This is a genomic window from Micromonospora kangleipakensis (assembly GCF_004217615.1).
Classification (GTDB): Bacteria; Actinomycetota; Actinomycetes; order Mycobacteriales; family Micromonosporaceae; genus Micromonospora; species Micromonospora kangleipakensis.
This window is the reverse complement of record NZ_SHLD01000001.1, coordinates 4,072,115-4,187,457: the sequence shown is the minus strand read 5'-3', so window position 1 is coordinate 4,187,457 and position 115,343 is coordinate 4,072,115. Positions and strand designations below refer to the sequence as shown.

The window sequence follows — 115,343 nt, the reverse complement described above, 5'->3', positions numbered from 1 at the left end:
GCGGTGCAATCGCGCTCGAAGCGCGAGGAATCCAGCTACCGCATCCCCGTCCTCAGCCTTCGGCAGGAGTTCCGCTGCCTCGTCCAGCCTGCCGGTCGAGAGGGCGATTCTGGCCAACAGCAGTTGCAGGTGCGTCTGGGTGCGCGATGCGAGTACGTCGCGGTGCTTGACTCGCAGACCGGCGGCGCCCACGGCAAGTATCGGGGCGGCGAGCTGCCAGTCGCGCCGCTCAAGAGCGCTCGAAGCGACTTCAAGGCGCTCGGTCAGCAGCTCGGCCCCTGCGGGGAGCGGAACATCCCGCACGAGCCATCGAAGCGCGTCCAATCGGTATGCGCCCACTGCCCCGTACCAGTACTGCAGCCATGCGGCGACTCCTGCAGCCGGGTCTGTTTCCAACAGCGACCGCAGCTTCGCGCGCTCCTCTGGCCAGCCCTCCTCCCGGTGCGGCAGGATCGCCCGCAGGTGGCCGAGTTTCTTCGTCAGCTCCCAGAGTTCGGCTCGGGCATCCTCGAGAGCCTGGAGACGATCCCGCAGCAGGCGCCTAGCTGTCGTCGCCGCCTCGGTCAGGTCCACCTGGGCCTGCGCAGCCTGAATCACGTTGTCGAGCGCAGCGTCGATCTCGCTCTCTCTCCGTAGGCGCTCCGCCGTTTGTCGGATGAGATCAGCGACTGAATTCATCTCTCACCACCGCAGATTCCCAGGTCCCCTGCTTCTGACCGTCTGGTTGCCCCTCGAGCGGACGCTTCGTGCTGCGGTCCTGATGTCGTGCAGGCTGCGGCTGCACTAACCGGATGTCCGACTGGGGGCCCGTTACCAGCGTGAACCATCCAAAGCAGGCTGCGTCCTCGACGAACTTGTTCTGCTCGAGCATGCCACGGCCGAGTTGAACGGCCGTCTCCACCGACTCGCCTCGGCCGAGATGACGGTAGAACCCTCGGTTGAAGCTTTGAAACTGGCGGGGGTGAACGGGAAAACGGGTGAAGACGACGGCGCTGATGCTGCCTTGGATCATTTCGCCGAGGGCGCTCGGAGAAACTGCCTCAGCCACCTGGTCAGCCGGTGGCAGGGTGAATTCGAGAAGCACCATCCGCACGCCGCCGACCGCAGCCCAGGCAAGCACCTCGTCGACGTTCTGCCACGTCCCGTCGCCCTCGACAGCGTCGACCATGCTGAGCTGCGCCTGGCCGTTCTTACCGATACGCCCGACCCCGACATAGTGCAATACGTCAAAGGATCCGGTCTCGAGGTCATTGCGCAGCTCGAACGGCTCGGCGTCCGTGAGCTGTACTAGCTCAAAACCCGCGCCGCCGATGCTCTCGCGCAGCCTGCCCCAGACATCAGTGACGTCTGGCCATTCGTAGGGCCTCTCTTCATAGATGGTTGGGAATTTCCACCGCGGCGGAAGTGCGACGACTCCGAGTACCCGGATCTGTGCTGCGTCTGCCACCGGCGCCGCGGGGGGTTCCGCTTCATCGACGACGCGGACGAATCTATACCTAGGGTTCGCAGCAAGGAACTTTTTCTCCTGGCCGGGAACGGCGGCAAGTTCCCAAGGAATGTCGGCCAGGTTGGTGTCCTGGTCTAGATGCAGCCGCACCAGCACCTCGTCGGCATTGCCGAGTATCTTCAAGTGGGATGCCACTGTGGAGGGAAAGAGGGCGCCAGCCAGCAGCCGGCCCAATAGGTCCACCTCCTCCCTAGCGCTGATCCGCCGTCGCTGCGCCCACCGGAACATCGCTTCTGTCACGTCGTCACCCAGATCACGACCGGTGATGTACTGGCCGGGGGATCCGGTCGGGTCGGTGGTGATGCACCACTTGTTGCGAGCGCCACTCACCATCAGGTCGACGCGGGCGTGCATGTCCCAGCCGCGTCCGAGCTGTTGCCAAAGATTCCTACCTAAAGCGTCGCGCCACTTTCGCACGGCCAGCGGCGGCTCCTTGACCACTTGCCGCACCTGCTCAAACGCTTCTGTAGCCCTGCTGATCGGGATCGCCCCTCCGCCGAGGGCGCCCAGAGGGTCTTTCGCCGATCGCACCACGGCTGTGACCGCCCCGGTCGCGGTGTTGAGAACCGGGCCGCCGCTCAGACCCCACGTCACCTGCTTTCCGGCCTCGAGCTGGAGTTGCTGCAAGGCTCCCGCACTCGTCTCGCGAGGATGGCCCGCGACCTTGAAAACCTCCAACCCAGGTTCCAGGCCGATTTCCTTCGGGTAGCCAGCGAGGTAGTAGTCGGCCTCGTCTAGCCGTTCGTCGAGCAGCACACACGGCTGCGAGTCCTCATCCGGATCCGGCGAGACCTCGAGAAGGGCAAGGTCGAGCCCAGTCTCCGGTTCGCGTGCCACGACCCGCGCCTTGCGGACCTTGCGCCGATATGGGCGAACGTCGACCTCGTCACGGTTCTTCACAACGTGCTGGCACGTCAGAATCTGGTTCTCACTGATGAAGAACGCAGTACCTCTAGGGTTGCCGTCGATCAGCACCAGAGCGGTGCAGGACTTGAGCACCCCTGTCAGCTTGGAGACGGTATTGGCCGGAAGTGCCATAGGATCACCCAGCCTGCGCTGCTTCTGCTGCCTTCGACCACTCCAGCTTCACAACGATGCTCGCCTCCCCCTTGCCCTTGCCGAAGAGCGCCACGAGCTGTCCGGCCTCGACGGCGAGACTGAACCCCAGCTCAACGCTGGCCGTGGTGGGTGCGGCCCTCTTGACCGAGTCGAGGACTTGGCGGCTCACCCGCTCGATGGACTCGGTGACCTTCCCCAACTTGGCAATGACCTCGTCGTCGGCAACCAGCGCCGGGCCCACTTGCTCGGCCAGCACCACCAGGGTGGCACCATCAAGGTCCACTGTTATCGTGCGTTCCCCCGGCATCTCCCGATCTCCATCTTGTTGAGCCCCGCCGCAAGTCGTTGTCGACCGCCGACGGCCAATGTCCGCACGTCTTTCTCCCGACTCGTGGTGACATCGCCCTGACTCGCGCCGAGATGATGCACCACCGCCGCAGCTCAGTTTTACCTATGCGAATAGTTGAAGATGAGAATAGTTCCGATGCCGGCCAGTTCAGGTGTAGTGACGTGATAATGACACTGGGACGCAGAATCCGACCTCTTGGACGAGCGTGCTTCCGGCAGGAACGGCGTAGCTCCCGAGGCCCGTCGCCACATCGCCGTATGTGGTCCATCGACCCGTCGATATAGCGTGGAGCAGTCGATGTTGGCTAAGGCTGTACGTCGCCCAGCATGCGTCATGCCAAATTGGCAGGGCAGTGGCCTGAGATTCGTACTCCCTTAGCCTGATTTGTATGAGTCGGCATGTAACGATCCCCGTGCCCGATGACGTGACCGGGCAACTGGACCCCGGTCGGCCAGGTGTCGGCGTACCTGACCGAGGCGCTGCGCTGGCGCCGGGCCTCCGACAACATGCGGGCTTCTGTGGCTGCCGCGGGCCGTCGCGAATATCCGCACGACCCGGAAGGGGCCGCGCGACGTGCTCCCAAGGGTCGGGTCAGCCCGGAGGTACCCGATGCCGCCATCGCGCGGTTCGCCGAGTTGATCGGCCGGCCGGTCGACGCCGTCCGCGCGCCGAGTTGGACGGCCGGGCCGAGATGTAGCTACCCCTCATTGCATGCTCACTGTGATTTTTGCGGGGAGTCGTTGGCCGGTCGGAGAACGCCACGGGCCAGGCCGTCGGCTGTCATCCGCACCAGGTCGGCGCCCAGCGCCGACGCCTGCCGCAGCGCGCAGTCGAACGCATCGAGCCGCCGGAACGCCTCACCGCGTCGCCGCTGTTCGTCCAGCGGCACGCGAGGCACCTGCGCCCGTTTGATGTCGAAACGCAGCGTGCCCGACAGGCTGCTCGCCTGCCGCTCGTTGGCCGACGTACGCAACTGACCCGCAAGGAACCAAGGGTCCAGCGCCGCCGGGTTGGGTCGCAAGAGGTAGATGTTGCGGCCGAGCAGCGCGCCCTCGGTCGTCACAACCCGGGCGGTAAGCTGCCGCGCGATCATCGGCACCACCACGTCCCCGACGGCGAGCCGGATCTCCTGGCCGAGCCGCTCGGCGACCTGCTCCGATGCCTCGGTACCGTTGAGCACGTCCGACACGGTGAGCACCGGCGGCCCGCCGGCCTGTCCCGCTGACGGCTTCTCGCCGGCGCCGCCCGCAACGCGGACCGGGCCGATCAGTTGCAGGGCGCCGCTGCGGGCCAGCTCGGCGATCGACAGGGTAAGCGGCGCGGTGGCCCCGTCGGGCTCAGGCGTCACCTGCGGTATCAGCGCCGGCAGGTCGCCGACCATGGCGGCGAGCCGCTCTCTGGTGCGTACCAGATGCTCGCCGGTCTGCTCGCCCCCGACGGCGGGTTGCCGGCGGGCGGGGGTGAGGTCGACCTCCTCGTCGAGCAGCTCGATGACCGGCACCGCGCGGGCGAAGCCGACCTCCTCGATCTCGGCGTCGGGCGCGGCGGTGAAGGCCCGCCAGGTGGTCAGTACCCGTGCGTACAGCTCGGCAAGGTCGCCATCGGCGGCGTCGATCAGCAGCGCCCGCGCCGGTGGCGGCGCGTCGGCCGCGGGCCGCCGCAGCACCCACAGGTGCAGCGGTACGCCGTGCGGCGCGGCCACCCCGGGCGGTAGCGCGACGACGGCGCGCAGCGCGCCGCGGCGCAGCAGTTCTGCGCGGATCCGCCGACCGGCACGGCGGCCGGCGGCGGTGGGGGGCATGAGCAGGACGGCGTGCCCGCCGGGTCGCAGGTGGGCGAGGGCGTGCTGCACCCAGGCCAGCTCCGGTTCGGTACGCGGAGGCAGGCCGTATTCCCAGCGCGGGTCGTAGCCGAGTTCCTCGTGACCCCAGGTGGTGATGCCGAACGGCGGGTGGCAGAGCACGGCGTCGACGGTGCGGCCGGGGAACGCGTCGGCGCGCAGTGAGTCGCCGGGGCGGACCTCGCCGGGCACGTCCCGCAGGGCGAGCCAGAGTCCGGCGAGCCGGGCGAGCGACTCGTCGAGTTCCTGCCCGTACGCGGAGGTGCAGCCGGCGCGGACGGCGGCCCGGAGGGTGGCACCGGAGCCGGCGGCCGGGTCGAGGACGGCGCCGCCGCCGACGTCGGCGAGCCCGACCATCAGGTCGGCCAGGTCGTCGGGGGTGGCCCAGGGCCGGCCGGGGCCGGGGGCGGAGAAGCGCTGCCACAGCTGGTCGAACGCGGCCTGCGGGCCGAGGTCGTCGGCGAGGGCGTTGATCTCGGGAAGCAGGTCGGCCAGCCGTCGGTCGACCTGCCGCCGTGACGGGCGTTCGCCGCGTTGCCGGGCGAGCAGCAGGGCGCCGACGGCGGCGAGCGCGTCGGCGGCGGTGTCGGTGGTCGGGGCGAGGTGCCGCCAGAGCCGGTCGACGGGTGAGAGCTCGGGGAGCTTGCCCTGGCCGCGTAGCCACTGCTCGACCTGGATCAGGTCGAACTCGGGGCTGGCCGGGGTCCCGCCGACCGGGGCGGGGAAGTCGGCGTGCCGTTTGCGCCAGTTGCTGACTGCAGCGCGACCGACCCCGGCGAGCCGGGCGATCTCCGCTGCCGTGATGGTCGGTGTCTCATGCACCTCCGAAGTGTGTCACACCTGTCAAGCATCATGCGTGTTGACACGGTTCACAGATGATGCTCTCATTGACGCCGTCACGTTCACAGCAGGAGGAAACGATGCGCAAGACCACCACCCTCGCCCTGATCGCCACCGGCCTCGTCGCCCTGGGCTGCGGCTCCGGCGCCACCGACGACGCCACCAGCAGCAAGGCCGACGCCGGCGGCGCCAAGGGCGAGGACAAGCCGGCGAAGACCGCGAAGATCGGCCAGGCCGCCCGGGACGGGAAGTTCGAGTTCACGGTGAAGTCGTCGAAGTGCGGCGTTGCCAAGATCGGCACCGACATGCTCGGCGCCAAGGCGCAGGGCCAGTTCTGCCTGGTCACCGTCAACGTGAAGAACATCGGCAAGGAGTCCCAGATGTTCGACGGCAGCAGCCAGAAGGCCTACGCCGCCAACGGCACCGAGTACTCCGCCGACGGCGGAGCCGCGATCTACGCCAACAAGAACGCCGAGACGTTCCTCAACGACATCAACCCCGGCAACCAGGTCAGCGGCGTCGTGGTCTTCGACATCCCGAAGAACGTCAAGCTGGCCAAGCTCGAGCTGCACGACTCGCCGTTCTCCGGCGGCGTGACCGTCGCCCTCAGCTGACCTCTCCCCCGCCGATCCGGGGCGGGCATTGCGCGCCCGCCCCGGCTCTTCACGACCCTCACCTGTTCACACAAGGAGCCCCGCCATGACCGATCCGATCAGCCCCGCGCCGTCCGACCAGCCCGCCGACTCGCCGCAGTCCGCCGTGCCGTCGTACCCGGCGCCGCAGTTTCCGCCGACGCCCGGCGCGGCGGTGCCGTCCACCGACGCGCCGTATCCCTCGGGTGCCACGCCCGGCGGCATCACCCTGCCGACCAGGCGCTCCAAGACCCGCGCTTACGCGGTCGGCGGCGTGGCCCTCGTCATCGCCCTGTGCTGCGGCGGAATCGGGATCGCCGCCTTGACCGGCGGCGACGCCGAGGCGCCCGCCCAGGCGAGCGCCTCGGCGTCGGCCACTCCCAGCAGCGCCGCTCCCACGACCGCCGCCCCCACCACCGCGGCCCCGACGACGGCGGCCGCTCCCACCGTCGCCGCCTATGACACGCCGACGAAAAAGGACTTCAAGCTCGCGGTCAAGATCCTGCGAAAGAAGTGCTTCGGCAGCGCCGGCTGCAACCTCACCTACCGGATCGACGTCACCTACACCGGCAGCGGGCTGGACCCGTCGAAGACGTACGAGGTCACCTACGAGGTACGCGGCGGCGAGGACCCGATGGTGAACACCTTCGAGGTCACCGGTGACACCGCCTCGGTACAGCAGGAGGAGGACGGTGGCACCAAGCGCTCCGGCGACAAGCTGACCGCTGTCGTGACCGACGTGGCCGAACTTTAGCGGCAAGCGCGATCGCGGCTCCTCTCCCGACCATCACGCCGGCCTGATTCGTTCACGACATCAGGTTCGTAGCGCGCCAAACAGTCTTCCTCTCCCCACCGACACGTCAGGAGGCGTCGTGCGTCCCGATGAGTTCCTCCGCGCCCTGCACCTGCTCCCCATTCCCCTGCACGACCGCGCGGTCGCCCTGCGCGCCTACGTCCGCCCCACCCGCTGCGACGACTGCCAGCAGATCGGCGACGCCCTGAACCTCGCCCTCACCGCCGCCCACTACGACGAGCTGAGCTCGACGCAGCACCTGCTGGACGCGGCCGAGCGGCTGACCACGCGGCACGGCACGGCCTGCCGGCACCAGCCGGACCAGCAGCGCGGTCGCGGCCGGGTCGGCCGCTGGGCGGGGACGTCCGCGCCGCTCGTCGCCGCGACCGACGCCAGCTGGAAGGGCCGCGCCGGCGGCATCGGGTACGTCGGCAGCGACGGCCACTACGGCCTGCGCAGCCGGGGCACCGGCCGCCTCGACCCGACCGGTGTCTCCCGGGTGCTGATCAACGAGTTGCGGGCGGTGGAGTTCCTGCTGTCGGCGTACGACGAGGTGCCCGCGGGGATGACGGTGCTGCTGGACAGCCTCGTCGCCCTGCGGTACCTGCACCGCTGGCAGGCCGGCGACACCGGGGCGATGCCGGCCGGGTACAACCTGCGTGCACGCCGGTGGTCCGCCCAGCCCACCCTGGTCCGGCTCGCCGAGGCGGTGGGCCAGCGGCCGGACCTGTGCTTCCAGCACGTCAAGGGGCACGCGGGCCACGCCCTCAACGAGGCCGCCGACGGCCTGTGCCACATGGCCCGCCGCCGGCTCGACGAGACGTTCGACGTGCGCCCGCGGGCGCACGCCCTGGTCGACGCGTTCCTGCGGGACTGGCACGCCAGCCTGACCCGCTGACCTCCGACCGTCCGGGACCGGTCGGCCGTCGCTGCCGGCCGATTCATTGACGACATCAGCTCCACAGCACCCCAGCAGCACTTCCTTCCTCAGCCCCGCGACCGGGCGGGTCGACGACGCGTCGACCCGCGGACACCACGCGCCTGGAGGCGACCATGACCATCTCCCGCCACGATCCGGCCCTCCGCAACCGCACGCCGGGCACGCCCTGGGCAGGGCCTGGACTGTCCCCGCGCCCACCGGTCGGCCTTTAGCTCGCCGCCGCGCTGGCGACCGCCGCCGTGACCGGCTGCGCGGACGACGGCAGGGCCGTGGGCAGCACGCCAACCCCATGACCAGCCCCTCGGCCTCGGAGCCCGGCCGACAGCGTGGCGCACATGGCGCGCCGCCGGGTCGAGGAGCCGTTCGACGTACGCCCCCGGGCGCACGACCTGGTCGAGGCGTTCCTGCGCGACGGGCATGTTGCGCTGGCGGCCTGACCGCCGATCTATAGACGACAAGCAATTTTGCAGCCTCGGCGCACCACCACCATCGGCGGACCGGCACGAGCCGGAACCGCCGGCCCGCACGCCCTCCCCGAACCCGCATCAGCAGCCGTCGGAGGTCGCCTGATGAACCGCACCGAACCCCTGGTCGAGCTGATCTTCGACCGGCTCGCCGCCGACCGCGTACCCGATGACACCGCCGACGTGGTCCTCGCCGCGCTCAGCGGCGAGGCCGACCTGGACGCGGCGCTCGCCGGCGAGCCGACCGCGTTGGAGCCGCAGCGTCCGGCGGCGGACCAGCCGCAGGAGCGGATCTGGCTCTCGTCGGTCACCGTCGCCGGCTTCCGCGGCGTCGGCCCGGAGCGCACCCTCGCCATCGAGCCGGGCCCGGGGCTGACCGTGGTGGTCGGCCGCAACGGCTCCGGCAAGTCGAGCTTCGCCGAGGCGGTGGAGCTGGCGCTGACCGGAGACAGCGCCCGGTGGGCGGACCGCAACAGCGTCTGGCGTACCGGGTGGCGCAACCTGCACCACCCGGAGGTGTGCCGGATCGCCGTCGAGCTGCGCGTCGACGGCGCCGCCACGCCGACCCGGGTCGTGCGGTCCTGGTCGGCCGGCGGCGAGCTGGGCGACGCGACGACCACGGTGACCAGCGCGCACGGCCGCCACGCGGACCTCGACGAGCTGGGTCTGGCCCGGCCGCTGGGGCTCTACCGGCCGTTCCTCACCGCGGCCGAGCTGGGGCGGCTCGCCGCCGGCACGCAGAGCCAGCTCTTCGACGCGCTCTTCGCCATCCTCGGCCTGGAGGCGATCACCGACGCCGACCGGCGGCTGATGGCCGCCGCCCGGCCCGTCGACGCGGCCATCAGGGAGGTACGCGCCCAGCGCGCCGCCCTCATCGGGCTGCTCGGGGAGGTGGACGACGACCGGGCCCGGCGGGCGGCCGGGCTGCTCGCCGCCAACCGGCCGGACCTGGCGGCGCTTGCCGCGATCCTCGACGAGCCGGACGATCCGACCGCCGACGCGACCGTGCTGCTGTGCCGGCGGCTGGCCGCCCTGTCGCTGCCCGACGCCGACCAGGTGACCGGGCTCGCCGGGCAGCTGCGGGACGCCGCCGTGAACGCCCGTCGCCACGACGGAGGACGCTCGCGGGCGTCGCTGCGCAGCGCGGAGCTGCTGCGGCTGGCCATCGAGCACCACGACGACCGGGGAGACGGCTCGTGCCCGGTCTGCGCCACGGGCCGGCTCGACGGGGACTGGCGGACGCGGGCCGCCGCGACGCTGGACGAGCTGCGGGATCGGACGCTGGCCGCGCAGGCCACCGCCGCCCGGCTCAACACGCTGGTGCAGCGGGCCCACCACCTGATCGACGACCTGGACGTGCCCGACGCGGACGCGCCGGACGTGCCACTGGCCAGGCTGCACGACGCCGTGGCGGCGCTGCGACTGGCCCCCGGCGGGCCGGAGGAGCTCGCCGAGCACCTGAGCGCCCGGTATCCGGCGGTCGTCGCGGCGGCGGCGGACCTCCGCTCGTACGCGAAAGGCCTGCTCTGCCTGCGTGACACCGGCTGGCAGGCCGCGGCGGCCGGCCTGCGGGCTTGGCTGGTCGCCGCCGGGCGGCTGCCGGAGCGGGAGCGGACCTTCGCCCGGCTGAAGGCCGCCCGGAACTGGTTGAAGGCCACGGCGACCGAGCTGCGCAACCAGCGGGTGGCGCCGTTCGCCGAGCAGTCGCAGCGGATCTGGGCGCAGCTGCGCCAGGAGAGCAACGTCGAGCTCGGGGCGATGACCCTGGAGGGGGCGAACACCCGGCGACGGGTGGTCTTCCCGGTCAGCGTCGACGGCACCGACAACGGCACCGCGCTGGGCGTGATGAGCCAGGGCGAGATGCAGGCGCTCGGGCTGGCGACGTTCCTGCCGCGCGGCTGCGCGCCGGAGAGCCCGTTCCGGTTCATCGTGGTCGACGACCCGGTGCAGAGCATGGACCCGTCGAAGGTCGACGGGCTGGCGCGGGTCTTCGCCGAGCTGGCCGAGCAGCGGCAGGTGGTGGTCTTCACCCACGACACCCGGCTGCCCGAGGCGGTGGAACGGCTGAACCTGGGCCAGGCCCGGATCGTCGAGGTGAGCCGCGCCGAGCGGTCGGTGGTGACGCTGCGGCCGGGCTCCGACCCGGTGACCCGCTACCTGGACGACGCGTACGCGCTGTCGCGCAACGAGGAGATCGCCGCCGAGGTGCGCGGTCCGGTGGTCGCGGAGCTGTGCCGCTCGGCGATCGAAGCGAGCTGCCACCGGATCGTGTGGCGGCAGCGGGTGGCCCGCGGGGTGCCGCACCACCGGATCGAGGCGGCCATCGTGGACGCGTCCCGGCGGCTGACCACCACCGTCGCGTTGGCGGTCTTCGACAACGCGGACCGGGGCGGTGACGTGCTCGGGTATCTGAGTCGCCGGCACGGGTCGCGGGCGGTGGGCGCGTACAAGGCGTGCAAGGAGGGCGTGCACGGGGCGTACCTGGCGGACCTGCCCGGCCTGGTCGCGGACGCCCGCCACCTCGCGGCGGCCCTGTCGTGAGCGCCGGTGGAGGTGCCCGGGTGGCCGCGCCGACGCCGCAGCGCTGCCTGGCGGCGGCCGACCAGCTGCTGCGCGGCGCCGGCGCCCTCGGCGCGGCCGCGGTGACCGCCGGCTGGTGGCCGCGGGCGTGCGCCTGCCTGATCCGGCTCGCGCTCGAGGGCGGCATCGACGCCTACTGGCGGCGGGTCAAGCCGACGGTTGCCTCGTGCCGGCAGGGCCGGGCGAAGCAGCTGATGCTGCGCGGCCGGCTCGGGCCCGGCGTCGGTGTCGCCCGCCGGATCGCGTTCACCTGGGCGACCCTGTCGACCGCCGCCCACCACCACTGCTACGAGCTGGCGCCGACGGCCGCTGAGCTGCGTCGCCTGCACACCGAGGTGAGCTTCCTGCTCACCCAACTCGACCGAAGAACGGAACCCGAACGATGACCTACCCGCAGCCCGGCCCCGACCCCTGGCCGTCATTCTCGGCCACATCGCCCTGCGGGAAACCCGGGACGGCGCGAGGTCGGGGCACGGCATGGCGGTCGCCGGTCTGGTCCTGGGCTACGTCTTCGTCGCCCCGATGATCGCCTTCACGGTCATGGTCTTCTTCGGCAGCGTCGTGGGCGCGGCCACCCCGACGCCCTGAGCCGGGCGGCGCAACGGATTACACCGGCCGCCACCGCGGCCGGCCAAGAGGCGCCCATGAGGCGCTGGAACGAGAGGTGCGGGATGTCCCAGGAGAATCACGGTCACGCATCGCGGTCGGTTGAGCTGTCCCGCGAGGACAACGGCTGCTTCGTCACGGCACGGTGGCACGCCGACGGCGGATCGGCCGAGATCAGCGGGCCGGACGAGGTCGTCATCCGGGTCGCCGACGACGCGGCGCCCGACGGTCGGGGGCGTGGTGTCACGTCGGCCGTCCTCCACCGGATCGCGCGGCAGGTCGACGACATGGTGGCCGAGTTTCACGAGCTGCCGAGCGTCGGGGGGTACCAGGTGATGGTGCGCCGCTACATCGAAGGCCGGCTCGCCGAGCTCGCGCAGGCACGTGGTGTGACAGCCGAGGGCTTCGAGTCCGACCTGCTCGCCGTCTTCGACGACCTGGCCGGTCGCGGGCACGCCGACCCGCTCGGGGTGCTCGCCACGGCGACGGGCAGGTCGCGGGAAGCCCTCAACCAGCTTCTCGACGTGGCCCGCCAGCGGAACGATCATCAGGGGCATCCCGCGTGAACACCACGCTCACCCGTACGGATCCTGCCGGGCGTGGCCACGTAGACATCGTCGCGGGCCTGTCGGATGTACGTCACGCGCGCGGCCGTCGAGCGCTCGCGTTCGGGGCGGATCGGGTGGTGACGGACGTACCGCCGGCCAAGCTGCCGCGCCCGCGCGGGATCCCACCGCTGGCACCCTTGCACGGCGTACCGGGAGCGGCAACGATGAGATCATGGTCGATGGATTGATCTTGCGGGTCGTGCCCGACGGGCCGGTCACCGATGAGGAACTCGCCGAGCAGGCGCGCCATCTGAAGGACCACCTGAACCAGGTTCCGGGTGTCGAGGCGATGGAACTCGTCGAGGAGGCCGAGCCGGGGACGCGAGATCCGGTCAGCACCATCTTCGGCGCACTCACCCTCGCCGTCTTCAGCTATCCGACCGCGAAGCGGGCGGCGGCGGACATCAAGCACCTGACCGAGGTCATCAAGCGCTACCAGGAACGCAACAAGGGCAAGCGGCTGCGGCTGAGCCTCCCGGACGGCACCGAGATCGACGTGCGGGACGTGTCGGAGAAGACCCTGACCGAGGTCATCAAGTCGGTGTCGGTGCCCCGGCAGGGCATGCCCGCCGTGCCCCAGAAGGTCGATGGTGAGTGACGCAGCGGCGTCCGGACCCGGTGGGCACCCACGGTGAAGCGCGCGCTCCTGATCGGTGTGGGCACGTACGCCAGCGAAGCGCTGCCCGACCTGGACTCGCCCGCCATTGACCTCAAGGACTGGGCCCGGCTGCTCCGGGATCCCGGGCTCGGCGCCTTCGACGACGTCCGGGACCGCCTCGACGAGGACTCACACACCGCGCAGGTGACGCTCTACGACTTCCTGAAGAGCGCCGATCCCCACGACTTCCTGCTCGTGTACTACTCCGGCCACGGGCGACTGCACGACGGCCATCGCCTCTACCTCACTGCCTCCGACACGGACCCGGACCGCATTCCGCCGACCGCGGTCCCGACAGACGAGCTGCGGCACTGGATCGACGAGTGCCGGGCCAGCGAGCTGGTACTGATCCTGGACTGCTGCCACGCAGGCGCCTTCGGCGACCTCAAGCAACGCGGGGACCGCAGCCGCATCGTCGTGGTGTCCGCCGGGGCCACCGAGTTGGCCCACGAGGGTGACGGTTACAAGCAGCACGCGCTGCCGTCCGCGTTCTCCGGCCCCTTTCTCGAGGGGCTGCGGACCGGCGCCGCCGACCGCGACGGCAACGGGATCATCAGCGTTCGGGAGGCCTTCGAGTACGCGGCTGTACGGATGGTCGACCGGGAACGCCGGCAGACCCCCCAGATGCGGGCCGCCGGCGTCGGGGACCTGATCCTCAGCAACGCGCCCCGGCGGCCCGAGCTGATTCCGGGCGACCTCCTCGCGCTCACCCGGAGCGGGCTCGCGTCGGCACGGGTGCTGGCCGTGGACGAGCTGAGCAACTGGGCGCACGGCAACCACCGGGCCCGCGAGCAGCTGGTGGCCGCGTTCGAGACACTCGAGACCCTGGAGCGGGACCCGGCGGAGCGCGTGGCCGCGCGAGCGCGGCAGGCCCTGTCGGGTCGCCTCCGCGTCGCCCGCGCCGAGGTCGAGGACGATCCCGGCCCGGAGCCGCCAAGCGACCCGAACTGGGCGGCTGGCAGCACGTTCTACGAGGTGAACGTACGGTTCTTCTACGACTCAGACGGCGACGGCCACGGCGACCTGCGCGGCATCACCGAGAAGCTGGACTACCTGCGCCGGCTGGGGATGGACTGCCTGCTGCTGAACCCGATAATGGCGTCACCGTCACTGAGTGATGGTCGGGCGGCGTCCGACTTCGAGGCCATCGACGAGGGCCTCGGACAGCCGTCGCACCTGCTGGAGCTGCTCACCCTCGCCCGTCGGCAGGGCCTGCGGATGGTGCTGGACCTGGTGCTCAACCACACCAGCGACCAGCATCCGTGGTTCGAGGCCTCCCGAAGCGACCCGGACGGCCCGTACGGGAACTTCTACGTGTGGAGTGACACGGGCGACGACTACGCCGAGGCGGACGAGCCGCTCAGCAGCCGTGGCGCGGGTTGGACGTACGACGGTAGCCGGCGACAGTACTACTGGCACCGCTACAGCAAGCACGAGCCGGACCTGAACTATGACGCGCCCGAGGTGCTGGCCGCGATGCGTGACGTGATGGACTTCTGGCTCCGGCAGGGGGTCGACGGCCTGCGCCTGCTCACGGTTCCCTACCTGTTCGAGCGCACCGGCACGTCGAGCAAGGGACTCGACGAGACGCACAGCTACCTGCGCGAGCTGCGGTCCTGGATGGACTCGACATACCCGAACCGGATCATCATCGCGTGGAGCGAGGACTGGCCGGAGGGCGCCAGCTCCTACTTCGGCACCGAGGAGCACCCCGAGTGCCACCTGGTGATGTACGCCTCGCTCATGCCGAGTCTGCTGCTCGCCATGCGGCGTGAGACGCACCGGCCGGTGTCACGGGTGCTGTCGCAGATGCGTGACCAGCCGGGTGACCGCCACTGGGCGGTGTTTCTCCGCAACGGGGACGAGATGTCGCTGGGCCTGCTGCATGATCGGGAACGCGACGAACTGCTGCACACCTACGCGCCGTTGGCCCGCATGCGGGGCGCGGCCGGCATCCGCAGGCGGACGGCCAGCCTGCTCAACGACGACCGGGGGCAGCTCGAACTCGCCTTCGCGTTGCTGCTGTCAATGCCCGGCGTTCCGGTCGTCTACTACGGCGACGAGATCGGCATGGGCGAGAACCTGTCGCTGCCGGGTCACCTGGCGGTCCACACGCCGATGCAGTGGGCACCGGACCGCAACGGTGGCTTCTCCGTGGCACAGCCGGAGAACCTGCCGGCACCGCTGATCCACGAGTCGATCTACGGCTACATGGCGGTCAACGTGGAGAACCAACTCCGCGCACGGTCCTCCCTGCTGCACGTGGTGGAGAAGCTGATCGAGACCCGCCACGCCTGGACGGCGTTCTCCCGCCCTGGCTGCCGCATCGTCCGGTCGACCAACCCGGCCGTTCTCGCATTCCTCCGCGGCGACCGCGACGACGAGGTGCTGTGCTTGTTCAACTTCTCCCGGTACCCACAGACGACGACGCTGGCCCTGTCCTCCCACGCCGGCCGTGGGCCACGGGAGCTGATGGGCGGCGCCGAGTTCCCCAAGGTGCAGGAGTCAGGCGAATACGACCTCGGCGTGGCCGGTCATGGCTTCTTCCTGCTTTCCCTGGCGGAGGCACAGCCCTCGCCCGCCTGAGGCCGGGGCCACGCCGCCGCCGGCACCGGGAGCTGCCGCCGCCGCCTCTGCCGCTGACTGTTCCGTCAGTCAAGGCGGAGGTATTCGCTCCCGGTGATGGGATACCGTATCGAGCGTGACGAGAGGTTCGGCCGAGGTACGCCTGGACTCGCTGCTGCGTACCGCGTGCGACGTGATTGTTGAGCGTGGCCTGGCCAACACGCGCACCGCGGACGTGGCACGGGCCGCGGGTGTCAGCCAGTCGCTGGTCTTCTACCACTTCGCGACGAAGGAGCGGCTGCTCGCACAGGCCTTCGCCTACGCCGCCGAGCAGGATCTCGCCCGGCTCGACGCGGTCGTCGGCTCCGCCGCGACGCCGCTGGAGAAGCTGAGGAAGATCCTCAAGCTGTACGCGCCGACCGGCCGCTCGAAGGCCTGGGCGATGTGGATCGACGGGTGGTCGGAGTCGCTGCGGGTGCGTGAGCTGGAGAAGGTGTCCCGGCGGCTCGACCTGCGGTGGAAGGAGGCGCTGACCGAGGTCATCGCGGCGGGCGTCGCCGACGGCTCCTTGACCTGCGAAGACGCGAGGGGCGCCGCGTGGCGGATCTGCGGTCTCATCGACGGGCTGGCCGTGCAGATCGCCGTGCACGAGCGGGTCATCTCCCGCCGTCAGATGGCCGACTGGGTGCGCCTCAGCGCCGCCCGGGAGCTGGGTCTGCAGCCCGACCAGCTCACCTGACCGTCGGCGGCCTCCTTCGCCCGCGCCTCCTACCGGTCCCGCGGTCCGGCGGCGTCAGCCGAACCGGGCGGCGACCGCCTCGGCCCGTTCGGCGGACATCGCCAGCGCGGCGGTGCGCGGCGTGACGCCCGCCGACCCGGCCCGATCGAGCATCTCGGCGACGAGCCCGCGCAGGACTGTGGAGATCTTGGCGAAGGACGCCTGCGCGGTCGGCTCGATGTCGCCGAACAGCGTCCACCACCACCAGGCGTTGGTGGCGACGTTCGCCACGAAGTCCGGCACCACCGTCACGCCCCGGGCGGCGAGCGCCGCCTCCGCCGCCGGCGTCGTGGGCACGTTCGCGGCCTCGACCACCAGGCGCGCCCGCACCCCGACCACGTTGGACTCGGTGATGACGTACGACATCGCGGCCGGCACCAGAATCTCCGCCTCGACGGTGAGCCACTCCTCGCGGGGCAGTCGCACATCGGTTGGGCGCAGCGCCGCGCGGTCCGCACAGCCGTACGCGTCCCGCGAGAGCAGCAGCCGCTCGACGTCCAGCCCGTCGGGGTTGTGCACGACGCCCTGGGCGTCGCACACGCCGACCACCGGCACGCCGGCCCGGGCCAGGTAGCGCGCCGTCGCGCCGCCCATCGAGCCGAAGCCCTGCACCATCGCCCGCGCGCCGGCGCCGAGCAGCCCGAGGCGCTCGGCCGCGGCGAGCGCCGCCTCGGCCACGCCGTACCCGCCGACCTGGTCGGCCAGCCCCACTCCGTCCACCTCGACCGCGAAGCCGGCCTTCACCAGCGCCAGCGCGGCCTCCGGGTCGGGCAGCAGGCGCAGCGCCGCCTCGATCGTGGAGCGCAGGCCCACCTCGGCGGCCACCTCGTCCAGCACGTCCTGCCGCACCCCGAAGTCCTCGCCGGTGGACCAGTACGTCTCCAGCAGCGGCTTCATCGCGGCGAGGTACCGCCGCATCACGCCGCGAGCCTCCGGGTCGTACGGCGAGCAGTCGATGCCGCCCTTGCCCCCGCCGAAGGGCACGTACGTGTCGCCCGGCGAGTAGACGACCGCCTCCTTGAGCGTCATGCCCCGGGCCAGGTCGCGCACCTCGTCGAGGGTGCAGCCCTCGCGCATGCGCAGCCCACCGCTGGCGGCGCCGCGTACCAACCGGTCGAGGATCAGGTAGCCGCGCTTCCCGGTCACCTCGTCGGTCCACACGATCTCCAGGAACGACATCAGGGCGCATCGCCTTCCGGGACGAGGAGCAGGGAGGGGCCGGGGCGGCCGAAGGCGTCGGCCAGCTCGGCGGTGAGGTGATCCGGATCGCGGACGGTGACGCCGTACCCGCCGAGGGCGCGGGCGAGCGCGGCGAAATCGGGCACGGCCAGGTCGACCCCGAGCGGGGCGATGCCGGCCTCGCGCATCTCCGCCCGGATCTCGCCGTACCCGCCGTTGACGAAGACGACGACAGGCAGCGGGATGCCCTCCGCGGCCGCGGTGGCCAACTCCTGCACGGAGAACATCAGCCCGCCGTCGCCGGCCAGGGCGAGCACCTGGCGGGCCGGCTGCCCGATGGCCGCTCCGATGGCCGCGGGTACCGCGTAGCCGAGCGTGCCGAAGCCGGTCGGGAAGCAGAAGCCGGCCGGCACGCGCACCGGCAGGTTGCCCAGCGCGCCGTAGTAGCAGCCCATCGCGTTGTCGGCGGTCACGATCGCGTCGCGGGCGAGCACTGCGGCGACGGCGTCCAGCCACGGCAGCCAGCGCGCGCCCTCCGCGCGCGCCTGCGCCCGCAGCCGCGCCCGCCAGGCCCGCGCCCGGTCACCCTCCCTGGCCGGTACGCCCCGCAGTGCCGCGCCCAGCCCGGCCACGGCGGGTGCGGCGTCCGCCGCGATCGCGAGGTCGGGGCGGGCGTTGACGAGCAGCTGCGCCGGGTCGATGTCGACGCGGATCAGGCTGGCCGGACGCGCGGGCGGGCCGTACCACCAGTCGGTGGGGGCCAGTTCGGTGCCGACGGCCAGCAGCACGTCGCAGTCGCCGACGAACTCCGCGGCCGCCGGCAGGTGCAGCGCCGAGCCCAGCGCGAGCGGGTCGTCCTCGGGCAGCACGCCCTTGCCGTTGGTGGTGGTCAGCACGGGCGCGCCGAGCCGCTCGGCGAGCACGCGCAGCTCCCCCGCGGCGCCCCGGGCGCCGCCGCCGGCGAGGATGCCCGGGCGCTCCGCCCGGGCCAGCGCGTCGGCCGCCCCGGCGACCAGCGACGGGTCGGGCGATCGACGGGCGACCCGCAGCGGCGCCGCGATCTCGACCTCGGCGCGCTCGGCGAGCAGGTCCAGCGGGACCTCGAGGTGCACCGGGCGGGGCCGCTCCGCGGCGAACTCGGCGAACGCCTGGGCCACCGCCTCGGTGAGCTCGGCGTGGCTGGTCACCCGGTGGGCGATCCGGGTCACCGTCGACATCGCCGCTCGCTGGTCGCGCATCTCGTGCAGCAGCCCGGTGCCCCGCTGCGGGTGGTGCAGCGGCATCCCGGGTGAGACCACCAGCACCGGCACGGAGTCGGAGTACGACTGGCCGACGGCGGTGGCGATGTTGAGCAACGCCGGGCCGGTCGTGACGATCGCGACGCCGGGTCGGCCCGTGGTGCGCGCGTACCCGTCGGCGGCATAGCCGGCGCCCTGCTCGTGCCGCGGGGTGACGTGCCGGATCCCGTACCCGGTGAGATGCCGGTAGATCTCCAGGTTGTGGGTGCCCGGGATGCCGAAGGCCACGTCCACGCCGTGCGCGGCGAGGCTCGCGACCAGCACCTCCCCCGCTGTGCTGTTCATCGCGCCAACTCCCAGTGGCAGTCGAGCGCGACGGCGCCGTGTGGCGTCGCGAGCACCGGGTTCAGGTCGAGTTCGGCGATCTCGGGATGGGCGGCGGCGACCCGGGACACGGCGACGATCACGTCCGCGAGGGCGTCCAGGTCGACCGCCGGCCGGCCGCGGAAGCCGGCGAGCAGCGCGGCGCCGCGCAGCCGCGCGAGCAGGTCGCGAGCGCCGTCCCGGTCGACCGGCGCCAGGTCCACGGCGGTGTCGGCGATGAGTTCGGCGTACACGCCGCCGAACCCGACCAGCAGCACGGGGCCGAATCGCGGATCCCGCCTGGCACCGACGATGAGCTCGACGCCCTCGCGTAACTCGACCATCGTCTCGATGGCGTAGCCTGCCGGCGCGAGGCGGCCGGCCATGTCGTCGAACGCGGCCGCGACCGCTGCCGCGTCATCCAGCCCGAGCGCGACGCCCCGGACGTCGGACTTGTGCGCCAGGCCCAGCGCCTTGAGCACGACCGGGTAGCCCAGCTCACCCGCGGCGACCAGCGCGTCGTCCCGGCTTCGCACGGCCCGGGCCGGCGGGAACGCCACCCCCGCCGCGGCGAGCAGCTCCCGCCCGGCCCAGTAGGCGTCCCCGGCGACCGCCCCCGCCGGGCGGGGCAGCTCGGGCGGGCCGGGACGGCGAAGGGCTGGCACGGCGGCGGCGACCGCCTGCTCGATCGCCGACCACACCGGCACGCCGCCCGCGGCGAGCCGGGCAGCGGTCGACGACCGGGCCGCCATGCTGTGCACGTACACCGGGCGGCCCGTCCGGTGCACCACAGCGGCGATGGCGTCCGCGACCTCGCCCTCGGCCGCGGCCAGCTCCCCCGCCCCCTGCTCGCAGTAGGAGCCGAAGTACCCCGACAGCAGCACCGCGTCCACCTCACTGGACTCGAGGACGGCGGCCACCACCGCCGCGTACGAGGTGATGTCCCGCTCGCCGCCGCCCGCCAGGTCCACGGGATTCCCCGTCGTCGCGGCGGGCGGCAGCAGCGCCGCGAGTCGGGCGGCGAGGTCGTCGCTGAAGCCTGGCACCGCGAGCCGGGCGGCGACGGCGAGGTCGGCGGCGATCACGCCGTGCCCGCCGCCGTCAGCGACCACGCCCAGGCGACGGGGTGCTGCTGGGAAGACGGCGGCGCGCACGCTCGCCGGGATCGCCGCGACGCGGGTGGCCTCGATCAGCTCGGTGGGGGTGGCCACGAGCCGTACGCCGGCGGCGCGGCACGCGGCGGTCAGCACGGCGGCGTCGCCGGCGAGCGCGCCGGTGTGCGACCGGGCGGCCCGCGCGCCCTCGGCCGAGCGCCCGGCCGTCAGCAGCACGACCGGGGTGCCCGCGTCCACCGCGGCGGCCGCGGCGGCGACGAACGCCCGCCCGTCGCCGACGTCCTCCAGATAGACCGCCACCGCGCGGGTGGCCGGGTGGGCCGCGCACACCCGCAGCAGCTCCACGGCGGTCACGTCGGCCGCGTTGCCGAGCGAGGCGAAGCGCGAGAAGCCCAGCCCGCCCCGACGGGCGATCGCGCCGAGCTCGAGGGCCAGGTTGCCGCTCTGCGACACCAGCGCGATGTCGCCGGCGGGTAGCTCTCCCCAGAGCAGCCGCAGCCCGGCGGCCGCGTCGGCCACCCCCATGCAGTTGGGACCGAGCAGGACCGCGCCGGCGGCGCGTACCCGGGCGGCGACCTCGGCCTGCGCGGCGCGCGACAGCCCCGCGGTGATCCCGACGACGGCCTTGGCGCCCGCGGCGAGCGCCTCGTCCACCGTCGACGAGAACTGTGCCGCCGGAGTGGCGACCACGACGAGCTCCACCGGCTCGCCGAGCGCGGCGAGTGATGGCGCGAACGACACTCCGTCCAGCGCGCCACCGCGCCGGTTGACGAGGTGCACGCTGCGCCGCTCGCGGCCGGTCAGCGCTCCGACCGACAGCCAGTAGCCCCACTTGGTCGGCTGCTCCGACGCGCCGACGACCGCCACCGAGGCCGGGGCGAAGAGCGACTCGAGCGGCCGGTTCATCTCAGCGACCGGGCGATGATCATCCGCTGGATGTCCGAGGTGCCCTCTTCGATCTCCTCCAACTTGGCGTCGCGCATCCACTTCTCGGCGAGGAACTCCCGCGAGTAGCCCCAGCCGCCGAGCGTCTGCACCGCCGCCCAACTGCAGAACATCGCCGTCTCCGCGGCGGTGAGCTTGGCCATCGCGGATTCGGCCGTACACGGAAGGCCCGCGTCCAGGCGGCGGGCCGCGCGCCAGACCAGCAGTCGGGCGGCGTCGACCCGGGCGGCCATGTCGGCGAGCCGGAAGCCGACCGCCTGGTGCTCGATGATCGGCTTGCCGAACTGGGTGCGCTCCCGCGCGTAGTCGACGGCCAGCTCCAGGCAGGCGCGGGCCAGGCCGGTGGCGGAAGCGGCGAGCACGGTGCGGGAGATGTCGAAGGTGCGCATCAACCCGTAGAAGCCCTGCCCCTCCGCGCCGAGCCGGTCGGCCTCGGGCACGAACACGTCGTCGAGGAAGAGCTCGGTGTTGACGATGGCCCGCTGACCCATCTTCCGCATCGGCGCGCCGAACGACAGGCCGGGCGTCCCGCGCGACAGCAGGAACGCAGTGACGCCGCGGGAGCGCAGCGCCGGGTCGAGCGTGGCGAAGACGACGTACGACTCGGCGACGCCACCGTTGGAGATCCAGGCCTTCTGACCGGTGAGCCGGTAGCCGCCGTCGACCGTGGTCGCCCGGGTGATGATGGCGGCCGAGTCCGACCCGGCGCCGGGCTCGGTGACGGCGAGCGCGGTCATCGGTGGATCGTCCGTGCACAGCGGACGCAGCCAGCGTTCGCACTGGTCGGGGGTGCCCAGCTCGAGCACCGGGTCGGCGAAGAACCCGCCGGAGGTGAGCAGGTTACCGATCGCCGCGTCGGCGGCGGAGAGCTCCTCCTGCACCAGGCACTGGGTGAACACGTCGGTGAAGCCGCCGCCACCGTACTCGGCCGGGAGCATGAACCCGGTGATGCCCACCTGCGCGGCCGCCCGCCACACCTGCCACGGCGTCTCGATGTCGGCCTCGTCCACGGCGCGCGCGGCCGGGCGGATCATGTCCCGGCCGAACTGCCGGCACAGCTCCAGGATGGCCTGCTGCTCCTCGGTGAGCGGCACGAGTTCGGTGGGCAGCCGCACCATGGAAAGACCTCCGGAGTCATCTCGTGCTGACTGATCACTCAGTCAACGGCAGGCGCGCGTCACCTGTCAATCAGGCCGCGCAACGTGGCCACGGTCAGCGCGCCCAGGGTGGGCAGGTGGTAGCCGTTACCTTTCAGTGCGCTCTAGCGAGCGTGTGATCGGTAGTCCCGCCTTGCGGTGGGACGGTCCCGGTCTGACCAGCGGTGGCTGTGCCGGGTTGACGCTTCACAGCCACCTGCCCGCCGAGGCGGGTCTCACGGTCGGCTCCACGTCCTGGCGCCGGGCCACTCCCGGCGGTGTCGATCTGCGCCGCGAGTGCGGCGAGATTGCGTGCGGCGTTGAGGTCGCGGTCCAGGGCCAAGCCGCAGGCTTCGCACTGGTATTCACGCTCGGACAGGGCCAGCTTGGCTTTCACCGTGCCGCAGCCTGAGCAGGTCTTCGAGGACGGGTACCAGCGGTCGGCTGTGAGCAGCCGCCCGCCGTTCCAGCCGGTTTTGTAGCCGAGCTGGCGGTGTAGTTCGGCGAGCCCGGCGTCGGCGATGTGGCGGGCCAGGCGCCGGTTGCGCAGCATCCCGGCCACGTTGAGGTCTTCGACCACGACCGTGCCGTAGGCGGCCGTGAGGCGGGTGGTGAGTTGGTGCAGACCGTCTCGGCGCAGGTTCGCGACCCTGGCGTGCGCCCGGGCGAGCTGGGTCTGGGCGTGCCGCCACCGGTTCGACGGCTGCTGCCCGGTGCGCCGGTCGGGACCGACCCGGCGGGACAGCCGCCGGGCGAGCCGGCGCATCCGCCGGGAGGCGGTGTCCAGGTGGCGCGGGTTGGGTACGAGTTCGCCGGTGGACAGCACGGCCAGGTGCTTGATGCCAACGTCCACGCCCACGGTCGCGTGCGGGCGGGCCGGGTGGCACTCGGCGCGCTCGACCTCGGTGCAGAACGCGACATGCCAGCGGCCGCCGTTGCGGCGCACCGTCGCGGACAGGATGCGGGCGGTGCCGGCGTCGAGTCGGCGGGCGAGTTTACGGGCGGACTCGTGTAACTTCAGCCGGCCCAGCCTCGGCAGCGTGACGTGTATGCGGTCGGGCTCGACGCGGATGGTGCCAGTGGTGAACCGCACGGACGGTGTCGTGCGGCGGCGGGACTTGAACCGGGGGAACCCGACTGGCCGGCCGGCCCGTTTCCCCGCACGGGAGTCAGACCAGTTCTTCAGCGCCAGGGCGATTGCGTCCAGGCCGGTGTTGAACGCTTCCTTGGAGCATTCGGGCCACCACGGCGCGACCTCGCGCTTTACGCTGTTCCACGCCTTGCGCAGCGCGGGCAGTGTCCAGCCGAGCGACGGGGTGAGCTGATCGTCGGGCACGCCGTAGGTGCGTTCGGCGGCACGCTGGTCCATGACGGCCTTGACGCGGGCCAGCGCCCAGTTGTGCGCCACCCGGGCCGCGCCCGCATGTGCAAGCACGGCCCGTTCCTGTGCGGGGGTCAGGTCGAGGGCGAACCGGTATGCCTGGATCGTCTTCACGCCGGGCCGTCCCAGGTGGCGGCTTCGACGCCACGGCGTGCGCGGTTGGCCGCCGCGCGGCGGCCGTAGAGGCGGGAGCACAGCGAGGTCAGGATCTCGGTGACGTCACCCACCAGGCCGTCGTCGACCTCGGCCCGGTCCACCACGAGCAGGCGGCGGCCCTGCGCAGCCAGCGCGGCTTCGACGTACTCGGCGCCGAAGCGGGCGAACCGGTCGCGGTGCTCCACCACGATCGTGGTCACGGCCGGGGTCACGGCCGGGTCGCGCAGCAGCGCGAGGACTTCTTGCGGTGGCCGTTGAGCGCGGAGCCAACCTCGGTCACCACCCGCGACGGCGAGGTGCCGGCCGGTGGCCCAGGCGGTGACCCGGGCGACCTGCCGGTCCAAGTCGACGCGCTGGTCGGCCGACGACACCCGGGCGTACACCACAACCTGACCGGCGTCCGGCATCGCGGCAGCCAGCGGCTCGCCGACCATGATGAGCCGCCCGAGCCGGTAGGTGGGAACAGGCAGCGCCCCGGCCACGTACTGCCGCCGCGCGGTCACATACGCGATGCCCTGGGACGCCGCCCACTCCTTCAGGCTCACACAACCACCGTAGCTCCTAAATGGACGCTACAGCGCCTCGAGACGCCAGCAGCTAGGACCCCCCTCGTGCACCGCACCGGTCGGCCACCCCGGCGCGCGCCGCCGTGCCGTCGGCCAGGGCCGGGCAGTGCGGATGGAACCGGCAACCGACGGGCACCCGGCTGGGGTCGGGTGCCTCGCCGCGCAGGATGATCGGGGTGCGGCCCACCGCCTCGGGCAGCACCGACAGCAGCGCCTCGCGAGTCGCTCATCCACCGATGAGAGGGCGTTCAGCCCACCAGCCTTTCGGGATATCGGCAGGCCATCCTGCCGTGACAAATGTCAGCCGTGCCCGACCACCGCCGAGGCTAACGTCAACCGCAGAGCCGACGTCCCAGCGGAGAGAGGGAAGCGATGTCGAGAACCCGGCAGGCGAGCCGCACCGCGGTACTCGTGTGCCAGGGTCGCGCCGCCGCGGACGGGCTGATCGCTCCCCGCCGATTCGCGGATCCGACAGCCATGCCCCTGCTGCGTCCAGACGAGCGGGAGGCCGTCCAGTGGGTACGCGACGGTGTTGCACCCCGACAGTGGCAGCAGCGCATCGACTACGAGACGGTACGCGCGAGCGCCGAGCTGATCGTGCCCCGTACCGTCGCCATCGACGACGCCGTACGCGCCCACCCCAGCCCCCAGCTGGTGATTCTCGGCGCCGGGCTGGACGGCCGCGCCTGGCGGATGCCAGAACTCGCCGGTGTGACGGTCTTTGAGGTCGACCAGCCGGCCACCCAGCAGGACAAGCGCGAGCGCGCCGCGGGTCTGTCCGGCACCCCGCCGAGGTTCGTTCCGGTGGACTTCGGCCGCGACCGGCTGGCCGAGGCGCTGACGGCCTTCGGGCACCGCGCCGACCTTGCCACGACCTGGATCTGGGAGGGCGTCGTGCCGTACCTGACCAGAGCAGAGGTGGCCGCCACGGTCACCGCGCTCGCCGCCTGCTCCGCGCCGAACAGCCGCCTCATCGTCAACTTCCAGATGCCCGCAACATCCACGAAGCTGGGCCGCGTTCTGGCACGGCTGCTGATGGCGTCCACCGGCCGGTCGAGCGTCTGGGCGAACGAGCCGTGGCGCTCGACCTGGACGCCCGCCGCCATGACCGCCTTGCTCGCCCGGCACGGCTACGCCGTAAGCCGGGACGAAAACCTGCTCGACACGGCGCGGGCGCTGGCCACACCGATCCGCCACTCCAGGTCGCTGGGCCATAGCCGGGTGATGGTTGCTGATCGGACCTGACGACGTGGACCAGGTCGCCGGGCGCGGCATGCTCGTAGCGGCGTATCGGCGCTGCGCGACGACCGGGAGAGGCTGGTTGGCGCCATTTGGTAGTAGATGTGGCGTTGCAAACATGGCACAACCCGTATGGCTACCCAGAGCGACGTGCAGCAGCATGTAGGGAGGCTCTAATGGGGTGGTTCCCGTGGTCAGCACCTGTAAGGCGGTTCGGAATTTTCGCCAGTTCCCCCTGGCAGCCCAGCGATCGGCGGATGCGGCAGCGGAGGAGCGAGAGCAGCGACTCCGGACGATCACCAGAAAGCGCAGCAGCAAAGCCGCAAAGCTGTCGGCCGATGCGAGCCGCCGATTGCGACGCCTGCTAGGCGACGACAACTGGGCTGACCTGAGGGAACTGATGCAGCAGGAGCGGACGACCGTCCGTGACCTGCTTCAGCCGCCCAACGGGTTGACCGCAAGCTACGACAAGCTGAACAAAGCCCGGAAGCAGAAAGCCGATGCCTTCCTGCGAAGTCGAGACGTCCAGCGTGAGGCGATCGTCGCGATAGCGACGGACTACCACCAGGCCATTGCCAACGTCTTCACGACCGACGACAACATCAGCCCCGGGTTCCACCTCTCGAACAACCTCGACAAATGGCTGAGCCTGTCTCCTTTCCACGATCGTGCCCTTCCCTGGGGAGTCTTCGAACCGGACGACAGCCAGGACCCGCACCGGTGGGAGGTCTTCCGGCCGCCGTTCTTCGGGTTCAACTTCGGGTTCGTCCCGGTGCACAACGACAACTTCGTCGTTGATCGCCTTCATACGCTGAACCCGTCCGTCGGAGACGTGGGCATCTCCATCACCATGGACGACGGCGACGCCGGCGACTTCGACTATGCCTCCGGCGACGGCTTCAGCGCGGTGGCGTTCGCCTTCGTGCCGCCGACGACCGGCCTCGTCGAGGTCCTCATCGACGCGCAATGCGTCCAGGCAACACACCGCTTGGACACGACCGACGAATGGGGATGGTCGAACTCCAGCACAGGCCAGCGAAACTTCCTGATGCTCGACGTCCTGCATCCCAACGTGTCCGAGCCCTCGTATGCCGAGATGTCGGCCTTCGACGAGAAGACCGACGACGACGAGAGCTTCCTGCAGGAGAAGTTGACCCGCGGCGCCCACTACTTCGCCCAGTTGTTCAGCGCAGGCCCGGTGCCTGCAGGTCAGTCCGTGATCGTGTGCGTCGGGACGCGCTCGTTCGACTTGAGCGGCACGAACGACGTGTCCATCCACAGCACGTCCGACTTCCGGTGGTTCATCAGCTCGGTCGAGGTCCGCATCTCACCGTGACCCCTCAGATCGGCCGCCGAGCCGGTCTTGCCGTCGATCCTCCGGGGTGCAGGCGTCGTCTGACGCGCTTGGCGTCGGCCCTAGCCGATGACCCGGTCACGTCCCGTGGCGAGATCAAGAGCGGTGAGTCTCTGTGAAGTGGTCCTGACTCGGCTTCCGAGGGTGTCGAGCCGCTCTAGGGTCCGCCGTCGGCGTCCGGCGAGGCACCCGGAACGGCTCGCCGCCGGCCCGGCAGAGGCGCGCGGTGAGCAGCAGCACGACCACCTCGCCGAGGCTGACCGCGCGTTCGATCAGCCCCACCGCCGGGCGCAGCGGCGAGGCGACCAGGTACGCGGCCACGAAGGGGACCAGGGCCAGCAGGCAGCCCGCCGAGGCCACGAGCACCGCGCCGGCGCAGCGCCCCGGGTGCCGGACGGCGGTCAGCAGCGCGCCGACCGGCAGCCCGCACAAGGCGGCGACCGCGGCCAACCGGTGGATGTCGCCGGCGACAGTGGCCGGCGCGCCGACCGGGTCGCGGGGGAACGCGACCAGCACGGTCAGGCCCAGGCACCACGCGCCGAAAGCGACCCGGGCGGCGAGGGCCCGCAGCCGCCCGATGCGCCGCGCCGCCGGTCCGGCGAACGGGGCTAGAAGCAGTGCGGACCCGGCGGCCAAAGCGAGCACGGCCGCGCCGAAGAGCCGCCCGTCGCGGGTCAGCGCGTAGTCGCTCAGGGTGTCCCGTACCGGGTGGACGCGGTGGGCGGTCACATGCAGGACGCCGAACAGCAGCATGCTCAACGCGGTCGCGCAGAGGCCGGCCGCGCGGGTGGCACGGGCCGGAAGGTCTGGATCGGCGCCGACGGTCGCGGCGCCTCCGGCGTCGACGACGGCTCCGGCCTCGATCGGACGCCCGACTGCGGGGCGGACGGTGGTCACGGTTGCGGCTCCTCACCCCGCGGGCCTCGCGGGGCGAGCGACATTCCCGCTCAACGACTCCGCACACCCACCCGACCGGGTGACGTGCCGCGCCGACGGTCAGCGTAGGTCAGTCGTCGCCGAGCGAGCTGCGGCTGGCTCAGGAGTACGGCCTGAGTCGGACGACGGTCCGGCGGGCCATGCACTCCTCCGCCGGGGTGCCCGAAATTGGCCCGGCGACCATCCAGCCTTAAGCCGGTTGTAAGCAATCACCGCCTACTGTCCTGGCACCGCCCACGGGTCGGACCCGGACCGCAGCGTCCGCCGCTGGCGTAGGCGCCCTACTGCTCTGGGTGAACCCCATCGAAGGGGAATACAAAGCAGCAATCTGGTTCGTTGCCGTGGGCGTGCTCGGACCCTTCGCCAGCGTCTATGACCTGTACCGGGTGTTCAAAGATCGGCGGGAGGCGCGAGCGGAGGCGGAGCGTGCGGCGCGACGCCCATCCTACGACCTAAGCAAGGTGAAGCTGCCTCGCATGGACTAAGCGCGTGTCCGAAACTACTGCGCGTAACTTCGGGGCAGTCAGTGCGGGAATCTGGGAGCCGTCCAAGCCGAGGACCGAGAGCTTGGCTGCCCTGCGCCTGGTCCCTCCTGCCGATACTGTTCGCCGTCATCCGGTCTAGTCCGCCATCTTGGCTACTCGCCTGGCAACTCAGGCAGCGCGTCAGATCAGCGGATTAAGAGACAGCGCGGATTCTACGGGCTGACCAGCCCTGTCTGATAGGCGATGACGACCAGTTGCGCGCGGTCGCGCGCACCCAGTTTCCCCATTGCGTGGCTGACGTGGGTGCGGGCGGTCGCCGGGCTGAGGAACAGCTCGGCGCCGATCTCGTCGTTGCTCAGGCCCTGTCCCACCAGAGCTAGCACTTCCCGCTCGCGCTGCGTCAGCACAGCCAGTCGGTTCTGCCCTGCCTGGGTGGCGATCCGTTCGGCGGTGAACTGAGCGATGAGGCGCCGGGTGATCCTCGGCGCGAGCAACGCGTCTCCGGCGGCGACGACTCGGATGGCGTGAAGGAGCTCGGCCGGTCCGGCGTCTTTGAGCAGGAAGCCGCTGGCGCCGGCCTGCAGTCCAGCGAAGACGTACGCATCGGTGTCGTAGGTGGTGAGGATCAGGACTCGGACCTGTTGAAGTCCGGGCGTCTTGGCGATCTGGCTGGTGGCCTGGATCCCGTCCACCTTCGGCATGCGGATGTCCATGAGCACGACGTCGGGCCGGGTGGCACGGGCTCGTTCCACGGCCTCGGCACCGTTGGTAGCTTCCCCCACCACCGTGATGTCGTCTTCGAGGTCGAGCAGAACCTTGAAGCCGGATCGCACAAGACGCTCGTCGTCGGCGAGCAGAACCTTGATCGGAGCGCTGCCAGGCGACGACGCGGCTGCTGCGGTCATAGGTGCGCCGTTCCGGTCGGCGCCAGGGGCAGTCGTGCCCTGACTTCAAACCCGCCGCCCGGCAGGGCCCCGGCCACCAACTCTCCGCCCAGTAGCTGACAGCGCTCGCGCATTCCGAGGATCCCGCGGCCCAGCTCGAATGAGCTGCCGGTGCCGTTGCTGGTCGGATGCTTGGCTGATACGTGCGGGCCCGGGGCGTCATCACCTGGTGCGTGCCGGCGACCCTCATCGATCACACGGATCTCCAAGACATCGATTCCATAGTTCAGCGCTACCGTCACCCGGGTCGGGCCGACGTGGCGGATCACGTTGGTGATCGACTCCTGCAAGATTCGGTAGGCTGTGCTGTCCACCGCGCTCGGCGGCGGCGCCGTTGGCGACGTTGCCTCGAGTTTGATGTCGAGTCCGGCATCGCGTGCCTTCACGGTGAGTTCGTCGATCTGTCCCAGGCCCGGGTGCGGCACTCGCCCGTCGTGGGAATCACGAAGCACCCCGAGGATGGCCCGCATTTCCCGCAACGCTTGGGAGCTCGTCTGCTCGATGGCTACCAGTGTCTCGCGCACCCGTTCCGGCCGCTTGTCGAGCACGTGCGCGGTGACACCGGCCTGGACGTTGATGATCGCGATGGCGTGAGCGACGGTGTCGTGGACCTCACGCGCGATCCGGAGCCGCTCGGCGTCGACCCGCGAACGCGCTTCCTCCTCCCGGGTCCGTTCAGCCCGTTCAGCACGCTCCTGCGCTTCGGCTGCGATGAACCGCCGGGATCGGACGGACTCGCCAAGGGCGGCGCTCATCACCGACGCCCCGATCCGGAAGAACACCCATCCGATGGCCTCCCGCGGTTCGATGTCGGCCGCCGCGACCAGCCAGCCGATGGTCAGCACGGTGATACCCACGCCGGCTGTCAGCAGCGACCGGCGCCCATCGCCGTAGGCGGTCAGCGTGTACAGAGCGACGAAGAGCCCGAGCCAGCCGGGCCCGTCCGAAAAGTCGAAGCTGTAGTACAACAGGCTGGCGAGCGCGGCCGTGACGAACACCGGCACCGGCCAGCGGCGACGCACGGCCAGCACCAGGCCACTCACGATCAGCAGGACGTACCCCAGGTGCCCGAGGTCGGACAGCGGCCGGGACCCCACCTCTGAAGGTTTCGCGACGGTGCCCTGAACCTGCATCACGGCGACGAAGAGTGCGAGCAGGACGTCCTGCGCCAGGACAGGCAGGCGGAACGGCGCCGCTCGGCGTTTCATGCCGCGATGATAGTGGCCGCGCGCGGGCGACCGGCTCCGGCCAGGAGAGCGACCGGCTACGACGACGAGCGCGACCAGGCACGGGCTGCCTACGCAGAACTGCGTAAGACAGCTACGGGCGCCCTACGCGCAACTGCGTAAGAGCTGCCATCCGCTGCCCGAGGACGCGCCCGGGTCGGCGACGCGACGATCGCTTCCGTGACTCAACCAATGACAGTCCCAATGACTGATGCGGCGTCCGCGCGCGACAATCGCCAACGCTCACCCGACGCACCGCGGCCGGGACCGCTGGGCAGACTCGGGGGCCTGGCCTTTCGCCGGCGGGGAAGAGTGCTGATCGCCTGGGCCGTGGGCCTCGTCATCGCTTTCGGGCTGTCGGCGGCTTTCGGGGGCGAGTTCGCAAACGGCTCCTCCGCGCCGGGCTCGGATTCCGAGCAGGCACAGCGCCTGCTGGGAGAGCGGTTCCCGGCCCAGTCCGGCGACACGGTGAGGGTGGTGGTGCGCGCGGACGACGTCACCAGCGCCGAGGTGCAACGTGGCGTCAGCGCGCTGCTCGGTGAGCTGGGACGCATACCGCACGTAGCGTCGGTCGAGGATCCGTACTCCGCCAAAGGCTCCGTCGCGCCGAACGGCCGCACGCTCGCCGCGCGCGTCTATCTCGATGTCACCAACCCCAACGACATGCCGGTCGGAGACACCGAACGGCTGCTGGCCGCCGCCGAGGCGGCCGAGCGCGACGGGCTGGAGATCGCGCTCGGTGGACGGGCCGTGCAACTCGCCGAGGCGACCCAGTCGGGATCCGAGCTGATCGGGCTGCTCGCGGCCGCGGCGATCCTGCTGATCATGTTCGGGTCGGTGGTGGCGGCCGGGCTGCCACTGGCCATGGCGATCGGTGCGCTGGCGGTGAGCGCCAGCCTGGTCGGCATCGTGGCGGCCGTGGTGGACGTGCCCGACTTCGCGCCCATCATCGGCATGACGCTGGGCATCGCCCTGGGCATCGACTACGCGCTGCTGCTGGTGACCCGGTTCCGCGAATGGCGGGCGGTGGGACTCGACCCCGAAGCGGCGACCGTAGCGACGCTCGACACCGCCGGCCGGGCGGTCCTCGTGGCCGGTGGCACGGTCATGGTAAGCATGTCAGGGCTGTTCGTGGTGGGCCTGTCCATCATGAACGGCACCGCCGTCGTCACCATGGTGGCGACCCTGGTCGTGATGGTCGCCGCCATCACACTGTTTCCCGCGTTGCTGGGCTACCTGGGGCGGCGCATCGACCGGCTCCGGGTGCCGCTGGGACGGCGTCGTGCCGCCCGGATCTCCGCCGACGGCCACCTGGTGCCAGCGGCCGGCTGGGCGCGCTGGAGCAGGCTGGTGCAGCGACACAACGTGCTCGCCATCGTGACGAGTGTCGCTCTGCTGCTGGTGCTGGCCGCGCCGTTCCTCGGCGTCCGCTTCGGTCTCCCCGACGCGGGCAACGACCCCGAGGACACGTCGAATCGGCAGGCATACGACATGCTGGCCGAGGGATTCGGCCCCGGCGAGAACGGGCCGTTGCTTGTCGAGGCGGAGGTGTCGCCAGCCGACGGCGACGCGGCCCTCCAGCGGCTACAGGCCGAGCTCGGCCGCACGGCGGGAGTCGCAGCGGTATCGCCGCCACGGTTCAATCCTGCCGGTGATACGGCGCTGATCACCGTCGTGCCCACCACCGGACCGCAGGAGGCCGCCACCGAAGACCTCGTCCAGACCCTGCGCGACGACGTGATCCCGGCCGCGACCAAGGGCACCAGCACAGAAGTACACGTCGGCGGCGCAACCGCGGTGGCGATCGACCTCAACGCATTGATCGCCAACCGGCTCGCGCTGCTCATCGGTGGCGTCGTCGTCGTGTCGATGCTCCTCTTGCTGGTGGCGTTCCGCAGCGTCGTCATCGCGGTCACGGCTGCCGTGATGAATCTGCTGTCGGTGGCGGCGGCGTACGGGGTGGTGGCCTTCTTCCTCGACGGCGGCTGGGCCGGCAGGCTGGTCGGCATCGACACGGCCACCCCGATGGCCGCGTTCGTCCCGGTCATCATGTTCGCGCTGTTGTTCGGCCTCTCCATGGACTACGAGGTCTTCCTGATCAGCCGGGTGCGAGAGTCGTGGGTGCGTACCCAGGACAACAGCCGGGCCATCGTCACCGGACTGGCCAGCACCGGACGGGTGATCACCGCCGCCGCGGCCATCATGATCGTTGTCTTCGCGGCGATCGTCCCGAGTGACCAGGTCTTCATCAAGGTCTTCGGGCTGGGCATGGTCGCGGCCATCCTGGTGGACGCGACCATTATCCGGATGCTGCTCGTGCCGGCGGTCATGCACCTGCTCGGCCGCAGCAACTGGTGGCTTCCGCGCGTCATGGAGCGGCACTTGCCCCAGCTGCACGTCGAAGGAGCACCCGAGACGTTCCTGCGCCCCATCGCTGACGCGGAACCGGTCCCGTCCCGGTGAGGCAGACGGCGGCTACCGGCAATCCCCGGGCAGCGGCCCGCCCGTACGACGGCCAGCTGTCACAGTCGGCCACGAGCCGTCGTCCACGGGGCGACGACGCGCGAATCACATCTCGTGACTCAACCAACCTGAAGGAGCCTACTTTGCGAAAAGTATTCGTCGGCCTTGCGACCCTGCTGGTGCTGGTCGTCGTAGCACAGTTCTACTTTGCCGGGAGCGGCGCGTTCAGCACCGCGCCCAACGACGAGTCCTTCCGGCCGCATCGCGCGCTGGGGTACGTGATCTTCCTCTTGCCCGTCCTGATGGCAATCGTCGCCGCGCTCGCCCGGATGCCAGGGCGACTGGTCGGGATGGCCGGTCTGGTCGCTGGACTGACCGTGGTCCAGGTTGTCATCGCGCAACTCGCCAAGGCGTTCGGCGACGGGGACAGCGCGACGGTTGGCCAGCTCGTCTTCGGTCTGCACGCGGTCAACGGTCTGGTCATCATGGCCGTGGTCGGGATGATTGTCCGGCAGGCGCGAGCGCTGCCGAGGTCCGTGGTGACCGATCGACCGACCGGCGCGGGCGGCGACGCGGGTATGCCCGGACCAGCAACCGGATCGGCTCAGCCGGCGTCATGACAACGGGTCAGTTGATCATCGTGGACCATGCGGTCGCGCTGCTGAGCGTCGCCGCATGGCTCACGGCCGGCGTCGCTGTGGCCTTCCGGCGCGCCCGGCTGGCGCTCGGCCTCCTCGCTGCGGCTGTGCTGGTAACCCTTGCCCGGGTGACCACGGTGGCGATGCTGGCCGGTCGGGGCTGGTGGTTCGTGCAGGAGAAGGTGTTGCTTGGCCTGCCGATGCTGGGAGCCGCCGGGTTGGCCGCCGTCCTGATCGCCGGCCCGCGGCTGCTCGCGGCGGCGAGGCGCGCGCCCGAAGCCGGGATACTCGCCAGCCGGGCGTGGGGCGACGGGATGCCGGCGAGCAGCGTGGTCTTGCTGCTCACCGCCGGGTACGCGGCCCTGGCCGGGCTCGTGGTGACCTTCCTGGCCGGGTACCCCCTGACCTGGAGCACCGCATTGATCGCCGGCTCGCTCGTCTGCGCGGCCGCACTGCTGACCGCGCGCGTCGCAGCGACGCCGGCCGACACCACCGGCGACGCCGACATCGCGCCCATACAGGCACCGGACGGAGAGCCCGGGTTCTCGCGCCGCCGGTTCATCAGCTTGGCTGGTGGAGCAGTCGTGGCGAGTACCGGCACAACCGGCGTAGGCCTGTTGTTCATGCCGGCTGAATCCGTCGCCACCGGAGGCGGTCCCGGTCGGTCGTCCAGCTCTGGAGCGGCCGTGTCGGTGGCCGACCTGCGGGGGGCCGGCGCACCGGCACCGGGCGGCACGAGGCGGCAGTACGCACTCACCGCGCAGACCGCCACCGTCCGGCTCCCGTCCGGACGTGAGATCCAGGCATGGACCTACAACGGCCAGGTACCCGGTCCGCCGATCACCGTCACCGTGGGCGATCTGATCGAGGTGACGCTGCGCAACACCGACATCGACGACGGAGTGACCCTGCACTGGCACGGCTACGACGTGCCGTGCGGTGAAGACGGCGCACCGGGCGTGACCCAGGACGTGGTGGCACCGGGCGAGGAGTTCGTCTACCACTTTCGCGCCGACCAGGTGGGGACCTACTGGTATCACACCCACCAGGCCTCGCACCGCGGAGTGCGCAAGGGGCTGTACGGGACCCTCGTCGTGACACCACGCGACACGCAGCAGGCGGACGAAGCCGCTACCGCAAAGCAGCTGGATCTGACTCTGCCGGTGCACACATTCGACGGCACCGTGGTGATCGCCGGTCAGGACGGGCGTACCGAACACACCACGCCGGCCGGTACGCCCGTGCGGTTGCGGTTGATCAACACCGACTCAGATCCACACCGGCTCGCGCTGGCCGGCACGCCCTTCCGGGTGACGGCCGTCGACGGCCGGGATCTCAACCAACCTGGCGAGGTCCGTGAGGTGGGACTTCGCCTGCCCGCGGGCGGACGGTACGACCTGGTCTTCGCCATGCCAGACACCGCGGTGGCGCTCGTTCTCGACAACGATCACGACGGCGGCGTGCGGCTGCGTCCGGATGGCGCCGCCGCCGGTGAGGATCCGGCCGTCGAGGACACCTCCGGCTGGCCGGAGCTCGACCTTCTGCATTACGGAGAGCCGGCCGTGGCGCCGTTCGATGCCAGCAAAGCCGACCGGCACTTCACGATCGTCCTGGACCGCGCGGTGGCCATGGTCGACGGTGCGCCGGCGTATGCGCAGACGGTCAACGGTCGTGGCCACCCGTCGATCCCGGATCAGCTCGTCGCCAAAGGCGACATCGTCCGGTTCACCGTGGTCAACCGGAGCCTGGAGACTCACCCCTGGCATCTGCACGGCCATCCCGTGCTGATCGTGTCCAGGGACGGTAAGCCGTCATCCGGCAGCCCGCTGTGGATGGACACGTTCGATGTCCGTCCCGGGCAGGTGTGGGAGGTGGCAATCGCGGCCACGAACCCCGGGATCTGGATGAACCATTGTCACAATCTGCCCCACGCACATCAGGGGATGATGCTGCAACTCCACTATGACGGGGTCACCACGCCATTCGGCGGCTCGCACACCTCCCACCCGGGCGGAACGGGCAGGAGTCCACGCCATGGGCACTGATCCACCGTGCCCTGCTCGACACGCCGCCCGGTGCCCGGACGATCCCAAGTCGGATCTCGTTGCCCAGGTACACCACCACAGCCGTACCGTCATCGATGCCGAACTGCGGCGGCTGGCACGCAAAGTCCCCTCCTTGCGTCGGGCGGACCTGGACGTCATCGCCGCGACCCTGGAGGAAATAGCTGAGTCCCTGCTTCTCGCTCGGCTGCGCAACGCCGCAGGACACCGCACCGCTGCTGTGGCGTCTCTCTTCGACTCCCAACGGGTCGACTCGTGACGCGTTCCCACCGGTCCGCCCCACCATGCACGAGATGTCATCGTTGCCGTGTCAGCGCGGTAGCCATGAGTTGCCGCAGTTCCGGCTGGTTCACGTCGCCGACTTGATGGATCTTGATATGCCGGTGCACCTTGCTGGCGCCCTCCATCAGGCCGGCGGGATCCGGTAGATCGGCGCTCCCGAGATGCCAAGGGTGACGTGCTTGCTGTGCCGCGCCACCACGAAGACGAGACCTTGTACCGGGGTGGCAGGGCCATGACCTGCGACCTGTGCCGGCAGGTCTCGGAGCGGGTCGGGGGCGTTGTACCAGGATGGACAGCAACTTTTCGTCAATCTGAAGGAAAGTCAGTTCTCGTCCGGTAAAAGCTATAGACATATCGACATTAGTTTTGTTAGCGTCGCCCGGGTGACGATGTGTTTCGTCGAGGTAAACCGACACGCGGTTAGCCCCTCGACGGTGGCCTCGGACGGCCCACCCGTCTGGAGGTCACGGCCTGGCGAGACATCGGCGCGCACAACGACCGCTGGCAGCCGGTCAACACCTGACTCAACATCCACCCCCCACCTCCCAGATCCTTCGCCCGTCGCGCGCAGCTGCGACGCCAACGGCAACCTGCGTAGCTGACCGCGCACCGCGCAGACCGCGCTGCTCGGCGCCGCGGTCGACGCGTCCCACCCGACGGGCGACTCAGCAGTGCCCGAACGCCCGGACCGCCCACAGAGGAGGAGAAAGCCGAACGTCCCCAACCTGCCCCGATCAGTCCTCAGCGAAAGGAGAGGCAGATGAAGAGACGACTCGCGCTCGCCGTAGCGGGCCTGACGACCACCGCCCTTGTCGCCACGCCAACCGTCTCGATGGCCGAGCCAGGCACGACAAGCGCACCCCCGGAGGCGGACTTCCAGAAGGTCACCCTCAACGACCACCCCGGCGAGCCGATGGACCTCGCCGTGCTGCCCGACAGCCGGGTGCTGCACGTGACCCGCCCCGGCGAGGTCTGGCTGCACGACCCGGCCAGTGGCCGGAACACCGTCGCCGCGACGTTGGACGTCTACCGGCACGACGAAGAGGGCCTGCAGAACGTCGCGATCGATCCCAACTTCGGCAAGGCCGGTAACAACTGGGTCTATCTGTACTACTCGCCGCCGATGAACACCCCGGTCGACGACCCGTCGACCCCGAACGTCAACGAGGGCGACGCGCCGGGCTGGGGCACCGCGGAAGACTTCGCGAAGTTCAAGGGGGCGATCCGGCTCTCCCGGTTCCGGCTGGTCAAGGACAAGCTGGACCTGTCCACGGAGCAGCAGATCATCGACGTACCGGTCGACCGGGGCATCTGCTGCCACGTCGGTGGGGACATCGTCTTCGACGCCAAGGGCAACCTGTACCTGTCCACCGGTGACGACACCAACCCGTTCGAGTCCGGCGGCTACGCTCCCATCGACGAGCGCCCCGGCCGCAACCCGGCGTACGACGCGCAGCGCACCGCGGCCAACACGAACGACCTGCGCGGCAAGGTCCTGCGCATCAAGGTCGGCGCCAACGGCGGGTACACCATCCCGGACGGGAACCTCTTCCCGGCGGGCACGGCCCGCACCCGGCCCGAGATCTACCTGATGGGCCTGCGCAACCCGTTCCGCATCGAGCTGAACCGCCAGACCGACGAGCTGTACGTCGCCGACTACTCGCCGGACGCGGGCCAGGCCGATCCGCTGCGCGGGCCAGCCGGGCACGGCAAGTGGGCGGCCGTCCGCAAGGCCGGCAACTACGGATGGCCCTACTGCGCCACCGCCGAACTGCCGTACGTCGACTACGACTTCGCCACCGGCCAGTCCGGGGCGTCGTTCAACTGCGCGGCGCCGGTCAACGAGTCGCCACACAACACCGGGCTGCGGGAGCTTCCCCCGGTGGCGCAGCCGGACGTGTGGTACGGCTACGGCCCCTCGGCGCAGTTCCCCGAGCTGGGGACCGGCGGCATCGGACCGATGGCCGGACCGGCGTACCGGTTCGTCTCTCCCACGACGCGGGGACGCGCCCCGGTGGCCTGGCCCGCGTACTACGACGGCATGCCGCTGTTCCACGAGTGGACCCGGGACTACGTGAAGGGCTTCCGGCTGAACGCCAGCGGCAGCCTGAGCGGGATTGAGCCGGTGCTCCCCTCGTTCACCTTCGACAACCCGATGGACCTGGAGTTCGGCCCGGACGGCGCGCTCTACGTGCTCGAGTACGGTGACGGCTTCTTCAGCGAGAACCCGGACGCGCAGCTGGCCCGGATCGACTACACCGGCTGGAAGGGCAACCACGCCCCGGTGCCCCAGGTCTCGGCCACGCCCACCAACGGGCTCGCGCCGCTGACCGTGACGTTCGAAAGCGTTGGCACCACGGACTACGACGGCGACCGGCTGTCGTACGCGTGGGACTTCGACAATGACGGCAAGGTCGACTCGCGCGCGGCGAACCCGACGTTCACGTACCAGGAGAACGGCCTCTTCAACGCCACCCTCAAGGTGAGCGACCCAGGAGGACTGTCGGCCGCCGCATCGGTCCGGGTCGTGGTCGGCAACGCCCAGCCCGTGGTGGAGCTGGCCAAGCCGGTCGCGGGCCAGCCCTTCACGTTCGGCGACACCGTGCAGTTCGAGGTACGGGTGACCGACGACCAGCCGGTGGACTGCTCCCGGGTCAGTGTCACCTACATCCTCGGCCACGACACGCACGGGCACCCGCAGACCACCGCCAACGGCTGCACCGGCACGATCCAGACCACCGTGCCATCCGGTCACGACCCGACGAACGACAACCTGACCGCCGTGTTCGTCGCGTCCTACACCGACCCGGGTGGGGACGGCCTGCCGTCCCTGACCGGAACGGACCAGGTCGTCCTGGTCCCCACCGCGTAGAACCACAGAAGGAGTCATCATGTGTTACGGATTCGACGGAGAAGCCGCGCTGCGGCAGTCCGTCATTGACCGACGGAGTCTGCTGCGCGGTTCCTTGGCGGCGCTCGCCGGTGTCGGGCTCGCGTCGTCGGGGATCGCCGCAACGGGTGCGGCGGCTACCACCCGTGCCACCGGGCGGAGCCACGTGCCCCCGGGCCTGATCAGCATTCAGTTGTGGACGGTACGCGACGCGCTGTGGGGCCCGCCCGGGTACGACGCGACCCTCACCCACCTCGCCCAGATCGGCTATCCGAAGGTGGAGCTGGCGCTCGGCTACTTCGGGCGTACCGCCGCCCAGCTGCGCCAGTTCCTGGACAGCATCGGCATCAAGGCCAGCTCCAGCCACGACGGGATCAGCGGTGACGCCGCCGGGCTGGAGGAGAAGATCCAGAACGCGGTCACCCTGGGCCAGTCGTTCATGGTGGTGCCGTACCTGAACTCCGACCGCGAGGACGACTGGAAGCGCTGGGCGGAACAGATGAACGTCGAGGCCGCGGCGGCGGCCGCTGCCGGCCTGCGCTACGGCTACCACAACCACGCCCACGAGTTCACCATCGACCTCGGCGGTGGCAGGCGCCCCTGGGACGTGCTGACCGAGGAGCTCGATCCCCAGCTCGTACACCTGGAGGTCGACCTCTACTGGGCCGTCACCGGCGGCATCAACTCGGGCGATGGAGTGGCCGACCCCGAGGGCTTCGCGCTGGACGTCATCCGCTCCGCGCCGCAGCGTGTCCTGCAGTACCACGTCAAGGACCGGCACGCGTCCGACGGCGACATGGCCGACCTCGGCACCGGGATGATCGATTTTGCCCGGATCTTCCAGGAGCACTCGGTGCTCGAGTACATCGTCGAGAACGACACCCCCGATGTGACACCGCAGCAGACGGCCGAGGTCGGCTACCGCTACCTGCGCAAGCTGCGGTTCTGACGAACCTCGGCAGGCCCGTTCCCTCGTAGCAGGGAGCAGTGCTCCCTGCCACGTACGACCTCGGGCCCGAGTCGGAGCGGGCGGCCGAGCACTGGCTGTACGACCTCGTACACCTGCTCGGCCGCCCGGCCGATGGGCATACCCGAGAAGTGGGTTCAGACGGCTGGGCTGGGCAGGTTCAAGACCGGCTCCGCTTCCGGTGCTCAGGTGTTCTGTGGGAAGCCGAGGTTCACTCCGCCGTGCGACGGGTCGAGCCACCGACTGGTGACCACCTTGGATCTGACAAAGAAGCTCACCCCCTCCGGCCCGTACGCGTGAGCGTCACCGAACAGTGAGTCCTTCCAGCCCCCGAAGGAGTAGTACGACACCGGGACCGGGATCGCGACGTTCACCCCGACCATGCCAATCTCGACCTCATTCTGGTACCGGCGGGCCGCACCGCCGTCGTTGGTGAAGATTGCCGTGCCGTTGCCGTACCGATTGGCGTTCACAAGCTCGACGGCGGCGTCGTAGCTGGGCACCCGCAGCACCGAGAGCACCGGTCCGAAGATCTCGTCGGTGTAGATGGACATATCGGTGCCGACGTGGTCGAAGAGGGTCGGTCCGAGCCAGAAGCCGGCTTGCTCACCGTCGATCGGGTGGCTCCGCCCGTCGACCACCAGCTGCGCCCCCGCGGACCGACCAGCGTCCAGGTATGACATCACCCGGTCGCGGTGAGCACCGGTGACCAGCGGCCCCATCTCGCAGCCCGGGCGGCGGCCGTCGCCGACATGCAGTGCGGCGATCCGCTCGCTGATCTTGCCGACCAGCTCGTCACCGACGGGGTCGACGGCCACAACGGCGGAGATGGCCATGCAGCGCTCGCCGGCCGAGCCGAAGCCGGCCGAGACGGCGGCGTCGGCGGCGAGGTCGAGGTCGGCGTCGGGCAGTACCACCATGTGGTTCTTCGCGCCGCCGAGCGCCTGCACCCGCTTTCCGTGGTGGGTGCCCGTCTGGTAGACGTAGCGGGCAACCGGGGTGGAGCCCACGAACGAGATGGCCTTGACGCTGGGATGCTCGAGAATCCGGTCGACCGCTTCCTTGTCGCCGTGCACGACGTTGAGGACACCGTCCGGTAGCCCGGCCTCCGCGAACAGTTCCGCCAGGAAGTTCGACGCGGACGGGTCCTTCTCGCTCGGCTTGAGCACCACTGTGTTGCCGCACGCGATGGCGTTCGGCACGAACCACAGCGGCACCATGGCCGGGAAGTTGAAGGGGGAGATCACCCCGACCACGCCGAGCGGCTGGCGGATGGAGTACACGTCCACCTGGGTCGAGGCGTTCTCGCTGAACCCGCCCTTCACCAGTTGCGGGATGCCGCAGGCGAATTCGACGTTCTCCAGCGCACGCTGGATCTCCCCCGCCGCGTCGGAGAGCACCTTGCCGTGCTCGGCGGTGATGATTTCGGCGAGGTCGGACCGGCGGGCGTTGAGCAGTTCCCGGAAGGAGAACATCACGCTCGTGCGCCGAGCGAGGGATGCGGTGCGCCATCGGGAGAATGCCTCGCGGGCGGCGGCGACCGCCTCGTCGACGACCGCGGCGGTTGCGAAATCGACCTGTCCGGCGATCTGGCCGGTGGCGGGGTCATAGATGTCACCGGTGCGCTCGGGGACACCGTTCCATGGCTTGCCGCCGATCCAATGGGTTGTCCTCATTGCTGCTGCACCTCCTTGGCCACGGCCTCGATCGACTGGGTGAGGATCTCAAGCGCCTCCTCCGTCTCGGCCCGGGTCAGGGTCATCGGCGGCGCCAGCCGGATGACGTTGCCGTACAGGCCGCCCTTGCCGACGAGCAACCCTCGTTCACGCGTTTCCTCGAGCAGGGCGGCGGCGGCCGCCGGGTTGGGCGCGCCGTCGGGTCCGACGAACTCCAGCGCGATCATCAGGCCCTTGCCGCGTACGTCGCCGACCACGGGATGCGCCGCGGCGACGGCGCGCAGGCCGTCGAGCAGGCGGCTGCCCAGCTTCGCGGCGTTGGCCTGGAGGTCGTGCTCCAGCAGATAGTTCAGCGAGGCGAGAGCGCCGGCGGTGACGAGCGGGTTGCCACCGAAGGTGGAGATGGAGTTGGCCCGCAGGCAGTCCATCAGGTCAGGACGGGCGACCACGCCGCCGATCGCGAGGCCGTTGCCCAGGCCCTTGGCGAAGGTGATCGCATCGGGCACGACGTCGTGCGCCTGGATCCCCCAGAAGTGCTCGCCGGTGCGGCCCCAGCCGGTCTGCACCTCGTCGGAGACGAGGAGGATGCCGTACTCGTCGAGCACCTTCTTGAACTCGCCGAACAACCCGTCCGGCGGGGTGGCGAAGCCACCGACCCCCTGGATCGGCTCAACGATCATGCACGCGACGTCTCCCGCCGTCGTCGTTTCGATGATCTCGCGCAGGTCGGCCACGCAGGCCTTGATGTAGTCCGCGTCGGACAGATCCCGGAACGGGCTGCGGTAGCGGTAGCCGCCGTGCACCCAGCTCACCTTGATCGGGCTGAGGGCGCTGGCCGACCACCCGCGGATGCCGGTGATCGCGACGGTGGCGAATGCGCGGCCGTGGTACGAGTTGCGTAGTGCGAGCACCTGCTCGCTGCGCCGGTGCTGGGTGGCGAGCATCAGCGCCGTCTCGTTCGCCTCGGTGCCCGAGTTGGTGAAGAACACCTTGGCGTCCGGGATGGCAGACAGTTTCGCGATCTTCTCCGCGAGCTCGACCTGCGACTTGATCAAGTACAGCGTGGAGGAGTGCAGCACGCCGGTATCGACCTGCGACCGGACCGCGTCGCTGATCTCGGCCACGTCGTAGCCGATTGCGTTGGTGAGAATGCCGGCGAAGAAGTCGAGGTAGGTCCGTCCCTCGCGATCGGTCACCCGGCGGCCCTGCGCGCTGGCGATCTCGATCGGCTGCTCGTAGTACAGCGCCAGCCATTTCGGCATCACGGACCGGTGTCTGGCCAGCAGCTCGCGGTGCGCCATCGCGCCCTCCCTATCTCGTCCGTACGGCGAGTGTGGCGGCAATCGTTGTCCAACCGCTATGCACAACCTGTGCCGCTCTGGGGGCAATGCCATTACGTTGTGTGCAATCTCGCAGTAGGGACAGACGACGAGCCGTCAGCTTCCTCCTAGCCATCGTGGGCACCTTCTCGGGCTGGCTGGACGGGCTGCGACTCTCTGTGGGGGGAACTGAGGGGGCGGACCTGACCGTGGAGGCCGACCAGTGAAGGTCACCCGGATCGCGTACTCGGTGCGGCTGAATCCGGGCAAGTGCGCTGCCCTGGCCGAGCAGGCCCGCCGGCTGGGTCGGGTGCGCAGTGAGGTGTGGCAGCGGTACGGGTCGATCGCCGGGGTCGGGTCCGGGCTGACAGACCGGCAGGTGCGGGACCGCTGGCTGGCCGACGGCACGCACCTCCAGTTCGGGGTGCTGGCGAACGCGTGGAAGGAAACCGTCCGCGACGCCATGGCCGACATCGCGGCGAACCTCGAGGGGGCCAAAGTGCAGGTCCGGCGGGCGGTCACCCAACGCACCGACGATCCGGCCGAGCGCAAGCGGATGTTCACCGCCCTGAAGGCCGACCAGTGGGCTGGGGACCCGTTCCTGGCTCGGCAGATGCGCAAGCACTGGAAGCGCGGCCGCAACCACACGCTCAATCAGATCGTCGTGCGCGCCGACAAGCACCACGCCATCACCGACGCGCGCGGCCGATTGTGGCTGGCGGTCCCCGGGCTCGAACGCCGCAAGATGGTCAGGATCCCGCTGTCCACGACTGCCGTCCCGACGGGCACGCTGCGGCTGATCCTGCGCGGCGGCCGGGTGGAAGTGCACTACCAGATCGACGCGTCGCAGATGCGGTCGTCGCAGCGGCCCTGCGGGCAGCGGACGATCGGCGTGGACAAGGGCTACACCGAAGCCCTCACCGACTCCGACGGCCAGCCCCACGGTGTACGGCTCGGCATGCTGCTGGCCAGCGAGTCGGATCGTTTGAAGGAACGTAACCGGCGTCGGGCGAAGCTGCGCTCGATAGCCAACAACGCAGCCTTGCGCGGTGACCACGCGAAAGCACACCGGATCAAAACCAACAACCTCGGCACGGTCAAGCGGGACCGGCAGGCCGCCCGCCACCGCGCCAAGATGCGCACTGAGATCTTCACCGCCGTGCACCGGGTCGTAGACGAGGCCGCCACGGTGATCGCCGAGGACCTCACCAAACGCTTCGCCGGACGCAAGACGCTCGGCAAGAACATGAACCGACGCCTCGCCGCGTGGACCAAAGGGGTCACCGCCGAGGCCTTAAGAAACGTGTCGGAGCGCAGAGGTTCTGCGCTCGTGCCCGTCAACGCCGCCTACACCTCACAAACCTGTCACCGCTGCGGCGCCTTCGGTCGACGCAGCGGGGACCGGTTTCACTGCACTCCGTGCGGGGTGGTGTGGCAGGCCGACGTGAACGCCGCGATCAACATCCTGCACCGAGCCGGCGACCCCGACATCGCCCTGCACACCCCACACCACACGGTGAAGCAGATCCTGCAGGACCGGACCGATCGCCACCGGACCAGACTGCCGGTCCAGGACTCCAGCCCGGCCATCGCCGAGCGGAGAGCGAACCATCCGAACCGCTCAACAACGAGCAACCAGTAGGAAGCAGGCAGCGATGTACCCCTCCGTCGCAGAAGCCATCGCGTTGCCGGTGATCCGGCGCGCGAAGCCGCAGGTGGTGGCCGGATCGGCCGGCATGCAGGGCCGCGTCCGCTGGGTCCACGTGGCGGAGGTCGCCGACATCGCGCACCTGCTCCGCGGCGGAGAACTGGTGCTGACCACCGGAATCGCGCTGCCGGACGAGGCGGCGGCGCTCACGAGGTATGTGGACGACCTGGCCGCGGTCCGGGCGGCGGGACTGGTGATCGAGTTGGTCCGGCGGTGGAGTGACCACCTACCAGAGGCGCTCGTGGCAGCGGCCGACCGGCACCGGCTCCCACTGATCACGCTGGCGGAGGAGACGCGGTTCGTGTCCGTCACCGAGGCGGTGGTGGCGTTGATCGTCGATGCGCAGCTCGCCGAGCTGCGGGCTGCCGAGCAGGTGCACGAGACGTTCACGTCGCTCACCGTGGCTGGGGCGGAGCCGGCCGAGGTGCTGCGCGAGGTGGCCAGGATTTCCGGACTGCCGGTGGTGCTGGAGACGCTGGGGCACGAGGTGCTCGCGTACGACGCGGCCGGGCAGAGTCCCACCGAGCTGCTGGCCGACTGGGGTCAGCGGTCCCGGTCGCTGGCCTCGCCGGAGCGGACCGCCTACGACGAGGAGGCCGGCTGGTTGGTCACGATGGTCGGCGCGCAGGGCGCCGACTGGGGGCGCCTGGTCCTGCTCTCGCCGGCTCCTCCGCCGCACCGGCACGTGGTGGTCGCGGAGCGGGCCGCGTCGGCGCTGGCGGTGCATCGGCTCGTGGCGCGCGATCGGGAGAGTCTGGAGCGGCAGACCCACCGGATGCTGCTCGCGCAGCTGCTCGGTCAGGCGGTACCGCCCCCGGATCTGGCCGCCCGGGCGGCCGCGCTGGGCGTTGGCGTCGAGCGGCGGCAGCTGGTCGGGGTCGCGATCCGGCCCGCGACCGTGACGCCGCGCGCCCCTGCGCTGGCCACCCAGGAGGTGTTGCGCGACCTCGCGGAGGCGACCGCGTTGGCCGCGCGGCGGGTGGCCGTGCCCGCCCTGGTGGGCATCGTGGACGACACGAGCGTTCGGGCGTTGTTGTCGCTGCCCGCGCAGGCCGGGGTCGACGCGGTACTGCGCCGGTTGGCCAGGGAGGTGCATCGCTCCGCGTCCGGTCCGGTGCTGGTGGCGGTCGGCACCACGGTGTCCCACGTCGCCGAGGTGCGCCGCAGCCTGGGCGAGGCCGCCCACGTGGCGGGGGCGGCCCTACGCTCCCCCGGCGCCCAGCTCTACCACAAGCTGGACAATGTGCGCCTGCGCGGCCTCCTACATCTGTTGCGCGACGACGAGCGGGTCCGGGCATTCGCGGACCGCGAGTTGGGTCCGCTGTTGGCGCGGGACGCCAACCAGCGCACCCGGCTCGTGGAGCTGCTGCGCTGCTTCTGCGAGCAGGGCGGGAACAAGTCGGCGGCGGCCGCCGCCGCGCACCTGTCGCGTACGGCCTACTACCAGCAGCTGTCGCGGATCGCGCAGGTGCTCGGGGTGTCGCTGGAGGATCCGGAGTCGATGCTGTCGCTGTACGTCGCGCTTCTGGTGCACGAACTCGACGACGCCTGACCGGTCAAGGGGCCAGCAGGAGGCCCCAATCCATCCGCCGCGCCGATTGACAGCTCGGTGCGGGCATGCCGTGGACAGAGTGTGCCCCGATCATGCCAAGCGTGGACACTTTGCCGCTGCCGTGGCGGGTCCGGGACACCCACCATTCCGAGATAAAGATCGAGCTGATCCACCCCCACCCGCAGCACCCGCGCCGGTTGGCCGGCCACTGTTGCGGCAGCGTAACAGCGAGGTGAGCGATGGCCGTTGAACCCCTGCCCCCCGCCGAAACCACCGCGGTCGAGCCGGGCACACAGATCACCCATCCGGATGGCCGAGTCGAGCTGCGTGACTTCTCCACGATCGCCGACAGCCCGTACTTCAACGAAGAGCTCGCCCCCGTACCCATCGAGAAGCGCACCTGGACCACGTACAACTTCGCGGCGCTGTGGATCGGGATGGCGCACAACATCCCCACCTATCTGCTCGCCGCCGGGCTCATCCAGCTCGGCATGAACTGGGTGCAGGCGTTCCTCACGATCACGCTCGGTAATCTGCTCGTCCTGATCCCGATGCTGTTGAACAGCCACGCGGGCACGAAGTACGGCGTCCCGTTCCCGGTCTTCGCCCGCGCGTTCTACGGTGTGCGCGGCGCCAACCTCGTGGCCCTGCTACGCGCCTTCATCGCCTGCGGCTGGTTCGGTATCCAGACCTGGATCGGCGGCGAGGCGATCTACGCGATCACCGGCAAACTGCTGGGTTCCTGGTGGGTCGACGCGGCGCACGTCATGGACTACCCGTGGACGCTGTGGGCGTCGTTCTTCCTGTTCTGGCTGATCGAGATGGCGATCATCTGGCGGGGCATGGACACGCTGCGGCGCTTCGAGAACTGGGCGGCGCCGTTCGTCATCGTGGTCGCCGTCGCCCTGCTGATCTGGGTGCTGGTCGAAGCGGGTGGGCTCGGCCCGATCCTGTCCCAGCCGTCGAAGTTGGGCTGGGGCGTCGACTTCTGGAAGTTGTTCGCGCCGTCACTGATGGCGATGATCGCGTTCTGGGCGACCCTCTCGCTGAACATCCCCGATTTCACCCGGTTCGGCGGCAGCCAGCGGCAGCAGGCGTACGGCCAGATCCTCGGTCTACCCACCACAATGTCGTTCTTCGCCCTCCTGTCGATCATGATCACCTCGGGCACGGCCGTGATCTACGGCGAGGCGATCTGGGACCCCATCCAGCTCGCGGCCAAGTTCGAGAACCCGCTGGTCGTCGCGCTCGGCCTGTTCACGGTCGTGGTCGCGACGCTGTCGGTGAACGTCGCCGCGAACACGGTCAGCCCGGCGTACGACTTCTCCAACGCCGCACCCCGACTGGTCAACTTCCGGACCGGCGGCCTCATAGCCGGCGTGCTCGGCATCCTGATCCAACCGTGGCGCCTGGTGCAGGACCCCAACATCTACATCTTCGTCTGGCTCGGGTTCTACGGCGGCCTGCTCGGCGCCGTCGCCGGCGTACTCATCGCCGGCTACTGGGTCCGCAACCGCACCCGCCTCCAACTGCCCGCCCTCTACCGCCCCGAGGGCAGGTACTGGTTCTCCGGCGGCTGGAACTGGGCAGCGGTCCTCGCCACCGCCGTCGGCGCGGTCCTCGCCGTGGGAGGCGCCTACTCCGCTCCCGGCAAGGGGCCGTTCCCCGAGGACGGACTCATCCCGTTCCTCAAGCCGCTCTACGACTACAGCTGGGTGGCCGGTCTGATCGGCGGGTTCGTCGTCTACCTGGCGTTGTCGCAGCCGCGCGCCAGCCACGCAAAGGGGGAAAGCAGATGAGCAACATCATCCGGGCGGGGCTGGTGCAGCAGAAGTGGACCGGCGACAAGGAGTCCATGATCGCCAACGCGGTCGACGCCATCCGCAGGGCCGCGTCGCAGGGCGCACAGGTCGTCTGCCTGCAGGAGCTGTTCTACGGCCCGTACTTCTGCCAGATCCAGGACGCCGACTACTACTCGTACACCGAGGCGATCCCGGACGGACCGACGACCGCGCTGATGCGCGAGGTCGCCGAGCAGCACGGCGTGGTGCTGATCGTGCCGATGTACGAGCAGGAACAACCGGGCGTCTACTACAACACCGCCGCCGTGATCGATGCCGACGGTACCTACCTGGGTAAGCACCGCAAGAACCACATTCCGCAGGTGAAGGGGTTCTGGGAGAAGTTCTACTTCAGGCCGGGAAACCTCGGCTACCCGGTGTTCGACACCGCGGTGGGCCGCATCGGCGTCTACATCTGCTACGAGCGGCACTTCCCCGAGGGCTGGCGGGCACTTGGGTTGGCCGGCGCCAAGATCGTCTTCAACCCCTCCGCCACGAGCCGCGGCCTGTCCGAGTACCTCTGGCGGCTCGAGCAGCCCGCCGCCGCGGTCGCCAACGAGTACTACGTCGGCACGATCAACCGCGTCGGGGTGGAGCCGTTGGGCGACAACGACTTCTACGGTCAGTCGTACTTCGTCGACCCGCGCGGGCAGATGATCGGCGACGCCGCGTCGGACACGGAGGAAGAGGTCGTCGTCCGCGACCTTGACATGGACAAGCTGGCCGAGGTCCGCGACCTGTGGGCGTTCTACCGCGACCGCCGGCCCGACACGTACGAATCCCTGGTGAAGCCATGAGCATCGTCATCCGGAACGGAACAGTCGTCAACGCCACCGGGGCGTACCCGGCGGACGTGCTGGTGGAGGGCGAGCGGATCGCCGCGCTCGCCGCGCCGGACTCAGGTCTGTCTGAGCGGTGGGCGTCCGGCGCCGAGCACGTGATCGACGCCGCCGGGAAGTACGTGGTGCCGGGCGGCATCGACGGCCACACCCACATGGAGATGCCGTTCGGCGGCACGTTCTCGGCGGACACGTTCGAGACCGGCACGATCGCGGCAGCCTGGGGCGGCACGACGACCATCGTCGACTTCGCCGTCCAGGCCAAAGGAACGTCCCTGCTGTCCGCGCTGGACAAATGGCACAGCAAGGCCGACGGCAACTGCGCGATCGACTACGCGTTCCACATGATCGTCTCGGACGTCAACGACACGTCGCTCAAGGAGATGGAGTCCTGCATCGACGCGGGCGTCAACACGTTCAAGATGTTCATGGCCTATCCGGGTGTCTTCTACGCCACCGACGGGGAGATCCTGCGGGCGATGCAGAAGGCCCGGGACACCGGCTCGATGATCATGATGCACGCGGAGAACGGCATCGCCATCGACCAACTCGTCGCGCAGGCACTCGCGAGCCAGCGCACCGACCCCGTACAGCACGGCCTGACCCGGCCGCCCGAACTGGAAGGCGAGGCCACCTCGCGGGCGATCGCCCTGGCCAAGGTCACCGGCGCCCCGCTGTACATCGTCCACCTGTCCGCCGCGCACGCCCTGGACGCGGTCACCCAGGCCCGCGACACCGGGCAGAACGTGTTCGCCGAAACCTGCCCGCAGTACCTCTTCCTGTCCTTGGACGATCTGGCCAAGCCCGACTTCGAGGGCGCGAAGTACGTCGCCTCTCCCCCGCTACGCCCGAAGGAGCACCAGGCGGAACTGTGGCGGGGCCTGCGCACCAACGACCTGTCGCTGGTGTCCACCGACCACTGCCCCTTCTGCTTCAAGGACCAGAAGGAGCTGGGCCGCGGAGACTTCTCCAAGATTCCGAACGGGATGCCGGGTGTCGAGCACCGGATGGACCTGCTCTATCAGGGCGTCGTGAAAGGCGAGATCACCCTGCCGCGCTGGGTGGAGATCAGCTCGACCACGCCCGCCAGGATGTTCGGCCTCTACCCGCGCAAGGGCGTCATCGCCCCTGGCGCGGACGCGGACATCACGGTGTACGACCCGACGGCCCGGCAAACCATCTCCGCCAGCACGCACCACATGAACGTGGACTATTCCGCCTACGAGGGCATGGAGCTGACCGGGAAGGTTTCCACCGTGCTGTCCCGTGGTCGGGTCGTCGTCGACGACAACGCCTTCCACGGCGCGGCCGGGCACGGCACGTTCCTGAAGCGCGAACTCAGTCAATACCTGATCTGACAAGGAGAAACCGTGGACTTCGGCGTCGTACTCCAGACCGACCCGCCCGCTCGCGACGTCGTGGCGGGCCTCACCGCCGCCGAGGACAACGGGTTCCGCTACGGGTGGACGTTCGACTCCTGCGTGCTGTGGCAGGAGCCGTTCGTCATCTACTCGCAGGTGCTCGCAGCGACCAGGCACCTGATCGTCGGGCCGATGGTGACCAACCCGAGCACCCGCGACTGGTCGGTCACCGCGTCGCTCTTCGCCACCCTCAACGACATGTTCGGCAACCGTACGGTGTGCGGGATCGGCCGCGGCGACTCGGCCCGACGGGTCATCGGCCAGCCGCCGGCGAGCCTGGCCACCCTCAAGCAGGCGATGCGCGTGATCAAAGGACTTGCCGAGGGCCACGAGGTCGAGCACCACGGCACGGCGGTCCGCATCCCGTGGGTGCGTGACGGCAAGCTGGAGATCTGGATGGCCGCCTACGGCCCGAAAGCGCTGCGGCTGGTCGGCGAGCAGGCCGACGGCTTCATCCTGCAGACGGCCGATCCCGACATCGCCCGTTGGACGATCGGCTCGGTACGGGACGCGGCCACCGCCGCAGGCCGAGATCCCGACTCGATCACGATGTGCGTGGCCGCACCCGCCTACGTGGGAACGAACCTCGCGCACCAACGGGATCAGCTGCGCTGGTTCGGCGGCATGGTCGGCAACCACGTGGCCGATCTGGTCGCCCGCTACGGCGACTCCGGGGTGGTGCCAAAGGCGCTGACCGATTACATCAGCGGCCGCGACGGCTACGACTACGCACACCACGGCCGCGCCGGCAATCCGTCCACAAACTTTGTGCCCGATGAGATCGTCGACCGGTTCTGCCTTGTCGGCCCCGAGTCAGCCCATGTCGACCGGCTGCAGGAGCTCAAGGAGATCGGGGTCCACAACTTCGCCCTCTACCTCATGCATGACGACAAGGACAAGACCCTCTCCTCGTACGGCAAGGGCGTGATCACGCACGTCTAATCCCGCCGCGCCAAGTACGCCTTGTACGTGAAGCGGAACGCTGTACCGCCTCTGAGCTGCCGAAACGAAGAACCGCAGGTTAGGGGATCCTCGGCAGCGCGGACGAGCTGCGCCCCCATGTACAGCGCCAGAGACCCCCGGCGTCTCGCTGATCCGCTGCCGACACCGCCGCTTTTCGTCCCACCTCCGATGCTGACGTTCATCTGACCCTTGTATGAGGTGACCCCGAACGCCGCGAAGACGGCCGTTCTCTACCTGGGTGACTGAGGTGTGGAGCCCACAAGCCCTGGACCGTCATCGGTTCCGCCCGTCAGCCGATCGGCGTCCCGAACGGTTCTTCGCCCTCGCGGCGGAACCTACCTGCGGCCTTGGAGACGAGCATCCTCAACTCGGCACGTGTCCGGAGATTCTGCGATGGACTGCGGCTGGCATACAGACGGTGATGAGCGCTGACGGGCGGGGTTGCGCTCACCATCAGCGGCAGTAGCGGGCGCTTGGCTCTAGGTGTCGAATGTCGTCGCGCATCCTGACCCGCCCCTTGGCGGAGGTTCGGTCAGACAGGCACGGCGATGGTTGCCAGAGCATCCGTCAGCCGCCGGAGGTGAGGCGGCGGCGGCTCGAGCAGCGGAAGGCGCACCGTCGCGTGCGGGATGATCCCGAGGTCGGCCAGAGCGGCCTTTGCCATTATGGCCCCTTGGGATGTGCGCATGATGGCGTCCACCAAGGGAATCAGCGAACCTTGGATCGCCTTCGCCGAGTCGAGGTCGCCGCTGCGGACCGCTCGTATGAGCTCGGCGTTGCGGTCGGCGACGACATTGCCCACGACGCTGAGCACACCGGTGGCGCCGCACGCGAGGTAGGGCAAGTTGAGTTCATCGATGCCGCAGTAGTAGGCCAGCGACGTGCGGGCCATGACGGACATCGCTTCGAACAGGTCGCCCTTGGCGTCCTTGACCGCTCGGATCCGGGGGTGGCCGGCGAGTTCTATCAGCGTGGGCGCCTCCATTGCGATGCCCGTGCGTGCGGGGACGTCGTAGAGCATCACGGGTAGCTCGGTGGCGTCGGCCACCGCCACGCAATGGGCCACCACCCCGGCCTGAGTCGGCTTGGAGTAGTAGGGGCAGACGAGCAGCAGCGCATCCGCCCCAGCAGCCTCGGCTTCGCGTGCCCGATGAATGCTGACGGCCGTGTCGTAGGTGCCGATACCGGCGACCACCCGAGCTTGGTTCTTCGACTGGGCCGCCACGGCACGGACGAGCCGGGCTGCCTCGGCTTCGGTCAGGGTGGGCGACTCACCGGTGGTCCCGCCAACGACGATGCCATCGCACCCTGTGGTCAGCAGGTGGTCGACGAGGTTAGCGAGCCCAGGTTCGCTGATCGTGCCGTCGGGGTGCATCGGGGTCACCATGGCGACAAGGTTGGAGCCGAAGAGTAGGTCAGCAGGGTGCTGCGGGTCGGTCATGGTTCGATCCTGCCTCGGCCCGATCAGTGTGGTCCAGCGATGCTTTCTTGCCAATATTGCGTAGCCTGTCTTCATGATTGATGTCGGGGCCTTGCGGGCGTTGCGGGCGGTGGCTGCTCTCGGGACGCTGGCGCGGGCGGCCGATGAGCTCGGGTTCACGGCCTCGGCGGTGTCGCAGCAGATCAAGAGGCTGGAACGCCAGGTCGGTGTGCCCGTGCTCGCGCCGGCGGGACGCGGGGTCGTGCTCACTCCGGCCGGGCAGGCCATCGTCGACTCAGCGCCCGAAGTGTTCCAGGCGCTGGAGCGCTGCGTCGAAGCGGCCCAGTCAGTCTCGGATGGCGCGCCGCGCGGCATACTGCGCGTGGTCGCCTTCTCGACTGCTATCCGCGGGCTGCTCGCGCCCACCATTCTGCGACTGTCGACGCGCTGCCCGGACCTACGCGTGCACATCACCGAGCAGGACCCCGACCAAGCCCTCCACAGCGTCGACGCCGGTACAGCCGACCTTGCCCTCGTCCACGACGCCGACGGGCTGCCAGTCCCGCTGCCATCGTCCCTGACCCAGCGCCATATGCACACCGACGTCGGCGACGTCGTCATGAATCGGACGCATCCGCTCGCACGGCTCGACCCGCCACTCGCCGGCGCCGACCTTGCCGGCCACGCGTGGGTGACCAGCCCGCCTGGCTCGGTGTGCCACCAGTGGTTCCGACGACTGTTCGCAGACGTGCCCGAAGACCCCGACGTGCGCCATCTGGTTGACGATTTCGCCACCCAGCTGTCGCTGGTCGCCTCAGGCGACGTTATCGCCCTGATCCCTCGCCTTGCTCGCCCGCCCTTGGGAGAAGGGCTCGTCTCCCGGCCGCTGCGGCGGCAACCGAAGCGCGAGGTACATGCGGCGTGGCGGCGCAGCGCCAATGCCAGCCCAGCGATCCAAGCGGTGCTCGCGGAGCTAGTGTGCTGCGCTAGAAATCCGCCTACAAAATCGTGCGAGTGATTCGAGAATCTCCTCGGCGGTCTTGGTCCAGGTGAAGGGCCTGGGGTTGGTGTTCCAGTCTGCGATCCAGGTGCGGATGTCGGCTTCCAGGCTGTGAACGCTCTTGTGGGCGCCGCGGCGGATCTTCTGCTCTGTGAGGTAGCCGAACCAGCGTTCGACCTGGTTGATCCAGGAGGAACCGGTCGGTGTGAAGTGCATGTGGAAGCGGGGATGGCGGGCCAGCCACGCCCGCACGGCGGGGGTCTTGTGGGTGCCGTAGTTGTCGCAGACCAGGTGCACGTCCAGATCGGCTGGCACGGCTTTGTCGATCGTGGCCAGGAACTTCTTGAACTCGGTCGCGCGGTGCTGGCGGTGCAGTTCGCCGATGACGGTGCCGTCGGCGATGTTGAACGCGGCGAACAGGCTGGTGATGCCGTTGCGGGCGTAGTCGTGGGTGCGGCGTTCGGGCATGCCGGGCATCATCGGCAGCACCGGCTGGGACCGGTCCAGGGCCTGGATCTGCGACTTCTCATCCACGCAGAGCACCACGGCCCGTTCGGGCGGGTTGTGGTAGAGCCCGACCACGTCGACGACCTTCTCGATGAACTGCGGATCCGTGGAGAGCTTGAACGTGTCGGCCAGATGCGGCTTGAGGCCGAAGTCCCGCCAGATCCGTCCGACGGTGGACTTCGACAGTCCGGACTTCTCCGCCATGGAGGTACGCGACCAGTGGGTGGCGTTACGTGGCGTCTGCTCCAAGGTGGCGACGACGACCTCTTCGACCCGGTCCAAACCGATGGACGGAGGACGACCCGGCCGCGGCTCGTCGATCAGTCCGTCCAGCCGCAGCTTCAAAAATCGGCGACGCCATTTCCCCACCGTGGACAGATGAACACCCAGTGCCGTTGCCACATCAGTGTTCGAGCCGCCATCGGCGCAGGCCAGAATGATCCGGGAGCGCATCGCGAGGACCTGCGCCGTCTTCGCCCGCCGCGACCATCGGGTCAATGTCGCACGTTCTTCATCGGTCAACGTCAGCGGCGGGGTGGGACGCCCAGTCCTCGGCATCCCACCACCATACCCACTTATCAGGCGAATTTCTGGCGCACCGCACTAGTGCCGTGTCCACAAACGTTGGCCGGGTTGTTCGGGGTTGGGGAAATGTCGTAGGGGTGGTGTTGGCTTCGGTTCTTGCCTCGTCGTCGGGATCCCGCCGCCCCGCGGGTCGTGCACCGCACCGCACGCGTCGCGTTGCGGGTGACGCCCGGCCAGCGGCGGCGGTGTCAGTAGGAACCACCCGGAACAACGCTGAGCTTGGCGCGCCTTACGACCACCGCGGCTTCGACTGCCAGCACAACCCAATCGATTGAACGTCGTCAACTCGCCACTACCGGATGTCGCGACCGCGCGACCAGCGGTTTGAGAGCGCGTTGACGGACGCCGATGAAGTCATTAGCCGCTGGGGCACGCAGGCAGGGCAGCGAGGTACTGGAGATGTTCGTCAAGCCATGCGGCGTCGAGGCGTTCCTCAAGGGTTGGGGGAACGGCTACACCGAGTCGGAAGGCCTGGCGGTCCTCAGCGGGTACCGGCCGGCTCGCGACCTCGACCACCCCGACACCTGGTGACACCACCCTGACCAGCCCATAACGGCCATCAAACGGTATGACCGTCGCTCAACTACTGCGATCCACTTGAAGATCAAGTCTGCCTGTCGGAGCCAGCCATGCGGTGGCCGGGGCCGGCGGATGCGCGTGCCTCACCAGTTCGGGGTTCGGCAGGCCAGGAACGGGTTCGATGGCCAGCAGTTCTCGGGTGGCTGCCCTGTGCGCAACGTTGGCTACGCCCTGGCGCCGGGGGCGAGTACGGTCACCGACTCGGGGAGCGTCGTCACGACGCGGCGGATGTTGCGGCGCGGGTCGACGACGATCAGCTCGGTGTTGGTCGCGGTCCAGCGCTGCAGGACGACGCCGTCGGCCACCACGCCTCGACAGAGCTGCGGCCCATCCGCACCGATAGAAGGCATCTCGATCCTGGCGGTGGCGGCACCCGAGGTCACGTCGACGCCCAGCAGCGCCACGGACGGCGCCACCAGCATCCCCTCCGGGCTGCCGGTGGGCGGCAGATCGGGGCGGCCAACCTCCACCCAGATACTCGGCGGGCTCCCGCCCGCGTGCCACAGCGCAACGATCGGACCTGCCACCTCACCCGGCCCCGGCTGGCCGGGTACGACCACTGGCAGCTTCCGGGACGCGCCCGTAACTACGTCCCTCAGCGTGATGCTCAGCTCCTGCAACCCGGACGGACCGATCAGTGGATTCGAATCGAACACCGCAAGCTCCCTACCGCCGATGAAGGCCACCTCGGTGGCGACGTTGGGGGTACGCACGCCGAGCGGCCGCACCCCGCCACCCGGCAGTGCCATGGCCCGAAGGTCCGGCCGTCCACGCCCGGTTTGGCCAGCAGCAACGAGCGGGCGTCCGTGGACCACAGCCACAGCTCGTACCCGTTCGCCACCTCGTACTCCGCCGTGCCCGAGAGGTCCCTCACCCGCCATTGACCGTTCCGTTTGGCGGCCAGCCAGCGCCCATCAGGCGACAGTGACAGGTTCAGAGGCCCAGGACTCGCGGGCGTGCGCCCGACGCGGAAATGCTCACCCGACCGGGTCACCAGATAGACATCGTTCTGGTCGAACGTTCGGGTAGCGGGGTCGTAGCTGCCCACGTCGGCCTCCAGGTGGTACATCAGCGCGCCCCGGCCCACCCCGCGTTCACTCGGCAGGTCCGCCACCTTGGCTGGCGGCCGCAGCTGAGGCGGCAGATTGGTGAACACCTCCTCGACCCCTGCGGCCGCGGGAGGCACAGACCCCTGCCGCTGAGCCGCCGCGCGCCACGCCACCATCCCCGCCGCCACCAACACGACGATCGCCACGCCCACCACCGCGACCGTTCGCCATCCCCGCGCCGGCCGAGGCTGCGCCGAATCTACTGGCGCCGTAGAAGAATGCATGGCACTGCCCCCGTTCCGGCTGACCGCCCAGCACACCGAAGCGGATGCGGCCCAGCCGGGTCAACGAGTCCGCTCAATCCGTCACGCGAAATAGACCGGATCGAGATCCCGAACAGGTGTCTCCTCAGTGTCATCCAAGATGCACCCGACGGACCTGCCGCAGCACTTGACGAAGGCGCTGTCATCGACAGTTTCGGATGTGCGCCACTACCTGAGCCTCCAGCGCGCGACCAGCGGCTACTTGTTGCTATTGATTTTGCACGGTCCGCAGGTGGTTCTGCCGCCACCGGCGGGTCGCCTCGCTGTCGGGTCCTGCAGGCCGGCGAGGATCGCGTTCGGCGTAGCGGTTAGCCTGTGCGTATGCAGGAGGCGGTGTCCTGGAGCAACCTCGATGGCTGACGCCGACGATGTCCGTCACCTGGCACTGGCGCTGCCTCACGTGGTCGAGATCGACAGTGACGGCTTCGACTTCCGGGTCGCCGACAAAGGGTTCGTCTGGTCCTACCCCGAACGCAGACCCGGTACGTCGCGCCTCATCCGGACCGATATCGCGGTGCTGTACGTCGGCGACGAAGCGGAGAAGCAGGCGTTACTCCTCGGCGAGCCCAAGGTTTTCTTCACCACGCCCGCGTACGACGGGCTGCCCCTGGTCATGCTGCGGCTGGCGCAGGTGAACGTCGATCGCCTGAAGGAGCTCGTCACCGACGCGTGGCGCATGCGTGCCCCGGACTCGCTCGTCGGCGACCTTGATGACGGCACCGATTCGTTGAGCCCAGATTTGAGCAGGGCCGATCAGTAGGTCGAGGTAGCACTCGCCCGATGCCGCAGGCGGAGCCTGCCAAAGGCTGCTCGATCGCCGTCTGCGCCAGCCGCGGCAAGGTCGCGGGTCCCGCGCGCTCTGCGGCAGATCCGGACGGTCTGACGATTTCAGGAACGCGAGCGAGCCGAACGACCTTGGCGGGGACTCACGCCCGGTGGCTCTCTGCTAGCCGATGATCGCGATCTGCAGGGTCGCCGCCCACCCGAACCTGGTCGCGCTATCGGGGGGTCAAGACACAGAACTCATTGCCATCGGGATCGGCCATCACCACCCAGCTGACCTCGTCCTGGCCGATGTCGATTCGAGTCGCCCCGAGGGAGACGAGACGGTCGACCTCCGCTTGCTGATCACCGTCGACAGGTGGAGCGAGGTCGAAATGCAGCCGGTTCTTCCCTGTCGTCGGCATCAGTGGCGGACCGCCCCACGTGATCTTCGGCCCGCCGCGCGGCGAGCGGATCGCGGTCTCCTGGTCCTGGTCCCAGACCAAGGGCCAGCCCAGCGCTTCGCTCCAGAAGTACCCGACCTCCTGCGAACCGTCGCACGCAAGCGCTCCGATGAATCCGCAGTCGGCAAGGAAGTTGTTGCCCGGCTCGATGACGCAGAACTCATTGCCTTCGGGGTCGGCGAGCACCACATGACCCTCCTCCGGGCGTTGACCGATGTCGATGTGCTGGGCGCCGAGTCCGAGCGACGTCGCCACCGTCTGCTGCTGGTCCTCGAGGGACGTGCTCGTCAGATCGAAGTGCATCTGGTTCTGGCCGGCCTTCTGCTCCTGGGTCGAGAAAAATCGGATCCGGAACCCGGTGTCATCGCTCGGCAGGAGGGCGATGCCGTCGTGGGGATCGTCGGCCATCTCCCAGCCCAGGACGCCGGCCCAGAAGCGCGCGAGACGGAGCGGGTCGTTCGCATCGAAGCAGAGTGCAAAAAGGTGAGTAGTCATCCCGCTCCGCATCTCCGATCTGCTGACTCATAGCCGCAGACACGGCACGTCCGCCCTGCACATGAGGAAAGCAACGCTAAGGCGCTCGAGGCCCGCGACGCAACGCGAATATCAGAGGGCGACGCTCTCGCGCGCGATCGTGCGCGGGAGCGTCGCCCACCGACACCTGGTCGTCCTCCAGGTTTGATGTGCACCCCAGTCGGCGCGTCCGAGGACGGTCCCCTGGCTGGCGACGTACGGCGCCGGCTGCCTCGACCCGGCCAGCCACTGCGCCAGACTGGCGTGGAGGCTGCCGGTCACGGGATCCTCGCCGACGTTGAGTCACGGGACGAACGCCCGCACCTCCGCTTCGGAGCTCCCTGGCCGCCCAAGCGACTGGCAGGAGTCCGTATTCGTGTGGTGCGAGTGCTCCTGCTCTGGGGCGGCGCGGTTACGGTGCGTCGTTGGGGCTGGTGATTCTCGGGTGGGCTGGGACGGTGGTTCTGGGTCAGGGCGGTGAACCGCTGCCGTACACGCGTGACAACACCGACGTGGTGCAGGCCGACGGCGCCGAAGCCGATGATCGCGATCCCGCTGGCGATGGTCGCTGCGCCGAGCAAAGTTTGTTGACCTTGGGCTGGTGCTACCGCCGAAAGTGTGCGCGGCGCTTGACTGGCAGTAGCGCGTATTTGATCGGAGCGAGTTCCCTTGGCGTTGGTGGCTCAACGTGACATGGGTCAGGTTTTGCGGACTGCGCTGGTGAAACCGGCGATGAAGAGGGTGGCGAAGGTCCAGGCGAGCAGTTGCAGGAACCAGCCGGCGATGGTGAGGGTTTGGCCGACGGGGGCGTTGGTGGGTTGGCAGCGCTCGCGGGCGCCGGTGTTGATCAGTGGGGTACCGAGGTCGAGGCCCACGCCGATCTGGTCGATGGTGGTGCAGGCGGTGGCTGCGACTGCTCCGGTGATCGTCGGCTTTTGGGCGAGGCCGCCGTGGTGGCCGCCGATGACGCTGAGGGTGACTGCCGTCGCAAGCGTGGCGAGGAGCAAGAGCAGGGTACGCCAGGGCTGGTAGCCGTAGCCGAGGGTGATGCCGGTGAGGCGACCCCAGGCGCGTTCGGACCCGGCCAGTCCGGCGCGCTGGATTTGGTCGCGGCGTTGGGCGATGAGAATGGTGCGGGCGTCGCGGTCGTGGCCGGCGGCGCGGTAAGCGGCGGCGAGGTGCTGGTAGGGCTGGGCGGCGTAGCCGGGGGTGTGCTCGCGCAGCAGGGTCAGCCAGCGCCGCAGTGACGCTGGCTGCGGCAGCCCGCTGTAGGTGAGGCCGTCCAACTCGATCAGCGATCCCTGGTCCGGTGCGGTGTGCGTCGCTCGGTCGGTGTCGAGGCGGAAAGTCCCGCCAATCCGCGCACCGGTGAACACCAGCACCGCCTGGCCATCTGCGCTGGTGGCGGTGAAGCCGTCGTCCAGGAGCACGTCCTGGTCGACCCGGAGGCCGTCGGTGTTGAGGGCGGGTCCGGTGGTGTTCTCCAGCCGCGCCCCGCTGCAGTACAGGACGCCGCCGATGTGGGCACCGAGCAGCTGGATCGTGCCCAGCTCGCTGGCGCTGGTGGCGGTGAACCCGCCGACCAGGGCCACGTCCCGGTCGACCTGGAGCTGGTCGGCTTCGAGGGCGGGTCCGGTGGTGTTCTCCAGCCGCGCCCCGCTGCAGTACAGGACGCCGAGGTGGGCACCGAGTAGCCGGATCGTGCCCTGCTCGCTGGCGCTGGTGGCGGTGAACCCGTTGTGCAGGAACACGTCCTGGTCGACTTGGAGGTGGTCGGCGTTGAGGGCGGGTCCGGTGGTGTTCTCCAGCCGCGCTCCGCTGCAGTTCAGTTGGCCGCCGAGGTGGGCACCGAGTAGCCGGATCGTGCCTCGCTCGCTGGCGCTGGTGGCGGTGAACCCGTCGCGCAGGAACACGCTTTGGTCGACCTGGAGGCCGTCGGCGTCGAGGGCGGGTCCGGTGGTGTTCTCCAGCCGCGCTCCGCTGCAGTCCAATGTGCCGATGTGGGCAGCGAGCAGCCGGATCGTGCCTTGCTCGCTGGCGCAGGTGGCGGTGCTCCTTTCGAGCGAGAGCACCCGCGCGGCAAAGCGTGTGGCGTCGACTGGCGCGTCGTCCGAATCTGCCGCTTGCTCGATTCGGCACCCGGTCAAGGCAACCGCCAACAGTTGGGCCTTGCGGAGATTCAAGCCGCTGGGCAGTAAACAGTCGCGCAGCTCCAGCGCCAGGTCACTGGTGATGTTCTCCAAATCGATCTGACCGGCGATCCGGGCTCCGCGTAGCCGCAGGCCGTGTGGGTCGGGTTCGCTGACCAGACGGCCGCGGACGAGCTCACGGATGACCGAAGCCGAGACCGTCCGCTCATCGCCCCAGGCCCGCATCGCTGCCTCGTCGACCGGCCCGTCACCGGCCAGATCGAGCACCTCGCCGCAGGCGACGGACTCAATCAGTCGCTGCTCGACAGGACTGTGCGCTCGACCGTCCGCATCCCTCACCCGCTGGCCGCCTACTGACGTCATGGCACCAATAATGGACAGCCACGTCATCTACCGCGATCCCCCTGACCGGGCCACGGCCCGCGACCCGTCAGCCGCTCCGCGTCGCGGACGGTGGGTGATCGGGGCCTTCGAGGACTGCTGCCCTACTTCGACCTGTCGGCCGGCCCGGGGACGTAGCGGTTCCAAGTGGGCCTGGCGTGATTGTGCTGCCGGGTTGCGGATCACCGATGCCAAACCGGTCGGGCGTCGTGGGTGGTGATCCGTCGGCGTGCCGACAGTCTTACGAGTCTGCTCCCTGGGCGCCGGTCGGCTGCCGGTTGGCCAGTTCAAACAAGCTGGTGCCTTCGGCATCCCAAGTGCTGTGACCGGGCGCGGTCACCGTGAACCCGTGTGGTCATTCGCGACTCACGGCGACCGATGTCGGCGAGTTTAGACGCCACCGAGATCTAGCGAGTGTCAATGTTCGCGAATTTCGGCGCCCCCGGCCGGCACTGCCGCTCGATTCCTTGACTGATCGACGCTGCGCCGACCGATCCCCACCGGCCGGCGACGTCGCGCGAGCAGCGGCAGAAGCGGGCACCTCCATCCGGCTGACGACGGTCGTCAGGCAGTGCCACAACGACGTCGGCAGCTTGCACCCCAGTTGACCCCTCTACCGCATCGACCTCGCCTGGCGAAGCGGGCGAATCGACCACCAGCGGTCGGGTGTCGAAGCCCTGCGCCGCGAGAGAATCCACGACCTCCGAGAGCCGGGCGACTGCCTCCGTCGCGTTCACGAGCGAAGTGTGCCACTGTTGCCGATTCCCGACACCGGGTCCCCGGACCAGCGCGCGACCTGCGGCAGATCCGGATGTTCAGTCGCGAGGGCCGCCCGGCCGCGTACTGCTGTTAGTCCGGGGAGATTACGAGGGCAACTCGTACTCCTCCGCGAGCCGCTCGGCGTAGCCACGCACCAGGTCGTCACCGGTGGCGCGTACCCGCCGGACCAGCTCAGCTGCTTCACCGGTTGCACCCCGGTCCAACAGCAGCGCAGCGAGCAGGCATCGGCAACGGTTCTCCAACAGCGCGGCACCTTGACGCAGCAAGGCCTCCGCTTCGACCTGTCGATGCGGCACCGTCAGCAAGAGCGCGCCGAGGATCGGCAGAGAACCGGTGTCGCCGGCCGCCACCTGGCGACGGCGATGCTCGATCGCTTCACTGAGCTCGCCGGGCTCGCCGTGGTTGTGCAGGAAGCCCGCATACATCGTCAACGCGTTGACGCTGCCGGACTCGATGGCCACCGTGAACAACACCCGAGCTTCGGCCGTGTCGCCCTGCCGGGCGCGCAGCACCGCCAAAGACGCCCACGACTGAACGTCACCGGCCGTGATCGCCGTCCGATACACGGCCTCCATCGCAGCGCGGTCCTCCCGGATACCAGGCCAGTTGACCAGCTTCACGACGGCCCGGTGGTCTCCGGCTTCAGCCGCCTTGCGGTACAGGGCCTCCGCCATAGCGTGCTCGCCCTTGACCGACATCCCTTCCGCGGCCTGGACCAGAGCAGCGATCGCCCGAGGCCGGCTCGCTCTGCGGAACGCCCCACGCGCGTACCCTGCGGCAAACGCTTCGGCATGGGAGGACGACAAGCGATCGACGATGGCTGACCATCGCGCCCGTAAACCCATACCGCCGATTCTGGCAACACCTTGCACGTCGCAGTATCCGCGGTTCTGCATTGCGGATGGATCCGGACTACCCCCGATGCGTCCAGCGACTCCTCTACGCACTCATCTCGGCACGTCCGGACGCCGGCGACCGGCGCCGACGTCGCCTTCGGTGACGAGCGCTTCGCGGATGTGCGGATGCCAGTTGCCAGACGCTCATCTATTCTCGGCTGATGAGGCACATGATCATGCGGTGGCCGGTGTGGCAGCGTGGTGTCCTCATAGGCGTCTTGTACGCCGGCAGCTTGGCCCTCATCTTCGGTGTCATGCTCGGCTCCGGGTGGGGTCCGGCCGTGGTGGGTGCCCTCGTCGGCGGCGTGATCTTCGTGGCCGGCATGACCCTGGCAATGGCGCGGGCCGAGAAGGCGCTCAATCCGGTCGCCGGGCCGCCGTTGACGGCCGACGAGCGGGTACAGGCGGTCCGCGCGGTCGACCACGGACAACCCTCGGACAATCCCCGGGTTCAGGCGGCCGCCGTGACGCTGGCGCGGCAACGCGTCCGGCAGCGGATCGGCATCGTCCTGCTGGCCGTGTTGTTCGGATTCTTCGCCCTGGTCGCCGCGACCTTCGCGGTTCTGGAGAACCCACGGTGGTGGCTCCTCGCCGCGATCGTCGTCGTGACCGGCCCGCCGATCATCGCCGGGCTGCGCCGTCAGCACAGGCGCGCGACCACGCTGCTGGCCGCGGCCGAGAAGGGTGCCGCAGGGCGGTAGCACTCCGTCAGAGGCGTAGGCACCGGACGTCCAGCCATCGCATCACCGCGCGACCAGCGTCACCCCTTCTGTCTCTGCCGTGACGAGGGACTAATCGCCACGGGCGCTCATCGGCACGAGCGGACGCCGGCTCGATCCGCCTGCCGTGACACTCCATCGCGCGCTGATCGCGGCAGTGAGCGGACGTTATCGAACATCAGCACAAGGCTGGGCCTGCGCGTCAGTCGCAAGCGCGTCCTAGCATTGAGATGAGCCCGCCCAAGGCGCGTCTACCCCGGTAAGGGCGCGTCCGCAGCTGGAGAGGGTGGCAGCCCGTTCGAGCCGGGCCGGGTCCGAAGAGTCCCTGCGTTCGACGTGGGGGCTCTTGTGTGTCTCGCCACGGTCCGCTCACGTCACGACCGCCCGGTTGTCAACGCCGGCTGAAACGTGACCCCTGTGGTCCGTCCGAACTTTGACCCCCTCGTTGGTTGTTGATGTTCAGTCGTTGGTCTTGGTGGCCGCGGGGACGCGGCCGAGGTCGCGGTCTTTGAGGCGGTAGCTGTCGCCCTTCATCGAGATGACCTCGGCGTGGTGGACGAGGCGGTCGATCATGGCTGCGGCGACGACGTCGTCGCCGAAGACCTCGCCCCAACGGCCGAAGGGCTTGTTGCTGGTGACGATCAGCGAAGCTCGTTCGTAGCGGTTGGAGACAAGCTGGAAGAACAGGTTCGCGGCTTCGGCTTCGAAGGGGATGTAGCCGACCTCGTCGACGATCAGCAGCGGGATCCGGCCGAGCTTGACCAGCTCGTCCTGCAGGCGCCCGGCGTGGTGGGCGTCGGCGAGGCGGGATACCCACTGGGCGGCGGTGGCGAACGCGACCCGGTGTCCGGCTTGGCAGGCCCGGATCCCAAGCCCGATGGACAGGTGGGTTTTGCCGGTGCCGGGCGGGCCCAGGAACACCACGTTCTCCCGGCCGGTGATGAAGTCGAGCGTGCCCAGGTGAGCGATCGTCTCCCGCTTCAAGGAGCGTTGGTGGTCGAAGTCGAACTCCTCCAGGCTCTTGCGGGCCGGGAACCTCGCTGCCCGGATGCGTCCCTCACCGCCGTGGGCTTCCCGTGCGGCGACCTCGCGTTGCAGGCAGGCGGCAAGGAACTCCTCGTGCGTCCACGACTCGGCCCTGGCCCGCTCCGCCAGACGTTCCACCGACGCGGCCAGGGACGGCGCCTTCAGTGCGCGGGTGAGGAACGCGATCTCCGATGCCACGTTGCGGTTGCTGGTCTTGCCGGCCATCACGCAGCCACCTCATCCAAGCCGAACAGGCGGTCGTAGTCGCTCAACGGCCGGCGTTCGACCTGGGCGTCGACGGCGGTTGCCGGAGTGCGTTGGGCGGCGATGCGCAGGTCAGCGGCGGCCTGGCGGTGGGCAGGGTCGGTGATGCTCTGATGCTTGGCCCAGCAGCGGTCATGCCTGGCCACCGGTCGACCGTCGCAGAGCACCGTCACCTGGTCGCAGTCGGCGGTGACCTCGACCCGCCGGCCGACCACCGACGGGTGCACCGAGTAGTCGTTGCTGTCCAGACGCACGTAATGGTCACGGGGCAGCCGTGTGGTCTGCCGCCAGCCGACCACCGGCGGGACCGGCGGCAGCGGCAGCATCGCCTGCCGGTCGGCGTCCCACCGATCCACCGGCCGGCAGCCCAGCGTCCGGTGCCGGCGGTGGTTCGCCCGCACCAGCCACTCGGTGAGCTGAGCGTTGAAGTCAGCTGGTGAGCCGAACCGGCGGCCGGGCAGGAACGATGTCTCGAGATAGCCGTTGGCCCGCTCGACCAGGCCCTTGGCCTCCGGGTCCGCCGGCCGGCACTGGATCACCTTGATGCCCAGGGTGCCGCGGAAGGCATTCATCGCCTCGGTCAACTGCGGCCGCCCGGCCCGCCACTGCCCGACCGCGGACTCGTTGTCCCACACCAGAGCCTTCGGCACCTGACCCCAGCTGGAGATCAGCGTCCAGTGCCCGACCAGCAGATCCGCCGACTGCCTGCTCGGGATCATCACCGCCGACAACCACCGCGAATACCCCGACACCATCACCAGCACCGGCGGACGGCCAACCTGACCGAAGCCCAACGGCACGTCCGCCGGCGGGAACCACAGATCACACTGCGCCAGCTCACCCGGCAGATAGTCAGTGCGCTGGGCCGGGTCAGGGCGGCGGAACAACGGCCGCAACTGCTGCACCCGGTCGCAGAACACCGTCTTCCCTCGGGTCCACCCGACCCGTTCCATGATCACCGTCGAGGGCATGTCCGGGAACTCCGCCAACAACGCCCGAATCTGCGGCTCGACCGCATCCACGATCGACCCCTTCGCCGCCCGCTGATAGCGGGGCGGCTCATGACTGGCCAAGGCCTTGCGCACCGTGTTCCGCGAGACCCCCAGCCGGCGACAGATGGCCTTGATCGCCATCCCCTCCGCCCGGTGCAACCGGCGGATCTCCGCCCAGTCCTCCACGCTCAGCACCTCCCGATGCTTCCGGAAGGGGTCAAAATTCGCCCGGAACCACGGGGTCAGTTTTCAGGCGGAGCCGACACCGGTCAGCGGCATAGAGAGAGAGTGCGTTGTGGGGTGGCTTTCTCTGGGCGGCGTTGCGGTTGTATACCGCGACCTGGTTCGGTGATACTCGCGGCGTGCCCGTGCCGTATGAAGAGGTCTCGCACTTGGCGCGTATCGTCTTTTTCGTCAGCGTCGGCGCCTTCTCTGCGGGCGAACTCTCACAGGCGCTCCGCGTACGCCGCGGCGCGACGCGCGTCAGTGTGCGCGCGGAGATCGTGTTCAGAGCGATGTTCTTCAGTGCGATCCTGCTGTTGCCCGTCGGTCGACCTGTCGCCCCGAGCGCCGTGATCGCCGGTGGTGTGTGGCTGTTCGCGCTTGGCGTGGTGATCGGGTGGCTCGGCCTGCTGCTGCGCTGGTGGTCTTTTGCGAGCCTGGGGAACTACTTCACCGTGGTGGTGAAGACCAGTGAGGACCAGCCGGTTGTGGAACGGGGTCCATACAGGGTTCTGCGACACCCGAGCTACACCGGCCTACTGCTCGCCATCGCGGGAGGCGGCCTGATGTTGGGAAATTGGGTCAGCGCCGTGGGCGCGGCCGGCTTGGTGCTGATCGCCCTGATCTATCGCCTTCGGATCGAGGAGCGCGCCCTGAGTGCGGCACTGGGCGACCGCTACCGAGAGTTTGCAGCGGGCCGCGCCCGGCTCATCCCCTACGTGTGGTAACCCTTGCTACCCAGCCCGATCCGTCTCGCCCACGCGGAACCTTGATGTGGCAGCAGGTTCGCGCGCTCATTGGCACGTCCGCGCGCCACCAACGGTCGACAGCCGGCTGCGCTCCGTGACGCGCGGTCGGCGGCATGAGAGTGCACTGTGTCAGCCCCATCAACTCGGCGGAGTGAAGCACCGCAGGCCGCCGTCTCGCGAGCGAGGAGGACTCAGCGGGCGGGCACCGGCCCGGACGACGACCGCCACTCCCGCCTGATCAGCCCGAACACCCATGAGTCCGATACCTCGCCGTTTACGACGCAGTCTTCCCGCAACGTCCCCTCACGCATGAATCCGACCTTCTCGAGGACGCGCGCAGATGCCACGTTGCGCGTATCGGTCTCGGCCTGGACTCGATTCAGGTCGAGCGTGTCGAACGCCCACTGCAGCAGAGCGCTCGCGGCCTCCGTCGCGTAGCCGTAACCCCATGCCGCATTGTGAAGGCAGTAGCCCAACGACGCGCTGCGGTAGTCCGGGTTCCACCGGGTGAGACTGCACCAGCCGATGAAGGCCCCGTCGGAAAGACGGTCTAGGGCCAGCCGCGCCCCGGTGCCTTCGTCCGCCATCTGCTGGCAAGCCGCGATGAAGCGCTCGGCGCGCGCACGTTCGCTCCACGGAGGCGCGTCCCAGTAGCGCAGCACGTAGGCGCTGCTGTGCAGCGCGAAGAGCGCGTCCCCGTCCGCGTCGGTGAAGGGACGCAGTCGCAGGCGAGCGGTGTGCAGCGTGGGGGTCGTCAGGGACATGCGTGCCATCTTGCCTCGTCATGAGGGGCGGCCAGACAACCGAGCACGTGATACTGGCCCTCGCTACCAGGCTTCTCCATGGACGGGCGGAAAACTGTGTCCGCCCATCGGCAAGACCGGACGCCGGCTCGGTCCGCTTGCCGTGACGCTGCGTAGCGCACGGCCGGCGGCAGATGCGGGTGCCGTTGGATGCTGTGCGATCGTGTGCTCGGCGTGACGGACCGAGGCCGCGAGCATCCTGCGGTCGGCTTGCCGCGGCCCGAAGCAGATCAGCATCATGCCGTCGTGGGGTCGGACTGGATCTGGGAGCTGCGAGTGCCGGCGGCGGCAGAGCCAGCTCTTCGCGAGCTGTACGCCCTGGCAGCCGACCGGGACCTGCGCCCGCAACGCCCCGATGGGCTGATCAACCTGTTCACCGACCCGGACGCCGACCTGCGGACGGTCGAGGACGCACAGGCAGCGCTCAGCGCCATGGCGACCGGCACGGAGCATGGCCAGCTCTGGGCGAACGGCGACGTCGACATCTTCGTGAACTGGCAGGAAGGGACTCTCGTCTGGACGTTGGACGCCGCCTTTTGTTACCGCCGCCCGACACCCGAGGCCGACACCTTCCGTGAGTTGCATGCTCGACTGACCGGCTTGTGGCTTGATGCCGCCGAGCGTCTGAACGCTGACGCCGGCCGAGTCCTCGACGAGTGGTCGTGCGAGCAGGTGTGGGATCTCGGCATCCACGACGCCTCCCACCCGGCCGGTGGTTGGCCGGCTGAGCTCGGCTGGTGGACCTACCTGGGCCCCGATCGCCGCCTGCCACCGGCGCCGCTGCCCGAGATCGCTGCCCAGGCGCGCCGACTCCCGAACGGTGCCCTACTGGTCAAACTCCTCGATGATCCGGCCGCCGTCGACCCGCTCCGCTACCAGGACATCCACACCCGCTGGCTCCGGGCGGCATGAGCTTGCAGAGCAGGATTCCTTTGCGCCACTGGCGGCCCAGCGCACGTACGGCGGCATGAGTGAGCGGCCACCGCCGCCCATGACGAAACGACGGACCGTCTCATGAACGGTGGTGTACCGAACGCCAGGCTGGCTACCATCGTGACTGGCTCGGTGCAGCCAGCCGCTCGCGCCCCTTCAGGGTTGGTGAATGCACTGGATGGTTGCCGAGCATCGGCTCTCTAACCGCGGCGCTAGCCGACAACGCGAGCATCGGCAGGACGGGCCGTGTGAAAGGCCGACGCAATGACGCTCCCCAGCACAGAGCATGCCAAGAAGCTTGCCAAGCTCCTGCGAGATGACCTTGCCGTAGCCGGGTTCAGCATCCCGCACAGCCTCGCGCTGGAACTCATCGCCCACCAGTTCAACGCCAAGGACTGGAACGTCCTGGCCGCGGCGGTGGGCCGCCCCAGACGCTCAGCCTCGCCGGAGATCCGACCAGGCGTGCCGGTACTTCGGGTGATGTCCGTCGAGGTTGCGCTGCCGTTCTATGTCGACTACCTCGGCTTCAAGCTGGACTGGGAGCACCGATTCGAGCCCGGCCTGCCCCTGTACGTGCAAGTGTCCCGCTCGCAGGCCGTACTGCACTTGTCCGAGCACCACGGCGACGGCAGCCCGCACGGTGTGGTCTGGTTCCCTGTCACTGACGTGTTCGGCCTATACAAGGAGTTGCTTACCAGACCGAACGCGCCGGTCCGCCCGGGCATCGACGGGGACGCTCCCGGCGGCCCGACGCTCGAGGTCATCGACCCTTACGGCAACGTGCTGCGATTCGCCCAGCCTTCGGCAGCCGGGTAGCGCAGCCAGAGATCAGGAGGCTAGGACGCACTCTTCTCGGCACGTCCGTGCGCGGACCGCGGAGGCTTGTCGTGACGCTGAGTAGCGCGCTAATCGCGGCATGACCGGATACCGAGAGGGCCCGGTCCTTCATCGCAACGGGCCCGCAGTCGTTGCGGCTAACGTGTCGGTGGTGAGTGAGGCAGAGCTGATCGGACACGAACTGATCGAGCCGTGTGCGGAGTGCGGTGCTGCGGCAGTTGGTGTGGTCACCGAGGCGGTCGACGGGGACAGGCTCGCCTGGGCGGTCTCGACTCGGTGCAGCGGGTGCGGCAGCGCCACAGAGTTGGATGGCTGGGGCGAGATGCCCGCCATGCTGCGGACCGCGCTTGTAGCCCGCGTCGGCCTGGTCCGGCTGCGAGCTGATCCGGATGCCAGCCGTCCGCTCAGACGGTGCCTCCTCGGTGAGTTCCGCAAGCAGGGGGACACGATCGATGAGGCGGTCAGCGCATTCGACGCGCTAATCGGCAACGGGATCCTCGGCACGCCTGCCGAGATGCGGCTGCTTGCCGGGCGACTTACCGCAGCAGGCGCGACCGTATCGGTGGAGCCACACGCCAGCAGCCGGTGAGCGATGCACCACCACGCAGCACGCTGATCGCGGCAGATCCGGATACTGAGTCGCCGTAGTAGGGCCAGGGAGGCTATCCGCTCCGCGGGTGCAACCCAGATGCCGGATAGCTGTCTGCCGTGGTGGACCATGGTCTTCACTCGGCAGGTTCCCGACGCTTCGGGCGGCCATCGCTGTCACGCTGGGCGACGCGCGACTTGCGGCGATGCCGTGCCATACTGCGGCGCGTGCACGCAACCGGGGAAGTGCAGATGACGTACGGCCTGGTACGGCGGATGAGCCAAGACGCACAGGGCCGCCGGCAACGCGTCATACGGACGCTCCTGCTCGCCCTCGCGGCACTGGCTGTGCTGCTCACGACACTGACCGGGTTCAACGGTCGGCTGCTCTACCTCGTGCTGGTGTTGTGTGCCGCGTTCGCCGTGACCGAACTCCTTCCGGTACTGAGTTGGTTGCTACAGCGCAGCCTCTTCGTCGAGCCGTTCCGGTACGAGGTGAGCACGTCGGGCGTCCACATCCAGACCGCGAGCAGCCAAACACAAATCGACTGGTCCGGCATCACCCGGATTCGGCGGCGACGCCACACCTGGCTGCTGAAGTACGGCATGAGCCAAATCCCGGTGCCGCGGGCGGCGTTCTCGCCCGAGGATCAACGGATCGTGGATGACTTCATTGTCAGGCGCCCCGAGTTCGCCGGGTGACCGTCCCCAACGCGACCAGCCCGAGCAGCGCGACCGCCGAGGTGCAGCACGTCGACAGCGTCCCCGCGCGCAGCAGCCGACAGCTCGGCTACGGCCAGTAACGCGTACGGTACATGCGCAAGCACGGATTGCCATGAGCGGTCAGTGTTCGTGCTGATCCATCGTCATCTCCACCGCGATGAAACCCCCGAGCCGGGTGGTTCGCGGCCATGGTGGCGCCTCGGGCTTCCGAATCCAACTGAGATGGACAATCGCGAACGTGTCGTCCGACGCGCGGAAGACCACCGAGTCACAGCCCTCGCACTTCGCCACGGCTGCCAGGTCAAGACCGTGCAGTTCATGGCCCGCCGCGATCTCAGTCGCTGCCTCCTGCTCGAACGTCCGAGCGCTCTCGCCTTCTAGTCGAAACCAGGGCTCGCGGAAGTCGGCTGAACTCACATACGCAGGGTGCCACGGAACGCGCGCTCATCGGCACGTCCGGATGCAGGCACCCGCGATCCGGTTACCTTCCGTGACGAGCGCTTCGCGGCAGATGCGAGCATGCGTAAGCCTGGACTCACCGTCGAAGCTCGGCCACCTCGCCCAGCCGCTCGAGCTTGTGCGGGTTACGGATCGCGTAGATTTGGGTGATCCGGCCGTCCTCGATGACGAACGACACGGCCGTGTCGTTCTCGCCGCTGGGGTCGATGCGCGCCGCGACGCCGCCGTTGAGGTCGACGATGAAAGCCCTGGCGCCGGGCGCGACCTCGGCGAAGCGGGCCATCACCGGGGCGAGCTTCGCGGCCCCGCGGACCGGCTTCGGGATTGTCGGGGCCAGGCCGCCGCCGTCGCCCACGACGAGCACGTCGGGAGCCAGCACCTTGAGCAGTCCGGGCACGTCGCCGGTGGTCAGGGCGGCGAGGAACCGCTCGACCACCTGCTCCTGCTCGGTGCGGCTCACCGACATCCGCGGCCGGCGCGCCGCCACGTGCTTGCGGGCCCGCGTCGCGATCTGGCGCACCGCCGCCGGCGACTTGTCCAGCGCCTCGGCGATCTCGTCGTACGGCACGTCGAAGACCTCGCGGAGCACGAAGACCGCGCGCTCCGTCGGTAGCAGCGTCTCGAGTACCGCCAGCATGGCGATCGACACGCTCTCCGCGAGCTCGACGTCCTCGGCGACGTCCGGGCTGGTCAGCAGGGGCTCGGGCAGCCACTCGCCCACGTACTCCTCGCGCTGCCGCGCGAGCGTGCGCAGCCGGTTGAGGCAGAGCCGGGTTACGATCCGCACGAGGTACGCCCGGGGGTCCCGGACCTCGTAGCGCTCGGCGTCGACCAAGGCTGCCCACCGCAGCCAGGTCTCCTGCACCACGTCCTCGGCGTCGGCGACCGAGCCGAGCATCTCGTAGGCGACGGTGAACAGCAGGCTGCGGTGGGCGACGAAGGGGTCCTCGCTCATGACGCGGACGCTACTCCCGGTCGCTCGGCCAGCGGCTTTAAGCCGCACGCGGCGGCGAAGCCGTCGGACTCGATGCCGAGCGCCACGTTGCCACGCGTGCTCATGTTCGCGAATGCGATCACCGAGGTGAGCTCGACCACGGCGGCAGGTCCCAGCTCGGCGTGCAGCCGGTCCACCAGCTCGTCGGTCACGGTCGGCGGTGTCTGGCTCATCGCCTCGGCGTACTCCAGGACGTCCCGCTCCAGCGGAGTGAAGACGTCCGCCTCCCGCCACCGCGGGATCTCGCGCGCCTTCTCCACGTCGAGCCCCTTGTTGCGGGTCTCGAAGTAGTTGAAGTCCAGGCACCACGTGCAGCCGACTAGCGACGCGACCGCCATGTGGGCGAACGACTTCAGGCCCTCGTCGCAGGCGTCCCACTTCTGCAGCTTGCCGCCGAGGCCGAAGCTGGCGAACAGCACCTTGGGGTTGTGCCAGTAGACGCCCACCGCCGTCGGCACCTTGCCCAGTTTCTTCTCGATCATCCGCTTGATCAGCGCTCCCTTGACGCCGGTGATCTCGGCCGGGGGGATGCGGGTCGTGTGCTCCATGTCTCCTCCTGTGTCGGTGGCTGTGCCGACGGGTTGGTAGGTCGTCACGCCATGGAGACACCGGCCGGGCCGCGGATGTGACATCGAGCGGGAGAAACGACTGGTCTGTTCGTCTTAGACGGCGTCGGTGTACTCCATCGTGGTCCAGGCGTCCTCGGGGATCGAGGAGATCGCGGTCTTGACCTTGGCGTCCAAGCGCACGGTGACCGAGACGCCGCGCCCGACTTGAGTGCCGCGGCCGGGGCGCAGCGGAATGACCTTCCGTACGGGCGAGCGGAACGCGGCAGATGCGGATATCGCAGCGTCACACCAGGTCGTCGAGGCTGAGTCGGTACCACATTGCTGCGGTGAACACGTGTAGCTCCGGTCCTCGTCCGACCATGTAGGTCTGTTCAGGCAGAGACCGGCCATCGGGCAGGACCAGCGGCGCTTCGCTCGCCGGTTCGTACCGGCCCTCGTCAAGACGGCCGAGTACCACCCGGTCCCGCCGCTCCTGGTACCCGCCGATCAAGGCGCAGGTGTTGGCTGTGGCGATCAGTGCTTTGGCCCCGCTGATGGTGTTGCGCCAGCCGGTCACCGTCCCGTCGGACATCCGTACGATCGGAAACCGCTGTAGTAGCACGACCACGCCGTCTCTCCCTCGACGTTGAGGGTGTAGCAGTCGTCGACAGGCCCGAATCCTGTGTCGTACGGGTACATCCAGTCGGGTTCGAGGTCGGCAGCGTAGCGAACGATGCCGTGGTGGCCGACGGGGTCATTGCCGTAGACACCTTCGTCGAAGTAGCCGATCCAGACCCGTCCCGCCGGTGTGGTCAACACATGTTCGATGCCGTCGCTGACGCTTCCACGTCGTAACGGCACACCGTCGGCATCGTAGATCACGGCAGTACCACCCCTGGTCGCCACCACCAGAATCTGTCCACCGGGTAGCGGTTGGACCTGGCAGAAGGGAAGGTCGAGGTCGGCCAGAGCGGTGACCGTAGTCGTGCTCGAGGACTGGATGACCACGCGGGCCGAGACCGGCTGATTCGCGCAGGACTCGTCCAGTCTGGAGGGCTTGAGCAACGACCGTTGTGCGGCAGGGTCTGCCCAGAGGGTGATTGCCTCCCCGGACGGGCCGACTGACGCCGTCACCAGCACGTCCCCGCTCTTCGGGGGCGTCAGCCGTCCGTGCGCGCGCAGCCGAGCAGGCAGCTGATTGTCGTGCTGCGCCGTGGAGATCGCCATCGCCGAAGGATAAGCGCGAGCCCATTCGGACGGCACCTACATTCCAGGGACCGGCAACCCCGGATCCCGATGGTGCCACCGTCCGCTCATTCGGCATGTCCGGACGGCATCCGGGCCAGCTCGGCGTGACGCTGCGTAGCGCGCGGATCGCGGCATGTGCGTACACCCGATCGCTGTTGCCCGTCGCGGTGGGCCACGTGGGTTGGACAGCACGGGCTTAGCTGATCATTGAGCGGTGATGAACCCTGCCGTGCTGCCGGCCGACCTCGGTGCGTTCTCGTTGGCCGTTCCGCCGCTGTTTGCCGCGCTGGCTCCGGCGCGGAGCATCCTCATCGCCGGAGCGGGCGGGGGGTTCGACGTGTACGCCGGCCTGCCCTTGGCGTTCGCCCTGTGGCGCGGCGGCGCACAGGTGCACCTGGCCAGCCTGTCCTTCTCCGAGCTCGAGTTGATCGACCGGGAGGCGTGGGTAGCGAAGGACGTCGCGGCGGTGCAGCCGGACACCACCAGCCCGGACTGGTACTTCCCCGAACGCACGCTCGCCCGGTGGCTGGCGGCTCAGGAGCTGCCGTCGACCGTGTACGCCTTTCCGCCGCTCGGTGTCCAGCCGTTACGGGCGGCGTACCGGTACCTGGTCGAACAACTCGACATCGACGCGGTGGTGCTGGTCGATGGCGGCACCGATGTCCTGCTGCGCGGCGACGAAAGCGACCTCGGCACCCCGGTGGAGGACATCACCAGCCTGGCCGCCGTCGCCGCGCTGGACGTGCCGGTCAAGCTGGTGACCAGTCTCGGCTTCGGCATCGACGCCTACGACGGCGTCAACCACGCCCAGGTGCTGGAGAACCTCGCCGCACTCGACCGCGACGGCGGCTACCTCGGCGCCCTGTCCATCCCCGGTTCCAGCCGGGAGGCGGCGCTGTACCGCGATGCTGTCGCCGACGCCCAGGCCGCCACCCCGGACCGGCCGAGCATCGTCCAAGGACAGATCGCCGCCGCCATCAGCGGCGCGTTCGGAGACCTCCGGTTTAGCCGGCGCACCGGCGGCGGCGACCTGTTCGTCAACCCGCTGATGGCGATCTACTTCACCGTCAGCCTCGACAAACTCGCCGCCCGATGCCTCTACCTCGACCGCATCGAGAACACCATCGGCAGGCGACAGGTCATCACGCGCATCCAAGCGTTCCGCGACGAACTCCTCAGCGCACGCATCCCCCGCGCGTTTCCCCACTGAACGCCCGGACGGCGGCAGATGCGGACGTTGCGGGGGCCGATGATTCAACGCGGCAGCTCGATCGGTTGCGGTGGTGCATCGTACTCACCGAGCGCATAGCGCAACGTCCGGTTCATGTCATTCACGGCCCTGTCTGAGCTCGTAGTCTCCTGCGCCCTGCGTCAGGCGCCCCTCCCGGGCCCGCGTTCCTCAGATCTGGAATAGTCCCCAGGCGTATAACGACGGCCGCGTTGCCCGAGAGGATGACCATGGCTCCCACCAGCACGATGACCGCGGAAGCTGTTGCCCTGCAGCACTTCCTCGACGCCCAGCGGGCCAGTGCGCTGGCGGTCCTCGACGGGCTCGACGAGCAGTTGCGGACCTCGGTCTTGCCCTCGGGGTGGACGCCGCTCGGGCTGATCAAGCATCTGGGTTATGCCGAGCGCCACTGGTTCCAAAGGGTGTTCTGCGGAACCGCGGCCGACGTGCCATGGCCCGATGACGACGAGGAGCTGATGACCTCGGCGCATCCGGTTGCGGAGGTGTTTGCCTTCTATCGGGAGCAGTGCGAACGAGGCAATGCCCTGCTGGCCACCACGCCGCTGGACGCGAAGCCGGTCGGGCGGCACGGCAGTGACCCGGACGACGAGGTCGCCGATTTGCGCGGGATCGTTCTCCACATGATCGAAGAGACCGCCCGGCATCTCGGCCACCTCGACGCCGCGCGCGAGCTCCTCGACGGTCGCACTGGCCTCGGCCCGCGCTAGCGGCACGACCGGACACTGATCGGGCGCGCGGTCAGCGGCAGAAGAGTGCGTTAATGGCGAGCCGAGTTCAGGCGTGAGCGGCCGGAGTCCGCCGGTCACGAAGCGCAACGGGAGGCCCTGCAGGTGGTGTGTTCGCTCAGCTGAGCCGAGCAGCGGCGGTGGCGCATACCTCGGGAGTCTCCATCGGGTCGTCGCGGAGATAGCTCAGCTGTTTGCGGGTCATGTCGTCGAGTGGGGTGTGTTCGGCCGCGAACTGTCGTACATCGCTCTCGCAGTCCCACAAGCCCTCGGTGAGCAGCGAATCCGTGTTACCTGGGTCGAGCGCTGTAACGGCGCGTAGGTACGCGGCCCGCTCGAAGGTGTGCGGGCTGAACCAGGCGCGGCGGAGCCGGGGTACCGCGGCCTGCGCGGCCGGTCCGCCAATACGGGCGATGCCCTCGGCGAGGTCATCGTATCCACAGCGGTCTTCGGCCCTGCGGTCCAGCCAGTCCCAGCCGGCGAGCAGCGCCGGAAGGTCGGAGTCGTCGCCGTGCTTGGCCAGCACCAAGCAGGCGGTCCAAATCATCGGATGGGTCGGGGGTGCGGCCCAGGCTCGGGCCAGCGGGAGTGCCTGGGGGCCGAGCATTCGGATGGCGCGGCCCAGCGGGGCGTGGAGCTCTGTCACGGGCAACTCATCCACGATCGGCAGCAGGTCCGTCTGCGGCCCTCGATGGTTCAGCTCGCGCAACGCGGCTTCCTGCCGGTCGGTCCCGCCGGTACGAAGCACCGTCAGGAGATCCTCGGTCGACTGCTGCTCAAGTGGTCGTGCCAGTGCCGATCGCGGCTGGAACGCCGCAACCCCGGCGCCGATCTGGTCGTCCACGGCGGCCCAGTCCCGCCACGGCCGGCTGCGCCAGAGCACCTCGTCCGCACGGTCACCTTGCGCGAGCCGGGTCCGCGCGACCGGCAACAGATCGTCCCATAGCTCGCGGGGCCAGTCCCGGGCGATCGCGTGGAGCACGTCGACCCAGCGCGGGCACTTGTGCACGTACCACCGCAGCCCGTCGATCGCGTGCCGGTCGCCCGCGCGGCCCAATGCCTCGAGTACCTCGAGGGTGTTGTCGAACGTGTTGTCATCGTCATCGACTGGGTGTTCGCACAGCAGGTTGAGCAGTGGAGGTACCGGCAGCGCAAGATCGCGGATCAGTCGGGCCAGGTAGACGGCGCGCTCGTCGACCAGCCAGTCCCAGCGGTAGTCCCGCTTGACGCACGCGGATACGGCCTGTGGCGCTGCCGGGTCGTGAAGCGCGCGGTACGCGCCCCGGCCGAGGCCGCGCTGGAGCGAGCCTGTGAAGGTTGTTGGCTTGGCGTAGTACCAGACAGCCGTTGTCGGTTCGGTCATCGTGGCCAGAACGCTCCTCGTGGCCCGGAGTGCGAATCGTGGGCCACCGTACCCAAGACACCCGCGCATCCGCGACAGACTTCCGGACGTCGGTCGCCAGGCCACAGAAGCGCCGGCAGAGACCCGGCACGGCTGCGCACGCACCGCGTCAACGGGCACCTGAAACCCGCGCCCGACGTAACCATCCGCTCGTCGGCTACGAGCGGATCGCGGCAGATGAGTGCCTTCTTTGCGTGCTCAGACGCCTTGGTGCACCCAGGTTGGGCGGTCCACCGCGTGAACCGTGACCTTCCTGCCGAAGAGAACGCGGGGGCGGGCACTACAGCCAGCCGGCGGGGTAGACCCCGCCCGGCACGTCGGCATCGGGGTCGTAGGGCGTCCGGGTGAAGCGGAACGAGGCGAGGTCGAGGTGCGACACCGCCCCGTCGGTCCGGCGGACGACCCGCAGCGGCTCGCCTGCGTAGTAGCCGTCGAGCCCGACCCACGCGTCGGCGCCGACCGGGCGGAAGCGGGAGCCGCGGGTGACCCCCGGCTCGCCGAGGACGAGGTGACCGCCCTCGACCCGGGCCACCGTGACGGACGATCCCCAGTGCCACGTGCCCACGAGCTCCAGAAGGGACGCGTCACCCGACGCGGACCACGGCTCGACGGATGCGGGCTCGTGCTGCTCGAGCCCGGCGAGCAGCGCGGTGACCAGGCGCCCGGGCGCCGGGCTGCTCGTCGTGTTCGTCAGCACGACGACGCCGTCTCCGGTGTCGCGGGCGACGCGCAGCCCGGCGACGAAACCCGGCATCGACCCGCCGTGGCCGGCGTACCGGCGTCCGTCGACGTTGAACACCTGCCAGCCGAGCCCGTGCGCAACCGTCCAAGGGTCACCCTGGTCGTCGACGACGAAGTGCGGCTCGCACATCTCCTCGAGCGTGTCGGCGGCGAGCAGCTCGCCAGTGTCGCCGGCGAGGAACGCCGCCCACCGCGCGAGGTCCTCGATCGTGGTCCACAGCTGGCCCGCAGGGCCCATCGCGCCGGCGTCGTGCTCTGGCTCGGGCAGGAGGACGTCGGCAAAAGGGTGCACGGCGAGACCGCGCGCCGCGCGCCCGGTGGGCCACGTCGTTGTGCGGCCCATGCCGAGCGGCTCGAGCAGGTCGCGGCGCACGACCTCGAACCAGTCGACGCCGTGGGCCCGGGCGATGAGCTGACCCAACGCGCCGTAGCCGACGTTCGTGTAGTGGAAGCGACGCCCGGAACGGAAGCGCTGCCCGACGCCCGACGCGACGAGCTCGTCCCAGGTGCCGCCCGGTGTCCGCTCCCACCACGGGCCGTTGGTCTCGGCCTGAAGGCCGGCCGCGTGGACGAGTAGCTGTTCGACGGTGACGTCGCCGAAGGACGTCCCCGGCACGTGGTCGTCGAACCGGTCGGTCAGGTGGAGCCGCCCAGCGTCGCGCAGCCGCATGACGGCGACCGCGACGAACGTCTTGGTGATCGAGCCCATCCGGTACTGGGTGTCGGTGTCAGCCGGGTCTCCCCCGGCGCGGCCGTCCAGCGTCCCCACCGCACCGGACCAGGCGAGCCGACCGTCGCGCACAACACCAGCGGCCACCGACGGGAGGCGACCGGCCCGCTGCTCCGTCGACAACACGTGGTCGAGGTGGCGGGCGGTCGAAGTGGTGGTGGCCGAGCGGCCGGGGTTCGTGGTCACGGCCCCACCATAGGACCCGCGATCTGGCGTGGCGCAGACCGGGCGTTACCGGTTCTCGGCACGACCGCGCGCCGCCGCCCGTGGACAACCGGCTGCGTTCCGTGACGCGCGGTCCGCGGCAGATCCGGTCATCGGTCGAGGCCTGCCATCGTGCTGTGCTGCCTCCCGGGCACACTGAAGACCATGGGAGACACGACGTGCGCGAGGCCGCTGAGGTCGTGGAACTACGTCGACTGTGGTGGGGCGGAATGACTAACAACTGGTGGAACGCCTCCACGGATCAGCTCACGGTCTGCTCGCGCAGTGCCCTCGTGGAGGTGGCGGCGGTGCTACCGGCACCGGGCAGGATCGTCGTTGCCCGGATTGACGGAACGAGGATGACCGATGCGGACCACGCCTTCTACGAGTTCTCCGACGCGCTGCTCTTTCCCGGCTACTTCGGCTGGAACTGGAACGCGTTGTCCGACTGCCTCCGTGATCTGAGTTGGTTGCCTGCGGACGGCTATCTGATCGTTATCGAGAACGCGCCCCGGTTGCTGTCGAGTGATGCTGAGGATCAACACACGCTGTTTCGGATCCTTTCTCGGGCCGTCCATCACTGGGCGAGCCCACTCGGCCAGCCGGACGGCAAGGGTGTCCCGCTCAAGGTGCTGCTTCTGTGCGACCGCGACGAGGAGGCGGCGCTGTTGCGGCAGGAGATCGCCAGCGCAGTCCGTAACATGCGGTGAAATCGTCGATCCTCGCAACCGCCGTCTGCCATCCGCTCGTCGGCATGTGCGTATGCCGGCCGAGTCGGCACTTCGTGACGCCGCGTAGCGCGCGGATCGCGGCATGAGAGTGCGCCCTTATCCGGAGTCCGCCATCGTTGAGTGAATCCATTGTGTGAGTGAAGCCAGGGAGCTGCGATGAAGGACTTGCCGATCTCACCGACCCCTGCATGAACGAGGCCGTCTGGCGGGCGCGCGGTGGGGTCGGCTCAGGTTGAAGGGGCCGGCGTGGGCATCACTGGCTGTGACCATCAAGACGGCTGTTTATCCGCGGTCTGAACTTGGCTTGGCAGTGCCGCCTGAGTTCGCTTCGGGTTTCGTGTAGAGGACTTCGCGGACCTGCTCCGCGGCGCGGAGGATGCTCTCGCTGATGAAGTCGCTGAAGCGGGCGATGTTCTCGAGGCGGGCGGCGGCCGGGGTGCCGGGGCCGAGGACGCTGACGCCCTGCCGTGCGGTCTCGGCGACCTGGGCGGTGCCGCGGGCGCTGGCGATCGTCGACTGGTACCAGACGTCGTCGTCGACGAAGTAGCGCTCGCGGCGGCGTTCGTCGCGTTCCCGGCGGATGAGGCCCTGATCTTCGAGGAACGCGATCGCCTTGGAGACGGACGCCGGGCTGACCTGGAGGTGCTGGACGAGTTCGGACGCGGTGAGGCTGCCCGCGTCGGCGATAAAGAGGCAGGTCAGCACCCGAGCCATCATCTTGGGCAGGCCCTGTTGCATCAGGAGGGTGGTGAACGCCTCCTCGTACTCACGCACGGCCTCGTCGTCGCGCCCGTGGCCCTGCGCCAGCGCCCCCTGCTCTCTGGGCGGGGTGTGCTTGCGCCGGTGGGCGCGGCGTTCGGTGGCGCGGTGGGCCAGGTCGGCGCGGTAGGCGGTGGGGCCGCCGTTGCGCATCACCTCACGCGTGATCGTCGAGGTGGGGCGGTCGAGACGTCGGGCGATCTCCGCGTAGGCGAGGCCGTCGGCCAGCCCCAGCGCGATCTGCTGACGTTCCTGCTGGGTGAGTCTGCCTCCCGGCACCGCGATCTCCCTTCGTGCTTCCCTGGTGCCGCCAGCGTAGCGTTCGCCCACAGTCCAATGCAACGATCAGGACACCTATCATTGCGTTAGATCTACGCCCAGTGCAACGAAAATTGGCCCTCTGCCTGCACAAACGCGGGTTATGCGCAACGGATCAGTTGCGCCGCACTCGAACGCAACGTAGCGTTTCCGATGTCAGAAACGACGAGCGCACGAGGAGAGCATGATGCAGAAGTTCGACACCCCCGCCGCGATCTCCGCCGTCCTGGACATCCCCGCCGGGCGCATCCAGGTCATCGCCGCCGACCGGGCCGACACCACCGTCGAGGTCCTGCCCGCCAACGCCTCCAAGGGCCGCGACGTGAAGGCAGCTGAGCAGACCAAGGTCGAATTCGGCGACGGCGTCCTGCGGATCAAGGCCCCGGCGGAGAAGAACCAGATCCTCGGCCCCTCCGGATCCATCGAGGTCACGGTCCAACTGCCCACCGGTTCCCGCATCGAGGCGAAGGCGGCCGCCGCCGAGTTCCGGGGCGTCGGACGGCTCGGCGACGTCGCCTGCGAGGGCGCGCACGGCGCGGTCAAGATCGACGAGGCCGCGAGCGTGCGCGTGGCCGCCTACGCCGGTGACGTCACGGTCGGCCGCCTTACCGGCCCCGCGGAGATCAGCACCCAAAAGGGTGACATCCACATCGCCGAGGCCACCTCCGGCACGGTCGTGCTGCGCACCCAGATGGGCGACGTGACGGTCGGCGCCGCCCACGGAGTTTCCGCCTACCTGGACGCCGGCACCGGCTACGGCCGGATCCACAACGCGCTGAAGAACACCGAAGGCGCCGCGGCCGGCCTGAACATCCACGCGACCACCGACCACGGCGACATCACCGCCCGCAGCCTGTAAAGAAAGAGCCATCCGTCATGACCAACCTGAAGAACAGCACTTCCTCGACCAATTCGAAGTGGACCGGCATGGTGCCGGTTGACGATACGGCCCTGGCCGTCACCGACACTGGCGGTCCCGGTATCCCTGTGGTCTACCTCAATGGCCAGTTCGCCACTCAGGGGTACTGGCGGCGGGTCATCGCCGAACTCGGCCCCGACTACCGGCACATCACCTACGACGAGCGGGCCCGCGGCAAATCGAAGAAGTCGGCCGACTACTCCTTCGAGGCGTGTGTCCGGGATGTCGACGTCGTCCTCAAAGCCAGGGGTGTGGACCGGCCGCTGGTGGTGGGCTGGTCCTACGGGGCGTTCGTCGCCGCGCAGTGGACCAGCCGGAACCCCGACCGTGCCCTGGGTGCGGTCTTGGTGGAAGGCGCGCAACCGCACGACTGGCTCGACGACGCGATGGAGCAGCGGATCCGCAAGCTGTTCAAGCGGTTGAGCTGGTTCATGCCGCTGCTGCGCCCGACGGGCCTGACCCCGCGGTTGAACGCCGCGCAGATGGCCGAGTGCAACATCGAGCTCGGCAAGCTCGCCCGCGCACGGAATCTGGGTCCGGTGCTGGACGGCATCACCGTCCCGACGCGGTATGTGTTCGCGTCGGGGGCGTCCATCGGAAGCAAGGGTGATGAGCAGGAACGCATCCGCGCCAGCGTCGATCAGGTGGTCGAGCGCAACCCGAACATCAAGATCAGCGCGAAGGTCGCCAGCAACCACGACCACATCCTGAAAAAGGACTACCGGGCCATCGCCGAGGCCGTACGCGAGGTCGCCACCCTCGACCGCGGCCGGCGTTGAAGACCTGACCAGCGGACTGACGATCAGCCAGGCAGCTGGGTGCCAGCGTGCAGGACTCCACCGCCGGCACCCAGCTGCTCAACCGCGTCGCCGCCGCCCACCCCGGCCTGCGCAAGGTCTGGGTCGACGGCGGCCACCGCACGCACCTGGTCGAGCACGCCGCCCGCCTCGGCATCGACATGGAGATCGTCCAACGCCCGCCCGGGGCCAGGGGCTTTACCCCTGTTCCGAAACGGTGGACGGTCGAGCGCACCTACGGCTGGCTGATGTTCCACCGCCGCCCGGCCCGGGACTACGAAACCCTCCCGGCCCGCTCGGAAGCCATGATCCACCTGGCGATGCGCCGGCTTGGCCACAGTGTCGGTGAGCAGCGCCGCAGCGTCAAGGATGGCGGCTTTGTCACCGGGCCGGGCGTTGCGGCCGTCGGCCAACACCAGCACGGCCTCGGCAGTCGCGATGACGGCCTCGGCGAGTGCGCCGCGCCCCTCACCGAGATGCCAGCCTTCCAGCGACACCCGCGCAAAGGCGAACCGCGCATACACCGCCTCGGAGTAGGGCAACGCGCCGCGCACAACGAGCCGAATCCCGTCCCGGGACATGGCCGAGTAACGCTCGGCCACCCGGCTGCTCGGACGCTGGTTTGAGACGATGAGATCGATAACGCCGATCAAGGCATGGACCTCGGGCGCGGGTTGCTGCTGGAACATGTTCATCATCATCCCGGGGAGATCCGACAAGCGGCCCGGGCGAGGATCATCGGCCGGCAAGGGGCCTCCGACGTGGTAGGCGCTCATCGGCATGTCCGGACGGCAACCGGGCCAGCTCGGCGTGACGCTGCGTAGCGCGCGGATCGCGGCATGAGCGCTGCGCCGCGAGGCGCCGGAGGTGGAGCGTCCGCAACCGCTCGTACCATGGCGGCATGGCCATCGCTCGCTTCCCCAGCATCGTCATCGACTGTCCCGATCCTGGTGCGCTCGCAAAGTTCTACGGCGCGATGTTGGATTGGAAGGTCGACGTCTCCTCCGACTGGGCTGAGGTTCGCGCGGAGTACGGTCAGTGCATCTCCTTCCAGCAGGTGGATGGGTACACGCCGCCGGTGTGGCCAACCCAGGAGCTGCCCCAGCAGATGCACCTCGATGTGATCGTCGACGACCTCGATGCCGCCGAGGCGGCAGTGCTCGATCTCGGCGCAACCAAACACCCGCACGCAGCCCGGTACCTCCTTCCGGGTCTTCCTCGACCCGGCAGGTCACCCCTTCTGCCTCTGCGTGAACTGATCCGGACGGGCGGCTCAATCCTCAATCACAAGAAGCCCTGGACGGCTCGCGTAGGGTTCGCGCTCATCGGCATGTCCGTGCGCTGGCGGCGCCGACTTGCCGCAACTGCGTAGCGCGCGGATCGCGGCTACCTGTTGACTGGTGGTACGACCGCAGCCCGGCCAGGCTTGGTCGAGGTGACCGGTGGGGTCGCTCTCATCGCGGCTGCCCACCGCTGTTTGGTGTGGCTCTCATCTGGCGTGCGCCCCGCCGGTCACCGCGGCGGAGAGAGGCTCAAGAGGGGACTGCCCGGCTCAAGGTAGCGCTGCCCTCCCGTCGACGAACACCGTCGGATCGAGGGAGGACAGGATGGCTCAGGTCATCATCGGCGTGGACCCGCACAAGCGTTCCGCCACCATCGAAATCATCAACGCGCGGGAGAAGACGGTCGGGCAGGGCCGGTTCGGCACCGACCGCGACGGCTACCAGGCCATGCTCGCCGCCGGCCGCAAGCACAAAGACCGCCTTTGGGCGGTCGAGGGCTGCAACGGCATCGGGCGGCACGTCGCTCAACGCCTGGTCGCCGACGGCGAAACCGTCGTGGACGTTCCCGCGAAGCTGTCCGCCCGGGCCCGCGTGTTCGCCACCGGCCAGGGCCGCAAGACCGACCCGGTCGATGCCCGCAGCGTCGCCGTGGTCGCCCTGCGCACCGAAGGTCTGCGGCAGGTCGTCACCGACGACACCACGGTCGCGTTACGGCTGCTGGTCGACCGGCGTGACCAGCTCGGCCGGGCCCGCACCGAAGTGGTCTCCCGGCTGCATCACCTGCTACTCGAGTTGGTGCCCGGCGGCGCGAAGAAGGACCTGTCCGCCCAGCAGGCCCGCGCCCTGCTGGGCACTGTTCGCCCGCGCGACGTGGTCGGCAAGACCCGCCGCCGGCTGGCCTCCGAGCTGATCGGCGAGCTCGTCGTCATCGACAAGAAGATCAAAATCGCGAAACAGGAGCTCACCGACCTGGTCAACAGCACCGGAAGCCGGCTGATGGACCTGACCGGCATCGGACCGTCCGGCGCGGCCCGCCTGCTCGGCGACATCGCAGACATTGCCCGGTTCACCAGCCGCGCCCACTTTGCCTCGTGGAACGGCACCGCACCGATCGACGCCTCGTCCGGCGAGCAGAACCGGCACCGGCTCTCCAGAGCCGGGAACCGGCGCATCAACCGGGCGCTTCACATCATGGCCATCGTCCAGCTGCGCCGTGACACCGCAGGGCGCCGCTACCACCGGCGCAGACTGGCCGAGGGCAAGACCTCGATGGAGGCCCTACGGGCACTGAAGCGGCGCCTGTCCGACATCGTCTACCGGCAGATGGTCGCCGACACGAAGCTGCTCGGGACGGGCCCGGGAGGACACGCGGGGGCGACTCTGCAATCCAGCGCGGCCGACCCGAACCCCGAGATCGACACTTCGGAAAAGTCACTTCCCGGACCCGCCGAACCCCAGCCTAGAACACCCCTCTTGATCATCACTTGATGGCATGAAGGAGCGGGGCCTCGCTCCTCGTGGGTCCCGGGCGGGATGCTCGGGGTGCTCACGTCTCACGACGAAGGAGGCCCCTCGTGCAGGCAGAGTACGACGGTCGGCAGATCGTGGGTATCGATCTGCACCGGCGCCGTTCGGTGATCGTGCGGATGACCGAGGCGGGCGACAAGCTCGACACGGTGCGGATCGACAATGACCCGGTCGCGCTCGGGTTGGAGATCGCCAAGGCCGGCCCGGACCCCGAGGTGGTCCTGGAAGCGACCTATGGCTGGTACTGGGCGGCGGATGTGTTGACCGCGGCCGGTGCCCGGGTGCATTTGGCGCATCCGTTGGGAGTGAAAGGGTTCGCCTACCGGCGGGTGAAGAATGATGCCCGTGATGCCGCGGACCTGGCGGATCTGCTGCGGATGGGCAGGTTGCCGGAGGCGTATGTGGCCCCGCCGGCGGTGCGCGAGTTGCGGGAGCTGGTGCGGTATCGGGCCAAGCTGGTCGCGTGGCGCAGCGGGTTGAAGGCATCGGTGCATGCGGTGTTGGCCAAGCAGGGCGTGCACATCTCCGTGTCGGATCTGTTCGGCGTCGGCGGGCGGGAACTGCTGTCCTGCGCACCGCTGGACGGGGCGTATCGGGGTCGGGTGGACTCACTGTGCCGGCTGATCGACGCGGTTGACTTCGAGATCGACGCGGTCGGCGGACCGATCCGGGCCAGACTCGCCGGGCATCGCGGCTATACCGCTATCCAGGCCATCCCTGGTGTCGGCCCGGTCCTGGCGGCGGTGTTCGTCGCCGAGATCGGCGAGGTCGACCGGTTCCCCGGCCCGGCGCAACTCGCCTCGTGGGCCGGACTGACCCCACGCCACCGCGAGTCCGACCTCGTCGTGCACCGGGGACGGATCACCAAGCAGGGCTCCACCCTCGTGCGGTGGGCCGCCGTCGAGGCCGCCCACGGCGTCCCACACGCCGCCGGCTGGTTGACCTCCACCCGCGCCCGCGTCGCTGAGCGACGCGGACGCAACATCGCCACCGTCGCGGTGGCCCGCAAGCTGCTCACCCTCGTCTACTACGGCCTGCGCGACGGGCACATCCGCGCCCTCGCACCGGCCCGAGCGGCGGCGTGAGCAGGTTCGGACGTGACCGGACGCGAGGTCGTGCTGTGTCTGGCCCCCGTCGGCCGACGGCGAGGCCGCCCGCTTGATTGACCCCGTCCGGTCACGGTCGCACACCACCATGCCCCCGAACCCGCGGGACGAATGGATGACCGGCAGCCGAACCTCGGCCTGCCGTTCCGACATAGGTCGGAACCTGGCGACGCGACCACACCCCACAACGCCGCTTTCCGGCATCACCACGATGGCGTCCACGGCGTCGGCGTCAAGGCCAAGCCCTACCGGTTGGGCCTACGGCCCAGCCTTGACCCCGACGCCGCACAACCGCCTGCCTCCAACCCATGCCGGAAGACGGGCAAAACAATGTCAGCCGGTCAAAATCCCAGCCTTGACCGGCCCCGCTCCTTCATGGATGACACAGAGGGGTGCCAGAAGCGGATGCCTTCGCCGATTTCAGATCTTGCGTTCGGCTCCTGCGCTGCCACGCCGCCGACAGGCAGGCCTCGGCCTCGGAACCGAGGATCCGGTAGGCCGCCCCGAAGATCGCAGGTCGATGCGATTCCCAGTGGGTCTCCGCCAACGTGCCGGTCAGCTCCACTCCCGAACTCCTGCACGCTCGGATCAGCGCCTTCCACGCTTTGGTATACACATGCGACGCTTCGTGGAAGGGAACCGCCGTGGGTTACGAGACCACGTTTGCCGGCCAGGTGACGATCACTCCTCCGCTGAACCAGCACGAGATCGACTACCTGCTGGCGTTCGCCGAGACCAGGCACGAACCCCGGTCCACCGGCCCCTACGCCCTTGGCTACGGCGACGAGATCGAGGACGCCAGGGATCCAGACCCGAGCAAGCCCGGGTACTGGTGCAAGTGGGCGCCGACCGCCGACGGCACCGCGATCGCCTGGAACGAGAACGAGAAGTTCTACGATGCCGAATTCTGGATGGAGTACCTGGTGCACACGTTCCTGAAGCAGGACGCCACCGTCGCGCGCGAACGGGACAACCCGGTGCCCGGCCGGGTGTATCCGCCCGCGCTGGACAGGTTCACCTTCGACCACGTCGTCGACGGCGTCATCGAGGCCGAGGGCGAGTGGCCCGACGACCGCTGGCGTATCGAGGTGCGCGCCAACGCCGTCTACGTGGTCCGGCTGCTGACCGAACCGGACCACGCCGAGTACCCCCGCACCCACCGCGACGACTGGACCGACGAGCAGCTGGCCGACTTCGCCGCGCGGACCCAGCACAATTTCGTGTACCTGGTGCGGGACGGGCGGTTGCACGAGGTGGGCCCGGCGGACGGGACGTCGTTCGACCCGATCCCGGCCGACGTGGACTGAGCGCGGGCCCGGGCGTCCGCGTGGGCAGGGCAGGGCAGGGTTGCGTCGGCGGGTCAACGATGAACAGCTCGCCATGCTGCGGGTTCCGCAAGACCGCCGCCGGTCGCTCGGTGAGGACCCCACTCAGATGATTCCCAGCCGCGCCAGCTGCTGTTGAAGACCGAGCGTCACGGCGCATCGAGGCCCAGCGCGCACGGTCGGCGGCAGATGCGGGCGTCCTTCTCGGCCCCGACCGGCCGCTGGTGCTGCCTCGCAACGTGGTCGACCTGTCCGAGTTGGCCACCACCTCGGCGGTGGCGGCGATCCGGCGCCTTCGGGGGACCGTGGGTGCCGCCAGGTTCGCCCCACCCACTCGACTAGCCTGTCCGGATGATCAATCCGATCGGGCTTGTCATCTTCGACTGCGACGGGGTGCTGGTCGACAGCGAGCGCATCGCGGTCCGCGTCAACATCGCGCTTGGCGCGGAACTGGGCTGGCCACTGACCGAGGCAGAGGTCATCGAGCGCTTCATCGGCCGGTCCAGCACGTCCATCGGTGAACAGATCGCGGCCCGCCTCGGACAGGGCGTGGCTGCTACCTGGGCGGACCGGTTCGACCTAGCACACCGCCAAGCGGTGGACGCCGGATTGACCGCCGTCGACGGGATCAACGACGCGCTCGATGAGATCACCGAGCCGACGTGCGTGGCCTCCAGCGGTACGCACGAGAAGATGCGCCACACCCTGGGCCGCACCGGCCTGTATCCCCGCTTCGAGGGCCGCATCTTCAGCGCGACCGAGGTCGCCCACGGCAAGCCCGCCCCCGACCTGTTCCTGCATGCGGCGGCGACGATGGGTGTCCCGCCCGCGGCGTGCGTCGTGGTCGAGGACAGCCAGTACGGAGTCCAGGCGGCCCGCGCCGCCGGGATGCGCTGCTTCGGCTATGCGGGCGGATTGACCCCCGCGCACCGGCTGGAAGGCCCGGACACGGTGGTCTTCGACGACATGCGCAAACTCCCGGCTCTGCTGAACACAGCCTGACCACGCGCGACGACCACAGCATCAACCGCACCACGGACGGAGAAGCCTTGGCGCTCATGAGCAGCACCGCAGGCTACGGCGAAGCCGCCGACACCCTGGCCGAACAGTACGAGAGCGTCTCGTTTGCCGACGTGCACCGAGACGTCCTGCACCTGTTCCCCACCGAGCCCAGCTCGATCCTGGACATTGGCGCGGGCACGGGCCGCGATGCGGCAGCGTTGTCCGACCTGGGACACCGGGTCGTCGCCGTCGAGCCCACCCCGCAACTTCGCGCGCATGGTCAACGCATCCACGCCGCCAACGACATCGAATGGGTCGACGACACCCTGCCCAACCTGACGGCGCTGTACAAGCGCGACCAACGCTTCGACCTGATTCTTCTGACGGCCGTCTGGATGCATCTGGACCAGCACGAGCGATCGTCAGCGATGAAACACATCAGCGGCCTGCTTCTACCTGAGGGCCGCGTGATCATCTCCCTGCGCCACGGACCCGTACCTGCCGGGCGGCGGATGTACGACGTCTCGGCGGAGGATACGGTCGCGCTGGCCCGCCACTTCGGCCTACACCTCATTCACGACTGTGAACGGGCGGACCCCCTCGGTCGCCACGACGTGCGCTGGAGCTACCTCGGCCTGCAGCTGTAACGAATTCAACTGCAGCCGGCGCCCTCCAGCCGATCTGAAACGCTGGGGCACACATAGCACAGGGAGAATGAGCGTCGTACACCGAGTCGGCAAACAGTCCGCTCATCGGCATGACCCGCGCTCATCGCGGCAGAAGAGGACGGTCTGGTTATAGCCTCAGTGTCCGTCGCGGACCACCGCCAACCCGCCGACCCGGGTCCTGATGCCCACAGGCCCGCGTCGGGCCGAAGCGAGCACGCTGGCCGGTCGACCGAGGGTGTCACCCTGCTCCACCTCGATCGAGACCGTCTGTGCCCCTGTCGTGTCGAGCAGGTGGGCGGCCAGGCAGCCGGTGCTGTTGGCGTTGGCGACGTCCTCGTCGACACCGATCGCCGGCGTGAACATCCGCGCCGCACCCGGTCGGTCGCCCACCGGCGGTACGTAGACGAAACAGCCGAGGAGCCCGTACCGCCGGCACGCCGCCGTCAGCCTGCCGAGGTGTGGGCAGACTCGGAGCAGCGCCGACCGGTCGTGGACCGGTACCAGCATGCGTGGTGCGCCGGGCGCGGCGATCCGTGGCACGTCGGTCGGATGCGGGTCGTCCGCGGTGAGCCCGAGCGCGGCGACGATGGCGGCGCGCTCGTCCGGTGCCGGGTGGCGCAGCGCGATGAGGCCCTGGTCGAACCACACCTCGATGCCGGCGGGGCGGCGGATCGCGACGGTGTCGAACGTGCGCCCGCCGGTGTGTTGGCGGTCGTTCAGCTCGCCCAGCGCGGTGCGAGTCAACCGGACGGCCTGCGCGGCAACGGTGCCGTGGCCGCAGCCGGACAGTTCGGCGGTGGCGGTGAAGAACCGGACCGGCCAGCCACCGCCCGGCGTCCGCCCCGGGCCGAGGAACGCCGCGTGCGAGGTGCCGGCCGCAGCAGCGACCGCCCGCCGGTCCGCGTCCGTCGCCGTCGGGTCGTCGTCGGTGACGGCCGTGGGGCTGCCGCCCCGGCCGTCGCGCCGCACGCACGCATCAACCACCGTGACATCCGGCCAGGACATCGGCCCACCTCTGACGCTCAATGAACCGGCAACCGCAAACGGTGTCCGCCGATAGCCGGACATGGCCGCAACGGCCGACCGAACGCGTCCCGGAGCCTACCGGCCTGCCTCAGTCGGTGCCGTCCTGCACCGGATAGTGGATAATGACCGCACCGCCGGTGGCGTAGTTGGCGACATCGGCGGCCACCCGCTAGCCTTGCGGCGACGCCCGCGCCGTGGCCATGGCGGCGGCGTCAGCGAAGTCGCCTTCGAAGACCGCGAAATATGGCGCTTCTCCGTTGGTCGCCGCCACATCGAAGCTGTAGCGCCACGCAAGCAGGCCGGGCAGATTCATGACCAGTGGAAGATGGTTGGTCACGTAGTAGTCGCGGAAGTGGTCAGGGTCCGCGGGCTTGGAATACAAGACCACCAACTTATGCATGACGACCTCCGTCCACTCTGCCCAAAGACGAGACCATAACACTCCGGGTGACCTGGGAGCTCCTGCAAAGAACGAGGGACGACACGGAACGGTTCGGATCGCCTCAAGATCCGATGCACTGTCATCGGCAAGACCGAGCGCCGGGCGCTACCGCTCCTCCGTCACGTACCGTGACGCCCGGTCGGCGGCATGACAGTGAGTTGCGGCATGGCCCTACGCTCTTTCTGTCGGAACTGAGGAGCGGCGTATGCGACCAGCCGTGATCAAAATGTGCCCGGTCCCACGATGGCGAGCCGTAAGGGCGGGTGGCGCTTTCTTCGTTCTCGGTATCGGCGTGCTGGTGGACTCGGTGCTTCCTGAGTCGGGATGGTGGCCTCCGCTGGTGCGAACCCTCTCTACCGCCCTCGAAATCAGTGCTGCCGCTGGCCTGGCCCGAGCCGTGGCGGGTCGACGTTGCGTTCTGCTGAGCACTGATGTAATGCGGATCCGTGATGTCACCCGGAATCTCGGCGGGGAAGTGGTGATTGCCCGGGCGGACGTGATCGGCGTCGAAGTCCTCCCAAACGAGCCCGCCAACAGTGAACCGTCTTCACCGGCGCCGGCACCGAACCTGCGTCTGCAGCTGGCCCACGGGACGCAGCTGCACCTGCGGAGTCACATCAGACGGATCCTGCGTCCGACATCGGAGTACGTTCGGCGGCGGTTGGCAACCGGAGACTCGATCCAGCTCGATATGGATGACGTCTCCGCAGCGCATCAAATGATCCTGGCGTGGATCTCGGACGGCCCGGGCGCGGTTGCCGCGCACCGACTCGCCCTTACCCGGATCGCCCGAGGGCTCGCCGCCACGATCAGCACGCGAAACCCCGGCTGAGTAGGAAGCAACGCCCGCAATTCGGCATGATCGGACGGCGGCTGGCTCAAGCGATCGTGACGCTCCGCAGCACACGGTCCGCGGCAGATGAGTGTGTGGGGCTATTCGTAGCCGGTGGCGGCGGCAATGATGCCCGCGAACAGGGGCGAACTGACGCTCGTGAGCGCCGAGCGTCGGAGATCCCGTGAGAATTTCTTCTGGCATAGCGTCGGATCCGGGGCGAGTCGTTCGTAGAACAGTTGAGAGGCGGTCGCAGGAGGCCGCCGGGACAAGGGAGTCATGGGATGACCCGGTACTTGATCTCGTTCGGTGACGGCGCGATGGACCACATCCCCGACGAGGAGTTGGCTGACGTGGGCAAGGCCTCGCACGCGGTGGTCCAGGAGGCCCACATCGCCGGCGTGTGGGTGTTCGGCGCCGGACTCGAACGCCAGAGGGCGAGCGTCGTGGCCACGGACGGGATGGTCTCCGACGGCCCTTACCCGGAGACCAAGGAGGTCATTGGCGGGTTCTCGGTCGTCGACGTGGCCTCACGCGAGGAGGCGCTGGCGTGGGCTGCCAAGATTGCGGTCGCTTGCCGCTGCGCGCAAGAGGTCCGGGAGCTCATGCCCGACGCCGAACAAGACGCGATGCTCCGCCAGGCTAACAGGCGAGGGTGACATCCCGACGACGTCTGATCGAGGGAGACCCGCCACGTCAGAGCAGGACTTGCTTGGCCGCGATTGACGACGCGGGTCTGCACATCGACCTGAACTAGGACGCCGGGGCGGTGACCCCCGGGGATCGGGCGTGGGGCAAAGCCCGGTCCTCGGGCCTGGTCGGATCCCGCAACCACTGAGCACCCAGTGGAGCGACAGCCGCCCATCGCGGCGAGTGTGCCCGCTCATCGGCACGTCCGGATGCGTGCACCCGTGAGCTGGTTACATTGCGTGACGAGCGCTGCGCGGCAATAGACGATGCCTTGGCATCGGGATCACAAGCGACGGGCATCGTTAGCACATGGGTACCCGAGATCACCCGCTCGTCCAAGAGGCGCATGCAATCGTGGCCGGCAGCGGACCCGAGCGGGCCCTTGGGCCGGCTCGTTCAGGCGGCGGCGACCCGTACCTGGCAGACGAGGTCCTCGAACGTCGGCGGATCAGTGCGGGGGTGGTTGCAGTGGTAGACGCGCCGGTCCGCGGCGACCTCGACCCGCATGCCCGCCTGCTCCTCCCATCGGGCGACGATCTCCCGCCCACCCCCGGCGCGTTCGACGTACACGTTGCACAGTCGCAGGATCCGGTGCGGCGAGCGGTAGGTCAGGGCGATCTCCTCACCCACCCGTTCCGGCCAGACCAGCGCCTCCCGCGACGGCGCCTCACCCTCGTGCGCCACCGAACCCTCGGATACGGCGACCGCCAGGCCGTGCCGGTGCCGATGGTCGACCCGGATGGCGCGCACGACCACCCGGCCGGCAGCCGGCAGCCCGGCCCAGACATCGCCGGTGAGCACCTCACCTGAGCCCCAGCGGATCGGCATCGCCGGCCACGGGGGCAGGCCGAGGCGCTTGCGCCGCTTGACCGCGTCAAGCATCGCGGTGGCAATCGGCAGTCCCGTGCGCGCGTAGTCGACCGGCCCCGGGTCCCGGCCGAAGGTGCCTTCGACGGGTGCGAAGATCCGCGCCCAGTCCTGGTCCCCGTAGCGGACGGCCGCCATGACCGATCGGAAGGCCGCCAGGATGTCGACGGCGTCGACCTCCTGGATCGGCTCGCCGGGCCACTGCCTAAACCGCAGCCGCAGCGACCCGGCTCGATTCGCCACCACCTGGACGAATCGCTCCGCCACCTGATCGCAGCGGATCGTCGCGGTGGCGGTGTCCGTCTCCGCGAGCGCATCCATAAGGAGGTAGAGGATGTCGCCCGAGGTGGGCAGCACGTCATCATCGTGGTCCGTGATCAGTTGATAACTCCCCGCCATAGCCACCCCTCATCGTCGTACCCAGGATCACCCGTACCGCGGCAGATCCGGATACTCGATTGCCCGCCAACAGAGGCTTACCAGGTCAACTGATCCAGCGCCACTTCTGCCCGACCAGGGTCAGCCAGGTCCGGATTTTGAGCCGCGAACGCCTGCTCCAGCGTCCCCCATCCGGACTTCTGGATCACCTCAGCTTCGCCGGTGGTAATCGGAACCAACCACGTCAAAACCACCGGCGCGGATTCGGTGTGACAGACGGCAAAGGACTCCGGCATGTACCTCGGGCTGATCGCGACCATGGCTGTCGTTTGACTGTCCGGGAAGAGGGGCCCGCGCGGACCAATCACTTGCCCATGCTGCAAGCCGGCCTCGCGGCGCACCATCTCACCGGCGACCTGGAACAACAACCCGGCCGCCCGAGCCGGGTAGTCATCGGTTGGAACGTGCATCACCAACTCTTGGTGTAAAGCCCCGCCATTCGGCAGGCCGAGATGACGCCGCGATAGCCCGACGGTCACCAGGGTCGTGACCCCGCCGAACGGTACGTCAGGGCCAAACCACGCCACCTGAACGCCCTCCGGCGTCGCATCATCGCCTCGGCTTCCGCCCGTGATGAGCCCGAGGAACGACTCCAGGTGTTCAATCAACCCAGCCACTCGCTGATCATCCCCGATCGGGCAACGACGAAGGTTCCACCCCAGTCACCATGGTGTTGCCTTCACGCCAACTCCATCCATTGATCATCCCAAGTGCAATTCTCGGCACGACTGCGCGCCGCGCTCATCCGTCACGTACCGTGCCGTCCGATCGGCGGCAAATCAGTACGTTGGCTGCCAGTCACATTCCGGGGCGCGATCAGCGGCAGAAGTGGAGGTCTACCGCCTGCTCGAAAGGTGAAAGGAGACCGGTGAGGCTGCGAGCGGCAGCTACTTCTGGGTGAACACGGCTCGGAAAGCAGCGAGATCGACCGGGCCGATCTCGAGCGCGGACTTGAGCGTGCTCAGAGCGGCGACGAGCGGATCCTCCTCACGCGCGGCGACTATCGCGAAGACCATCTGCACCTGTGGCTCCATCGCGGGCAGCTCGATCTTCCCGATCGAGGTAGGGCTATAGATGAAGGAAGAAATAAAGCTGTGCACGGCGGTTTCCTCCGGCACATCCCACAAGCGGTTGAGCGCCGTCCGGTAGTCGGTGAACGAGGGAGGTGGCGGGTCACCCCGGTCGAGGGCATCCAGTGCCTCGGCAACCCAGTCCAGCTCGGCGGCACCAGCCTGGATAGCAGCTGACCGGGCGGCCCAGGCTGCCATGGCACGCTGCTGCGCCGGCTCGGCGGCGGCGATCTCATCGACCAGGTCGCGGTCGACGCGGGCCACGTCCTTCGCCCACGCTCCGACCTGGCGGAGCCGGTCACTGTCCGGCAGGCGACCGCCCCAGTCATGCGTCGCCCGCGCGCGGAAATACTCCCTCTCCCGCCTCTTTTTCTCCTCCTGTTGCCGGCGGGCCGCGTCGACACGTTCCGCGTAGGTCGGCCGCGGCGGCGTCTTCTGAGCGACGCGGTGCCGGTTCGCAGCGACCGTCGAGGTCTGCCGGACGATCCGGTCGGGCCCCGCCTTCGCGGGCCAGAACTGCAGCAGGTACCGCTCGGGCGGGTCGTCGACAACGCGATCCTCGTTGTCGTAGCCGATCGCGCAGAACCGTACGCGGTAGGTGTCCTGGTCCAACTCGAGCCGGACGGTCAACCTGTGATCGCCCGTCAGGAGCAGCACGTTCGGCTCCGTGCGGGTGTAGAACGCCTCCACTACCTCGGTCCAGACTGGGTCGAGCAGCGGCTCGCTTACGTGCCGTTCGATGCGCAGCGGCACATAGCCGGTATGCAATCCCGTGTTGAACACGAGCGCGCCCGGTTCGGCGGCCCCGCACAGCCCGTTGACCTGACCACCTTGCCCGTCGCCGACCGCGTGGGCGGCCACATCGCCCCCCAAGCGGAACACGTGGAATTCGACAGAGACGCGATCATCAAACAGAACATGCACGACATCCATGATGCGCGCTCATCGGCAGGTCAGTGCACTGGCCGCGCTGGGAGCGTCGTAACGCTGCGTAGCGCGCGGATCGCGGCGCAGGCGGACGAATCCTGGGTTACAGCGGCGAGCGTTCGTTGGCAGGTCGACATCAGCTGATCGCCGATCCACACTGGGCGCATGGCAGTCGATGGGCCTGGTCAGCCCAAGCCAGCGAGTGCGGACTCGGTCGTGCGTGGCTGGGCAAACGACCGGGCGGGGCGGCTTGTCTTCACCGGCGAGTCGGGCATTCCCGATCCGCCGCTCGCCGCGGCGTTGCGTAATGTCGCCTGCTCCGCGCTGGTAGGCGTCCTCGTCGGCGTGGTGATCGTTCTGACGGCAGTTGGTCTCGGGTGGGACGAGGACGCTGGCGTGGCCGCCCTCGCCGCCTTCGGGATGCCGCGGATTCGCCGAGGGTATCGGCTGCGAGCAGTACTCGCCTTCACGGTCACAAGGATCCTGAGCTGATCCATCGACACGACGCAGATCAGCTATCGTGTTCTGGCGAGGCGTTGATGGGGACGAGTAGCGCCGAACGCAGCCAGGAGCGACCCGGGGATGGTGGAAGCCCGGGGGTGTGCGCGGTGGGAAGATCACCCCGGAGCCGTCGGAAGAAAGGCCGAAGGCCGAGTAGAACCGACCGCACGATAAAACGAGAGGGCCGCACGCGGCCAAGGAGGGTGGTACCGCGGGGCTGACCGGCCTCGTCCCTCCGCCGGAGCACCACACGCATCCGACGGAGGCATGATGTACCGCAGCGTCCCGACCCAGGTGGATCTCCCTGCTCTCGACCACGAGATCCTGCACTTCTGGCACGCCAACAGCGTCTTCGCGCGCAGCCTGGAGCAGTCCCAGGGCCGCCCGGAATGGGTGTTCTACGAAGGGCCGCCGACCGCGAACGGCATGCCCGGCGCCCACCACATCGAGGCCCGGGTGTTCAAGGACGTCTTTCCGCGCTACAAGACGATGAAGGGCTTCCACGTCGCCCGGAAGGCGGGCTGGGACTGCCACGGCCTGCCGGTCGAGCTGGCCGTCGAGCGTGAGCTGGGCTTCTCCGGCAAGCAGGACATCGAAAAGTTCGGCATCGCCGAGTTCAACGCCCGCTGCCGCGAGTCGGTCACCCGGCACACCGACGCGTTCGCCCAGCTCACATGGCGGATGGGCTACTGGGTCGACATGGACGACGCCTACCGGACCATGGACCCGGAGTACATCGAGTCCGTCTGGTGGTCGTTGAAGCAGATCTTCGACAAGGGCCTGCTGGTCGAGGACTTCCGCGTCGCGCCGTGGTGCCCGCGGGACGAGACCGGCCTGTCGGACCACGAACTCGCCCAGGGGTACGAGACGGTCGTCGATCCGTCGGTCTACGTCCGGTTCCCGTTGACCTCCGGCCCGCTCGCGGACCGGGCGTCGCTGCTGGTCTGGACGACCACGCCGTGGACGCTGCCCTCGAACGTCGCGGTGGCTGTCCACCCGGACGTCCGGTACGTCGTCGCGACGGACGGCAACGAGCAGCTCGTCGTGGCCGAGCCGCTGCTGGCGTACGCGCTGGGCGACGGCTGGGATCTCACGGGGGAGTCGTTCCGGGGCAAGGAGCTGGAGCGGTGGACCTACCGGCCCCCGTTCGACCTGGTCGAGATCCCCGACGCGCACATCGTGATCCTGGCGTCGTACGTGACCACGGACAGCGGCACCGGCCTGGTCCACCAGGCGCCTGCCTTCGGCGCGGACGACCTCGCCAGCAGCCGCGCGTACGGACTGCCGATGGTCAACCCGGTGCAGCCCAACGGCCGCTTCGAGCCGGACCTTGCGCTGATCGGCGGCCTGTTCTTCAAGGAGGCGGACCGGCCGCTCGTGGAGGACCTGACCGCCCGGGGGCTGCTTTTCAAGCATGTGCCCTACGAGCATAGCTACCCGCACTGCTGGCGCTGCCACACCGCGCTGATCTATTACGCCCAGCCCTCCTGGTACGTCCGGACCACAGAGGTCCGCGACGAGCTGCTGCGCGAGAACGAGCGGACCACCTGGCACCCCGCCACCGTCAAGCACGGCCGGTACGGCGACTGGCTGAACAACAACGTCGACTGGGCGCTCTCCCGGCGGCGTTACTGGGGCACCCCGCTGCCCATCTGGCGGTGCCAGAACGAGCACCTGACCTGTGTCGGGTCGCTGGCCGAACTGAGCGAGCTGACCGGCGACGACCTGACTGGCCTGGACCCTCACCGGCCGTACATCGACGACGTCACCTTCACCTGCCGGTGCGGCGTGACGGCCCGGCGGGTGGCGGAGGTCATCGACGCCTGGTACGACTCTGGCTCCATGCCTTTCGCGCAGTTCGGCTACCCCTACCGCAACGCCGAGCTCTTCGCCCAGCGCTACCCGGCGCAGTTCATCTCCGAGGCCATCGACCAGACCCGCGGTTGGTTCTACACGCTGATGGCGGTCGGCACGCTGGTCTTCGACCGGTCGCCGTACGAGACGGTGGTCTGCCTCGGCCACATCCTGGCCGAGGACGGCCGGAAAATGTCCAAGCACCTGGGCAACATCCTGGAACCGATCCCGCTGATGGACCAGCACGGCGCAGACGCCGTCCGCTGGTTCATGGCCGCGGTGGGCTCGCCGTGGTCGGCCCGCCGGGTCGGGCACACTGCCCTCCAGGAGGTCGTTCGCAAGATCCTGCTGACCTACTGGAACACCGTCGCCTTCCAGGCCCTGTACGGCCGTACGGCCAAGTGGTCCCCTTCGGCCGCCGACCCGGCGCCCGAGGACCGGCCGGTCCTCGACCGGTGGCTGCTCTCCGAGCTGAACACGCTGATGCAGCAGGTGGACGCCGCGATGGCCGGGTTCGACACGCACCAGGCGGGCCGGCTGCTGTCGACCTTCATCGACGACCTGTCCAACTGGTATGTCCGGCGCAGCCGCCGGCGCTTCTGGCGGGGGGATCCGGCCGCGCTCGCCACCCTGCACGAGGTGCTCTCCACGCTCACCCTGCTGCTGGCGCCGCTCACTCCGTTCATCGCCGAGCGCGTCTGGCAGGACCTGGTCGCGCCCGTGACCCCGGATGCCGCCCAGTCGGTGCACCTGGCCGGGTACCCGGTCGCCGACGAGTCGCTGATCGACCCCGCGCTGTCCCGTCAGATGGCGCTCGCCCGGCGGCTGGTCGAGCTGGGCCGCGCGGCACGGGCGGACTCCGGGATGAAGGTGCGCCAGCCGCTGTCCCGCGCACTGGCCTCGGCTGCGGACTTCGAGGAGCTCTCCCCCGACCTGCTGGCCGAGATCGCGGCCGAGTTGAACGTGGGCTCGGTCACTGCGGTGGGCGGAGCGGTCGCCTCGTTGGTGGACACCACCGCGAAGGCGAACTTCCGTACCCTCGGCAAGCGGCTCGGCAAGGCGGTACAGCACGTGGCCGCCGCGATCGCGGCGGCCGACGCGGCGGCGCTCAAGGACTCCCTGCGGGAGACGGGGTCGGCCACCGTCCTGGTGGGGGACGAGCCGGTGACGCTCGGCCCGGACGAGGTGGTGATCGTCGAGACGCCACGTGAGGACTGGGCGGTGGCCACCGACGCCGGGGCCACCTTGGCGCTGGACCTGCACCTCACCCCGGAGCTGCGCCGGGCCGGGACGGCGCGGGACGCGATCCGGCAGATCCAGGAGGCCCGCAAGTCCAGTGGGCTGGAGGTGACCGACAGGATCGTGCTGCGGTACCGGCCGACGCGGGAGGAGACGACGCTCGCCCTGGCCGAGCATCGCGAACTCGTCGCCGAGGAGGTGCTCGCCACCGACTGCGCCGAGGGCGAGCCGTCCTGGCCGGACGCCGAGCCGTTCACCGACGAGTCGCTCGGTCTGACCTTCTGGCTCCGCCGGGCCTGACGTACCGGCGCCCCGGGCCGCTTCCGCGGTGCGGGGCGCTGTCCGTCATCGGCGAGGAGTGACAATGCGGTTGTACCTGTCCTCGTTTCGACTCGGGAATCGGCCGGAGCGGATGCTGGACCTGCTACGGGGCGACACCCGTGCCGCGGTCGTCACCAACGCTGACGACTACAAGGATGTGGACCTTCGCGCCACTTCAGTGGAGCGGGTTGACGGATAGCTCTCAGTCCCTCGCCGGGACCTGGACGCGTCGCTCCAGCGCCTCCCGCAGGTAGGTCATGTTGGCTTTCTCCTGCCGTCGGATGGCGAACAGGAAGAGCGGGAAGATCAGCCGGAACCAGCCGTGCGGCCGCGGCTCGAACTCGGCGTGCAGTTGCCCTCCGGAACAGCCTCGAGTCGGCATGTGAACGTGACCTCGATGGCGCCACCGTTGTGCACCGTCCAGATGTGCGGCCGGTCGAAGTGGACGGTCGCTAGCTCGACGTACGGGCTGTTCTTCCACTTCGCGCGGTACTTCGTGCCAAGGCCCACAGGTCCCTCGGTGATCTTCTCCATTACCTGGCACCTGGGGTTTCACTCGAGCTCGGCGCGGTGGTCGGAGAGGTAGTCGAACGCCTCCTCCGGCGTGCACCGGATCACCACGGAGTTGCAGGGGCAGCTTCTCAGTGAGGTCGTCGAAGCGACCGCGGCCGGTGACGACGCCCCGGTGCCACCGGCGCAGCGAGCGTGGGTACAAGAGATGCTGGCGGCCACCGCCGCCCAGCGGGTCCTTGCTCTGGGTATCGAGCACGGCACGGCCAGCTACGAACGGGTATTGCGGCAGCGGTTGGCCGCCGTAGTAGTTGATCGGTACTGTGCCTCGGTGGCCCGTACACAGCTCACCGCCGAGTTGGTGGTTGACGGTCGCGTTCCGCAGGCATTGGCGCTGTCGCCGGACGGCAAGTGGGTCGCCTACGTGGTCGCCCCGGTCGGGCGGGCTGGTGATCACCCGGTCAGCGAACTCTGGGTCGCCGCCACCGACGGGACCGGGTCGCCGCGACGATTCACTTCGGGTGAGGCGTACGATTCGGCGCCGCGGTGGGCCGCGGATTCGCTGTTGATCTATTTTCTCTCCGACCGGGCCGAGCGTGGCACGGCGCAACTGCACCGGGTGGGGCTGGTCGACGGTGTTGTGCAGGCGGTCACGTGCTGGGCCGGTGGGGTGTCAGGTCACCTCCCGCTGGCCGATCCGGACCTGGTCGTGGTGATCGCAGCCGATGAACCGTCCGCCGAGGACGAACGTCGGGACAGGGAGCGCGACGACGCTCGGGTGTGGGGTGAACGCGTACGCCCGGACCGGCTGCGGCTGCTCGACGTACGGAGCCGGGAGGTCCGGACACCGGATGCGTGCGGCGATCGCCATGTCGTCGAGGTGGTCCAGCGGCCCGACGATGGAATGCTGGCGGTCCTCACCTGGTCGACCCCCGACGTGGACCCGGGCCTGGTGGAGCCCGGTCTCCACCTCCTCGACCCGGACAGCGGCGTGACGCGGGACCTCGGACCGGCCGTGGCGGACGCGTCGTCGCTCGTCTGGTGGCCCGCCGACGACGGCTGGCACCTGGCATATGTCGCGAAGACCCCGCCCGCTCTGGTGGGCGGACACGCGGTCCTCGATGTCGCCGTACCGGTGAACGGGCCGGTGGGCGAGCACCGCAACCTGACCGCCGGCACGACCGGCTGCCCGAGCAACCTGGTCCAGGTCGACACCGGTCCGCCACTGGTGCTGGTCGCCGACGGGCTCGATACCGCGATCTACCGGCTCGATCCAGCCGGGCCCACCCTCGTCGAGCTGTCCCGGGTCGACGGCCTCGCGACGTCGTTGACCACAAACCGGCACGGTGAAGCCGTCGCGGCGGTGGTCAGCACGTCCTACCAGCCCGGAAACGTCCACGCCGGCCCGACGAGCGGGCCGCTGACGAGGCTGACCGACCTCAGGCCCGAACTCCGCGACATCCGGTGGGGTGTCCAGGAACGCCTGTCATACGAGGCATCCGACGGGCTGGCCCTCGACGGCCTGCTGATCCTGCCCGCCGGCCGGTCCCACAAGGACGGGCCCTTTCCACTGGTGACACTGGTCCACGGCGGCCCGTACGACCGGCACGCCGACCGGCTGATGCTCGGCTGGGACCCGTCCGGCCAGTGGCTGGCGACCGCGGGCTACGCCGTGTTTCTGCCGAACCCGCGCGGCGGCAACGGGCACGGCCACGACTTCGCGGTGCGCGTCGCCGGTGCGGTCGGCCTCGATGAGTGGACCGACATCTGCGCCGGCATCGACCTGCTCATCGCCGACGGCGTCGCCAACGCCGACCGGCTGGGCATCGGCGGCTGGAGCCACGGCGGGTTCATGGCCGCATGGGCGGTCGGGCAGACCGACCGGTTCAAGGCCGCCGTGATGGGCGCCGGCATCAGCGACTGGGGAATGCTCGCCGCAACCGGAGAAGAGGGGCCGTTCGAGTCCGCCCTCGGCGGCAGCAGCGGCTGGGAAGGAACAGGTCCACACCGCCACGACCGGCTCAGCCCGATCTCGTACGCCTCCAAGGTCCGCACGCCGGTGCTGATCCTGCACGGCGAGAACGACACGAACGTTCCGGTATCACAGGCGGAGTTCTTCCACCGCGCGCTACGCAGGTTCGGAGTCGAGCACAAGTACGTCGTCTATCCCCGGGAGAACCACTCGATCCGCGAACGCAACCACCAACTCGACGTGCTCCGCCGCACCCGCGCCTGGTTCGACCGGTGGATCGGATGACCCGACGTCCGACCACCACGACCGCTACGGCCGACCACGGCACGCCAGACCACCTATTCCAGAAACAGGGCGGCAAGCAGCGGCAAGCGTTGACGCAGTTGATGATCGTCGTCCAAGTTCCACAGCAGCCACGCACTCATCTCGACAGATGAGGACGTCGCCCGGTTGACCAGCGCGGCGTCCGGTGCCCAGGTGGTGGCGGTCGCCGTCGTCCCGGCGCCCCCGAACCCAGAAGGCAGGTACGAACGGCTTCCGAAGCAACGGGCCCGCAGGAGCACTCGTAGATCATCGTGCTGCCCAGTGGGTGCGGGTGTTGACGAACTCGCACAGGCCGATGGCGGCGAGTCCGCGTCTCCACCAACTCTTGATCCACTGCCCCGCTGACATCCCCCTCCCCTGCTCGGGATCTGCGTGATCCGATCTCGTGGGACGGGCTGCGCCAGGGTCCTGCGAGCCGCCGCCTACGCGGTCGTCTTCGGGACGACGGTGTGGGCTCGCTTCTCATCCAAGGACATCACCAGTTGATCTTTACCGGTCGCCTGGGACCACCAGGCCGGACTCGTACGCCACGACGACGGCCTGGGTGCGGTCGCGCAGGCCGAGCTTGGCGAGCACCCGGCTGACGTGGGACTTGACGGTCTCCTCCCCGACGACGAGCCGGGCGGCGATCTCGGGGTTCGACAGCCCCTCGGCGATCAGCCGCAGCACCTCCGTCTCCCGGGCGGTGAGCGCTTGGAGCGCCGCATCCGGTTCGCGGCGACGTACGTGCATCCTGGCGAATTCGGCGACGAGCCGGCGGGTCACCGTCGGGGCGAGCAGTGCTTCCCCAGCGGCGACGATGCGGACGGCGTCGAAGAGGCGCTCGGCGGTCGCGTCCTTGAGGAGGAAGCCGCTCGCGCCCGCGCCGAGAGCGTCGTACACGTGCTCGTCGAGGTCGAACGTCGTCAGCATCAGCACCCGAGGCGGCTCGGGGTCGGTGAGGAGGCGGCGGGTCGCTTCGATGCCGTCCATCCCCGGCATGCGGATGTCCATGAGGACGACGTCGGGGCGCAGGTCGCGGCAGATCCGCACGGCCTGCTCGCCCTCGGCGGCCGAGCCGACGACCGCGAAGTCGGGCTGGGTCGCCAGCAGGACTTCGAAGGCGGCACGCACGACGTCCTGGTCGTCGACCACGACGATGCGGGTGGCCGTCACGTCGTAGCTCCCTTCGTCGGCAGGACGGCCTCGACGAGGAACCCGGCGCCCGGTGCGGCACCAGCCGTGACCTGGCCACCGACCATAGCCGCCCGTTCCCGCATCCCGGCCAGCCCGTGCCCACGGCCGCCATCCGAGACCGGGCCGGGGCCGTTGTCGTAAACCCGCACGCTGAGGTCATCGCCGCTGTAGTGCAGCTCGACGTCGACGGCCGCGCCGGGCGCGTGGCGGCGGGCGTTGGTCAGAGCCTCCTGCACGATGCGGTACGCCGTCAGCTCGACCCCGGGGTCGAGCGGTTCGACCGAGCCGCTCACGATCAGGCGTACGCCACTGCCCATGGCCGCGTCGCGTACCTCGTCGAGAAGGGCGTTGAGCTGGCGGAGCCCGGGTTGAGGGCGAAGCGTCGGCTCGGCGTCCACATCCTCCCGGAGTACGCCCAGCAAACGCCGCATTTCCGTCAACGCGCTACGCGCGGTGTCCCCGATGGCAGTCAGCCGGCGAGCCCCGTCCGGTGGCAGGCCCGGTGTCGCGAGCCGGGCCGCCTCGGCCTGCAAGGCGATCATGGTGATGTGGTGCGCCACCACATCGTGGAGTTCCCGGGCGATGCGGGCTCGTTCGCCGCGGGCGGCGTACTCCATCAGCGATGCTGCCGACGACTGTTCGGTGGCCCGGTGGCGGCGCCGCTCGTCCCGCAGTTGCAACGTCGCCCCGGTAGCCGTCGCCAGCGCCGCGACCGCCAGCAGGATCAGGGCGAAGGACCTCCCGCCCGGCCGGTCGCTCGACAGCGGCGCCGCCGCGTACACGGCAAACGGCAGGATCAAGGAACAAGTTGTCCTCAGTGGACGCAGCCGGCCGGCGACCCCGCAGAGCACGGCCAGAGCGGTGACTCCGGCGACGGTAACCGGATAGGAGATCATCAAGCCGGACAAGGCCGCCAGAGCGGACAGGACGGCTGCCGTCGCGGGCCAGAGCCGTACCAGGGCGACGGGGGCGACCACCGCGAGAGCGATGAGGGCCGCGATCGCGGTCGGCGGCCGGTCGTAGGCGCCCGCCACCGCCTCGATCACCGCCACGGCACCGAGGGCGGCCGTGGCTGCGGCCAGCCCCATCCCCTTCACGCCAGCCATTGTGACCGGCCCGGACACCGTTGTCGTCCACCCCGGCAGGGACGCGACCTCCCCCGCACGAGGGAGGCGGCCACCGGCAGAAGACCCCTCTGCGCCGTGACGCGCCCGCCGGTCGCCGCCGCATAACCTGCCTGCCATGGAACCCACGATCGAGGTACGCGCGCTACGCAAGCGCTACCGCACGACCGTCGCGGTGGACGGGCTGTCGTTCACCGTCCGGGCCGGCGAGGTGACCGGTTTCGTCGGGCCCAACGGCGCCGGGAAGTCCACCACGATGCGGCTGATCCTCGGGCTCGACGCGCCGGACGAGGGCGAGGCACTGGTCAACGGCCGCCCCTACCGCTCCTTGCGTACGCCGCTGACACAGGTCGGTGCGCTGCTCGACGCCTCGGCTCTGCACCCGGGCCGGCGAGCCCGCGACCACCTGCTCTGGCTGGCTCACAGCAACGGTATCGGCAAGCGCCGGGTGTCCGAGGTGCTCGACCAGGTGGGCCTGGCCTCGGCCGCCCGCCGCCGGGCCGCGGGCTTCTCGCTCGGTATGCAGCAGCGGCTGGGCATCGCCGCCGCCCTGCTCGGCGATCCGCCGGTGCTCATGTTCGACGAGCCGGTCAACGGGCTCGACCCCGACGGCATCGTCTGGATCCGGGGCCTGATGCGGTCGCTGGCCGCCGAGGGCCGGGCGGTCCTGGTCTCCAGCCACCTGATGGGCGAGCTGGAGGACACCGCCGACCATCTGATCGCGGTCGGCCGCGGCCGCCTGATCGCCGACACGAGCGTGGCCAAGCTCCTGGCGGCGGCGTCCAAGGACCGCGTCGAGGTCACGACCGCGCAGCGGGCCGAGGCGACGACCGTGCTCGCCAACGGGGGCGCGACCGTCACCGTGGCCGGCCCGGAGACCGTCGTCGTCGAGGGGCTGCCCGGCGACCGGGTATCGGCGCTGCTGACCGAGGCCGCCATCCCGTTCTCCGAACTGCGACGACACCGGGCCTCGCTGGAGGAGGCGTACATGGACCTGACGCGCGGCGCCATCGAGTTCGCGCCCGAGACCGGAGCGCCGGCGACCAAAGGGAGCGTACGGTGACCGCTCGCGAATCCTTCCCCCGGCTGCTGCTGGCCGAGTGGACCAAGCTACGGTCGGTGAGCCGCTGGGTCATCACGCTGCTCGGCGCGGCCGCCCTGACCATCGGCCTGAGCTACCTGGCCGCTTCCGGCAACAAGACGGACATCAACGAGCACGCCGATTTCGTCAGCGGGCCGCACGGCGAACCGGTCGCCGACGCGTTCTACTTCGTGCACCAGCAGATCACCGGCGACACGACGCTTACCGTGCGAGTCGCGTCGCTGACGCCCGAACCGGACCGGCGCGCCGTGCGCATGGGCTCCGACCAGATGACCAAGCTCGAGGATCCCAGCCCGTTCGCCCAGCCCGCGGCCGGAATCATGATCAAGGATGGTACGCGGCCCGGTTCGTCATACGCCTCGGTGATGCTGACCGCCGATCAGGGCGTACACATGCAATGGGACTTCGACGCGGACCGCAAGGGCAGCGCGAGCAGCGGGGCCCGATGGTTGAGGCTCGTGCGCTCGGGCAACACGATCACCGGATACGAGTCGGCCGACGGTGCCGCGTGGCAGAAGATCGGTACGGCGACGCCGAAGAACCTGCCGTCCACCGTGGAAGTCGGCTTCTACGTCTCGTCGCCGGCAGCCGTGTACGCATCACGGGGCGGCGGCAGCTCGTCGGTCGGTGGGCGGCCGACCAGCGCCCGGGCTGCGTTCGACAATGTGCAGCGCGGATCGGGCGGCACCTGGCACGGCGAGTCGATCGGCGATGCCGATCGACTCAGCGAGAAGGGCGGAGTACGCGGCGGCGGCCAGGTCACCGAGGCCGACGGCACCTACACCGTGGTGGGCACGGGCAAGGTCGGTCCGCAGCCGCCGGATGACGACATGGTGGAGACGGCGCTGATCGGCGTCATCGCCGGGCTCATGGCCCTCATCGCGATCGGTGTCCTCTACGCCACGTCGGAGTACCGCCGGGGCATGATCCGGACGACGTTCGCCGCGACTCCGCGCCGGGGCCGTGTGCTGGCCGCGAAGGCGATCGTCCTCGGCACCACCTCGTTCCTCGTGGGGCTGGTCGGTGCGGTCGGGTCGTTCGTGCTCGCCATCCCGATCCTGCGCAAGCAGGGCTTCACGTCGCCGGCCTTCCCCCGACCATCCCTTACGGACGAATCAGTGCTGCGGGCTCTGCTGCTGACCGCCGCGTTCATGGCCGGGGTCGCCGTCGTCGGCCTCGCGATCGGCGTACTGCTGCGGCACAGTGCGGCCGCGATCACAATCACCATCGTTCTGGTCCTCGGACCGCTGATCGTCGGCATGATCCTGCCGGGCACCTCGCCGAAGTGGCTGATGTACACAACGCTAGCGGGCGGGATGGCGACCCAGCGGGCGAAACCGCCGACGATCACCCTGGCCGAACCGTGGGCCATGATCGGGCCGTGGGCCGGGATCGGTGTGGTCGCGGCGTGGGTCGCTGTCACACTCGGGCTCGCCTGGTGGCAGCTGCGGAAGCGCGACGCATGACGGCGCCGCGCCCCCTCCGCGCTCTCCGTGCGGAGTGGACGAAGCTGAGGACCCTGCCGAGCACCGGATGGCTGATGCTGCTCGCCATCGCCGGCACGGTGGGCCTCGGTTTCGCCATCACCGGATCGCTGGAGTACGCCCACTGCGAGTCGCCCTGCGCCGTCGACCTCACGAAGCTGTCACTGGCGGGCGTACGCCTCGGCCAGGTCGGCATCGTGGTCCTCGCGGTCCTGGCGGTGACAGCGGAGTACAGCACGCGGACGATCCAGCCGACGCTGGTGGCCGTACCACGCCGGTTCCCGGTGGTGCTGGGCAAGCTCGGTGTCCTGGCCGTCCTCGGGGTGGCCACCGGGGTACTGGCGGTTGCCGGGTCCCTGACGGCCGGCCGGACGATGCTGCCCGGCAACGGGTTCACGGCGGCGCACGGCTTTCCGGCGCTGTCGCTCGCCGACGACCTCACTCGGCGGGCGGCCATCGGTACGATCCTCTACACGGGGCTTGTCACCTTGCTGGGAGCGGGGCTCGGGCTCCTCCTGCGAGACACCGCCGGTGCGCTCACGGCAGCGCTGGCACTGCTCTACGGATCGCCGGTCGTCGCCATGTTCGTCAGCGACCCGAGATGGCAGCACCGCATCCACCGGTTCTCCCCGATGGACGCCGGGCTGACCATCCAGTCCACGCGCAACCTCGCCGCCGAACACATCGGGCCGTGGGCGGGGCTCGGCGTCCTGTCCCTGTACGCCGTCGCAGCGGTCATCGCGGGGCTGATCGTGTTCCAGCTCCGCGACGCCCGCTGACCGTCATCCGGCCAGTCTGGGCCGCAGCCGTTCGAGCTCGACCTGGATCGCCGGACGTACGCCTTGCCAGGCTGTAGAGGATCTCGTACGCGCGGGTGGTCCGGATCGGGATGCGCCCGGAGCGCCTGCTCGCCCCGGCGGCGACGCCTCGGGCCACGGGGGCCGCAGCCTCCGCGTCGACTCCGCTCGCGATCACAGGCGAGACGCGGCCACGAGTGCCGCCGCTGCCGTTTCGCACCGGCCCAACCTGAGGACGGACGGCCAAAAATTTTTGTTCGGTTCCTACAACTGGTGCCGCGTAGGGTTCGGTGGTTACGACATGGCGCTACCAGCCGGCAGGCGGAAAGGTGATCACTGCCGGGGGCCGCCGTCTCGCGGCGTACGTCGTATGTCCACCGAAGGGGTCGATCGGGTGTTCAGCCGTATCGCCATCGTCAACCGTGGTGAGGCCGCGATGCGGCTCATCCACGCGGTCCGAGAGCTTGCCGCGGAGACCGGGACCCGGATCGAGACCGTCGCCTTGCACACCGACGTCGACCGCAGCGCCACGTTCGTGCGTGAGGCGGACCTCGCCTACGATCTCGGTCCCGCGTCCGCGCGCCCGTACCTGAACCTGAAGGCGCTGGAGCGCGCGTTGGTGGAGACCGGCGCCGACGCCGCGTGGGTCGGTTGGGGCTTCGTCGCGGAGGACCCGGCGTTCGCGGAGTTGTGTGAGAAGGTCGGCGTGACCTTCGTCGGGCCGAGCGCGAAGGCCATGCGCCAGCTCGGTGACAAGATCGGCGCAAAGCTGATCGCCGAGGAGGTCGGCGTGCCGGTCGCGCCGTGGAGCCGCGGTGCGGTCGAGACCCTGGACGCCGCCCTGACGGCGGCGGCCGAGGTCGGCTACCCGTTGATGCTGAAGGCGACCGCGGGCGGCGGCGGGCGCGGCATCCGCGTGATCACCAGCGAGGCCGAGCTCGTCGACGCGTACGAGCGCACCAGCCAGGAGGCGGCGCGGGCGTTCGGCAGCGGCGTCGTGTTCCTGGAGCGCCTGGTCACCGGCGCCCGGCACGTCGAGGTCCAGGTGATCGCCGACGGCCAGGGCACCGCGTGGGCGCTCGGTGTCCGCGACTGTTCGGTGCAGCGGCGCAACCAGAAGGTCATCGAGGAGTCGGCGTCGCCGGTGCTCAGCCCGGTGCAGGCCGCCGAGCTCAAGGCGTCGGCCGAGCGGCTGGCCGTCGCGGTCGGTTACCGGGGCGCGGCGACCGTCGAGTTCCTCTACCACCCCGGCGACCGGCTGTTCGCGTTCCTCGAGGTCAACACCCGCCTGCAGGTCGAGCACCCGGTCACCGAGTTGACCACCGGGTTCGACCTGGTCAAGGCGCAGCTGCACGTGGCCTCGGGCGGGCGGCTCGAAGGCGAGCCGCCGGTGGAGCGCGGGCACGCCATCGAGGCCCGGCTGAACGCCGAGGACCCCGACCGCGACTTCGCGCCCTCCCCGGGCCGTATCGCGCGGCTGGATCTGCCCGCGGGGCCGGGTATCCGGGTGGACACCGGCGTCAGCGAGGGTGACACCATCCCGGCCGACTTCGACTCGATGATCGCGAAGATCATCGCCTACGGCCGCGACCGCGACGAGGCACTCGGCAGGTTGCGTCGGGCGATGGCGAACACCACGGTGATCATCGAGGGCGGCGCGACGAACAAGAGCTTCGTGCTCGACCTGCTCGACCAGCCCGAGGTGATCGACGCCAGCGCGGACACCGGCTGGATCGACCGCGTCCGCGGCGAGGGCGGACTCGTCGCGCACCGGCACTCCGCCGTTGCGCTGGCGGCCGCCGCCATCGAGGCGTACGAGGAGGAGGAACGCGTCGAGCGGCAGCGGCTGCTGTCGACGGCGTTCGGCGGTCGCCCGCAGGTGCAGCACAAGAGTGGCCGACCGCTGGACCTCAAGCTGCGTGGCGTCGGCTACCGCACGCGCGTGGCGCGGGTCGGCGCGCACCGGTTCCGCGTCGGCATCGAAGCGGCCGGCGGCGTCCGCACCGCCGACGTCGAGCTGGACCGCTTCGACCGGCACACCGGGCAGATCGTCGTCAACGGCGTCCGGTACCGCCTGCTCACCGGCACGTACGGGCCGATCCACCTGGTCGAGGTGGACGGCGTGACGCACCGGGTCAGCCGCGACGAGGGCGGCGTCCTCCGTTCGCCCATGCCCGCCCTGGTCGTCGCCACGCCGCTGGAGGTCGGCGCCGAGGTCGAGGCGGGTGCGCCGGTGCTGGTGCTGGAAGCCATGAAGATGGAGACGGTGCTGCGGGCGCCGTTCAAGGCGCGGCTGAAGGAATGCGCCGTCTCCGTGGGCAGCCAGGTGGAGGCCGGCGCACCGCTGCTGCGGCTGGAGCCGCTCGCCGACGAGGCCGACGAGGACGCGGACGGCCCGGCCGCCGCGTCCGTCGAGCTGGACCTGCCCGCCGCGCCCGAGGAGATCCGGACGTGGAAGCGCGCCACCCGCGGCCAGGAGGACCTGCGCGGCCTGCTGCTCGGGTTCGACGTCGACCCGCACGACGACCGTCGGGTGCTCGACGACTACCTCGCCGCGCGGCGGACCGCCACCGAGGACGACCATCGGCCGCTCGCCGAGGAACTCGAACTCGTCAACGTGTTCGCCGACCTCGCCGAGCTGAGCCGCAACCGGCCGACGGGCGAGGACGGCGGCGGCGACGCCCGCGTGCACAGCGCCCGCGAGTACTTCCACACCTACCTGCAGAGCCTCGACGTCGAGCGGGCCGGACTGCCGAGTTCGTTCCAGGCCAAGCTCGCCAAGGCGCTCGGGCACTACGGTGTCACCGACCTGGAGCGCTCCCCCGAGCTCGAAGCCGCCGTGTTCCGGATCTTCCTCGCCCAGCAACGCGCGTCCGCCGACGCCACGGTCGTCGCGACGCTGCTGCGCGCGTGGCTGCGGGAGCCGCCGCCGGACGAGACGCTGCGCGAGCCCGCCGGCCTCGCGCTGGAGCGGCTGGTGGCCGCGACGCAGGTCCGCTTCCCCGTGGTCGCCGACCTCGCCCGCGGCGTGGTGTTCGCCTGGTTCGCCCAGCCGCTGCTGCGCCGCAACCGCGCCCGCGTCTACGCCGAGGTCCGCAAGCACCTGCGCCACCTGGACGCGCACCCGGACGCGCCGGACCGCGCCGAGCGCATCGCGGAGATGGTACGCAGCACCGAGCCGTTGGTCCGGCTGCTCGGCCAGCGGCTTGTCCGCGACCACCTCGACAACGCGGTCATGCTGGAAGTGCTGACCCGGCGGTACTACGGCAACAAGGCGCTCACCAGCGTCCGCAACCCCGAGGCCGCGCGCTGCCCGTTCGTGGTCGCCGAGCGCGCGGACTCGAGCGTGGTCGCCGCCGCGGTGAGCTTCGATGCGCTGGGCGGCGCACTGCGCGGGCTCGCCGAGCTGGCCAGCGGCGCGGAGGCCATCGACGCCGACATCTACCTCGCCTGGGAGAACCAGCCGGAGGACTTCGACGCGATGGCGGCCGCGCTGCTCGAGGTCATCAACGGGCACCCGCTGCCGCACCAGGTCCGCAGAGTCACCACCACCGTCGCGGGCCGCGGCGGAGCGGTGATGCACCACCACTTCACGTTCCGCCCGTCGGGCGCGGGGATGACCGAGGAACGGTTGATCCGCGGCTTGCACCCGTACATCGCGCAGCGGATGCAGCTCCAGCAGCTGCACAATTTCGACCTGACCCGGCTGCCGTCCTCGGACGAGGAGGTCTACCTCTTCCAGTGCGTGGCGCGGGAGAACCCGTCCGACGAGCGCCTGGTCGCGTTCGCACAAGTGCGCGACCTGACCGAGCTGCGCGAGCACGACGGCCGGCTGGTCGCGCTGCCGACGACCGAGGACACCGTCGCCGCCTGCCTCGACTCGATCCGCCGCGCGCAGTCGCGCCGACCGTCGAAGACGCGCTTCAACACCAACCGGATCGTGATCTACGTCTGGCCGCCGAGCGACCTCACGCGCGAGGAGATGGAGATGATCGCCGGGCGCGTGCGCCCGACGGCCGCGGGCGCCGGCCTGGAGGAGATCCTGTTCATCGCGCGGCAGCGCGACCGCACGACCGGCGAGCTGACCAAGATCGGCGTACGGATCTCCTTCGACGCCACCGGCGGCGCCGAGCTGACCGTCGGCGAGCCGCCGGTCGACCCGGTCGAGCCGCTCGACGACTACCGGCTGAAGGTGCTGCGGGCGAGCAGCCGCAACACCGTGTACCCGTACGAGCTGACCGGCCTGCTCGGCGAGTTCGTCGAGCACGACCTCGACGACGACCGGGCGCTGGTGCCGGTCGACCGGCCCAAGGGGCGCAACACCGCGGCGATCGTCGCCGGCGTGGTCACCACGCCGACCCCGCGGCACCCGCAGGGCGTCACCCGGGTCGTGCTGCTCGGCGACCCGACGAAGTCGCTGGGCGCCCTGTCGGAGCCGGAGTGCCGCCGCGTGATCGCCGCGCTGGACCTGGCCGAGCGGATCCGGGTGCCGCTGGAGTGGTACGCGCTGTCCGCCGGCGCCCGGATCTCCATGACGTCGGGCACGGAGAACATGGACTGGGTGGCCGCGGCGCTCAAGCGGATCGTCGAGTTCACCCAGGACGGCGGTGAGATCAACATCGTGGTCGCGGGCATCAACGTCGGCGCCCAGCCGTACTGGAACGCCGAGGCGACGATGCTCATGCACACCAAGGGCGTCCTGGTGATGACGCCGGACTCGGCGATGGTGCTCACCGGCAAGCAGTCGCTCGACTTCTCCGGCGGCGTCTCGGCCGAGGACAACTTCGGCATCGGCGGCTACGACCGGGTGATGGGCCCCAACGGGCAGGCGCAGTACTGGGCGCCGAACCTCCCCGCCGCGCGGGACGTGCTGATGGCGCACTACGACCACACGTACGTCGCACCCGGCGAGGATGCGCCGCGGCGGGCGACCACCACCGACCCCACCGACCGGGACATCTCCGCCTTCCCGCATGCCGTGGCCGGCAGCGACTTCACCACCGTCGGCGAGATCTTCTCCGCCGAGGCCAACCCGGACCGCAAGAAGCCGTTCGACATCCGGACCGTGATGCGGGCGCTCTCCGACCAGGACCACCCGGTGCTGGAACGCTGGGCGGGCATGGCCGACGCGGAGACCGCGGTGGTGCAGGACGTGCACCTCGGCGGCATCCCGGTGTGCCTGCTCGGCATCGAGTCACGGGCGGTGCCGCGGCGTGGCTTCCCGCCCACCGACGGCCCGGACACCTACACCGCGGGCACGCTGTTCCCGCGGTCGTCGAAGAAGGCCGCGCGGGCGATCAACGCGGCCAGCGGCAACCGGCCGCTGGTGGTGCTGGCGAACCTGTCGGGCTTCGACGGCTCGCCCGAGTCGATGCGCAAGCTGCAACTGGAGTACGGCGCCGAGATCGGCCGCGCGATCGTGAACTTCCGCGGACCCATCGTGTTCTGCGTGATCTCGCGGTACCACGGCGGCGCGTTCGTGGTGTTCTCGAAGGCGCTGAACCCCAACATGACCGTGCTGGCGCTGGAAGGCTCGTTCGCCTCGGTGCTCGGCGGCGCTCCCGCCGCCGCGGTGGTGTTCTCCGGCGACGTCGACGCCCGCACCGCGGCCGACCCGCGCGTGCGGGACCTGGAGGCCCGCGCACCGGCCGCCTCCGGGGCCGACCGCGCCGCGTTGACTACAGAACTGGACGAGCTCCGCTCGTCGGTCCGCGCGGAGAAGCTCGGCGAGGTGGCCACGGAGTTCGACCGGGTGCACAACATCCAGCGCGCTATCGAGGTCGGCTCCGTTGATGCCGTCGTCCGCGCAGCCAAACTCCGTCCGCGCATCATCGAGGCCATCGAGTCACATCTGCGTTAACCGGCCGGGGGCACGCCAGGCCCCGTCATGAAATACCGCGATGCTGTGGACGGTCGCCAGCGACCGTCCACAGCATCGCGGCGGAGGCGGGTTGGTCGCCCAGTGCGCTGCGGCATACTTCGCCAGGCTGAGCGGCGAGCCACGGATGTTGACGCCTTCGGGGGGACCGTCGAAGAGCTCACCGTGCAGGAGGCGCTGGTCAGGGCGTTGCCGGTGGGATCGAAGTCTCAGTTGGCGGGAGCCATACCAATGGCAGCTTCGTAGTACACAGAGTCATACGTCGATGCAGCGAAGCCACCACGGCCGGCGCCGCGGGGCTCCTGACGACCGTCGGCACCAGCCAGGCGGGGAGCAGGGCCGCCTGACCACTTCGGTCCTCCCTGGCAGGTCACACCAACTTGCTCGCCCGCATCATCGCGGGTCAGAGCGTTCTGCTCAGCCGGCCTTGTTGACAACTTCGGGCGCGGCCTTCGCCAAGCTGCACCCAATCTGCGCCCACGTGCAAGGCCCGCGCGGCTGCTAAGCCCTTACCGCTCTGACCTGCGAATACTCCCCTATCAGGCGACATGGAGCGTCGTTGACTGCTGTTCGCTGCCGTTGAGTGCAGTTGTGTGAAGCAGGACGCCGCACCTGATCTGACCTGCAGGAACGGAAGACCACTGGAGGGGCGGGTGCCGTTGGACGCAGTTCTGTGCCGTTGGGTGCAGTTCAAGGCCGTTCAGTACACCCGGCTGCTCCCAACGTGCTCCCCGCTCCCAACCCCACAGCGACCCGATCAGCCGTGGCAGTACCGCCCGCCCCGCCTTCTACCACCCCCGAGGCCGACAACGCCGCCCGACGCAGCCGCTACGCGGCGTACGGTTTGGCGGCGAACCTCTTTGGCGGGTCAGCGATCGCGTCCTGGGCGGCGATCAGCTGGATCTCGCGGGTGCCTGCCGCGAGAGTCGCCTCAAGAACGGCGAAGATGGAGGCGGCGGTATGCTCCAGCGCCCTGGCGGGCGAGCCGGTCGTCAACAGGTGCGCGAGATACAACGCCGCCGTGACGTCGCCGGCGCCATTCGGGCTGATCGGCAGCAGCGGCGTGGTCACCGCCCAAGCGCCCTCGTCCGATACGGCCACCATCTCCAGCGACCCGTCAGGGACGTCACCGTGCAGCACGCTGGTGACCAGAACGTGCCGCGGCCCCATCCCGCGCACGACGTCGACCGCCTCCAGCAACTCCTTCGGCGAGTCCGTCGCACGGCCCGCGAGGAACTCCAACTCGAACTGATTCGGAGTGACGATGTCCGCGCGCGGGACCACCGTGTCCCGCATGTACTCGGGGATTCCCGGCCGTACGAACATGCCGCGGCCGACGTCGCCCATCACTGGGTCGCAGCAGTACACCGCATCCGGGTTGGCCGCCTTCACCTTCTCCACCGCGTCGAGGATCACCGTGCCCATCGCCGGGTCGCCCTGGTAGCCCGACAGCACCGCGTCGGCGTTCCCGAGGACCCCACGATCCTCGATGCCCGCGATCACCTCGGCAACGTCGGCCGGCGCCAGTAGCGGCCCGCGCCACGCGCCGTAACCGGTGTGGTTGGAGAAATGGACGGTAAGCACCGGCCAGACCTCGTGGCCCAGCCGCTGCAGGGGGAAGACGGCAGCGGAGTTGCCGACATGACCGTAGGCGACGGAGGACTG

Annotated in this window: 98 protein-coding genes (2 of these 98 running past the window's edge); 54 read left to right on the top strand and 44 right to left on the bottom strand. The window is 69.5% G+C overall.

The features are described 5' to 3' along the window. The 4 genes from EV384_RS20060 to EV384_RS20045 form a co-directional block, all read right to left on the bottom strand. A protein-coding gene (locus EV384_RS20060; RefSeq protein ID WP_130335530.1) for a tetratricopeptide repeat protein crosses the window boundary here: on the bottom strand, window positions 1–678 show its start. The gene continues 2,451 nt to the left of window position 1, outside the view; the window shows 678 of its 3,129 coding nt (coding positions 1–678); its start codon is at window positions 676–678; its stop codon lies off the left edge, out of view. Continuing rightward, the gene (locus EV384_RS20055) at window positions 662–2,545 is read right to left on the bottom strand and encodes a S1 family peptidase (RefSeq protein ID WP_130335528.1); all 1,884 of its coding nucleotides are present in this window, start codon (window positions 2,543–2,545) and stop codon (window positions 662–664) included. The genes EV384_RS20060 and EV384_RS20055 overlap by 17 nt, the downstream gene beginning before the upstream one ends. A 4-nt stretch (window positions 2,546–2,549) precedes the next feature. Further along, window positions 2,550–2,873 carry a CU044_2847 family protein gene (locus EV384_RS20050; protein WP_130335526.1) on the bottom strand — a complete coding sequence of 108 codons (324 nt, stop codon included), beginning with the start codon at window positions 2,871–2,873 and terminating at the stop codon, window positions 2,550–2,552. A 757-nt stretch (window positions 2,874–3,630) separates the two neighbouring features. After that, complete coding sequence (locus EV384_RS20045) at window positions 3,631–5,577, bottom strand: N-6 DNA methylase (protein WP_130335525.1); 1,947 nt, start codon at window positions 5,575–5,577, stop codon at window positions 3,631–3,633. 98 nt (window positions 5,578–5,675) lie between these two features. Between EV384_RS20045 and EV384_RS20040 the strand changes: the two genes are divergently transcribed. The 10 genes from EV384_RS20040 (at window position 5,676) to EV384_RS19995 (ending at window position 16,180) form a co-directional block, all read left to right on the top strand. Then, window positions 5,676–6,209 carry a DUF4352 domain-containing protein gene (locus tag EV384_RS20040; protein ID WP_130335523.1) on the top strand — a complete coding sequence of 178 codons (534 nt, stop codon included), beginning with the start codon at window positions 5,676–5,678 and terminating at the stop codon, window positions 6,207–6,209. 85 nt (window positions 6,210–6,294) lie between these two features. Further along, on the top strand, window positions 6,295–6,981 hold the full coding sequence (locus EV384_RS36155; RefSeq protein WP_242624169.1) for a hypothetical protein: 687 nt from the start codon (window positions 6,295–6,297) through the stop codon (window positions 6,979–6,981). A gap of 118 nt (window positions 6,982–7,099) precedes the next feature. After that, on the top strand, window positions 7,100–7,918 hold the full coding sequence (locus EV384_RS20030; protein ID WP_165439994.1) for a ribonuclease HI: 819 nt from the start codon (window positions 7,100–7,102) through the stop codon (window positions 7,916–7,918). Between the two features lie 611 nt (window positions 7,919–8,529). After that, on the top strand, window positions 8,530–10,965 hold the full coding sequence (locus EV384_RS20025; protein ID WP_130335519.1) for an AAA family ATPase: 2,436 nt from the start codon (window positions 8,530–8,532) through the stop codon (window positions 10,963–10,965). Between the two features lie 20 nt (window positions 10,966–10,985). Beyond that, the gene (locus EV384_RS20020) at window positions 10,986–11,390 is read left to right on the top strand and encodes a hypothetical protein (protein ID WP_130335517.1); all 405 of its coding nucleotides are present in this window, start codon (window positions 10,986–10,988) and stop codon (window positions 11,388–11,390) included. A 25-nt stretch (window positions 11,391–11,415) separates the two neighbouring features. Next, window positions 11,416–11,592, top strand: coding sequence for a DUF4190 domain-containing protein (locus tag EV384_RS36780; RefSeq protein WP_130335515.1), 177 nt, complete (start codon window positions 11,416–11,418; stop codon window positions 11,590–11,592). 83 nt (window positions 11,593–11,675) lie between these two features. Continuing rightward, window positions 11,676–12,176, top strand: a complete 501-nt coding sequence (locus tag EV384_RS20010; RefSeq protein WP_130335513.1) for a hypothetical protein — start codon at window positions 11,676–11,678, stop codon at window positions 12,174–12,176. Window positions 12,177–12,390: 214 nt separating this feature from the next. Further along, complete coding sequence (locus EV384_RS20005) at window positions 12,391–12,816, top strand: hypothetical protein (RefSeq protein ID WP_130335511.1); 426 nt, start codon at window positions 12,391–12,393, stop codon at window positions 12,814–12,816. A 33-nt stretch (window positions 12,817–12,849) separates the two neighbouring features. After that, window positions 12,850–15,462 carry a caspase, EACC1-associated type gene (locus EV384_RS20000; RefSeq protein WP_130335509.1) on the top strand — a complete coding sequence of 871 codons (2,613 nt, stop codon included), beginning with the start codon at window positions 12,850–12,852 and terminating at the stop codon, window positions 15,460–15,462. Window positions 15,463–15,577: 115 nt separating this feature from the next. Next, on the top strand, window positions 15,578–16,180 hold the full coding sequence (locus EV384_RS19995; protein ID WP_130335507.1) for a TetR/AcrR family transcriptional regulator: 603 nt from the start codon (window positions 15,578–15,580) through the stop codon (window positions 16,178–16,180). A 54-nt stretch (window positions 16,181–16,234) separates the two neighbouring features. Here EV384_RS19995 and EV384_RS19990 read toward each other — a convergent pair whose 3' ends face one another. The 6 genes from EV384_RS19990 to EV384_RS19965 all read right to left on the bottom strand — a co-directional run bounded on the left by EV384_RS19990 (window position 16,235) and on the right by EV384_RS19965 (window position 24,277). Beyond that, window positions 16,235–17,398 carry a Glu/Leu/Phe/Val dehydrogenase dimerization domain-containing protein gene (locus tag EV384_RS19990; RefSeq protein WP_130335505.1) on the bottom strand — a complete coding sequence of 388 codons (1,164 nt, stop codon included), beginning with the start codon at window positions 17,396–17,398 and terminating at the stop codon, window positions 16,235–16,237. Beyond that, window positions 17,398–18,981, bottom strand: coding sequence for a 5-guanidino-2-oxopentanoate decarboxylase (locus EV384_RS19985; protein ID WP_130335503.1), 1,584 nt, complete (start codon window positions 18,979–18,981; stop codon window positions 17,398–17,400). The genes EV384_RS19990 and EV384_RS19985 overlap by 1 nt, the downstream gene beginning before the upstream one ends. Continuing rightward, window positions 18,978–21,020, bottom strand: coding sequence for an acetate--CoA ligase family protein (locus EV384_RS19980; protein ID WP_130335501.1), 2,043 nt, complete (start codon window positions 21,018–21,020; stop codon window positions 18,978–18,980). The genes EV384_RS19985 and EV384_RS19980 overlap by 4 nt, the downstream gene beginning before the upstream one ends. Beyond that, window positions 21,017–22,177: an acyl-CoA dehydrogenase family protein gene (locus EV384_RS19975; protein ID WP_130335499.1), complete on the bottom strand. Its 1,161-nt coding sequence runs from the start codon at window positions 22,175–22,177 to the stop codon at window positions 21,017–21,019. The genes EV384_RS19980 and EV384_RS19975 overlap by 4 nt, the downstream gene beginning before the upstream one ends. 133 nt (window positions 22,178–22,310) lie before the next feature. Then, complete coding sequence (tnpB, locus tag EV384_RS19970) at window positions 22,311–23,690, bottom strand: IS607 family element RNA-guided endonuclease TnpB (RefSeq protein ID WP_130335497.1); 1,380 nt, start codon at window positions 23,688–23,690, stop codon at window positions 22,311–22,313. Continuing rightward, complete coding sequence (locus tag EV384_RS19965) at window positions 23,687–24,277, bottom strand: IS607 family transposase (protein ID WP_130335495.1); 591 nt, start codon at window positions 24,275–24,277, stop codon at window positions 23,687–23,689. Before EV384_RS19965 ends, tnpB begins: the two co-directional genes overlap by 4 nt. 393 nt (window positions 24,278–24,670) lie before the next feature. On the opposite strand from EV384_RS19965, the gene EV384_RS19955 reads away from it, so the two are divergent. Further along, window positions 24,671–25,543, top strand: a complete 873-nt coding sequence (locus tag EV384_RS19955; RefSeq protein WP_130335493.1) for a class I SAM-dependent methyltransferase — start codon at window positions 24,671–24,673, stop codon at window positions 25,541–25,543. Window positions 25,544–25,718: 175 nt separating this feature from the next. After that, a complete protein-coding gene (locus EV384_RS19950; RefSeq protein WP_130335491.1) occupies window positions 25,719–26,873 on the top strand; it encodes a hypothetical protein in 1,155 nt (384 codons plus the stop codon). A gap of 114 nt (window positions 26,874–26,987) precedes the next feature. On the opposite strand, the gene EV384_RS19945 is transcribed toward EV384_RS19950, so the two are convergent. Continuing rightward, on the bottom strand, window positions 26,988–27,788 hold the full coding sequence (locus EV384_RS19945) for a DUF998 domain-containing protein (protein ID WP_130335488.1): 801 nt from the start codon (window positions 27,786–27,788) through the stop codon (window positions 26,988–26,990). 332 nt (window positions 27,789–28,120) lie between these two features. On the opposite strand from EV384_RS19945, the gene EV384_RS19935 reads away from it, so the two are divergent. Further along, on the top strand, window positions 28,121–28,312 hold the full coding sequence (locus EV384_RS19935) for a hypothetical protein (RefSeq protein WP_130335486.1): 192 nt from the start codon (window positions 28,121–28,123) through the stop codon (window positions 28,310–28,312). Between the two features lie 212 nt (window positions 28,313–28,524). On the opposite strand, the gene EV384_RS19930 is transcribed toward EV384_RS19935, so the two are convergent. Beyond that, entirely contained in the window at window positions 28,525–29,217 is a 693-nt protein-coding gene (locus EV384_RS19930) for a response regulator transcription factor (protein ID WP_130335484.1), read from the bottom strand. Next, window positions 29,214–30,464 carry a sensor histidine kinase gene (locus EV384_RS19925; protein ID WP_130335482.1) on the bottom strand — a complete coding sequence of 417 codons (1,251 nt, stop codon included), beginning with the start codon at window positions 30,462–30,464 and terminating at the stop codon, window positions 29,214–29,216. Before EV384_RS19925 ends, EV384_RS19930 begins: the two co-directional genes overlap by 4 nt. A gap of 222 nt (window positions 30,465–30,686) precedes the next feature. On the opposite strand from EV384_RS19925, the gene EV384_RS19920 reads away from it, so the two are divergent. The 5 genes from EV384_RS19920 to EV384_RS19900 all read left to right on the top strand — a co-directional run bounded on the left by EV384_RS19920 (window position 30,687) and on the right by EV384_RS19900 (window position 39,767). After that, window positions 30,687–32,945 (top strand): MMPL family transporter, encoded by a 2,259-nt coding sequence (locus EV384_RS19920; RefSeq protein WP_165439993.1) that lies wholly within the window; start codon window positions 30,687–30,689, stop codon window positions 32,943–32,945. 179 nt (window positions 32,946–33,124) lie between these two features. Continuing rightward, on the top strand, window positions 33,125–33,565 hold the full coding sequence (locus EV384_RS19915; RefSeq protein ID WP_207232382.1) for a DUF6220 domain-containing protein: 441 nt from the start codon (window positions 33,125–33,127) through the stop codon (window positions 33,563–33,565). A 20-nt stretch (window positions 33,566–33,585) separates the two neighbouring features. After that, a complete protein-coding gene (locus EV384_RS19910; RefSeq protein WP_242624507.1) occupies window positions 33,586–35,628 on the top strand; it encodes a multicopper oxidase family protein in 2,043 nt (680 codons plus the stop codon). A gap of 1,060 nt (window positions 35,629–36,688) precedes the next feature. After that, window positions 36,689–38,800, top strand: coding sequence for a PQQ-dependent sugar dehydrogenase (locus EV384_RS19905; protein ID WP_130335476.1), 2,112 nt, complete (start codon window positions 36,689–36,691; stop codon window positions 38,798–38,800). A gap of 19 nt (window positions 38,801–38,819) precedes the next feature. Further along, on the top strand, window positions 38,820–39,767 hold the full coding sequence (locus EV384_RS19900) for a sugar phosphate isomerase/epimerase family protein (protein WP_130335474.1): 948 nt from the start codon (window positions 38,820–38,822) through the stop codon (window positions 39,765–39,767). 203 nt (window positions 39,768–39,970) lie between these two features. Here EV384_RS19900 and EV384_RS19895 read toward each other — a convergent pair whose 3' ends face one another. Then, complete coding sequence (locus tag EV384_RS19895; RefSeq protein ID WP_130335472.1) at window positions 39,971–41,461, bottom strand: CoA-acylating methylmalonate-semialdehyde dehydrogenase; 1,491 nt, start codon at window positions 41,459–41,461, stop codon at window positions 39,971–39,973. Next, window positions 41,458–42,762: an aspartate aminotransferase family protein gene (locus EV384_RS19890; RefSeq protein WP_130335471.1), complete on the bottom strand. Its 1,305-nt coding sequence runs from the start codon at window positions 42,760–42,762 to the stop codon at window positions 41,458–41,460. Before EV384_RS19890 ends, EV384_RS19895 begins: the two co-directional genes overlap by 4 nt. Before the next feature lie 397 nt (window positions 42,763–43,159). Between EV384_RS19890 and EV384_RS19885 the strand changes: the two genes are divergently transcribed. From EV384_RS19885 to EV384_RS19860, 6 genes are all read left to right on the top strand, one after another. Beyond that, window positions 43,160–44,422 (top strand): RNA-guided endonuclease TnpB family protein, encoded by a 1,263-nt coding sequence (locus EV384_RS19885; protein WP_207232381.1) that lies wholly within the window; start codon window positions 43,160–43,162, stop codon window positions 44,420–44,422. A 13-nt stretch (window positions 44,423–44,435) separates the two neighbouring features. Then, the gene (locus EV384_RS19880) at window positions 44,436–46,040 is read left to right on the top strand and encodes a PucR family transcriptional regulator (protein ID WP_130335467.1); all 1,605 of its coding nucleotides are present in this window, start codon (window positions 44,436–44,438) and stop codon (window positions 46,038–46,040) included. Between the two features lie 239 nt (window positions 46,041–46,279). Next, window positions 46,280–47,839 carry an NCS1 family nucleobase:cation symporter-1 gene (locus tag EV384_RS19875; RefSeq protein ID WP_130335465.1) on the top strand — a complete coding sequence of 520 codons (1,560 nt, stop codon included), beginning with the start codon at window positions 46,280–46,282 and terminating at the stop codon, window positions 47,837–47,839. Next, window positions 47,836–48,678, top strand: a complete 843-nt coding sequence (locus EV384_RS19870) for a nitrilase-related carbon-nitrogen hydrolase (RefSeq protein ID WP_130335464.1) — start codon at window positions 47,836–47,838, stop codon at window positions 48,676–48,678. Before EV384_RS19875 ends, EV384_RS19870 begins: the two co-directional genes overlap by 4 nt. Next, entirely contained in the window at window positions 48,675–50,078 is a 1,404-nt protein-coding gene (gene hydA, locus EV384_RS19865) for a dihydropyrimidinase (RefSeq protein ID WP_130335462.1), read from the top strand. The genes EV384_RS19870 and hydA overlap by 4 nt, the downstream gene beginning before the upstream one ends. 12 nt (window positions 50,079–50,090) lie before the next feature. Continuing rightward, window positions 50,091–51,083 carry a TIGR03842 family LLM class F420-dependent oxidoreductase gene (locus EV384_RS19860; RefSeq protein ID WP_130335460.1) on the top strand — a complete coding sequence of 331 codons (993 nt, stop codon included), beginning with the start codon at window positions 50,091–50,093 and terminating at the stop codon, window positions 51,081–51,083. Between the two features lie 553 nt (window positions 51,084–51,636). On the opposite strand, the gene dapA is transcribed toward EV384_RS19860, so the two are convergent. Continuing rightward, on the bottom strand, window positions 51,637–52,545 hold the full coding sequence (gene dapA, locus EV384_RS19855) for a 4-hydroxy-tetrahydrodipicolinate synthase (protein WP_130335458.1): 909 nt from the start codon (window positions 52,543–52,545) through the stop codon (window positions 51,637–51,639). A 73-nt stretch (window positions 52,546–52,618) separates the two neighbouring features. Between dapA and EV384_RS19850 the strand changes: the two genes are divergently transcribed. Then, entirely contained in the window at window positions 52,619–53,542 is a 924-nt protein-coding gene (locus EV384_RS19850; RefSeq protein WP_130335457.1) for a LysR family transcriptional regulator, read from the top strand. Here the strand turns inward: EV384_RS19850 and EV384_RS19845 are convergent. Continuing rightward, on the bottom strand, window positions 53,498–54,589 hold the full coding sequence (locus tag EV384_RS19845; protein ID WP_130328966.1) for an IS630 family transposase: 1,092 nt from the start codon (window positions 54,587–54,589) through the stop codon (window positions 53,498–53,500). The two genes, EV384_RS19850 and EV384_RS19845, sit on opposite strands and share 45 nt — an antisense overlap. A gap of 426 nt (window positions 54,590–55,015) precedes the next feature. On the opposite strand from EV384_RS19845, the gene EV384_RS36775 reads away from it, so the two are divergent. Continuing rightward, entirely contained in the window at window positions 55,016–55,147 is a 132-nt protein-coding gene (locus EV384_RS36775) for a hypothetical protein (protein WP_278045611.1), read from the top strand. Window positions 55,148–55,359: 212 nt separating this feature from the next. Here the strand turns inward: EV384_RS36775 and EV384_RS19835 are convergent, their stop codons facing one another. Continuing rightward, the gene (locus EV384_RS19835; RefSeq protein WP_130335453.1) at window positions 55,360–55,944 is read right to left on the bottom strand and encodes a hypothetical protein; all 585 of its coding nucleotides are present in this window, start codon (window positions 55,942–55,944) and stop codon (window positions 55,360–55,362) included. 975 nt (window positions 55,945–56,919) lie between these two features. Between EV384_RS19835 and EV384_RS19830 the strand changes: the two genes are divergently transcribed. Continuing rightward, window positions 56,920–57,327, top strand: a complete 408-nt coding sequence (locus EV384_RS19830) for an MmcQ/YjbR family DNA-binding protein (RefSeq protein ID WP_130335451.1) — start codon at window positions 56,920–56,922, stop codon at window positions 57,325–57,327. A 238-nt stretch (window positions 57,328–57,565) separates the two neighbouring features. On the opposite strand, the gene EV384_RS19825 is transcribed toward EV384_RS19830, so the two are convergent. Continuing rightward, window positions 57,566–58,288, bottom strand: coding sequence for a VOC family protein (locus tag EV384_RS19825; protein WP_130335449.1), 723 nt, complete (start codon window positions 58,286–58,288; stop codon window positions 57,566–57,568). A gap of 443 nt (window positions 58,289–58,731) precedes the next feature. On the opposite strand from EV384_RS19825, the gene EV384_RS34930 reads away from it, so the two are divergent. Further along, complete coding sequence (locus tag EV384_RS34930; protein WP_165439992.1) at window positions 58,732–58,998, top strand: hypothetical protein; 267 nt, start codon at window positions 58,732–58,734, stop codon at window positions 58,996–58,998. A 6-nt stretch (window positions 58,999–59,004) separates the two neighbouring features. On the opposite strand, the gene EV384_RS19815 is transcribed toward EV384_RS34930, so the two are convergent. The 3 genes from EV384_RS19815 to EV384_RS19805 all read right to left on the bottom strand — a co-directional run bounded on the left by EV384_RS19815 (window position 59,005) and on the right by EV384_RS19805 (window position 62,291). Further along, window positions 59,005–60,819, bottom strand: coding sequence for a hypothetical protein (locus EV384_RS19815; RefSeq protein ID WP_130335447.1), 1,815 nt, complete (start codon window positions 60,817–60,819; stop codon window positions 59,005–59,007). A 425-nt stretch (window positions 60,820–61,244) separates the two neighbouring features. Next, window positions 61,245–61,574 carry a hypothetical protein gene (locus EV384_RS19810; protein WP_130335445.1) on the bottom strand — a complete coding sequence of 110 codons (330 nt, stop codon included), beginning with the start codon at window positions 61,572–61,574 and terminating at the stop codon, window positions 61,245–61,247. A 126-nt stretch (window positions 61,575–61,700) separates the two neighbouring features. Continuing rightward, window positions 61,701–62,291 (bottom strand): SEL1-like repeat protein, encoded by a 591-nt coding sequence (locus EV384_RS19805; protein WP_130335443.1) that lies wholly within the window; start codon window positions 62,289–62,291, stop codon window positions 61,701–61,703. Between the two features lie 383 nt (window positions 62,292–62,674). Between EV384_RS19805 and EV384_RS19800 the strand changes: the two genes are divergently transcribed. Further along, on the top strand, window positions 62,675–63,214 hold the full coding sequence (locus EV384_RS19800) for a hypothetical protein (RefSeq protein ID WP_130335441.1): 540 nt from the start codon (window positions 62,675–62,677) through the stop codon (window positions 63,212–63,214). 477 nt (window positions 63,215–63,691) lie between these two features. Here the strand turns inward: EV384_RS19800 and istB are convergent, their stop codons facing one another. Together istB and istA are read right to left on the bottom strand one after the other, a co-directional pair. Further along, window positions 63,692–64,483 carry an IS21-like element helper ATPase IstB gene (gene istB, locus EV384_RS19795; protein WP_130329444.1) on the bottom strand — a complete coding sequence of 264 codons (792 nt, stop codon included), beginning with the start codon at window positions 64,481–64,483 and terminating at the stop codon, window positions 63,692–63,694. Continuing rightward, complete coding sequence (gene istA, locus EV384_RS19790; RefSeq protein WP_130329446.1) at window positions 64,483–65,709, bottom strand: IS21 family transposase; 1,227 nt, start codon at window positions 65,707–65,709, stop codon at window positions 64,483–64,485. The genes istB and istA overlap by 1 nt, the downstream gene beginning before the upstream one ends. Window positions 65,710–65,876: 167 nt before the next feature. Here istA and EV384_RS19785 point away from each other — a divergent pair, with 167 nt between their 5' ends. After that, the gene (locus EV384_RS19785; RefSeq protein ID WP_207232380.1) at window positions 65,877–66,464 is read left to right on the top strand and encodes a methyltransferase family protein; all 588 of its coding nucleotides are present in this window, start codon (window positions 65,877–65,879) and stop codon (window positions 66,462–66,464) included. 212 nt (window positions 66,465–66,676) lie between these two features. Here the strand turns inward: EV384_RS19785 and EV384_RS19780 are convergent, their stop codons facing one another. Then, a complete protein-coding gene (locus EV384_RS19780) occupies window positions 66,677–67,249 on the bottom strand; it encodes a GNAT family N-acetyltransferase (RefSeq protein ID WP_130335439.1) in 573 nt (190 codons plus the stop codon). A gap of 204 nt (window positions 67,250–67,453) precedes the next feature. Here EV384_RS19780 and EV384_RS19775 point away from each other — a divergent pair, with 204 nt between their 5' ends. The 4 genes from EV384_RS19775 to EV384_RS19760 all read left to right on the top strand — a co-directional run bounded on the left by EV384_RS19775 (window position 67,454) and on the right by EV384_RS19760 (window position 70,348). Next, a complete protein-coding gene (locus EV384_RS19775) occupies window positions 67,454–68,200 on the top strand; it encodes a hypothetical protein (protein ID WP_130335438.1) in 747 nt (248 codons plus the stop codon). Between the two features lie 285 nt (window positions 68,201–68,485). Then, a complete protein-coding gene (locus EV384_RS19770) occupies window positions 68,486–69,037 on the top strand; it encodes a glyoxalase superfamily protein (RefSeq protein ID WP_130335436.1) in 552 nt (183 codons plus the stop codon). A gap of 172 nt (window positions 69,038–69,209) precedes the next feature. Then, complete coding sequence (locus tag EV384_RS19765; RefSeq protein WP_130335434.1) at window positions 69,210–69,647, top strand: hypothetical protein; 438 nt, start codon at window positions 69,210–69,212, stop codon at window positions 69,645–69,647. Between the two features lie 251 nt (window positions 69,648–69,898). Then, the gene (locus EV384_RS19760) at window positions 69,899–70,348 is read left to right on the top strand and encodes a YcxB family protein (protein ID WP_130335432.1); all 450 of its coding nucleotides are present in this window, start codon (window positions 69,899–69,901) and stop codon (window positions 70,346–70,348) included. Between the two features lie 141 nt (window positions 70,349–70,489). On the opposite strand, the gene EV384_RS19755 is transcribed toward EV384_RS19760, so the two are convergent. From EV384_RS19755 to EV384_RS19735, 5 genes are all read right to left on the bottom strand, one after another. Continuing rightward, window positions 70,490–70,786: a hypothetical protein gene (locus EV384_RS19755; protein WP_130335430.1), complete on the bottom strand. Its 297-nt coding sequence runs from the start codon at window positions 70,784–70,786 to the stop codon at window positions 70,490–70,492. A 118-nt stretch (window positions 70,787–70,904) separates the two neighbouring features. Beyond that, the gene (locus tag EV384_RS19750) at window positions 70,905–71,783 is read right to left on the bottom strand and encodes an RNA polymerase sigma-70 factor (RefSeq protein WP_130335428.1); all 879 of its coding nucleotides are present in this window, start codon (window positions 71,781–71,783) and stop codon (window positions 70,905–70,907) included. Further along, the gene (locus EV384_RS19745; RefSeq protein WP_130335426.1) at window positions 71,780–72,370 is read right to left on the bottom strand and encodes a carboxymuconolactone decarboxylase family protein; all 591 of its coding nucleotides are present in this window, start codon (window positions 72,368–72,370) and stop codon (window positions 71,780–71,782) included. The genes EV384_RS19750 and EV384_RS19745 overlap by 4 nt, the downstream gene beginning before the upstream one ends. 304 nt (window positions 72,371–72,674) lie before the next feature. After that, window positions 72,675–72,962 carry a hypothetical protein gene (locus tag EV384_RS34925; RefSeq protein WP_165439834.1) on the bottom strand — a complete coding sequence of 96 codons (288 nt, stop codon included), beginning with the start codon at window positions 72,960–72,962 and terminating at the stop codon, window positions 72,675–72,677. After that, window positions 72,944–73,597 carry a hypothetical protein gene (locus EV384_RS19735; protein WP_130335422.1) on the bottom strand — a complete coding sequence of 218 codons (654 nt, stop codon included), beginning with the start codon at window positions 73,595–73,597 and terminating at the stop codon, window positions 72,944–72,946. Before EV384_RS19735 ends, EV384_RS34925 begins: the two co-directional genes overlap by 19 nt. Window positions 73,598–73,835: 238 nt before the next feature. Here EV384_RS19735 and EV384_RS19730 point away from each other — a divergent pair, with 238 nt between their 5' ends. Further along, window positions 73,836–74,828 carry a DUF1152 domain-containing protein gene (locus EV384_RS19730; protein WP_130340692.1) on the top strand — a complete coding sequence of 331 codons (993 nt, stop codon included), beginning with the start codon at window positions 73,836–73,838 and terminating at the stop codon, window positions 74,826–74,828. 248 nt (window positions 74,829–75,076) lie between these two features. Beyond that, window positions 75,077–75,574 carry a DinB family protein gene (locus tag EV384_RS19725; RefSeq protein WP_207232379.1) on the top strand — a complete coding sequence of 166 codons (498 nt, stop codon included), beginning with the start codon at window positions 75,077–75,079 and terminating at the stop codon, window positions 75,572–75,574. 136 nt (window positions 75,575–75,710) lie between these two features. Here the strand turns inward: EV384_RS19725 and EV384_RS19720 are convergent, their stop codons facing one another. After that, window positions 75,711–77,114, bottom strand: coding sequence for a hypothetical protein (locus EV384_RS19720; protein ID WP_130335420.1), 1,404 nt, complete (start codon window positions 77,112–77,114; stop codon window positions 75,711–75,713). 160 nt (window positions 77,115–77,274) lie between these two features. Beyond that, a complete protein-coding gene (locus tag EV384_RS19715; RefSeq protein ID WP_207232378.1) occupies window positions 77,275–78,651 on the bottom strand; it encodes a serine hydrolase domain-containing protein in 1,377 nt (458 codons plus the stop codon). A 197-nt stretch (window positions 78,652–78,848) separates the two neighbouring features. Here EV384_RS19715 and EV384_RS19710 point away from each other — a divergent pair, with 197 nt between their 5' ends. Continuing rightward, window positions 78,849–79,379 carry a barstar family protein gene (locus tag EV384_RS19710; RefSeq protein ID WP_242624168.1) on the top strand — a complete coding sequence of 177 codons (531 nt, stop codon included), beginning with the start codon at window positions 78,849–78,851 and terminating at the stop codon, window positions 79,377–79,379. A 303-nt stretch (window positions 79,380–79,682) separates the two neighbouring features. Here EV384_RS19710 and EV384_RS19705 read toward each other — a convergent pair whose 3' ends face one another. Next, window positions 79,683–80,438: a GbsR/MarR family transcriptional regulator gene (locus EV384_RS19705; RefSeq protein ID WP_130335418.1), complete on the bottom strand. Its 756-nt coding sequence runs from the start codon at window positions 80,436–80,438 to the stop codon at window positions 79,683–79,685. Between the two features lie 226 nt (window positions 80,439–80,664). Here EV384_RS19705 and EV384_RS19700 point away from each other — a divergent pair, with 226 nt between their 5' ends. Both EV384_RS19700 and EV384_RS19695 read left to right on the top strand, forming a co-directional pair. After that, window positions 80,665–81,336, top strand: coding sequence for a DUF4097 family beta strand repeat-containing protein (locus EV384_RS19700; protein WP_130332182.1), 672 nt, complete (start codon window positions 80,665–80,667; stop codon window positions 81,334–81,336). Window positions 81,337–81,353: 17 nt separating this feature from the next. Then, window positions 81,354–82,175 (top strand): alpha/beta fold hydrolase, encoded by an 822-nt coding sequence (locus tag EV384_RS19695; protein WP_130332180.1) that lies wholly within the window; start codon window positions 81,354–81,356, stop codon window positions 82,173–82,175. A 23-nt stretch (window positions 82,176–82,198) separates the two neighbouring features. Here the strand turns inward: EV384_RS19695 and EV384_RS36150 are convergent, their stop codons facing one another. Next, entirely contained in the window at window positions 82,199–82,969 is a 771-nt protein-coding gene (locus EV384_RS36150) for a hypothetical protein (RefSeq protein ID WP_242623997.1), read from the bottom strand. A gap of 125 nt (window positions 82,970–83,094) precedes the next feature. Between EV384_RS36150 and EV384_RS19685 the strand changes: the two genes are divergently transcribed. The 6 genes from EV384_RS19685 to EV384_RS19650 all read left to right on the top strand — a co-directional run bounded on the left by EV384_RS19685 (window position 83,095) and on the right by EV384_RS19650 (window position 89,083). Beyond that, window positions 83,095–83,565: a VOC family protein gene (locus EV384_RS19685; protein WP_341273638.1), complete on the top strand. Its 471-nt coding sequence runs from the start codon at window positions 83,095–83,097 to the stop codon at window positions 83,563–83,565. Window positions 83,566–83,800: 235 nt separating this feature from the next. After that, the gene (locus tag EV384_RS19680) at window positions 83,801–84,964 is read left to right on the top strand and encodes an IS110 family RNA-guided transposase (protein ID WP_130335416.1); all 1,164 of its coding nucleotides are present in this window, start codon (window positions 83,801–83,803) and stop codon (window positions 84,962–84,964) included. Between the two features lie 86 nt (window positions 84,965–85,050). Beyond that, on the top strand, window positions 85,051–86,088 hold the full coding sequence (locus tag EV384_RS19675; protein WP_130335414.1) for an IS110 family RNA-guided transposase: 1,038 nt from the start codon (window positions 85,051–85,053) through the stop codon (window positions 86,086–86,088). Window positions 86,089–86,753: 665 nt separating this feature from the next. Continuing rightward, window positions 86,754–87,416, top strand: a complete 663-nt coding sequence (locus tag EV384_RS19665; protein WP_207232377.1) for a hypothetical protein — start codon at window positions 86,754–86,756, stop codon at window positions 87,414–87,416. Between the two features lie 369 nt (window positions 87,417–87,785). Continuing rightward, window positions 87,786–88,436: an HAD family hydrolase gene (locus EV384_RS19655; RefSeq protein WP_130335410.1), complete on the top strand. Its 651-nt coding sequence runs from the start codon at window positions 87,786–87,788 to the stop codon at window positions 88,434–88,436. A gap of 56 nt (window positions 88,437–88,492) precedes the next feature. Beyond that, a complete protein-coding gene (locus EV384_RS19650; protein WP_130335408.1) occupies window positions 88,493–89,083 on the top strand; it encodes a class I SAM-dependent methyltransferase in 591 nt (196 codons plus the stop codon). Between the two features lie 156 nt (window positions 89,084–89,239). On the opposite strand, the gene EV384_RS19645 is transcribed toward EV384_RS19650, so the two are convergent. Together EV384_RS19645 and EV384_RS19640 are read right to left on the bottom strand one after the other, a co-directional pair. Then, complete coding sequence (locus EV384_RS19645) at window positions 89,240–90,109, bottom strand: PhzF family phenazine biosynthesis protein (RefSeq protein WP_130335406.1); 870 nt, start codon at window positions 90,107–90,109, stop codon at window positions 89,240–89,242. A gap of 190 nt (window positions 90,110–90,299) precedes the next feature. After that, entirely contained in the window at window positions 90,300–90,530 is a 231-nt protein-coding gene (locus tag EV384_RS19640; RefSeq protein ID WP_207232376.1) for an EthD family reductase, read from the bottom strand. A 478-nt stretch (window positions 90,531–91,008) separates the two neighbouring features. Between EV384_RS19640 and EV384_RS19635 the strand changes: the two genes are divergently transcribed. Then, a complete protein-coding gene (locus EV384_RS19635; protein ID WP_130335394.1) occupies window positions 91,009–91,404 on the top strand; it encodes a hypothetical protein in 396 nt (131 codons plus the stop codon). A gap of 284 nt (window positions 91,405–91,688) precedes the next feature. Then, complete coding sequence (locus EV384_RS19630) at window positions 91,689–92,063, top strand: YciI family protein (RefSeq protein WP_130335392.1); 375 nt, start codon at window positions 91,689–91,691, stop codon at window positions 92,061–92,063. Between the two features lie 427 nt (window positions 92,064–92,490). Here EV384_RS19630 and EV384_RS19625 read toward each other — a convergent pair whose 3' ends face one another. The 3 genes from EV384_RS19625 to EV384_RS19615 all read right to left on the bottom strand — a co-directional run bounded on the left by EV384_RS19625 (window position 92,491) and on the right by EV384_RS19615 (window position 95,402). Then, window positions 92,491–93,318 (bottom strand): hypothetical protein, encoded by an 828-nt coding sequence (locus EV384_RS19625; protein ID WP_130335390.1) that lies wholly within the window; start codon window positions 93,316–93,318, stop codon window positions 92,491–92,493. A 119-nt stretch (window positions 93,319–93,437) separates the two neighbouring features. Beyond that, a complete protein-coding gene (locus EV384_RS19620; protein ID WP_165439990.1) occupies window positions 93,438–94,016 on the bottom strand; it encodes a suppressor of fused domain protein in 579 nt (192 codons plus the stop codon). 270 nt (window positions 94,017–94,286) lie between these two features. Further along, complete coding sequence (locus tag EV384_RS19615; RefSeq protein WP_130335386.1) at window positions 94,287–95,402, bottom strand: hypothetical protein; 1,116 nt, start codon at window positions 95,400–95,402, stop codon at window positions 94,287–94,289. 159 nt (window positions 95,403–95,561) lie between these two features. On the opposite strand from EV384_RS19615, the gene EV384_RS19610 reads away from it, so the two are divergent. Beyond that, a complete protein-coding gene (locus EV384_RS19610; protein WP_130335384.1) occupies window positions 95,562–95,888 on the top strand; it encodes a hypothetical protein in 327 nt (108 codons plus the stop codon). Window positions 95,889–96,167: 279 nt separating this feature from the next. Next, complete coding sequence (gene ileS / locus EV384_RS19605) at window positions 96,168–99,290, top strand: isoleucine--tRNA ligase (RefSeq protein WP_130335382.1); 3,123 nt, start codon at window positions 96,168–96,170, stop codon at window positions 99,288–99,290. A gap of 223 nt (window positions 99,291–99,513) precedes the next feature. On the opposite strand, the gene EV384_RS19600 is transcribed toward ileS, so the two are convergent. After that, complete coding sequence (locus tag EV384_RS19600) at window positions 99,514–99,693, bottom strand: SRPBCC family protein (protein ID WP_130335380.1); 180 nt, start codon at window positions 99,691–99,693, stop codon at window positions 99,514–99,516. Between the two features lie 459 nt (window positions 99,694–100,152). On the opposite strand from EV384_RS19600, the gene EV384_RS19595 reads away from it, so the two are divergent. Then, window positions 100,153–102,078: a S9 family peptidase gene (locus EV384_RS19595; protein ID WP_242624167.1), complete on the top strand. Its 1,926-nt coding sequence runs from the start codon at window positions 100,153–100,155 to the stop codon at window positions 102,076–102,078. 53 nt (window positions 102,079–102,131) lie between these two features. On the opposite strand, the gene EV384_RS19590 is transcribed toward EV384_RS19595, so the two are convergent. The 3 genes from EV384_RS19590 to EV384_RS19580 all read right to left on the bottom strand — a co-directional run bounded on the left by EV384_RS19590 (window position 102,132) and on the right by EV384_RS19580 (window position 104,381). Continuing rightward, window positions 102,132–102,356, bottom strand: a complete 225-nt coding sequence (locus EV384_RS19590) for a hypothetical protein (RefSeq protein WP_130335378.1) — start codon at window positions 102,354–102,356, stop codon at window positions 102,132–102,134. Between the two features lie 250 nt (window positions 102,357–102,606). Next, a complete protein-coding gene (locus EV384_RS19585; protein ID WP_130335376.1) occupies window positions 102,607–103,272 on the bottom strand; it encodes a response regulator in 666 nt (221 codons plus the stop codon). Continuing rightward, window positions 103,269–104,381, bottom strand: a complete 1,113-nt coding sequence (locus tag EV384_RS19580; protein WP_130340687.1) for a sensor histidine kinase — start codon at window positions 104,379–104,381, stop codon at window positions 103,269–103,271. Before EV384_RS19580 ends, EV384_RS19585 begins: the two co-directional genes overlap by 4 nt. A 154-nt stretch (window positions 104,382–104,535) precedes the next feature. Between EV384_RS19580 and EV384_RS19575 the strand changes: the two genes are divergently transcribed. From EV384_RS19575 to EV384_RS19560, 4 genes are all read left to right on the top strand, one after another. Further along, window positions 104,536–105,480 (top strand): ABC transporter ATP-binding protein, encoded by a 945-nt coding sequence (locus tag EV384_RS19575; protein WP_207232374.1) that lies wholly within the window; start codon window positions 104,536–104,538, stop codon window positions 105,478–105,480. 56 nt (window positions 105,481–105,536) lie between these two features. Beyond that, window positions 105,537–106,985, top strand: a complete 1,449-nt coding sequence (locus EV384_RS19570; RefSeq protein ID WP_207232373.1) for an ABC transporter permease subunit — start codon at window positions 105,537–105,539, stop codon at window positions 106,983–106,985. Between the two features lie 74 nt (window positions 106,986–107,059). Further along, window positions 107,060–107,782 carry an ABC transporter permease gene (locus tag EV384_RS19565; protein WP_242624166.1) on the top strand — a complete coding sequence of 241 codons (723 nt, stop codon included), beginning with the start codon at window positions 107,060–107,062 and terminating at the stop codon, window positions 107,780–107,782. 412 nt (window positions 107,783–108,194) lie between these two features. Further along, window positions 108,195–113,660: an ATP-binding protein gene (locus tag EV384_RS19560; RefSeq protein ID WP_130335368.1), complete on the top strand. Its 5,466-nt coding sequence runs from the start codon at window positions 108,195–108,197 to the stop codon at window positions 113,658–113,660. Between the two features lie 846 nt (window positions 113,661–114,506). Here EV384_RS19560 and pdxY read toward each other — a convergent pair. Further along, window positions 114,507–115,343 carry the 3' portion of a pyridoxal kinase PdxY gene (gene pdxY / locus EV384_RS19555; RefSeq protein WP_130335366.1) on the bottom strand. The gene runs 18 nt beyond the window's last position, so the window shows 837 of its 855 coding nt (coding positions 19–855); its start codon lies beyond the right edge, outside the window; it ends in the stop codon at window positions 114,507–114,509.

What these genes read in the sequence shown, in the direction of transcription:
- istB (WP_130329444.1), bottom strand. Translation starts at nt 64,483, where the DNA reads ATGGCCGGCAAGACCAGCAACCGCAACGTGGCATCGGAGATCGCGTTC.
- EV384_RS19990 (WP_130335505.1), bottom strand. Translation starts at nt 17,398, where the DNA reads ATGTCGTTCCTGGAGATCGTGTGGACCGACGAGGTGACCGGGAAGCGC.
- EV384_RS19700 (WP_130332182.1), top strand. Translation starts at nt 80,665, where the DNA reads ATGCAGAAGTTCGACACCCCCGCCGCGATCTCCGCCGTCCTGGACATC.
- EV384_RS19655 (WP_130335410.1), top strand. Translation starts at nt 87,786, where the DNA reads ATGATCAATCCGATCGGGCTTGTCATCTTCGACTGCGACGGGGTGCTG.
- EV384_RS19930 (WP_130335484.1), bottom strand. Translation starts at nt 29,217, where the DNA reads ATGACCGCAGCAGCCGCGTCGTCGCCTGGCAGCGCTCCGATCAAGGTT.
- EV384_RS19895 (WP_130335472.1), bottom strand. Translation starts at nt 41,461, where the DNA reads ATGAGGACAACCCATTGGATCGGCGGCAAGCCATGGAACGGTGTCCCC.
- EV384_RS19640 (WP_207232376.1), bottom strand. Translation starts at nt 90,530, where the DNA reads ATGCATAAGTTGGTGGTCTTGTATTCCAAGCCCGCGGACCCTGACCAC.
- EV384_RS19800 (WP_130335441.1), top strand. Translation starts at nt 62,675, where the DNA reads ATGAGGCACATGATCATGCGGTGGCCGGTGTGGCAGCGTGGTGTCCTC.
- EV384_RS19770 (WP_130335436.1), top strand. Translation starts at nt 68,486, where the DNA reads ATGACGCTCCCCAGCACAGAGCATGCCAAGAAGCTTGCCAAGCTCCTG.
- EV384_RS19695 (WP_130332180.1), top strand. Translation starts at nt 81,354, where the DNA reads ATGACCAACCTGAAGAACAGCACTTCCTCGACCAATTCGAAGTGGACC.
- dapA (WP_130335458.1), bottom strand. Translation starts at nt 52,545, where the DNA reads ATGACCGACCCGCAGCACCCTGCTGACCTACTCTTCGGCTCCAACCTT.
- EV384_RS19985 (WP_130335503.1), bottom strand. Translation starts at nt 18,981, where the DNA reads ATGAACAGCACAGCGGGGGAGGTGCTGGTCGCGAGCCTCGCCGCGCAC.
- EV384_RS19780 (WP_130335439.1), bottom strand. Translation starts at nt 67,249, where the DNA reads ATGTCCCTGACGACCCCCACGCTGCACACCGCTCGCCTGCGACTGCGT.
- EV384_RS19975 (WP_130335499.1), bottom strand. Translation starts at nt 22,177, where the DNA reads ATGGTGCGGCTGCCCACCGAACTCGTGCCGCTCACCGAGGAGCAGCAG.
- EV384_RS19830 (WP_130335451.1), top strand. Translation starts at nt 56,920, where the DNA reads ATGGCTGACGCCGACGATGTCCGTCACCTGGCACTGGCGCTGCCTCAC.
- EV384_RS19685 (WP_341273638.1), top strand. Translation starts at nt 83,095, where the DNA reads ATGGCCATCGCTCGCTTCCCCAGCATCGTCATCGACTGTCCCGATCCT.
- EV384_RS19575 (WP_207232374.1), top strand. Translation starts at nt 104,536, where the DNA reads ATGGAACCCACGATCGAGGTACGCGCGCTACGCAAGCGCTACCGCACG.
- EV384_RS36775 (WP_278045611.1), top strand. Translation starts at nt 55,016, where the DNA reads ATGTTCGTCAAGCCATGCGGCGTCGAGGCGTTCCTCAAGGGTTGGGGG.
- EV384_RS19875 (WP_130335465.1), top strand. Translation starts at nt 46,280, where the DNA reads ATGGCCGTTGAACCCCTGCCCCCCGCCGAAACCACCGCGGTCGAGCCG.
- EV384_RS19815 (WP_130335447.1), bottom strand. Translation starts at nt 60,819, where the DNA reads ATGACGTCAGTAGGCGGCCAGCGGGTGAGGGATGCGGACGGTCGAGCG.
- EV384_RS19925 (WP_130335482.1), bottom strand. Translation starts at nt 30,464, where the DNA reads ATGAAACGCCGAGCGGCGCCGTTCCGCCTGCCTGTCCTGGCGCAGGAC.
- EV384_RS20040 (WP_130335523.1), top strand. Translation starts at nt 5,676, where the DNA reads ATGCGCAAGACCACCACCCTCGCCCTGATCGCCACCGGCCTCGTCGCC.
- EV384_RS19730 (WP_130340692.1), top strand. Translation starts at nt 73,836, where the DNA reads ATGAACCCTGCCGTGCTGCCGGCCGACCTCGGTGCGTTCTCGTTGGCC.
- EV384_RS19900 (WP_130335474.1), top strand. Translation starts at nt 38,820, where the DNA reads ATGTGTTACGGATTCGACGGAGAAGCCGCGCTGCGGCAGTCCGTCATT.
- EV384_RS19850 (WP_130335457.1), top strand. Translation starts at nt 52,619, where the DNA reads ATGATTGATGTCGGGGCCTTGCGGGCGTTGCGGGCGGTGGCTGCTCTC.
- EV384_RS19635 (WP_130335394.1), top strand. Translation starts at nt 91,009, where the DNA reads ATGCGGATCCGTGATGTCACCCGGAATCTCGGCGGGGAAGTGGTGATT.
- EV384_RS19805 (WP_130335443.1), bottom strand. Translation starts at nt 62,291, where the DNA reads ATGGCGGAGGCCCTGTACCGCAAGGCGGCTGAAGCCGGAGACCACCGG.
- EV384_RS19600 (WP_130335380.1), bottom strand. Translation starts at nt 99,693, where the DNA reads ATGCCGACTCGAGGCTGTTCCGGAGGGCAACTGCACGCCGAGTTCGAG.
- EV384_RS19735 (WP_130335422.1), bottom strand. Translation starts at nt 73,597, where the DNA reads ATGGCGATCTCCACGGCGCAGCACGACAATCAGCTGCCTGCTCGGCTG.
- EV384_RS20050 (WP_130335526.1), bottom strand. Translation starts at nt 2,873, where the DNA reads ATGCCGGGGGAACGCACGATAACAGTGGACCTTGATGGTGCCACCCTG.
- EV384_RS20055 (WP_130335528.1), bottom strand. Translation starts at nt 2,545, where the DNA reads ATGGCACTTCCGGCCAATACCGTCTCCAAGCTGACAGGGGTGCTCAAG.
- EV384_RS19610 (WP_130335384.1), top strand. Translation starts at nt 95,562, where the DNA reads ATGGCAGTCGATGGGCCTGGTCAGCCCAAGCCAGCGAGTGCGGACTCG.
- EV384_RS19745 (WP_130335426.1), bottom strand. Translation starts at nt 72,370, where the DNA reads ATGGAGCACACGACCCGCATCCCCCCGGCCGAGATCACCGGCGTCAAG.
- EV384_RS20005 (WP_130335511.1), top strand. Translation starts at nt 12,391, where the DNA reads ATGGTCGATGGATTGATCTTGCGGGTCGTGCCCGACGGGCCGGTCACC.
- EV384_RS19880 (WP_130335467.1), top strand. Translation starts at nt 44,436, where the DNA reads ATGTACCCCTCCGTCGCAGAAGCCATCGCGTTGCCGGTGATCCGGCGC.
- EV384_RS19920 (WP_165439993.1), top strand. Translation starts at nt 30,687, where the DNA reads ATGACTGATGCGGCGTCCGCGCGCGACAATCGCCAACGCTCACCCGAC.
- EV384_RS19955 (WP_130335493.1), top strand. Translation starts at nt 24,671, where the DNA reads ATGTCGAGAACCCGGCAGGCGAGCCGCACCGCGGTACTCGTGTGCCAG.
- EV384_RS19630 (WP_130335392.1), top strand. Translation starts at nt 91,689, where the DNA reads ATGACCCGGTACTTGATCTCGTTCGGTGACGGCGCGATGGACCACATC.
- EV384_RS19890 (WP_130335471.1), bottom strand. Translation starts at nt 42,762, where the DNA reads ATGGCGCACCGCGAGCTGCTGGCCAGACACCGGTCCGTGATGCCGAAA.
- ileS (WP_130335382.1), top strand. Translation starts at nt 96,168, where the DNA reads ATGTACCGCAGCGTCCCGACCCAGGTGGATCTCCCTGCTCTCGACCAC.
- EV384_RS19680 (WP_130335416.1), top strand. Translation starts at nt 83,801, where the DNA reads ATGGCTCAGGTCATCATCGGCGTGGACCCGCACAAGCGTTCCGCCACC.
- EV384_RS19725 (WP_207232379.1), top strand. Translation starts at nt 75,077, where the DNA reads ATGGCTCCCACCAGCACGATGACCGCGGAAGCTGTTGCCCTGCAGCAC.
- EV384_RS19835 (WP_130335453.1), bottom strand. Translation starts at nt 55,944, where the DNA reads ATGGCACTGCCGGGTGGCGGGGTGCGGCCGCTCGGCGTGCGTACCCCC.
- EV384_RS19825 (WP_130335449.1), bottom strand. Translation starts at nt 58,288, where the DNA reads ATGACTACTCACCTTTTTGCACTCTGCTTCGATGCGAACGACCCGCTC.
- EV384_RS36155 (WP_242624169.1), top strand. Translation starts at nt 6,295, where the DNA reads ATGACCGATCCGATCAGCCCCGCGCCGTCCGACCAGCCCGCCGACTCG.
- EV384_RS19750 (WP_130335428.1), bottom strand. Translation starts at nt 71,783, where the DNA reads ATGAGCGAGGACCCCTTCGTCGCCCACCGCAGCCTGCTGTTCACCGTC.
- EV384_RS19615 (WP_130335386.1), bottom strand. Translation starts at nt 95,402, where the DNA reads ATGGATGTCGTGCATGTTCTGTTTGATGATCGCGTCTCTGTCGAATTC.
- EV384_RS19565 (WP_242624166.1), top strand. Translation starts at nt 107,060, where the DNA reads ATGCTGCTCGCCATCGCCGGCACGGTGGGCCTCGGTTTCGCCATCACC.
- EV384_RS20010 (WP_130335513.1), top strand. Translation starts at nt 11,676, where the DNA reads ATGTCCCAGGAGAATCACGGTCACGCATCGCGGTCGGTTGAGCTGTCC.
- EV384_RS19980 (WP_130335501.1), bottom strand. Translation starts at nt 21,020, where the DNA reads ATGAACCGGCCGCTCGAGTCGCTCTTCGCCCCGGCCTCGGTGGCGGTC.
- EV384_RS19905 (WP_130335476.1), top strand. Translation starts at nt 36,689, where the DNA reads ATGAAGAGACGACTCGCGCTCGCCGTAGCGGGCCTGACGACCACCGCC.
- EV384_RS34925 (WP_165439834.1), bottom strand. Translation starts at nt 72,962, where the DNA reads ATGTCCGACGGGACGGTGACCGGCTGGCGCAACACCATCAGCGGGGCC.
- EV384_RS19760 (WP_130335432.1), top strand. Translation starts at nt 69,899, where the DNA reads ATGACGTACGGCCTGGTACGGCGGATGAGCCAAGACGCACAGGGCCGC.
- EV384_RS19845 (WP_130328966.1), bottom strand. Translation starts at nt 54,589, where the DNA reads ATGCCGAGGACTGGGCGTCCCACCCCGCCGCTGACGTTGACCGATGAA.
- EV384_RS20025 (WP_130335519.1), top strand. Translation starts at nt 8,530, where the DNA reads ATGAACCGCACCGAACCCCTGGTCGAGCTGATCTTCGACCGGCTCGCC.
- EV384_RS19580 (WP_130340687.1), bottom strand. Translation starts at nt 104,381, where the DNA reads ATGGGGCTGGCCGCAGCCACGGCCGCCCTCGGTGCCGTGGCGGTGATC.
- EV384_RS19870 (WP_130335464.1), top strand. Translation starts at nt 47,836, where the DNA reads ATGAGCAACATCATCCGGGCGGGGCTGGTGCAGCAGAAGTGGACCGGC.
- EV384_RS36150 (WP_242623997.1), bottom strand. Translation starts at nt 82,969, where the DNA reads ATGAGCGCCTACCACGTCGGAGGCCCCTTGCCGGCCGATGATCCTCGC.
- EV384_RS19650 (WP_130335408.1), top strand. Translation starts at nt 88,493, where the DNA reads ATGAGCAGCACCGCAGGCTACGGCGAAGCCGCCGACACCCTGGCCGAA.
- hydA (WP_130335462.1), top strand. Translation starts at nt 48,675, where the DNA reads ATGAGCATCGTCATCCGGAACGGAACAGTCGTCAACGCCACCGGGGCG.
- EV384_RS19645 (WP_130335406.1), bottom strand. Translation starts at nt 90,109, where the DNA reads ATGTCCTGGCCGGATGTCACGGTGGTTGATGCGTGCGTGCGGCGCGAC.